At 58.1% G+C, this 115,343-nt stretch carries 85 protein-coding genes, 1 tRNA gene and 2 rRNA genes (2 of these 88 running past the window's edge); 47 read left to right on the forward strand and 41 right to left on the reverse strand.

What is annotated here, in order from left to right; translation table 11 throughout:
• The 3 genes from B0E33_RS14965 to B0E33_RS14975 form a co-directional block, all read left to right on the forward strand.
• A 23S ribosomal RNA gene (locus tag B0E33_RS14965) occupies positions 1 to 2,393 on the forward strand (it extends 330 nt beyond the left edge of the window).
• 201 nt (positions 2,394 to 2,594) lie between these two features.
• A 5S ribosomal RNA gene (rrf, locus tag B0E33_RS14970) occupies positions 2,595 to 2,709 on the forward strand.
• 249 nt (positions 2,710 to 2,958) lie between these two features.
• Positions 2,959 to 3,035 (forward strand) — tRNA-Met (locus B0E33_RS14975).
• Positions 3,036 to 3,124: 89 nt separating this feature from the next.
• Here B0E33_RS14975 and B0E33_RS14980 read toward each other — a convergent pair.
• Positions 3,125 to 4,264, reverse strand: coding sequence for a tyrosine-type recombinase/integrase (locus B0E33_RS14980; RefSeq protein ID WP_077291628.1), 1,140 nt, complete (start codon positions 4,262 to 4,264; stop codon positions 3,125 to 3,127).
• A gap of 1,194 nt (positions 4,265 to 5,458) precedes the next feature.
• Here B0E33_RS14980 and B0E33_RS14985 point away from each other — a divergent pair.
• The 8 genes from B0E33_RS14985 (at position 5,459) to B0E33_RS15020 (ending at position 17,470) form a co-directional block, all read left to right on the forward strand.
• Positions 5,459 to 6,124: a hypothetical protein gene (locus B0E33_RS14985; RefSeq protein ID WP_077291629.1), complete on the forward strand. Its 666-nt coding sequence runs from the start codon at positions 5,459 to 5,461 to the stop codon at positions 6,122 to 6,124.
• A gap of 157 nt (positions 6,125 to 6,281) precedes the next feature.
• Complete coding sequence (locus B0E33_RS14990; RefSeq protein ID WP_077291630.1) at positions 6,282 to 8,297, forward strand: AAA family ATPase; 2,016 nt, start codon at positions 6,282 to 6,284, stop codon at positions 8,295 to 8,297.
• 240 nt (positions 8,298 to 8,537) lie between these two features.
• Entirely contained in the window at positions 8,538 to 9,140 is a 603-nt protein-coding gene (locus B0E33_RS14995) for a restriction endonuclease subunit S (protein WP_077291631.1), read from the forward strand.
• Positions 9,137 to 10,654, forward strand: a complete 1,518-nt coding sequence (locus B0E33_RS15000; RefSeq protein WP_077291632.1) for a type I restriction-modification system subunit M — start codon at positions 9,137 to 9,139, stop codon at positions 10,652 to 10,654. The genes B0E33_RS14995 and B0E33_RS15000 overlap by 4 nt, the downstream gene beginning before the upstream one ends.
• Positions 10,647 to 11,798 carry a restriction endonuclease subunit S gene (locus B0E33_RS15005; RefSeq protein WP_077291633.1) on the forward strand — a complete coding sequence of 384 codons (1,152 nt, stop codon included), beginning with the start codon at positions 10,647 to 10,649 and terminating at the stop codon, positions 11,796 to 11,798. Before B0E33_RS15000 ends, B0E33_RS15005 begins: the two co-directional genes overlap by 8 nt.
• Positions 11,791 to 13,467, forward strand: coding sequence for a DUF6119 family protein (locus tag B0E33_RS15010; protein WP_077291634.1), 1,677 nt, complete (start codon positions 11,791 to 11,793; stop codon positions 13,465 to 13,467). Before B0E33_RS15005 ends, B0E33_RS15010 begins: the two co-directional genes overlap by 8 nt.
• Positions 13,464 to 16,757, forward strand: a complete 3,294-nt coding sequence (locus B0E33_RS15015) for a type I restriction endonuclease subunit R (protein ID WP_077291635.1) — start codon at positions 13,464 to 13,466, stop codon at positions 16,755 to 16,757. The genes B0E33_RS15010 and B0E33_RS15015 overlap by 4 nt, the downstream gene beginning before the upstream one ends.
• Positions 16,754 to 17,470, forward strand: coding sequence for a M48 family metallopeptidase (locus tag B0E33_RS15020; protein WP_077291636.1), 717 nt, complete (start codon positions 16,754 to 16,756; stop codon positions 17,468 to 17,470). The genes B0E33_RS15015 and B0E33_RS15020 overlap by 4 nt, the downstream gene beginning before the upstream one ends.
• 222 nt (positions 17,471 to 17,692) lie before the next feature.
• Here B0E33_RS15020 and B0E33_RS15025 read toward each other — a convergent pair.
• A protein-coding gene (locus tag B0E33_RS15025) for an IS3 family transposase (RefSeq protein WP_156912411.1) occupies positions 17,693 to 18,795 on the reverse strand; the annotation gives its coding sequence in 2 pieces (ribosomal slippage) (positions 17,693 to 18,534 and positions 18,534 to 18,795; 1,104 coding nt in all).
• Between the two features lie 506 nt (positions 18,796 to 19,301).
• On the opposite strand from B0E33_RS15025, the gene B0E33_RS15030 reads away from it, so the two are divergent.
• The 4 genes from B0E33_RS15030 to B0E33_RS15045 all read left to right on the forward strand — a co-directional run bounded on the left by B0E33_RS15030 (position 19,302) and on the right by B0E33_RS15045 (position 28,423).
• Positions 19,302 to 22,631: a hypothetical protein gene (locus B0E33_RS15030; RefSeq protein WP_156912412.1), complete on the forward strand. Its 3,330-nt coding sequence runs from the start codon at positions 19,302 to 19,304 to the stop codon at positions 22,629 to 22,631.
• A 1-nt stretch (position 22,632) separates the two neighbouring features.
• Positions 22,633 to 26,511 carry a hypothetical protein gene (locus tag B0E33_RS15035; RefSeq protein WP_077291638.1) on the forward strand — a complete coding sequence of 1,293 codons (3,879 nt, stop codon included), beginning with the start codon at positions 22,633 to 22,635 and terminating at the stop codon, positions 26,509 to 26,511.
• 47 nt (positions 26,512 to 26,558) lie between these two features.
• Positions 26,559 to 27,452: a M12 family metallopeptidase gene (locus tag B0E33_RS15040; RefSeq protein WP_077291639.1), complete on the forward strand. Its 894-nt coding sequence runs from the start codon at positions 26,559 to 26,561 to the stop codon at positions 27,450 to 27,452.
• A 611-nt stretch (positions 27,453 to 28,063) separates the two neighbouring features.
• The gene (locus tag B0E33_RS15045) at positions 28,064 to 28,423 is read left to right on the forward strand and encodes a TA system antitoxin ParD family protein (RefSeq protein WP_077291640.1); all 360 of its coding nucleotides are present in this window, start codon (positions 28,064 to 28,066) and stop codon (positions 28,421 to 28,423) included.
• 150 nt (positions 28,424 to 28,573) lie between these two features.
• Here B0E33_RS15045 and mcrC read toward each other — a convergent pair whose 3' ends face one another.
• The 8 genes from mcrC to B0E33_RS15085 all read right to left on the reverse strand — a co-directional run bounded on the left by mcrC (position 28,574) and on the right by B0E33_RS15085 (position 41,290).
• Positions 28,574 to 29,695, reverse strand: a complete 1,122-nt coding sequence (gene mcrC, locus B0E33_RS15050) for a 5-methylcytosine-specific restriction endonuclease system specificity protein McrC (RefSeq protein WP_077291641.1) — start codon at positions 29,693 to 29,695, stop codon at positions 28,574 to 28,576.
• A complete protein-coding gene (locus B0E33_RS15055; protein WP_206051368.1) occupies positions 29,695 to 31,497 on the reverse strand; it encodes an AAA family ATPase in 1,803 nt (600 codons plus the stop codon). The genes mcrC and B0E33_RS15055 overlap by 1 nt, the downstream gene beginning before the upstream one ends.
• Before the next feature lie 862 nt (positions 31,498 to 32,359).
• Positions 32,360 to 33,706, reverse strand: a complete 1,347-nt coding sequence (locus B0E33_RS15060; RefSeq protein WP_206051369.1) for a TRAP transporter large permease — start codon at positions 33,704 to 33,706, stop codon at positions 32,360 to 32,362.
• Entirely contained in the window at positions 33,672 to 34,247 is a 576-nt protein-coding gene (locus tag B0E33_RS15065; RefSeq protein WP_077291643.1) for a TRAP transporter small permease subunit, read from the reverse strand. The genes B0E33_RS15060 and B0E33_RS15065 overlap by 35 nt, the downstream gene beginning before the upstream one ends.
• Positions 34,248 to 34,429: 182 nt before the next feature.
• A complete protein-coding gene (locus B0E33_RS15070) occupies positions 34,430 to 35,569 on the reverse strand; it encodes a TRAP transporter substrate-binding protein (RefSeq protein ID WP_208997635.1) in 1,140 nt (379 codons plus the stop codon).
• A gap of 361 nt (positions 35,570 to 35,930) precedes the next feature.
• Positions 35,931 to 39,119 (reverse strand): efflux RND transporter permease subunit, encoded by a 3,189-nt coding sequence (locus tag B0E33_RS15075; protein WP_077293343.1) that lies wholly within the window; start codon positions 39,117 to 39,119, stop codon positions 35,931 to 35,933.
• Positions 39,120 to 39,242: 123 nt separating this feature from the next.
• The gene (locus B0E33_RS15080; RefSeq protein ID WP_023000087.1) at positions 39,243 to 40,433 is read right to left on the reverse strand and encodes an efflux RND transporter periplasmic adaptor subunit; all 1,191 of its coding nucleotides are present in this window, start codon (positions 40,431 to 40,433) and stop codon (positions 39,243 to 39,245) included.
• Positions 40,434 to 40,492: 59 nt separating this feature from the next.
• A complete protein-coding gene (locus B0E33_RS15085; RefSeq protein WP_077291645.1) occupies positions 40,493 to 41,290 on the reverse strand; it encodes an alpha/beta hydrolase fold domain-containing protein in 798 nt (265 codons plus the stop codon).
• Positions 41,291 to 41,457: 167 nt separating this feature from the next.
• Between B0E33_RS15085 and B0E33_RS15090 the strand changes: the two genes are divergently transcribed.
• Positions 41,458 to 42,378: a LysR family transcriptional regulator gene (locus B0E33_RS15090; RefSeq protein WP_023000089.1), complete on the forward strand. Its 921-nt coding sequence runs from the start codon at positions 41,458 to 41,460 to the stop codon at positions 42,376 to 42,378.
• Positions 42,379 to 42,433: 55 nt separating this feature from the next.
• Here B0E33_RS15090 and B0E33_RS15095 read toward each other — a convergent pair whose 3' ends face one another.
• The 7 genes from B0E33_RS15095 to pdxR form a co-directional block, all read right to left on the reverse strand.
• On the reverse strand, positions 42,434 to 43,732 hold the full coding sequence (locus B0E33_RS15095) for an NAD(P)/FAD-dependent oxidoreductase (RefSeq protein ID WP_077291646.1): 1,299 nt from the start codon (positions 43,730 to 43,732) through the stop codon (positions 42,434 to 42,436).
• An 8-nt stretch (positions 43,733 to 43,740) separates the two neighbouring features.
• A complete protein-coding gene (locus B0E33_RS15100) occupies positions 43,741 to 45,363 on the reverse strand; it encodes a GMC family oxidoreductase (RefSeq protein WP_077291647.1) in 1,623 nt (540 codons plus the stop codon).
• 8 nt (positions 45,364 to 45,371) lie between these two features.
• Positions 45,372 to 46,232, reverse strand: coding sequence for an ABC transporter permease (locus tag B0E33_RS15105; protein ID WP_077291648.1), 861 nt, complete (start codon positions 46,230 to 46,232; stop codon positions 45,372 to 45,374).
• 12 nt (positions 46,233 to 46,244) lie between these two features.
• Positions 46,245 to 47,117, reverse strand: a complete 873-nt coding sequence (locus B0E33_RS15110) for an ABC transporter permease (protein WP_023000093.1) — start codon at positions 47,115 to 47,117, stop codon at positions 46,245 to 46,247.
• Positions 47,114 to 48,238: an ABC transporter ATP-binding protein gene (locus B0E33_RS15115; RefSeq protein ID WP_077291649.1), complete on the reverse strand. Its 1,125-nt coding sequence runs from the start codon at positions 48,236 to 48,238 to the stop codon at positions 47,114 to 47,116. The genes B0E33_RS15110 and B0E33_RS15115 overlap by 4 nt, the downstream gene beginning before the upstream one ends.
• 128 nt (positions 48,239 to 48,366) lie before the next feature.
• Positions 48,367 to 49,443: an extracellular solute-binding protein gene (locus tag B0E33_RS15120; protein ID WP_077291650.1), complete on the reverse strand. Its 1,077-nt coding sequence runs from the start codon at positions 49,441 to 49,443 to the stop codon at positions 48,367 to 48,369.
• Between the two features lie 115 nt (positions 49,444 to 49,558).
• On the reverse strand, positions 49,559 to 51,046 hold the full coding sequence (pdxR, locus tag B0E33_RS15125; RefSeq protein ID WP_077291651.1) for a MocR-like pyridoxine biosynthesis transcription factor PdxR: 1,488 nt from the start codon (positions 51,044 to 51,046) through the stop codon (positions 49,559 to 49,561).
• A 130-nt stretch (positions 51,047 to 51,176) separates the two neighbouring features.
• Between pdxR and B0E33_RS15130 the strand changes: the two genes are divergently transcribed.
• Positions 51,177 to 52,283 carry a mandelate racemase/muconate lactonizing enzyme family protein gene (locus B0E33_RS15130; RefSeq protein ID WP_023000098.1) on the forward strand — a complete coding sequence of 369 codons (1,107 nt, stop codon included), beginning with the start codon at positions 51,177 to 51,179 and terminating at the stop codon, positions 52,281 to 52,283.
• Between the two features lie 2 nt (positions 52,284 to 52,285).
• Positions 52,286 to 53,779 carry an aldehyde dehydrogenase family protein gene (locus B0E33_RS15135; protein WP_077291652.1) on the forward strand — a complete coding sequence of 498 codons (1,494 nt, stop codon included), beginning with the start codon at positions 52,286 to 52,288 and terminating at the stop codon, positions 53,777 to 53,779.
• A 222-nt stretch (positions 53,780 to 54,001) separates the two neighbouring features.
• On the opposite strand, the gene B0E33_RS15140 is transcribed toward B0E33_RS15135, so the two are convergent.
• Together B0E33_RS15140 and B0E33_RS31295 are read right to left on the reverse strand one after the other, a co-directional pair.
• A complete protein-coding gene (locus B0E33_RS15140; protein WP_228148017.1) occupies positions 54,002 to 54,511 on the reverse strand; it encodes a hypothetical protein in 510 nt (169 codons plus the stop codon).
• A 2-nt stretch (positions 54,512 to 54,513) separates the two neighbouring features.
• A complete protein-coding gene (locus B0E33_RS31295) occupies positions 54,514 to 55,233 on the reverse strand; it encodes a helix-turn-helix transcriptional regulator (protein ID WP_023000101.1) in 720 nt (239 codons plus the stop codon).
• Between the two features lie 729 nt (positions 55,234 to 55,962).
• Here B0E33_RS31295 and B0E33_RS15150 point away from each other — a divergent pair.
• From B0E33_RS15150 to B0E33_RS15180, 7 genes are all read left to right on the forward strand, one after another.
• Positions 55,963 to 56,688: a hypothetical protein gene (locus tag B0E33_RS15150; RefSeq protein WP_023000102.1), complete on the forward strand. Its 726-nt coding sequence runs from the start codon at positions 55,963 to 55,965 to the stop codon at positions 56,686 to 56,688.
• 137 nt (positions 56,689 to 56,825) lie between these two features.
• The gene (locus tag B0E33_RS15155; protein ID WP_023000103.1) at positions 56,826 to 57,578 is read left to right on the forward strand and encodes a hypothetical protein; all 753 of its coding nucleotides are present in this window, start codon (positions 56,826 to 56,828) and stop codon (positions 57,576 to 57,578) included.
• Between the two features lie 212 nt (positions 57,579 to 57,790).
• Complete coding sequence (locus B0E33_RS15160; protein ID WP_156912414.1) at positions 57,791 to 59,755, forward strand: hypothetical protein; 1,965 nt, start codon at positions 57,791 to 57,793, stop codon at positions 59,753 to 59,755.
• Between the two features lie 12 nt (positions 59,756 to 59,767).
• On the forward strand, positions 59,768 to 61,732 hold the full coding sequence (locus B0E33_RS15165; RefSeq protein WP_077291654.1) for a type I secretion system permease/ATPase: 1,965 nt from the start codon (positions 59,768 to 59,770) through the stop codon (positions 61,730 to 61,732).
• A 42-nt stretch (positions 61,733 to 61,774) separates the two neighbouring features.
• Positions 61,775 to 63,115, forward strand: a complete 1,341-nt coding sequence (locus B0E33_RS15170) for an HlyD family type I secretion periplasmic adaptor subunit (protein WP_031269001.1) — start codon at positions 61,775 to 61,777, stop codon at positions 63,113 to 63,115.
• A 325-nt stretch (positions 63,116 to 63,440) separates the two neighbouring features.
• Positions 63,441 to 64,952 (forward strand): caspase family protein, encoded by a 1,512-nt coding sequence (locus B0E33_RS15175; protein ID WP_208993872.1) that lies wholly within the window; start codon positions 63,441 to 63,443, stop codon positions 64,950 to 64,952.
• Positions 64,953 to 65,270: 318 nt separating this feature from the next.
• Entirely contained in the window at positions 65,271 to 65,954 is a 684-nt protein-coding gene (locus B0E33_RS15180; RefSeq protein ID WP_077291655.1) for a hypothetical protein, read from the forward strand.
• 27 nt (positions 65,955 to 65,981) lie between these two features.
• Here B0E33_RS15180 and B0E33_RS15185 read toward each other — a convergent pair whose 3' ends face one another.
• The 11 genes from B0E33_RS15185 to B0E33_RS30945 all read right to left on the reverse strand — a co-directional run bounded on the left by B0E33_RS15185 (position 65,982) and on the right by B0E33_RS30945 (position 76,604).
• The gene (locus B0E33_RS15185; RefSeq protein WP_077291656.1) at positions 65,982 to 66,275 is read right to left on the reverse strand and encodes a hypothetical protein; all 294 of its coding nucleotides are present in this window, start codon (positions 66,273 to 66,275) and stop codon (positions 65,982 to 65,984) included.
• Between the two features lie 142 nt (positions 66,276 to 66,417).
• Positions 66,418 to 67,071 (reverse strand): fructose-6-phosphate aldolase, encoded by a 654-nt coding sequence (gene fsa, locus B0E33_RS15190; RefSeq protein ID WP_077291657.1) that lies wholly within the window; start codon positions 67,069 to 67,071, stop codon positions 66,418 to 66,420.
• Between the two features lie 32 nt (positions 67,072 to 67,103).
• Positions 67,104 to 68,720, reverse strand: a complete 1,617-nt coding sequence (locus tag B0E33_RS15195; protein WP_077291658.1) for an FGGY-family carbohydrate kinase — start codon at positions 68,718 to 68,720, stop codon at positions 67,104 to 67,106.
• 3 nt (positions 68,721 to 68,723) lie between these two features.
• Positions 68,724 to 69,452, reverse strand: a complete 729-nt coding sequence (locus tag B0E33_RS15200) for an SDR family oxidoreductase (protein WP_023000112.1) — start codon at positions 69,450 to 69,452, stop codon at positions 68,724 to 68,726.
• A gap of 27 nt (positions 69,453 to 69,479) precedes the next feature.
• Entirely contained in the window at positions 69,480 to 70,727 is a 1,248-nt protein-coding gene (locus tag B0E33_RS15205; protein ID WP_075283601.1) for a sugar ABC transporter permease, read from the reverse strand.
• Between the two features lie 14 nt (positions 70,728 to 70,741).
• Positions 70,742 to 71,548: an ATP-binding cassette domain-containing protein gene (locus tag B0E33_RS15210; RefSeq protein WP_055661540.1), complete on the reverse strand. Its 807-nt coding sequence runs from the start codon at positions 71,546 to 71,548 to the stop codon at positions 70,742 to 70,744.
• A 95-nt stretch (positions 71,549 to 71,643) separates the two neighbouring features.
• Positions 71,644 to 72,711, reverse strand: a complete 1,068-nt coding sequence (locus B0E33_RS15215) for an ABC transporter substrate-binding protein (protein WP_370198791.1) — start codon at positions 72,709 to 72,711, stop codon at positions 71,644 to 71,646.
• A 384-nt stretch (positions 72,712 to 73,095) separates the two neighbouring features.
• Positions 73,096 to 74,193 carry a LacI family DNA-binding transcriptional regulator gene (locus tag B0E33_RS15220; RefSeq protein ID WP_077291659.1) on the reverse strand — a complete coding sequence of 366 codons (1,098 nt, stop codon included), beginning with the start codon at positions 74,191 to 74,193 and terminating at the stop codon, positions 73,096 to 73,098.
• Between the two features lie 188 nt (positions 74,194 to 74,381).
• On the reverse strand, positions 74,382 to 75,179 hold the full coding sequence (locus B0E33_RS15225) for an extracellular solute-binding protein (protein ID WP_077291660.1): 798 nt from the start codon (positions 75,177 to 75,179) through the stop codon (positions 74,382 to 74,384).
• Between the two features lie 154 nt (positions 75,180 to 75,333).
• A complete protein-coding gene (locus B0E33_RS15230) occupies positions 75,334 to 76,098 on the reverse strand; it encodes an anti-sigma factor family protein (protein ID WP_077291661.1) in 765 nt (254 codons plus the stop codon).
• Positions 76,095 to 76,604, reverse strand: a complete 510-nt coding sequence (locus B0E33_RS30945) for an RNA polymerase sigma factor (protein WP_197923201.1) — start codon at positions 76,602 to 76,604, stop codon at positions 76,095 to 76,097. Before B0E33_RS30945 ends, B0E33_RS15230 begins: the two co-directional genes overlap by 4 nt.
• A gap of 171 nt (positions 76,605 to 76,775) precedes the next feature.
• Here B0E33_RS30945 and B0E33_RS15240 point away from each other — a divergent pair, with 171 nt between their 5' ends.
• The 3 genes from B0E33_RS15240 to B0E33_RS15250 all read left to right on the forward strand — a co-directional run bounded on the left by B0E33_RS15240 (position 76,776) and on the right by B0E33_RS15250 (position 78,568).
• The gene (locus B0E33_RS15240; protein ID WP_077291662.1) at positions 76,776 to 77,207 is read left to right on the forward strand and encodes a nuclear transport factor 2 family protein; all 432 of its coding nucleotides are present in this window, start codon (positions 76,776 to 76,778) and stop codon (positions 77,205 to 77,207) included.
• 217 nt (positions 77,208 to 77,424) lie between these two features.
• Positions 77,425 to 77,820 carry a RidA family protein gene (locus B0E33_RS15245; RefSeq protein WP_077291663.1) on the forward strand — a complete coding sequence of 132 codons (396 nt, stop codon included), beginning with the start codon at positions 77,425 to 77,427 and terminating at the stop codon, positions 77,818 to 77,820.
• Between the two features lie 64 nt (positions 77,821 to 77,884).
• Positions 77,885 to 78,568 (forward strand): helix-turn-helix transcriptional regulator, encoded by a 684-nt coding sequence (locus B0E33_RS15250; protein WP_077291664.1) that lies wholly within the window; start codon positions 77,885 to 77,887, stop codon positions 78,566 to 78,568.
• 55 nt (positions 78,569 to 78,623) lie between these two features.
• Here B0E33_RS15250 and B0E33_RS15255 read toward each other — a convergent pair whose 3' ends face one another.
• A complete protein-coding gene (locus B0E33_RS15255) occupies positions 78,624 to 81,002 on the reverse strand; it encodes a YbcC family protein (RefSeq protein ID WP_077291665.1) in 2,379 nt (792 codons plus the stop codon).
• Between the two features lie 15 nt (positions 81,003 to 81,017).
• On the reverse strand, positions 81,018 to 82,580 hold the full coding sequence (locus B0E33_RS15260; RefSeq protein ID WP_077291666.1) for a proton-conducting transporter transmembrane domain-containing protein: 1,563 nt from the start codon (positions 82,578 to 82,580) through the stop codon (positions 81,018 to 81,020).
• Positions 82,581 to 82,679: 99 nt separating this feature from the next.
• On the opposite strand from B0E33_RS15260, the gene B0E33_RS15265 reads away from it, so the two are divergent.
• Positions 82,680 to 83,570: a LysR family transcriptional regulator gene (locus tag B0E33_RS15265; RefSeq protein ID WP_156912416.1), complete on the forward strand. Its 891-nt coding sequence runs from the start codon at positions 82,680 to 82,682 to the stop codon at positions 83,568 to 83,570.
• Between the two features lie 50 nt (positions 83,571 to 83,620).
• Here the strand turns inward: B0E33_RS15265 and B0E33_RS15270 are convergent, their stop codons facing one another.
• The 3 genes from B0E33_RS15270 to B0E33_RS15280 are packed head-to-tail and all read right to left on the reverse strand — an operon-like array spanning position 83,621 to position 89,518.
• Positions 83,621 to 85,126 (reverse strand): efflux transporter outer membrane subunit, encoded by a 1,506-nt coding sequence (locus tag B0E33_RS15270; RefSeq protein ID WP_062486847.1) that lies wholly within the window; start codon positions 85,124 to 85,126, stop codon positions 83,621 to 83,623.
• A gap of 10 nt (positions 85,127 to 85,136) precedes the next feature.
• On the reverse strand, positions 85,137 to 88,274 hold the full coding sequence (locus B0E33_RS15275; protein WP_062486849.1) for an efflux RND transporter permease subunit: 3,138 nt from the start codon (positions 88,272 to 88,274) through the stop codon (positions 85,137 to 85,139).
• Positions 88,274 to 89,518, reverse strand: coding sequence for an efflux RND transporter periplasmic adaptor subunit (locus B0E33_RS15280; protein WP_208997636.1), 1,245 nt, complete (start codon positions 89,516 to 89,518; stop codon positions 88,274 to 88,276). The genes B0E33_RS15275 and B0E33_RS15280 overlap by 1 nt, the downstream gene beginning before the upstream one ends.
• A 127-nt stretch (positions 89,519 to 89,645) precedes the next feature.
• Between B0E33_RS15280 and B0E33_RS15285 the strand changes: the two genes are divergently transcribed.
• Positions 89,646 to 90,332 (forward strand): TetR/AcrR family transcriptional regulator, encoded by a 687-nt coding sequence (locus tag B0E33_RS15285; RefSeq protein WP_077291668.1) that lies wholly within the window; start codon positions 89,646 to 89,648, stop codon positions 90,330 to 90,332.
• An 18-nt stretch (positions 90,333 to 90,350) separates the two neighbouring features.
• On the opposite strand, the gene B0E33_RS15290 is transcribed toward B0E33_RS15285, so the two are convergent.
• Positions 90,351 to 91,493 (reverse strand): patatin-like phospholipase family protein, encoded by a 1,143-nt coding sequence (locus B0E33_RS15290; RefSeq protein WP_077291669.1) that lies wholly within the window; start codon positions 91,491 to 91,493, stop codon positions 90,351 to 90,353.
• A 390-nt stretch (positions 91,494 to 91,883) separates the two neighbouring features.
• On the opposite strand from B0E33_RS15290, the gene B0E33_RS15295 reads away from it, so the two are divergent.
• From B0E33_RS15295 to B0E33_RS15310, 4 genes are all read left to right on the forward strand, one after another.
• Positions 91,884 to 93,248: an MBL fold metallo-hydrolase gene (locus tag B0E33_RS15295; RefSeq protein ID WP_206051370.1), complete on the forward strand. Its 1,365-nt coding sequence runs from the start codon at positions 91,884 to 91,886 to the stop codon at positions 93,246 to 93,248.
• A 161-nt stretch (positions 93,249 to 93,409) separates the two neighbouring features.
• Positions 93,410 to 94,357 carry an ABC transporter substrate-binding protein gene (locus tag B0E33_RS15300; protein ID WP_228148018.1) on the forward strand — a complete coding sequence of 316 codons (948 nt, stop codon included), beginning with the start codon at positions 93,410 to 93,412 and terminating at the stop codon, positions 94,355 to 94,357.
• Positions 94,354 to 95,034 carry a L,D-transpeptidase gene (locus tag B0E33_RS15305; protein ID WP_055661555.1) on the forward strand — a complete coding sequence of 227 codons (681 nt, stop codon included), beginning with the start codon at positions 94,354 to 94,356 and terminating at the stop codon, positions 95,032 to 95,034. The genes B0E33_RS15300 and B0E33_RS15305 overlap by 4 nt, the downstream gene beginning before the upstream one ends.
• Positions 95,035 to 95,066: 32 nt before the next feature.
• Complete coding sequence (locus B0E33_RS15310) at positions 95,067 to 95,393, forward strand: hypothetical protein (RefSeq protein ID WP_077291671.1); 327 nt, start codon at positions 95,067 to 95,069, stop codon at positions 95,391 to 95,393.
• A 17-nt stretch (positions 95,394 to 95,410) separates the two neighbouring features.
• Here B0E33_RS15310 and B0E33_RS15315 read toward each other — a convergent pair whose 3' ends face one another.
• A complete protein-coding gene (locus B0E33_RS15315) occupies positions 95,411 to 96,070 on the reverse strand; it encodes a GntR family transcriptional regulator (RefSeq protein ID WP_023000135.1) in 660 nt (219 codons plus the stop codon).
• 394 nt (positions 96,071 to 96,464) lie between these two features.
• On the opposite strand from B0E33_RS15315, the gene B0E33_RS15320 reads away from it, so the two are divergent.
• From B0E33_RS15320 to B0E33_RS15370, 11 genes are all read left to right on the forward strand, one after another.
• Positions 96,465 to 97,265 (forward strand): transporter substrate-binding domain-containing protein, encoded by an 801-nt coding sequence (locus tag B0E33_RS15320; RefSeq protein WP_077291672.1) that lies wholly within the window; start codon positions 96,465 to 96,467, stop codon positions 97,263 to 97,265.
• 327 nt (positions 97,266 to 97,592) lie between these two features.
• Positions 97,593 to 98,255 (forward strand): amino acid ABC transporter permease, encoded by a 663-nt coding sequence (locus tag B0E33_RS15325; RefSeq protein WP_055661559.1) that lies wholly within the window; start codon positions 97,593 to 97,595, stop codon positions 98,253 to 98,255.
• Between the two features lie 9 nt (positions 98,256 to 98,264).
• A complete protein-coding gene (locus B0E33_RS15330; protein WP_023000138.1) occupies positions 98,265 to 98,927 on the forward strand; it encodes an amino acid ABC transporter permease in 663 nt (220 codons plus the stop codon).
• A complete protein-coding gene (locus B0E33_RS15335) occupies positions 98,924 to 99,646 on the forward strand; it encodes an amino acid ABC transporter ATP-binding protein (RefSeq protein WP_023000139.1) in 723 nt (240 codons plus the stop codon). The genes B0E33_RS15330 and B0E33_RS15335 overlap by 4 nt, the downstream gene beginning before the upstream one ends.
• A 92-nt stretch (positions 99,647 to 99,738) precedes the next feature.
• Positions 99,739 to 100,698, forward strand: coding sequence for a dihydrodipicolinate synthase family protein (locus B0E33_RS15340; protein WP_077293349.1), 960 nt, complete (start codon positions 99,739 to 99,741; stop codon positions 100,696 to 100,698).
• Positions 100,689 to 101,621, forward strand: a complete 933-nt coding sequence (locus tag B0E33_RS15345) for a 4-hydroxyproline epimerase (protein ID WP_077291673.1) — start codon at positions 100,689 to 100,691, stop codon at positions 101,619 to 101,621. Before B0E33_RS15340 ends, B0E33_RS15345 begins: the two co-directional genes overlap by 10 nt.
• A gap of 19 nt (positions 101,622 to 101,640) precedes the next feature.
• A complete protein-coding gene (locus tag B0E33_RS15350; protein WP_077291674.1) occupies positions 101,641 to 103,071 on the forward strand; it encodes an aldehyde dehydrogenase family protein in 1,431 nt (476 codons plus the stop codon).
• Between the two features lie 76 nt (positions 103,072 to 103,147).
• The gene (locus B0E33_RS15355) at positions 103,148 to 104,398 is read left to right on the forward strand and encodes an NAD(P)/FAD-dependent oxidoreductase (RefSeq protein WP_077291675.1); all 1,251 of its coding nucleotides are present in this window, start codon (positions 103,148 to 103,150) and stop codon (positions 104,396 to 104,398) included.
• A 22-nt stretch (positions 104,399 to 104,420) separates the two neighbouring features.
• Entirely contained in the window at positions 104,421 to 105,524 is a 1,104-nt protein-coding gene (locus B0E33_RS15360; RefSeq protein ID WP_077291676.1) for a cis-3-hydroxy-L-proline dehydratase, read from the forward strand.
• A 25-nt stretch (positions 105,525 to 105,549) separates the two neighbouring features.
• Positions 105,550 to 106,575: a trans-3-hydroxy-L-proline dehydratase gene (locus B0E33_RS15365; RefSeq protein WP_023000145.1), complete on the forward strand. Its 1,026-nt coding sequence runs from the start codon at positions 105,550 to 105,552 to the stop codon at positions 106,573 to 106,575.
• Between the two features lie 325 nt (positions 106,576 to 106,900).
• Positions 106,901 to 107,707, forward strand: a complete 807-nt coding sequence (locus B0E33_RS15370) for a pyrroline-5-carboxylate reductase family protein (RefSeq protein ID WP_062486867.1) — start codon at positions 106,901 to 106,903, stop codon at positions 107,705 to 107,707.
• Positions 107,708 to 107,749: 42 nt separating this feature from the next.
• On the opposite strand, the gene B0E33_RS15375 is transcribed toward B0E33_RS15370, so the two are convergent.
• The 4 genes from B0E33_RS15375 to B0E33_RS15390 are packed head-to-tail and all read right to left on the reverse strand — an operon-like array spanning position 107,750 to position 113,433.
• Complete coding sequence (locus tag B0E33_RS15375) at positions 107,750 to 109,186, reverse strand: mannitol dehydrogenase family protein (RefSeq protein ID WP_077291678.1); 1,437 nt, start codon at positions 109,184 to 109,186, stop codon at positions 107,750 to 107,752.
• Entirely contained in the window at positions 109,183 to 111,573 is a 2,391-nt protein-coding gene (locus tag B0E33_RS15380; RefSeq protein WP_077291679.1) for a glycoside hydrolase family 31 protein, read from the reverse strand. The genes B0E33_RS15375 and B0E33_RS15380 overlap by 4 nt, the downstream gene beginning before the upstream one ends.
• An 8-nt stretch (positions 111,574 to 111,581) precedes the next feature.
• Positions 111,582 to 112,883, reverse strand: coding sequence for a TRAP transporter large permease (locus tag B0E33_RS15385; protein ID WP_077291680.1), 1,302 nt, complete (start codon positions 112,881 to 112,883; stop codon positions 111,582 to 111,584).
• A gap of 25 nt (positions 112,884 to 112,908) precedes the next feature.
• Positions 112,909 to 113,433 carry a TRAP transporter small permease gene (locus B0E33_RS15390; protein ID WP_156912417.1) on the reverse strand — a complete coding sequence of 175 codons (525 nt, stop codon included), beginning with the start codon at positions 113,431 to 113,433 and terminating at the stop codon, positions 112,909 to 112,911.
• Positions 113,434 to 113,680: 247 nt separating this feature from the next.
• On the opposite strand from B0E33_RS15390, the gene B0E33_RS15395 reads away from it, so the two are divergent.
• On the forward strand, positions 113,681 to 114,661 hold the full coding sequence (locus tag B0E33_RS15395; protein ID WP_031269012.1) for a TRAP transporter substrate-binding protein: 981 nt from the start codon (positions 113,681 to 113,683) through the stop codon (positions 114,659 to 114,661).
• Between the two features lie 40 nt (positions 114,662 to 114,701).
• On the forward strand, positions 114,702 to 115,343 hold the 5' portion of the coding sequence (locus B0E33_RS15400; RefSeq protein ID WP_077291681.1) for a glycoside hydrolase family 2 protein. It continues 1,179 nt past the right edge of the window; the window shows 642 of its 1,821 coding nt (coding positions 1-642); its start codon is at positions 114,702 to 114,704; its stop codon lies beyond the right edge, outside the window.

Consider the following 115,343-nt stretch of genomic DNA (forward strand, 5'->3'; position numbering starts at 1 on the left):
AGTCCTCGAGTAGGGCGGGACACGTGAAATCCTGTCTGAACGTGGGGGGACCACCCTCCAAGCCTAAGTACTCCTTGTCGACCGATAGCGAACAAGTACCGTGAGGGAAAGGTGAAAAGTACCCCGACGAGGGGAGTGAAACAGTTCCTGAAACCGGATGCCTACAAACAGTTGGAGGGCGCAAGCCTGACAGCGTACCTTTTGTATAATGGGTCAGCGACTTAATTTAACGAGCAAGCTTAAGCCGGTAGGTGTAGGCGTAGCGAAAGCGAGTCTGAATAGGGCGCCCTAGTTCGTTGGATTAGACCCGAAACCGAGTGATCTAGCCATGGCCAGGTTGAAGGTGCGGTAACACGCACTGGAGGACCGAACCCACGCCTGTTGAAAAAGTCGGGGATGAGCTGTGGCTAGGGGTGAAAGGCCAATCAAACTCGGAAATAGCTGGTTCTCCGCGAAATCTATTTAGGTAGAGCGTCGGATGAATACTCTCGGGGGTAGAGCACTGGATGGGCTATGGGGGCTTACCGCCTTACTGATCCTAACCAAACTCCGAATACCGAGAAGTACTATCCGGCAGACACACAGTGGGTGCTAACGTCCATTGTGGAGAGGGAAACAACCCTGACCGCCAGTTAAGGTCCCTAAGTTATGGCTAAGTGGGAAAGGATGTAGAACTCCCAAAACAACCAGGATGTTGGCTTAGAAGCAGCCATCATTTAAAGAAAGCGTAACAGCTCACTGGTCTAAATAAGGGGTTCCGCGCCGAAAATGTACCGGGGCTCAAGCCATACACCGAAACTGCGGGTGCATCTTATGATGCGCGGTAGCGGAGCGTTCTGTAAGTCTGCGAAGGGGGACCCGTGAGGGCTCCTGGAGATATCAGAAGTGCGAATGCTGACATGAGTAACGATAAAGCGGGTGAGAGACCCGCTCGCCGAAAGTCCAAGGGTTCCTGCGCAACGCTAATCGGCGCAGGGTTAGCCGGCCCCTAAGGCGAGGCCGAAAGGCGTAGTCGATGGGAATGCAGTTAATATTCTGCAGCTTGGTGGTAGTGACGGATGCCGTGTGTTGTATCTCCTTATTGGATTGGGGGTGCAGCGAAGGTGTTCCAGGAAATAGCTCCACCGTATAAACCGTACCCGAAACCGACACAGGTGGACTGGTAGAGAATACCAAGGCGCTTGAGAGAACTATGCTGAAGGAACTCGGCAAAATGCTCCCGTAAGTTCGCGAGAAGGGAGACCTCACGACGGGCAACCGTTGTGGGGTGGCACAGACCAGGGGGTGGCGACTGTTTATCAAAAACACAGGGCTCTGCGAAGCCGTAAGGCGACGTATAGGGTCTGACGCCTGCCCGGTGCTGGAAGGTTAAGAGGAGGTGTGCAAGCACCGAATTGAAGCCCCAGTAAACGGCGGCCGTAACTATAACGGTCCTAAGGTAGCGAAATTCCTTGTCGGGTAAGTTCCGACCTGCACGAATGGCGTAACGACTTCCCCGCTGTCTCCAGCATAGACTCAGTGAAATTGAATTCCCCGTGAAGATGCGGGGTTCCTGCGGTCAGACGGAAAGACCCCGTGCACCTTTACTACAGCTTCACACTGGTATTCGTCACGACATGTGTAGGATAGGTGGTAGACGTTGAAGCAGGAGCGCCAGCTCTTGTGGAGTCACCCTTGAAATACCACCCTTGTCGTCATGGATATCTAACCGCGGTACAACAATATCCGGGACCGTGTGTGGCGGGTAGTTTGACTGGGGCGGTCGCCTCCCAAATGGTAACGGAGGCGCGCGAAGGTGGGCTCAGAGCGGTCGGAAATCGCTCGTTGAGTGCAATGGCATAAGCCTGCCTGACTGCGAGACTGACAAGTCGAGCAGAGTCGAAAGACGGCCATAGTGATCCGGTGGTCCCTCGTGGAAGGGCCATCGCTCAACGGATAAAAGGTACGCCGGGGATAACAGGCTGATGATGCCCAAGAGTCCATATCGACGGCATTGTTTGGCACCTCGATGTCGACTCATCACATCCTGGGGCTGGAGCAGGTCCCAAGGGTTTGGCTGTTCGCCAATTAAAGTGGTACGTGAGTTGGGTTCAGAACGTCGCGAGACAGTTCGGTCCCTATCTGCCGTGGGTGTAGGAGAATTGAGAGGATCTGTCCCTAGTACGAGAGGACCGGGATGGACGTACCTCTGGTGGACCTGTTGTGGCGCCAGCCGCATTGCAGGGTAGCTATGTACGGAAGGGATAACCGCTGAAAGCATCTAAGCGGGAAACCCACCTCAAAACCAGTTCTCCCTGAAGAGCCGTGGAAGACCACCACGTCGATAGGAAGCGTGTGGAAGTGCGGCAACGCATGAAGCTTAGCTTTACTAATAGCTCGTTCGGCTTGATCCTCTCATTAGTCAATGTTCATCTTTTGGATGCGCCCCTGGCGCATCAAAAAGATCATTTTAAGTGCGCTACCGCCCTTCGGGCTGCTTGAGCGCGTTTGAAATGATCCATACGGCCAACGTCCTGGAACCTTCGTCCCAGGCGAGGCCGACAAAAACATCAAAAAAATATATAGACCAGTTCACGCAAATTGCGCTTCGCCGGCCTGGTGGCCCTAGCGGGGAGCCCCCACCCGATCCCATCCCGAACTCGGCCGTGAAACTCCCCAGCGCCAATGGTACTGCATCTTAAGGTGTGGGAGAGTAGGTCGCCGCCAGGCCTGCCAATCGCAATTTGAAACATCTTCAACTTGTTTGCCGCTCACGCGCGCACCGCCCTAAAGGGCTGCGCTCCGCGCGGGCGGCCTGACCGGCCGGCGGCCACTCGGCCTTGCCTCCGCTGCGCTCCGGATCTCTTATCCCATATCAGCGCAGTCTTCCGGTCAAACCGAAACATAAGGGTATGCCCAAAAGGCACCAAACCCAGTTTGACCAAACGCCCAGCGCGCCAAGGACAAACAAAAAAACAACGCGGGATGGAGCAGCCCGGTAGCTCGTCAGGCTCATAACCTGAAGGTCGCAGGTTCAAATCCTGCTCCCGCAACCAAATAAAATAGATAATTTAACAACTTAGATAGTTTGTTGGTTTCTGAAGTTTTGTTCCCGCACAGCTAAACGCACAGGTTTAGCGGTTTCTTACTTCGCCGATCGATGATTGAATGCATCTATGGCGTTCTTCAGATGGTCGGGACAATGGTGGCCGTAGACTTTCTCCACCATTTGCGCAGACATCCCTACAAATCCACCAGTATCCCAGGTTGATACCCCATTTTGAAGCAGCCAAGTGACACACGTGTGTCTCAAGGTGTGCGGAATAAGATCATCTAATCCAGTTGCCGCCGTAGCGTTGCCGAATGCGCGTTTGACGCTGGTCCTGATGGGACGTCCTGCGAACTCTACGAAATGGGTATTCATCAACCCTTTTGAATGCCACCTTTTCATGTGGGCAAATAGTCGTCGGGGGATTGGGTTTGGCGGTTGGCGTTTCTTCGTCTTCTTTTTTCCATAGGGGAGGCGGTAAAAGATACCGTGTTCAAGATCGACGTAGGCATGCCCGGGAGCTCTGTAAGGCGAGGCCGCGAAAATGGCGCCTGTACGCGATCCGGTATACAAGCCGATTAGGATCACTCTAACCAAATGTCGAAGTGGATAGGAATTTGTTTCGACTTTTTCGCATCCCGGTCGGTTCTTGTGACGCGCCTGTTTAGCCCGATGCCGCCAACAATACCAAAGCAATCGGGCGGCTTCATTTCTTGTCAGATATCTTTCTCTTGGTTGGTGTGGGTCTGGTAAAAAAAATTTCACGCTTCCCTCGTGGAGCCCATCATGTTCATGCAGGTTCACAGCAGCTCGGAGTATGCACAATAGATTTCGCGCAGATTTTCCCTCTCGTAGATCGGCATATTCGCGACAGGTAGCGGGGGTTATGTAAGCGATGATCTTATCACCCCAGTAATCATTTAGAGTTTCAATCGTGTAGTCTAGTTCATGCCGTTTGAGGTGCTTTGGTCTTTTGACGGAATAATAATAAGCGAGTACGCGTGAAATCTCCGTATTTTTTATGCCGGCATTCACAACGTGTTGTCGCCGTTGTTTGGCGATGATGTATTCGGCTAGTTTTCCTTCAGCTTTTTCAATTTCACCCTCAAAGCATCCTGTGGAGACATACCTGTCTCCATCTCTGATGATGTATTTCCCTCTTTCAAGAAGCTTCCCCTTTTTATCGTAACGGCTTTTCCTGAATTGGAGTCTCGGTCCTTTTGCTCTACGCGACATTTCACCCTCATTTCTTCAATGTACTCGATTGTTGTGAAATACCGCCCCGCAATTAGCTCAGCTCGCAAAAGCCCTCGATGGATGAGGTTCCTTAGGCTGTTTTCCGATATGCCTCCTTCCGGGAAGGCGATCTCAGCCGCCGTCTTGAGGCGTAACGGTGAGTTTCTACTGAGCTTTCCGACGTGCATTGATTACCTCCGGATATGTGGCGGGGAAGTAAGACACGAGCAATTGTAGCAAAAGCAAAGTAAAAAAAGAATAAAAAAGTCTATTGGTGATAAATGTTGACAAAAAACAGTTTTATATGAAGCGAATAGTAAGTTTAGACTCCTCATCAGCAAGGAATAAATCCTTCAAATATTATTCTTCTAGGGATTCAAATCTTGTTTCGATTGGGTGGAGTGAACGGGTAGGGATTCGTGCACGGGACGCAATTTGCGGTGCAAGATGCCCGCTCTCTCGATTAGTTGCCGTCCGAGAGGTTTCTTGCAGGCGGACACAAATCGGTCGGGGAAAGTAGATTACCGTATAAGTGATCGAGGAGCCGCAGCGCTTTTCATCACCTGATTGATTGGCATGAAAGGACGAACTAAAATCGGCAATGGCGTGAGCATATGAGATGATCAAGATGAGCACCAAAAAGCCCAAGAAGACGATTACGGAAATCCTTCGAGATGGCGACGGTCTCGGAGGATTACGTTTGCCTGCCAAGCCCGTTGACGGCCGGCGTAAACGTCCCGCACCTCCCAAAATATCAAAAATTGTCAAATCGGCTTTCTCAAAACCCGTGAGTTCGTCCGACGAGGGCTAATTGCTTGGGGAATGCAGACGAGCGATGTTGGAGTGGCGTTTCCATCAACTTTCCGGCTTCAGAACGTCCGGAAAGGGCGAACGACATCTTGAACCGAATCCCAGAGAGACGCCGTCAGGGCAACGACTGAAACCCTCCTTAACGGAAAATTCTTCTCATCCCAAGAAAACGACGTCGCAACTAAGGCAATGTTGACAAACAAGGATTCGAGACATCCACAGGAAATGTTCTCAGCCCCTCCGGAAATTGGAAAACAGTCGCTGTAAGACTCTCATATCAGCCGGATGACGCCAAGTCGGCCGCAATTCGACTTCAGAAACCGAAACGATTTCAAACTGATAAGGGATTCGCCGTGATCTTGTCAGAGCGGCGGAGTGTGTCTGATGCGATACAAACTAGAATCTCTCTCCCTCTCCCAAAAGCACAAACTGGCGCAAGTCGGTTTATCAAGAATGTTCCAATCTCGCGTGGGATGCCGAATCCCGGAAACACACGAGCTCGAATTTGGTTTTCCGCCGTGCGGAGACAGCATCGTTACCGATGCCGTGCGCTTTCTCGACAAGCTACGCGGCCTTGCACCTGAATTTGCAATTACGCAGCAGCAAATTGACCACCTTCGAGAGACCGACGCCAAAACGTGCGTGGAGTTTTGTAAACGGGTCTTTCTTGAAACGAATGAGGCGAATTTACAGGGCAGTGAATACTTCCCTGAAATAAAAAAGCGATGCGTGATTTATGAAAAACGTCTGGAACTGGAAGGCCAGGAGGAAACTGATTGTCTCGAGAATTTGGTCCGGTGCATGGAGCTGCTTTCTCTAAACTTGTCTGGGGTCATCAGAAAAATTGAAGAGAACAAAGGTCAAGACAACCAAAGAGACGAGGATTTAGAATATCTATCAAAGCTCTCTACGAAGGCGTTGCTGGATCTTGGTTCCTCATTCTATGAAATATTTCTAATAGACGGGTCTCTCGCTGGAGATGCGTCTGGCGAGATGATTGAATCCCTGCGTAATTTTCAACAAATCAAACACCTGGGTTTGTACTTTTAACGTGCCTCATTGAGTGGAAAAGCACACCTTCTTATTGGGAACGATGGAATAGCGCTCAAGCTGTATCTGCTTACTTCTCGCGCGACATTCTTTTTTCTGATGGCGACTGACGCCACCGAATAAGTTGGGCCTTATCGAACCGCAAGTGAAGAAATTCATGAGTTCGACCAGGCGGCCTTTTCAGACCCCACAGTTTTCTTTTGGAACCGAAACACACGGTTGTTTCGGAACAGGTCTCATCATGCCAATTCTCAGACGCAATACGAACATTACCCGGGCGAGTGTAACCAAGTCAGTCAGCCATTTTATGGCCTATTGCGGATTTGTCCGGGCGACAAGAGCATGTCACATTTTGAATGGATCAGGACCGGCGATTGTGGGCTTTGTCGTGCCAAAAGGAGCTCACATCACCTTTTACGAGACTGCTGCGATCGGGTTTTCAAACCAGCACTCGCGAAACGACGCGGTTGGGAATGGGAAGACAGTCGTTCTTACGGCATACGACCAAACCGGTTCGCGCCGGCACAGCGAATCCGATTTCGTGGACACCGTCAGTGAGTTCGACAGAATTGTTATTGTTGCCGAAAGTGAAAACGCGCTGCCTGATGCTTTCGACCTCGTCGCGGACGGGCTGATTTCCATCGGAAATGCAGTGCCGCGGGACGCAATTGCGGCGGTTCGGGTCTGCTTCCGGTGCGAGATCAATGAACAGCAGGCGAAGATTGTCGCCGATGCACCGCTGGACAAAGTTGCGCTCGCTCTCAGACCCGGCCGGAATGTTTCACAGGCGATTGCCGCAATTGAAAGGCTTCAGGCGAAGCCGCAAGTCGCGAAACAGTCAAAAGAAGGACCGGTGCTTGATGATCTTTACGGTCTCGGCGAGGCTGGAGACTGGGGGAGAGAGCTGGCGGCTGACTTCTTGGACTGGAAAGAAGGACGCATTCCGTGGAACGATGTTGATTGTGGTATTCTCGCCAGCGGCCCTCCAGGGACTGGTAAGACGACATACGCGAAGGCACTTGCCAAGACCTGCAATGTGCACCTGGTTCTCGGCTCGATCGCTCGCTGGCAGGCTTCAGGTCATCTCGGGCATATGTTGAAAGCCATGCGAAGCGCATTTGATGAAGCGCGTAAAAACGCACCAGCGATTGTCTTTCTTGATGAAATCGATGCCGTTGGAAATCGGGAAAATTTTTCGGGAGAAAACTCCAATTACTCAACCCAGGTCGTTGCCGCATTGCTCGAATGCATTGACGGAGCCGAAGGCAAAGAAGGGGTTGTTGTCGTCGGGGCCTGTAACTATCCCGAAAAACTCGACCCTGCCCTCATTCGTCCTGGTCGGCTAGATCGTCATATCCGATTTCCCTATCCGGACGCCGAAGCGCGGCAAGGTATCCTGAAATATCATTTAAGGGCAGATCTCGAACACACTGACCTCTCAACAATTGTGAGCCGAACGGTCGGTAGGACAGGTGCGGATCTCGAGCAGCTTGTCCGCGATGCCCGTCGTCGTGCGCGTCGCTGCCGAAGGCCAATAGAACTGACTGATCTTCAAAAATCCCTGCCGCCTCTTGTCCGAATCCCTGACCCGCTCATACACCGTTCGGCGGTACATGAAGCAGGTCACGTTTTAGTTGGAATTTCTCTCGGATTGTCACTTGTGCGAGTGACGTTGATGGATGTCTACGATCCGTTGGGACCGGAGTTGCAGGACGTGGGAGGGGCACTGTTTCGCCACGAAAGTCTGACGGAACGTACTCGTCAGGAATTCATTGACAGCATTTGCGTGGGATTGGGTGGTCTGGCGGCGGAAGAGATTATGCTTGGCGCTCGGGGAGCCGGAGGGGGCGGTGGTCCGGGATCTGATCTCCATGCTGCGACGATTGATGCCCTCCGATTGGAAGGTAGTTATGGTCTCGGTCTGGGACTGGCATACCTTTCCTCGGACAGTGAAAAAGACCTTATGTTCGTCTTGCGGACAAATCCGGCAGTCCAGGAACGAGTAAACCAATTGCTTGACGAGCAATTCAGCAGAGCAAGTGAGCTCCTTCGACACAGGCGACATGAGCTGGAACTGCTGTCCCTCGAACTCCAAAAAAAGCGAGTTCTAACTGCCGACGAGGTCAGGGAAATAGTTGAATCGCAACCGAGGTTGGCGCTCATCGATAGGTAGTCGGTTAACTTCGCACGAGCCTGGACCTCCTCGTCGGCGCGGTGCTGAGGACAACCTTCTCGCGGCGGAAGCGATCCCCTGAACCCTCTTTCTTGATCGTTCACTTGAACAGCGCGGGCACGGTGACGTGCAGATCCGACGCCTTTAAACAAAATCATCTGTACCGTAGCTACAGAGTCTAATTGTTGACAATTTGGCATTTGCATCCTACCTCTGTAGCCAAGATACAGAGTGAATGTGATGAAGCTGAGTGAAATTTGCACCATACGTACAGGCTTCACAGCCCGCAGCAGTCTCCATGAAGACGTCAATGGCGTGCTTGCCATTCAGTGGCGGGACTTTGCCGGGCGGCGTCAGATCACCGCCGACCAGTTGACCAAGGTTGATCCGGATCTGTTGGCCGAGCGCTTCATGGTGGCTGAGGGGGACGTGGTCTTTTGCTCGCGAGGAGAACGGAATATCGCGGCCGCCTTGGATAACAGCTTTGTCGAGCCTGCGCTTGTGGTTTCGCCGTTGATGGTCCTTCGGCCCGACAAGCGAAAGGTTCTTCCGGAATATCTCGCCTGGGCGATCAATCAGCCTGATGCGCAACGGTATTTCGATATGAATGCCCGAGGGACAAGCATACGGATGATCCCCAAAACGAGCCTCGAGAGGCTTGAGGTCGATATGCCAGATCTTGAAACTCAGCGGTTCATCGCTTTGGCAGATGCCATGTCGCAGCGCGAGGAAATGCTGAGTCAGCTCCTGGCTCAGAAGAAGCATGAGCTCACATCGATGATTTTGAATGATCGGGCGAAGGCCGCCCTCAAACAGAAAACGCCGGAAAGGAAGAAGTCGTGACGGACAAGGTGACGCAAGCAAGGGTGAACCAGACGGCTTGGGCGGCGTGCGACACGTTCCGGGGCGCGGTCGATGCGGGGCAGTACAAGGACTACATCCTGGTGATGCTCTTCCTGAAGTACATCTCGGACCTCTGGAACGACCATCTCGAATCCTACCGCGAACAGTACGGCGATGACGAGGCGCGCATTCGTCGACGCCTGGAGCGCGAGCGGTTCGTCCTTCCGGAAGGTTCGAGTTTCTACGACCTTTATGCCCAACGGAACGAGCCGAACATCGGCGAACTGATCAACATTGCGCTCGAAAACATTGAAGACGCAAACCGCGCCAAGCTGGAGGGAGTGTTCCGCAACATCGATTTCAATTCGGAAGCCAATCTGGGCCGTCCAAAGGATCGAAACCGCCGTTTGAAGAACGTTCTGGAGGACTTCGCGAAGCCGGAGCTCGACCTGCGTCCGTCAAAGGTGACGGAAGACATCATCGGGGAGTGCTACATCTATCTGATCTCCCGTTTCGCTTCCGACGCGGGGAAGAAAGCAGGCGAGTTCTATACACCCACCGCAGTCTCCGGTCTCCTGGCCAAGCTGGCCGCACCCGAGCCCGGCAACACCATCTGCGACCCCGCCTGTGGTTCCGGCTCACTGCTCATCCAGGCGTCTCAGGAGGTCGGGTCCGAGAACTTCGCGCTCTATGGACAGGAGGTGAACGGTGCCACCTGGGCGCTTGCGCGGATGAACATGTTTCTGCATGCACGCGACGCCGCTCGTATCGAATGGTGCGACACGCTCAACAGCCCTGCGCTGGTCGAGGGCGACCACCTGATGCGCTTCGACGTGGTGCTCGCCAATCCGCCGTTCTCGCTCGACAAGTGGGGGGCGGAAGACGCGGGGACTGATCAGTACAGGCGTTTCTGGCGCGGCGTGCCACCTAAGTCCAAGGGCGACTACGCCTTCATCACCCACATGATCGAGATCGCCAAGAGGCAGTCCGGCCGGGTCGCGGTGATCGTACCGCACGGCGTTCTGTTCCGTGGCGGTGCCGAAGGGCGTATCCGGCAACAGCTGATCGAGGAGAACCTGCTCGACGCAGTCGTCGGCCTGCCAGCAAACCTGTTCACCACCACGGGGATTCCAGTCGCCATCCTGATCTTCGATCGATCCCGTGAGGAAGGGGGCGCGAACGAGGACCGGCGTGACGTGCTGTTCATCGACGCCAGCAAGGAGTTCACGCCGGGCAAGACCCAGAATGTGATGGACGAGGAGCATGTGGCCAAGGTGCTGGAGACCTATCGGACCCGCGGCGAGATCGAGCGGTATTCGCACCGGGCGACCCCTGAGGAGATTGCCGAGAACGGCTTCAACCTGAACATTCCCCGCTACGTCGACACCTTCGTGCCTGAGGAAGCGATCGACGTCGCCGCGGTGCAGAAGGACATCCTGCGGATCGAGGCCGAGCTGGCCGAGGTTAGGGCGAAGATGGAGGGGTATCTGAAGGAGCTTGGCGTTAATGCATAAGGGGCATGCCCGCCGTTCGATCGGTGATCTCTGCGACTTCTTCAACGGAAACGGCTTTCGCCCGCCCGATTGGAGTGCTTCGGGGCTGCCGATCATTCGGATCCAGAATCTGAACGGATCGCAGAACTTTAACTACTTCGACGGAGCGCCGAAACCGAAATGGATCGTCGAACCCGGGGCCTTGCTTTTTGCATGGGCTGGGGTCAAAGGTGTTTCATTCGGCCCTACTATTTGGCCAGGGCCTCGCGGGGTCCTCAACCAGCACATTTTCCGTGTCGTGCCCAAGAGTGGCATCGATAAGTACTGGCTCTATCTCGCCTTGCAGGTCGCCACTCGCCGTATCGAAGCGAACGCACACGGTTTCAAATCGTCCCTCGTCCATGTCCAGAAGGATGACATCACCAACCAGGTCGTTGATCTTCCTCCGTTGCATGAGCAACGCAAAATCGCTGAGGTCTTGCGCACATGGGGAGGGGGACTCGAAAAGCTCACCGCCCTCCGCGCGGCGAAGCTGCATCGCATCTCCTCGCTGCGACAGCTACTGTTTGAGGCAGAGTACGCCTCCCACAACCGCCTCCAACGAGCCAAGGATCTGTTCGAGACGGTGTCGGAACGTGCGCGCCCGGATTTGCCGCTTCTCGCGGTAATGCAGGATATCGGGATCGTGCGCCGCGACGAACTTGATCGGCGCGTGGCGATGCCAGACGGGGACACCTCAAGCTACAAGGTGGTCCGTCCGGGCGATTTCGTGATCAGCCTGCGTTCCTTCGAAGGTGGGCTTGAATACTCCCGTATCATCGGGCTGGTCAGCCCGGCCTACACGGTCCTGCGGCCCACTTCCGATTTGACCGGCGATTATTACCGCCACTTCTTCAAGTCGCGGAGCTTCATCGGCCGCCTCGATAGGCTGATCTTCGGCATCCGCGACGGCAAACAGATCTCGTTCCGCGACTTCGGGGACATGTACATTCCAGCCCCACCCCTTGCAGAGCAGGAAGCGCACGCCCGTGTCCTAAGTTCACTCGAAGCCGACCTCGCCCTCGAAGATGAACGGATCGCAGCCTTGGCCCGCCAGAAACGCGGGCTAATGCAGAAGCTGCTGTCGGGCGAATGGCGGGTTGAGGGGGATTTGAAAAATGCCTAAGCGCAAATCCACCAGGACCCTGAACGTTCGGCTGCTTCGAACAACCCGAACCCCGGAAACAGCCTTTTCGCCGAGTTTTGCTATTGGGGAGGCGCGCGCACTTGAACAGCGTCCGTGGGATGGAGTCGATGGCGCTTCCCTTTTCATAGGACAGGTTTACGCGAACCCGCCCGGCTGGACGGATTTTCTTGCCGAAGGCAGCGCTGATCTGCCCACGGACATGATCACAAGCGGTGCTGGCGCAGTGTTGTTCTTGCCCGTTAAAGATCGCACGGTGGCTGTCTGTTTTGGGCATGTGCATCTTGCCTTGAATGACGATGCCTTCGAGCGGCAGTTTGGTCTCAAGGTCACTTTGAACAGCGTGCCGAGGGGCAATATCCGAACGCTAGATCTGGCAACGCCGGACGCCGTGACGTTCCAGAAGCGTGTTCAAGCCAGCAAGGATAGCGACGTTCAAGCATTTGGGGTCGATATGTTGCGAGACCTAGCGCGCGTTGCTGGCGGTACACCGAAGGACGAGGCTTTTGCCAAGTTTGTAGCGGGCAAGGATGCCGTCTCCATTACATGCGAAGTCGAACCCGCAAACATTCATGAAAAATGTGCCGAAATCGTCCGCGCCTACAAGAAAAAGGACTATCAGAAGGAATTTGCGTGGGTCGACAATATGCGTGTCGTTCACGAGAGGGATGTCATTGAAGCTCTCGACGTTCGCTTGTTTGAAGCCATTTGTAATCTGCGTGATGGCAAGGTCTCCGACCTACACATGGCGCCGCCGGAGGTCGTCAACTACACGGAAGGTAGCCAGTTGCATTACAACGGCTTTGGAAGCCACGGCAAGACGTTCCATAGCCTGTCCATCGATGACTACGTGTCCGAACTCGAACGTTGCAATTTTGAAGGTGACATTGATGACGTCAAAGGGGCGCATCGCATCAAGGCAAAGGGCGACAGCGAGGAAGAATTTTCCGAGAAGTGGCGGGTTTACGATTGCTTCGTCTTTGAGACATCATTGGGAACCGGCGCTTCGCAACAGCACTACGTGCTCTTTGCTGGCGATTGGTATCAGGTCGAGAAAAAATTCAAAAAGCAGATTGAGGACTTCTTTGACGCAACTGAGAAAGTTTCAATCATCGGCGCTACAGAATGCAGGAATGAGGAAGAGCTGATTACCGATCTGCACGCGAATAGAACAGATCTCCTCAAGCTGGACCAGGAGAAGATCAACCCGGCGGATGTTCGATACGCTAATCTTGAACCGTGCGACTTTTTTTCCGAACACAAGGAGTTCGTTCACCTGAAGGATGGACATTCGTCCGGTCCGATTAGCCATTTATGGTCTCAAGGTGTCGTGAGCGCAGAAGCCTTTATCAGTGATGCCGAATTCCGGAAAAAGCTGAGGTCGAAGGTCAAATCCTTTGGCCGCGGATTTGAAATCCATCTTCCAAAAAGCACCGACAAAGTTGTCCGGGACGATTTCAAGGTCGTATTCGGCATCATGCGCAAGCCATACAAGGACGGGTCACTGGGCCTGCCGTTCTTCAGTAAAGTAAGTTTCCAGACTGCCGCGATCCGTATCCAACAACAATTCGGGATTCCCGTTGCGATCGAACTGATTGAAAAACCGGCGTCGGAAGTTGCTGGTACAGAGGACGACGGAGACGACGAATGACCTTCGACGCCGCCGAGAAACACCAGTCCCAAATTCCCGCGCTTCAGCTCCTCGTCGCTCTTGGCTTCAAGCCATTGTCACAGGCCGAGGCTTTCCATCTGCGCGGCGGACGCCTTCGGAACGTTGTTCTCGACGACGTACTTGCCGAGCAGCTGATGCGCATCAATCGTTTCACGCACCGGGGACGCGAGTACGCGTTCGACCTTGAGGACGCCCACGAGGCGATGCGGCGGCTGAAACCCACGCCGGATCGCTTGAAGGGTCTCCGTGGCACGAACCAGGACATTTACGACACGCTCGTTCTCGGCACGACGATAACGAAATCCATCGACGGAGACTCGAAGAGCTATTCGTTCCGGTACATCGACTGGGAGATGCCCGGGAACAACGTCTTCCACGTCACCGCCGAGTTCGCGGTCGAGAAGACTGCGTCGAGCCAGACCAAGCGTTGCGACATCGTCGCCTTCGTGAACGGTATTCCGTTCCTGGTGATCGAGAACAAGCGTCCGACCGAAAGTCTCAAGAAAGCCGCCAGTCAGCTGATTGGTTATCAAAGCGAAGACAATATCCCCCAGCTCTTCCACTTTGCCCAGTTTCTCATGACGATGAACCGGCTGGAGACCCGCTACGCAACAGTCGGCACTCCTCCGAAATTCTGGCACACCTGGAAAGACGAGGTTGATAGCGAAGCTGACATTTTGGCTCGCAAGTCACAGGAGCCGGATGGCTCTAGCGTTCATGATATTTTTGGTCTCGCCAACCCTGACGAAAATCTCGCAGACTTGGTCAATCGCCCGATGGGGTTTGCCGAGGAGCAAGCTGTTTTCTCAGGTGGCTTCGCATCCGCACATGAGCACTTCCGCGGCATGCGAGAAGACGGTGCACGCGAGGTATCCGTCCAGGATCGCGCAATCCATGCGCTCTGCCGCCCGGAACGCCTGCTGGACCTGATCCGGCGCTTCACCGTCTTCGACGGCGGTGTCAGGAAAATCGCACGCCATCAGCAATATTTTGGCATCCGAAGTGCCATCGAGAGGGTCAAGCAATTCGACATTCAGGGCGCGCGTAAGGGCGGCGTCATCTGGCACACGCAGGGCTCGGGAAAGTCGCTGACGATGGTCATGCTCGGACGCGCATTGGCGATGGACCAGTCCATTCAGAACCCGCGCATCATCATCGTCACCGACAGAGACGATCTCGACAAGCAGATCAAGGGGACCTTCAAGTCCTGTGACATGGAACCTGTGAGGGCAACCAGTGGTTCCCACCTAGGCACCCTCATTCGAAACAAGACGCCTTTGATCACGACCATCATCAACAAGTTCGACACTGCTCTCAGGAGCAGTGAGCTCGTGGACGATGACCCGAATATTTTCGTTCTGATCGATGAAAGTCACCGAACCCAAACTGGAACCTACGGTGGTCATAGCCAGTTTGCGACGAAGATGCGCAGGCTTCTGCCAAGGGCTTGCTATCTTGGTTTCACCGGCACCCCTTTGTTGAAAAAGGACAAGAATACCCTCTCCACCTTCGGTGGCTTGATCCACAAATATACGATTGACGAGGCCGTTGCGGATGAAGCGGTGGTACCGCTCCTTTACGAAGGCCGGTTGGTCGAGCAGCAAATCGCCGGAGATGTAATTGATCGCTGGTTTGACAAAATCAGCGAAGGACTGTCCGACCAGCAGAAAACCGATCTGAAGCGTAAATTCTCGCGCATGGATGTTCTCGCAAAGACGGAGCAATCCATCCGCGCGAAGGCATTCGATATATCGGAGCATTTTCGCAAGTTCTGGCAAGGCTCCGGTTTCAAGGCACAACTTGTGGCGCCGTCAAAAGCGTCTGCCGTTCGTTTCAAACAGGTTCTCGACGAGATCGGGCATGTGACCAGTGAGGTCGTGATTTCGTCTCCGGATGAAAATGAAGAGAACGAGGAAGTCGATAAGGAGTCCCGCGATCTCGTCCGGAAATTTTGGGTCGAGATGATGAAGCGGTTCAAAACGGAAGGGGCCTACAACGAGGAACTCATGGAGGCTTTCAAGGGATCCGGGGATCCTGAAATCCTTATCGTCGTTTCCAAGTTGCTCACCGGTTTCGACGCTCCACGGAATACGGTTCTATATCTTTGTAAATCGCTGAAGGAACACACGCTTCTCCAGGCGATCGCGCGCGTGAACCGCATCTTCGACGAAGATGGGCCCGAGAAGCCGTTTGGCTATATCATCGACTACGAAGGATTGCTTGGTGAACTGGACAGCGCACTTACCACATACAGCGCCTTCGATGGGTATGATGCGGCTGACCTGGCCGGGACTGTTCACGACGTCCGCGAGGAGATCCGAAAACTCCCCCAGCTCCATGACCAATTGTGGGACCTGTTCAAGCCGATCCGGAATAAGAAGGACATGGAGGCCTTCGAACAGCTCCTCGGTGACGAAGCGCTTCGGCAGGAGTTTTACACGCGATTGCGGTCCTTCGGGCGTTGCCTCCACATTGCCCTGTCTTCGGACAAGCTGCTCGACGTATTCGACGAAGCAAGAATTGACGCGCTGAAACGGGACTGGAAGCAGTTCACGGAATTGCGGCGATCCGTCCAGCTCCGCTATCAGGAAACCGTCGACGTCAAAGAATTCGAACCGAAGATCCAGAAGCTCCTGGACGATCATATCGTCGCGATGCCGGCCGAAACGATAATCGATCTTGTCAACATTAATGACCAGGACGCTCTTCAGGCCATTGTAGGAGAGAAAGGGACGTCCGACGCCTCCAAGGCGGATCGGATCGCCAGCGCAACACGGCGCACGATCACCGAGAAGATGGACGAAGATCCGACGTTTTATCGGCGCTTCTCCGAACTGCTTGAGGAGTCGATCCGGGATTACCGTTCCAAGCGACTTTCCGAACGCGAATACCTCGCGAACGTGATCGACCTTGCGAACAAAGTGGCAAAGAAGGATCGCGGACGGAACATTCCTGAAGCCCTCAAGGGTGATGACGACGGACAGGCCTTTTTCGGCATCCTCGAGGATCGTCTCGTTGGACCGGACGGCAACGTTCTTGCGACAGATCAGACGGCGGAAGCCGCCCTGGATATCATCCGGATCATCAGGGAGCACCATATCGTGGACGTATGGTCCAACGAGGTGGCGCAAAACAATATGCGCAATGCCATTGATGATTACTTTTTCGATGTTCTGAGAGATGAGCGTGGCATTAATCTTCCGGTGGAAGTCCTGGATGATCTCGAACTGAAACTCATGGATTTGGCGCGTGCACGGTTTCCGGGATGACCATTGAACCGCACCGGATCAGCTTCGGCAGTGAGACGATCGAATTCACGATCGTCAGGCGTGATCGCAAGACGCTGGAAATTGCCGTGGAGCCCGACACAAGTGTCGTCGTTGCGGCTCCAAACGATGCAAGCCTTGAAGCAATCGAAGCCAAGCTTCAAAAGCGGGGTGCCTGGATCCTCAGGCAAAGGCGATACTTCGCGCAATTCCTACCGCGAAGACCCGCTCGAAAATACGTGCCCGGAGAGACGCACCTTTATCTCGGCCGTCAGTATCGACTAAAAGTCGTCCCCCATATTCAGCAGGAGGTGAAACTTCTGCGCGGTTTCATCGTCGTGCAGTCGCATCGCCCCAAGCAAACCGAATTGACACGCGACCTGCTTGATGCCTGGTATAGGCGACGAGCGCAGATCAAGTTCAAGCAGCGGATCGAATTCAATCTGAACCGTTTCCCGGATCCGGAAGCGTATCGCCCACAGGGGCTGATCGTTCGCCAACTTTCGCAACGTTGGGGATCCATGTCGCCGGCATCACGTTTGCTCCTCAACCGTCGTCTCATTGAGGCTCCGATCGACGCGATCGACTACGTGATCACCCACGAGCTTTGCCACATCTCCGAACCTCATCACGGGCCTGCGTTTTATTCCCTGCTGGATCAGATTCTGCCCGATTGGGAAAAACGGAAGACCCGGCTCGAACGGTTCATGGCGTAGGGAAAGTCGGATTGAGCTATCTCCCTCAGCTCGCAGCATAAGAGTGGTTGCAATCAAATTGGCTCTCGCGCGCCTGTTCGGGGCATAAGCCGCGTTCCAGGGCAGTCACTTTGTTGTTTTGCGAGGTAGAGTTGCCAGTTACCGCGTTCTGAAAAATGTCGGTGATGGGGTTGCACTGAGACCCAATCTTGGATCGCCGGAGGTTGGAGTTTTCCGGCTTCTTCACGGTGATGGGCTGGGGATGCCACCGTGATTATGCAGTGCAATCGGGACGTTGTACCCGATCGCCGAATGAGGACGATCCTCATTGTAGTGTCTACGCCAATCCTCCATCTTTTCACGGGCATCTGCAAGCGTCAGAAACCAATGCATGTTCAAACATTCCGCCCGAAACTTGCTGTTGAAGGCTTCGATGAAGCCATTATCGGTTGGCTTTCCGGGCCGTGAGAAGTCGAGCGTGACGTCATTTGCATAGGCCCACAGGTCAAGATCTCGGGAGATGAATTCGCTGCCGTTGTCCACCCGGATTGTCTTCGGATAGCCAATCAGGCCGCACACCTGTTCCAGGGTCTGCACCACATCCTGGCCGCGATAGGCAAAGCGTGGATCGGTCGCCGGACAGAGCCGTGAATGGGTATCGACGATGGTCAGGATGCGCAGCTTCTTGCCTGTCGCCAACTGGTCGTGGACAAAATCCATTGCCCAGACATCGTTTGGCTCGACGGCCTCCTGGCGATCCTCCCGAAGCTTCGCTTTCACCCTTCGCTTGGGGTGCTTGTTCCTGAGCTGAAGGCCCAACTCATTGTAAATTCTGCGTGTCTTCTTCATGTTGATCAGCCAGCCCTCGCGGCGAAGCAACACATGAACGCGCCGGTAGCCGTAGCGAACCCGCGTCTCGCAGATCTCCTTGATCCGTAGTTCGAGGCCGGCCTGCCCAGTGCGGCGGGATTTGTAGTGGTAGGTCGAAGTGTCGAACTTCAGCGCCTTGCAGGCCCGTCTGATCGATATCCCCCAGTCTGCCAACATCCCGTCAACAAGCTTGCGCTTTCGGACAGGCCTCAGAGCTTTCGCCGAATAACGTCCTGAAGCATCTCGCGGTCCAATGTCAGGTCCGCCACGATCTTCTTGAGCCGATTGTTCTCGTCCTCGAGTTGCTTCAACCGACGCATCTCGTCAGGCAACAGACCCGCATACTTCTTTTTCCAGTTGAAATACGTCGCCTGGCTGATCCCGGCCTTCCGGCAGATCTCTGCAACCGGAACGCCATCGTCGCCCTGCTTCAGAATGAACGCCTTCTGTGCGTCCGAAAACTTCGATGCCTTCATCGCTTCCGCTCCTTCTCCCAGCCGGGATCCTAGCGCGGAAAACTCCAGTCAAAAACGATCCAATTTTCTGGGATCAGAGCAGGGTCGACTGAAGACTGTTCGGTTCTGGCCGAGACCCTAAGAAAGAAGACCTTCATTGACCGTGCTCAAAACGTTGCCCCCTAGAAACCGAAGTGGAATCTAAACTGAGAGGCCTGTTGGCGAAGTGGAGGCGCTGCGCAAAACATGTGGACTGAAACCGCTTGAAAAAGAAAGCCCTCCGCAATCGGGGGACGAGATCGCGGCGAAACAGGCCGCCGGAGGGGCAGGGCTCACATGGCACGAACCGGACGCTTCGGCACACGACTCATCTGCGACCGATTTCACTCAAGTAAGGTGCCTCAACTGGCGGTTTACAATGCTGCTACAACTCGGGACAAAACATCTTTGTTGTATATGGTTGTTTCTGTCGACAATACAACGAAACGTTGCTATTGTTTAGTCGCCTGATTGCTAGGGGGGCGAGCATGGCCATAAAGACTTCAGACTTGGAAACCGGAGCAGAGATGCAATATTTCCGTGTTTCTGATGAAAATTTTCGGCTGTCAAGAAGATCATTTCTTCTATCTAGTGCGGCTTTATCCGTTTCTGCGATGTCGAATTTAACCTCCTCGAGATTAAGTTTAGCAGAGACTGTTGCGCCTACGAGGAGACTCCGTGTAGCCCCTCCTATTGGTGGAGGATCGTCATTAGAAATCACGCAATCTGAAGGAACTATACTATCCGAAACATCTGGGCAGTCTATTAGTTTTCTCGGGCATAAGGCGACCGGGATCTCGGGGATAGACGATCCACGTATTCGCGTTTTGCGAGCGGATGATCAACTCGATCTCGTCTTTGATCTCGAAAACCTGCGCGTCGACTATGCAGAAGACGGATCCGCGCAGTTCAAACGGATCGCCTCGGACAACCCAGGACGCATAACGGTCTTCTTGTCAGGGCAGCATGTTTTCGAGCCGAGTTTCGTCGTTTCTGCGGATGGAGGCGACCCAATCGTGCTTCCGCCCTTACAGGTTCGGTTGGGGGACCCTGCGCGCCTTGTCTTCGAGTATCAGGGCGATGGCCCATTGCCATTTTCCATCGAGACACTCCTCGACTGGCAACGGTTCAAGTTCAAGGTGCCGACATCTCCAGTTCCCCAAAGTGCATTCCACAAGCCACTTGCCTCCGAGACAGCAATCGAGGCTCCCTACGGGCTCTACTTCGCTCCTCATGATGACCATTCTTGGCGCCAAGCGAATAAAACGATTGGCAAGAGTGGCTTTCGCGAGATTTGGCACGCGTCACTCGTGGGCGTTCCGAACGCTGAGCTGCGCTCAGGGTTCGAAAGCGCAAAAGTTATTGCGGTATGGTCCCGCAAGCATGATCCTTCACTTGGACAAGCACCGATCGATGACAGGACTCGCGAGGATATTGTCAAGCTGACGCATGGTGCCAATGTAAATGCGACGCCGATCACAGCCCATGGGTTGACGCTGACTGGGCAGGGTGCCTTTCTCAACCTACGAGCTAACTTCCCCTATGATTGCACGAGTGCTATTTCGCTCACACACGTCTCGCAACGCTCGTCTTATGGACAAGACAATGATGTCGTCATTTCCCGCCGCGGGTTCCTCTATCCGTTTGGCCATGAAGTAGAAGCTGTCTGGGCGACGACCCGAGAACCGGCCGAGGTCTTTCCCGTTGCTGGTGCACTACCGGTTGAGGGCGGCTATCTCCGCAAGAGGCTTTTCATTCAGTTCAAGCAACAGGAGCGATCCTACGCGGAAACGGCAAGCGCCGCGACCCTCCCGTTTCGGTCAATTCGCTTCGAAAGCGATCTCAGCTTACCTTTAGATGAGCCTGTTTCTGTAACAGTTTCGATAGCGAAGCCTGACGGTAGTTTATGGGCCGAGAAGGCATTCTGGCCAAGCGCGGGCGGCAAGCCCGTCATGTTCTCGGCTTTGGCAGAAGACTGGTCTGGAAAATTGGTCAGGCTGTCCGTCCCGGTCATTTTCATTGAATTTGACGCCACTTCGGCCGATGCCTCGCCTGTCGCAGAATCTGACGCGTATTGGGAGCGACTGCAACACGTACAGGCCGAATATAGGCAGAGCGGCCGAGGAGTTACGGGGGTCTACGATACCTCAGTTGCCGTCGCGGTTCCGCGGACACCGCTTGATACAAGCGTCGAGCTGATAAAAGTTCAGTTTGATGCGGTGACCGAACTTCGATCGGTTTGCCCCGCGAGCAATTCGCTTTTCGATCTGGCCGCTACCCAAATTCAGGCGCGCTTGCCCATGCTGCGGGCTACGGTGAGCGAGAGCGAAAACCTTGGCTGGTTTTCGATCTTGGACCCTGACCGTAACGACATGGAGACGTTTCTCCAGGCTGCGCCGGGGATCATTGCCGGAGATGAAAAGCGCATCCGGTTGGGCTGCTCGGGTCAAAGCGAAAAATCGGGTGGGTTCTTTTCGCTGGACATGACGGTGGGTGGCGTTTCCCGTATTTATGGTGCGACAGGACAGCAAAATACGACGACAGCCCTCGCATCTGGGGGACCTCAAACTTTCAATCCACTCGACTACTTTGGCGACGATACGGTTCTTTTCGGCGGGATCAAGATTAAGGATGTGCTGCAAGCGGGCCTCTCTATCGCCGAAGCACAGATGCCAAAGGTCATCCAGCGTGTAAGAGCCTATCCGGATGTCCCGGCCGAAATACGCCAGAGCATCGATTGGATGACGGAACAGTTTCAAAGCTGGCCGAACGCGAGCACCCCGATTTTTGCCGTGCAGCAGAGTTCACCGGACCTGGTTGTTGAAAGTGGAAATCCAACGCGCTTCACGTTAAGCGCTGAGACAAGCATTAGTCTTGATTCAACCTTGAGACCAAAGGCCACGGTGTCGGCCCGGCTGAGCAATTTCTCGCTCCAACTTCTGTTCGGGGGCAACGGGGTCTTAATCCGCTTCCGCTCATTCGTCTTCTTTATCGATACAGCAGGAACGACCACTTTCAGGCCTGACATCGATTCTGTCGAGCTGAAGGGCGCCATCATGGCATTCATTCAAGCTCTTCAGCAATTGTTGAAAGATATTCTCGGCGACATCGGAATTTCTATCAATCTGTTGCCGACCGGCGTTGAAATCCAACTGCCATCCTTCAACTTTCCGAGCTTGAGTTTCGGTGCTTTCCTGCTCCAGAATCTGAATATCGCCAGTTCAGTCGAAATTTCGTTCCGGTCACAGCCCACCAGTTATAAGTTCAACTTCTCCACCCCCGACAATCCCTTTACTGTCGCCGTTGGAATCTATGGCGGTGCGGGCTCCTTTGCTCTCACGGTTGATATCCGCGAAATTCGCTCCTTTTCTGCGTCTTTCGGATTCGGCGCCTTTGCGCGACTTGATCTCGGGATCGCTTCAGGAAGTGCCGCGTTGTTGGGGGGCCTTTCATACTGGCTACAAAAGGCGGAAGTTGGCGGCGTCCCCACCACTAATATTGAATATCTGTTCTACGTTCGCGCCTATGGCTCGGTGACCGCACTCGGGTTCATCACGGTCGGCGTCGATTTCTATCTCGCGCTGGTAATAAAGACGGGAATGCCATCCTATAGCGAGGGTCTTGTCGAGGTTTCCTACTCAGTTAAAATCGGGTTCTTCAAGAAATCGTTCAAATTGACCTTCCGCCGCCGCTTCAATGGCTCTGGAGCTAGCTCTGCAATGTTTGCGTCTTCGAATCCGTCTGGCCGCACCAAGCGGGAAATACTGACGAAGTCGCAATGGACACAATATCGTCGCGCTTTTGCTGGGGGAAACTGAGGTGGCCAATTACCTTGTGTGGACGACGATTCCCTCTGGCTTGCGAAGAGGGGCTGATGGCAATCTGATCCTACGGATTGGCCTCGTGCCTTCAATCAAACTTGGAATCGACAGGACCACTCAGAGTCTTCTGTCCGATGCGAGTTATCATGACTTCGTCAGGTGGACTAACACACTCAATACCGCCGCATTCGCCCTGAAACTGGCCGACGACGCTGGAACTGAAGCCACGTTCAGTCCGGAACTCGATTTTCTTCCAATGCCCGGGCTGGAGTTAGATACCAAGTTCTGGGAAACGGTTTTCCCGGCCAGTACCGTTGTAAGGCCATTCGGACCGTCGACGCCACAACCCCTGAACGTCAAATCATACGACGCCCGATCACTCGCAAATATCCTGTCACTTGGATATTTTGCCGAACTGAATGCAGTAAAGAGAACCTTCTCAATCGCTTCGACAGATTTACGCGCAAATCCTGTAATACAGGCGTTGACGGGTGCCGAGCCTGACGCAAACTTTCGGGCGCTGTCCAACGGCGACGCCGCTCATATTATCGAGACATTCCAAGAGTTTTCTGCATTTCATACGGTCGATCAAACGGTGGCGCCAGCGACCGCGCTGGCTGTCCAGCCAGAAATGGAGTTTCACGAAATCGTTTCGGCACTTCAGGATCATAACGGACTGGCGCAGAAACTGGGTTTGGTCCTTCGCTTTGATGTTCCAATACCCGAGAGTGTCATCAGTGATCTGGGTGGAATCGTACGGATCAAGATTGACGTACGATTGTCGTTGAATGACACGCTCGTCGCGGCACCTTGGACTGTCTGTGATGTCCAGCAGCAGATCGGCACAACCGATTTTGGAGTGTTTCACCCACGTCGCTCGGACGGTTCCAAGCTACCCGACTGGGCAGGGTTCCGATCACTTGAAGCCAGTACTGGAAGGCTTACGAATCTTGAAATTGACTGGTTGGCGCTACAATTGGCCGAGTCTGCCAGACAGACAGTCGCAGCGGATGTCGTCCCTCTTGATTATCAATCTGCTCTACCCTTTCCGAAAGCCCTTGCTGCCCTCCGTCAGAGTGGCATCTCTCTGATTGACCTGCCGAACGAAAATCCAGAGGCTGGCCAAGAGTTGCCTCTAGTCGCTGAATTCAAATCCAACAATACGAGATTACTTGCTCTCGACACACAGCAGGCAAGTCAAGTCAACACCCAGCAGCCAGACCCCGGTCAAGTGATCTTCGCCGATGATGGCCTGATCCGGGGATATCGTGTCTACATACGCAGCATTTCAGAGGGCGTCTGGAGAAGTCTTTGCTCCAGGATACTTACTTACTCCTTCAATGGTGGTCCTCTGAGAGAGGTTAAGTGGTCACCGGGGCCAGATGAAGGGGAGATAACGAAGGTACTGGCGGATCAGGCAGGCCAGAGTGCGACTTCGCCTTTCTTGTTCAACTGGGACGGCTGGAGCCTTGTGGCTCCGCGCACCGACAATCCTGTCGACGAGGACGGTGATGCGCAGGAGATCGTTGATGAGGTCTTCAGAAATTTCGCCGTCAAATGTGTGGTCGTTGATGGTACACTCCAGACCAAGCGCTACGGTGAAACCTATGAGTTCTGTGTTGTACCGGTCGACCTCGCCGGAGAGTCGTGGTCCCTGAAGGAAGCATCTTTAATACTCTCTGACGCAACCCTCGGCGTGCGCACGGCAATCATCGGAAATCAGAGACTCCAGCCGATACGTTCCCCGTCGATATTTGAAAATGATCGCGAGCAAGGGGAAAAGGGGACGACCGTCGCCATCCGAGCACTAGACGGCCGTCCAGTTGCGAATAGCACTGTTCAGATCGTGCCATCAGATGCTGATTTGTGGCTAGTGAACGAGCACGGTTCATTTGACGCGATGAGCGATGACCAATCGTTTGATGTCATCGTTAATACAGCCGAAGAGTTCATCGGCCCAAAAGGTACTGGGACAATGGATGTGCCGTTTCTTCCCGACCCGATGTGCCGTGGCGTTGTCATCAGGTCTTCGTCAGGGGATCTCGACTCTGGACCAGTCACATTTCCATCACGGCCAGGTATTGACGAGTTGAAGAAGCGTCTTCTTCTTCGATCAGTCAATCTATCCGTCAGACCAGGAGCCCCAGATAGCAAGCCGTCAATCACGAGTGCCGCGGGCAGCATCACAGTCTCTATTCCTCCAGGCGAGACTGTCAGGGCATTGATGTCGTCGGTGCTTGGCGAAGAAGACTACCGCAGCCTGTGGGTTTCCAGTTCCCTCGAAACACTTCTCAGCTTTCAGAAACCGGAGACAATTGCTGCGTTCGCCGCCGAGGATCAATCCAAACTGACCGCCTCCTTGAGGGGCGAGGTGCTTGCGGGGTCGGAATATCTCGTTACCCCTCCAAGAGAGGTAACGTTTGTGCATGCAACGCAAAGGCCAATCAGAGCACCTATTTTTGGAGATCGGATCCGCGCAGAGAAGATCGGCCTCAACTCATCCGCCGTGAAACTGGTGGACGAGGCATTCTCAGTTCATGTTCCCAGTACCGGACGGATCGAATTTAATGCCTCATGGACGGATATTGTTGATGAACCGTGGTCGAAAGAATTCCGAGAAGTACCGGCAGTTCTTCCACCGTTTGGCTTCAACTTAACGGAAACGGATGAGCCCTCGCTTGGTGTCGTGGGACACCCTGCGAGCTATTGGCAAAATAGCCCGAGCAATGATGGACCACTTGCGAAAGAGCGCGAAGCGCAGACTGCAAACCGCCAGGAACCCACGGTTCATGCCTTCCCGGATACAAAGTATCGCGTTGTCACATATCGTGCGCGAGCAACCTCTCGCTTTCGATCCTTCATGCCGGAAGAGGTTCTGAAAGACCCGGACGCTTTGTCGCAATTCGAAACCGTAACTGTCGAGGTTTTCAACAGTGCACCGCCTGACGCGCCGGAAATAAGGGCGATCCTCCCGATATTCAAAAAAGAAATGGCCGAGGACGGGCGAACGCAAGTCCATGTCACCGGACATCGCTTCTTGTTCGAACGCCCTTGGTTATCGTCTGGACCCGGTGAGATGGCCGCTTTCTCGGTTCGCGAGACGGAGCTTTCTGATACGCCTCCCGAACTGAACAACGCTGTATCATCCTGGGCATTCAACCCGAGAAAGCTTGGAGCACCGACATCGAGATGGCCAACCCTAGATGATTTCGTCAATGCCGGTGAAAAACTGATCTACGTTCCGGTCTACCCGGAGCAAAATACCGCTGATAGTTCCATAGCAGAACTTGGCCGTGTATCGTTGGCCACTTACGATGTGGAAATCGATGCTGAACGGAATGTCGTTTGGTGTGATGTTCAGGTGCATCCGGGCAGAGCCTACTTCCCCTTTATAAGGTATGCCGTCGCACGCTACCAGCCGAAATCGATTGCCGGTGCAGCGCTTTCGAAGATCGTCATGTCCGACTTCGTCCAGATTTCGCCGACCCGCACGGTCTATGTAGGCAGCGTAAAGGATGGCAAAAGAATCATAACTGTATCTGGCTTCAGCTATGTCGAGAAAGGGGCCTCTGCGGTAACAAGCGTTGTCGAAGTGTTTTCCGAAGTACCGTTGATGAATGCCGCCTCTTCAGAAGCTGTCCTGTGGCAGGCGACCGGCGACACCATTGAACTCACCGCGAAGCGTGAGGGCGCAGAACTCATGACTTGGAATGGTGAAATTCCGGAGCAGGACGGAAAATGGCGACTAACAATCGTCGAGTACGAAATCTACCAAATAGAAGAAAATACCGAGGTACGGCCCGATGAGGACTTCAAGCACAATGGCGTTCCCGCCACGAGGAGAATGACCTTTATTCATTCTGTCGAACTAGCCTGAAGGCTAAAACGCCAAACTTACGGTCTCTCTGCATACGAGGTACTGAAATGAACTTTGTGGCACGCGAGCTTGTAGCATTTATATTGAGCACCTTGTTCATCGCTGCCACGCTAAATGCACAAGCGCGTGCAGGCGCCGGCGTGGAAGCGGACAAATTATGGCCCTCTAAACAGATCCCCTACGCGGTTTGCGATTGCCGCAATGGGGTGCCATATTTTTGTACCAAGGTGCAATGCCTTGCAAAACCTGATGTCATCCTCAAGGCAATCTCCGATTGGAATGCCTCGGCGATAACGGTCAAGCTGGTGCCGCGAGACAAGTCCGGGGCGAAGCCGTATTTGCTCTACTTGGCGCAAGAGGACGACAGCAACTTAGAGACTGGCAAATGGCCTAGATGGTGTTTCACCGAGGCTGGGTTTACTGGAACCAATAGCCCTCATCCTGTCGTCATTGGAAACGAATGCGTGCGAAATATGGGATCGATCCTCGGCATGACCGTCTTGCACGAGACGGGTCACGCCGTGGGATTGCTCCACGAGCAGCAACGTACCGACCGCGATATATTTCTGAAGGTAATGTTTCCCGGCAGTACAGCAAATGCAGCAATCGGACAGTCGGGACGAATGTGTGCAAGCGACCGGCAGGAAGAATGCGAATTTCAGTCCGGGATCTTTTACCGTGTCTATACGTATGGCCGAAACGTAGGAGAGCATGACCTGAAATCGATCATGCACTACCGTCTCGTCAAAAATTTTGAAACATGCGTTACATCAGAACCGAAGCCAGATGATTATGAGCTTGCGTGTATGGACTTAACCGAGCGGGGGCGCAAACGGGTTGAGGAGTTGCTTATTCAACCCAGCCAGATTGGCTCAAAAATATTCGGCCTCTCTCCGATCGATATCTATACGGTGAATGAGCTATACAAAGACGTGCCATAACAACTTTCGGCTTCCCATAGTCATAGAGCTGCTTCACCCTGCGACATCGACATAGTGCGGACGGTCAGCTATTGCGCGATATCGGTAGATATCCGCAAATCGAGTAAAACCGTTGCGCCATTGGTTGGGAATTGACTTGCTGCTGAAGTGTCAGCCAGTGGCTTCTCTTATCTGATCTGCCATCCAGTTGGAACTAAGAAGTTAACATACCAGTTTGCAGAAATTGCATGCCAGATCTACCGCAGCTTGTGGGAAAAGATGGGGCGCCTTTGGAAGGCGATAAACGAAGGCGCATTACAGCGATCGAGTTCGCATCAGCCTGAATGTCGGTCTCTAGGTAAAGGCAGTATTTGCACGAACGGCAGAAATGGCGGCGCAAAGTGGTTACTCGCTTGGCGAAGAACAAACGAGAGAACGCGATCGCAGCTCTCCACTCCATCCGAATTGTTGCGAACCGAAGTCTCTTCCCGGTCAGGTTTCGCGTAACCTGCCATACGGTAGCTCAACTTTTTTGAAATTGATGAAGTAGCCCCTGGTCTTGTTCTGTTACTGGCGTATCCACCTTGACGATGAAGTGGCGTAACGCCAGGTTTAGGTTGAGGAGGTGGCTGATGGCCAAATCTGTTAAATTCACCGACGACACGTTCGTTGATGACGCGCGCGTCATGGCCGAACTCCATAGTCGGTCGGTCGCTGGTCAGATTATGCACTGGGCGCGGGTTGGTCGTGCCATCGAGAGGTTCGGCAGATTCGACCAAGCCAAAATATGTCGAGTGCTCTCGGGCGAGATGGAGACCAGCACCCTCACCGCAGAGGAAAAGGCGGTCTGGTCGGAGAGGTTCCTGGAGAAGATTTCGGAACCCGGTCCCGATGAGGAAGCCTACTACGCCGAGCTGCGCAAGAACGGCAATGCTTGCAGGCTTGATGCTTCCGGTAACAACGTCCGCACGGACTTTCGACCCGAAAAATGAGTTCGACATTAACGCGGACGATTTACGCGCATATCTTCACAGGACGGGAAGTCGCAGTTTTTACTTGCTTCAGATCTTTGAAGCATGTCCGAAACCCGAAAGTCCCGCAGGAACAAGAGGGCGGTTTGGCTTTTTACCATACGCCCACCTTTAGAATAGAAGTTGGGCGATCTCCCCACCGACGCTTTCGTTCCGCAGGGAAGTGCTATTTGCGAGGCGAACCAATTGCCTCAGCGAAGCTTCGAACTCTGACGCATCCGCTGTTAGGTCAATAGTGCGAACGGAAATCTGATGCCCTTGAACAATCATCGTCTCATCGACAGCGCCCCCAACTTGAGGATGGAGCAGGATACCCTCCGCTGTCAGGCTCGGCGGATCCGAGTTCCGTTCTTGCGTTCGGAGGTAAGCGTAGATTTGATAGAGATAGCCGCTTTTCAATATCTCTCCACGAAAGTTTGACGAGGTCAGAATTCGAGTGAATTTCGTGTCGATTATGATGCGGCGGCCAGTCGCCGGATTGTTCAGTTCAATGTCTGTCTGCATGCCCGGAAGGATTGGAGGCATCCCAAGTGTCGACACGTCGACGGGCCAGTCAATGCGGCGGCCTTGAGCGATGCGCCAGCCTTGAGGTTCCAACTCAAGGCGGAGTGCGTTGCCGACAGCACGCTCGAAAAGACGCCGGATCAAGTGTTCAGAGGCATCTGTTCCAGGTTGGAATGTTGATCCCATGGTTTCCGTCGGAATTGTATCGTCGAAGACCATACGTGCAAGTGCGACCATCATGCGGTCAGTGCGTTCATTGCGCCCAATCTGATCGAGGCCGAGTTCGGCGCGAGACGGTCGCTTGTTCGCTACTCCGACACGCGAGAAATCAGCGGCAAGACTGCGGCAGCGATGCGCCGTCTCGGGCTCTGAAATCCGTGCGGCAAGACGATCCAGCGCCGCGCGGACCATTCTGTTCCGGGGCGTGTCCATTACGTGTTCTTGAAACTGACACGCGACTTGTCCGCGTTCCATCAACTGGCCAGTCTCGGTTGCAAGCATGTCAATCCGGCCCCGGACACGCGGTAGGACGGCTGCTCGGGTCCGGTACCCTCGACTGAGATTGCGACGGAGCCGTTGTTCCACCACATGTGCGATCAGTCGCCCAACCAGATCCGGTAGATCCCGTGCGGCTTCGACGTCGCGCTCGAAGGAGTTTTTGTATTGAACGAGATCCGCCGCATACAGAAACAGAAGCCAGATGTTGCGGAGAGGGATTTCGCCCGCCATCAGAGCCCATCCCGGAGCCTTGACATGGCTTCTGCTGCGCGTTCAGGCGCGTCAAACCAATATTCCTCGAGCAACGGGCCAATTTCAGTCTCGATCACATCTCGAAACCATGCTCTTGCGTCCCCCAGCGGCTCGGTCGGCGTTACGTAAGAATGTCCGATTCGAAACTGTGGTCCGAGTGTTCGATCGGAAGAGATCTCCTCGTTCAGCGCCTCCATTCGAATTCGGATCAGCTCAAGCAATTCGCCGTCCAATCCACGATCCGCGCACCAGGCCGCCCACAAGTCGTTCATCGTCGGTTTCAGTGTGACAAAGGCGAACCGGCGCCGTAAAGCCAGATCGACAAGCGCAAGTGATCGGTCAGCGATATTCATCGTGCCGACGATGTAGAGGTTATCCGGTACATGCACTCGCTCCCCGGCTTGCTTGCGATAGGCAAGCTCGATCGCATCAGCGCGACTTCGTTTGGTGTTCTCAAGCAAGGTGAGCATTTCGCCGAATACTTGCGCCGGGTTGCCGCGATTGATTTCCTCGATGATAAGAACATGGGCGATATCGGGCTGTGCGCGCGCGGCCTCGACCGCCTGAAGGAAAACTCCGTCGGTGATCTCGAGACCGTTTGAGCTGGGCCGATAGCCGCGGACAAAGTCCTCATAGGACAAGGAGGGGTGGAACTGGACAGATCTCAGTTGCTCGGGCTTCGGTGTACGGCGGCCGATCAGAGCTCGAGCGAGGCGTTTGGCGAGCCATGTTTTGCCGGTCCCGGGTGGTCCCTGGAGGATCAGGTTCTTCTTCGTCTCGAGCCGTGACACCATATTTGCCAAGTCCGCCCTCGAGATGAAACCGCCATCGGCTATAATGTCCTCTATTCCATATGGTTCGAGCGGCGGAGAGTCGGTTTCGCTTTCGGACTGCTCTTCCTCCTCGATTGCTGTAAGTGGCTCAATGTCTTCGGCATACTTTTTTGCCCATACGGGATAGGTAAGGAACCGCGAAAGGTTTTGATCTTCCCCCTCGAAAGCGAAGGCAACGAGTTGACGAGCCATGTCGTCGTCTTCGAATTTCGCGCGCGCGATTGTCGTGCGATAGGTGTAAAAGAACCACTCCCTCGGCGGGTCGAGTTCTTCCCACTCGACATCGACTGTTCTTCCATCTCCGCGTTGGCCGGTGATCGTCCCCACCGCCTTTATGAGCATGGTACTGACATTGCGTCCACGGTTCTCAAATGGAACATCATGCTTGCGCGTATAAGTGGATTTGATAGCAATTCTGTCACCTTGTTTCATCTGCCGCACAAGGTTGGAGAACTTCTCTTCGTGGCCACTTTGCCAAATGTTTTCATTCAGAAACCGTGATGTCTGATCGACTTCATCCCATACCGCCCCCACGAACCAGTAATTCACGCCATCCGCAACGATCTCGCCCTCTGGTGCCTGATCCTCTTCTTCGTCAGCCTTGAAAGCGGACTGCGCTTGGCGGAAAATGTCGACGGCCCGGTCGTCGGATATTTCGACTGACTTTCCTGCTTCCGTGAGAGCCCAAACTCCACGCTTGGGCGAGTACAAGAACCCAGCCTTCGTTAGGTAGAACCGCGCCCAAGCGACCTTGTTGTTGAATTTCGGCTGTCCGTTTTTGTTCGTCTGGTTTAGGAAATCTTCTGGCACGTTATGGCGTTTTGCGATCTCATCGACGACATCCTTGGGCTTTGCCTGGCCGCCAAAGTCACGCAACACTTCGAGAACCGGTGCAAAGTAGCTGGCGAACTGAGGGGCACCGTCAATCTTTCGTTCAAATAGGCTCACGAACGACCTCGTATGCGTTTTGTGAAGGGTGATCATTAAGCGCAAACGACAGTTGGATCGCAAGTTTGGCTAAATCCGTCGCCTTCGAAGGACACAGAGGCCACCGCACATTGACGCCGGCTTTGGCAAAATGCAGCTCTTGATATGCTCGGAACTCTGTTTGGGCTCCTGCCAATGGTGACCCATGTTCCCGCACAGCTATCGCTCAGCAAATGGTATGAAAAGGGGGTAATGAACGGCAAAGGAGAGTAGCGAAAACCGCGGAATTCCACGGTTTTCGCCTGAGGGAACATTACTCATAACCTGAAGGTCGCAGGTTCAAATCCTGCTCCCGCAACCAACAAATAACCCGGCCTCGCGCCGGGTTTTTTGTTGGTAGCGGATACAGATTTTAAACTGACCAGGGGCCCGCAAGGAGGGCTATGCCCGACGCAGTGGGACAAAAACTCTCAAAGCCAAATACCAAAACAAACAAATAACCCCGGCAGAAAAACTGACCGGGGTTTTTTTGTTGCCTAACGCAACTCGACCGGCACCGTTCCAGGGACACCCGAACGGCAAAGCCCAAATGAAACGCTGGAAACAAACCTAATCCGCTCCAAAAATCCAAAAGCCCCGCCAACATTACTGGCAGGGGCTCCGGGTATCTCTGATCCAAAAACCAAACCTAAGCCGTCGAAAACAAAACACCGCCCAACGTCGACGCCACCTCCTCAATCATACCGTCCTCAACAATCAAAGGCGGGGAAAGCGCGATGATGTCCCCTGTAACGCGGATCAGCAAGCCTGATGAAAAGGCAAAGAAGCCTTCAGGTGTAATGGCGTGCCGCATCCAATTGAAAGAACACGACACGCCTTTGAGTTACAGCATCCAGGTCGCGATGCCAGGGAAGAACAGCAAGATTGCGAGAACAAAGAGCTGCAGCACGATAAACGGAAGCAGAGCTCCGTAAATGTTGCCGAGCGTAATGTTCGGTGGCGCCACGCTTTTCAAGTAGAAGGCCGCCGGACCGAAGGGGGGCGTCAGGTAGGAGACCTGCATGTTGACGGCAAACAGGATGCCGAACCAGATCGGATCATATCCCAGCTGAACGACGATCGGAACGAAGATGGGCAAGGTCAGAAGGGCGATCCCGATCCAGTCCAGGAACATGCCCAGCACAAGCAGGATTGCCATCATGATCAGAATGACGGCCACCGGCGACGCGTCGAGACCAAGCATGACCGCGGAAACGAAGCGGTTGCCCCCCATCAGGTTGTAGACACCGACGAGCACGGCTGCGGCGATCCCGATCCAGATGATCATGCCGCAGGTTTCCAGCGTGTGGACCAGACTGTCCTGAAGCATACGGACGTTAAGTTCCCTGCGAAGCAGTGCGATGATGAGCACTGACGAGACCCCGAGTGCAGCTGCTTCGGTGATAGAGGCGATGCCTCCATATATGGAACCCAGAACCGCTACCACGATGAAGACCGGGGCGATCAGGGACCGGATCGCACTTCCTATTGTTTCTTCGGCTCGTTCTTCCGCGGAAATTGGTGGCCCGAGGTCCGGGTTTCGGAAACAGCGGACAAGAACATAAGCGATATAGCAGCCGAGCAGCATCAGGGCAGGTGTGACTGCCGCAACGAAGAGGTCGGCAATGGAAACACTTGCCACCAGCCCGTAAATGATCAGAACGATCGAGGGCGGCATCATGGTCCCAAGCGAACCACCTGCGCAAACGACCCCGATTGACAGGTCACGGTCATATCCAAGCCGCAGCATCTGGGGCAAGGCCAGAATTCCCAGTAGAACAATCTCACCACCGATGACGCCGGACATGGCGGCCATCAGGGTGGCGACGATCAGCGTTTGAACAGCGACACCACCTGGCAACCGTCCGGCAAGAACCCTCATTCCGTTGAAGAGGTCCTTTGCGATGCCTGATCTGTCGAGGAGCGCCGCCATCAGGATGAACATCGGAATGGCGACGAGGGAATATTCCGTAATGAAGCCGAAGATGCGAGCCGTAACCAGCGGTAACGCATTTCCTCCGAACCAGCCGAACGTGAAAACCAGGGCTACGAGCCCCGTCACCCAGGCGAGAGGCTGACCTGTAAGCAACAACACGAAGATGCTGCCAACGAGCAGAATTGTACCGTATTCAATACCCAGAACGTTGAGGCCCATGTCATCGGCCTCCGCGTTCATTGTAGGCAGCGTCATCGCCGCGGATCGTCTTGATCAGGTGCATCAGGGTCTGAACGAACATCAGGCAAACGCAGATCAGAATAATGATTTTCAGCAGTGCCGGTGTTGGCGGGTTCCACGCCGTACCAGTGCCCTCCAGATGGATATCGCCGTTGGGTCGGTGGGTAGCCTTCCAAGCCATTGTCGCGCCTGCGTATCCCAGTCCTGCAAAGAAGATCATCGCGATCAAAGAATTGACGATATCCAGCCATCGACGCACCCGGGGTGAAACCGAGTCATAAATCATGCGCACGCGAATATGCTTGTCGCGAGCGAGCGCTACGGGGCCGCCAATCAGGAAGATGGCTGCTATGAGGAAGGTCGTGCTCTCGTGAGCCCAATACGTCGGACTATCAAAAACGTAACGGGCGATAACCTCATATACGCTGATGGCAAACGCCAGAAAGATAGCCCAGGCAAAGAGCTTCGCGGACCCGGCAATGAACCGGTCGAGGCCGGTTCGCAGGTTCGCCTGGCCATTGTCCTCCAGGTCACTCACATCCGGATTGTCCGGCATGGATTCTTCTCCCGTCGCGCAGTTGGCAAGCTGTTGTGGAAATAGGGGATGGCCAATCAGTCTTGGCTGACGGCCACGCACCGGCATCTCGTTTCACCCGTTATGGACAGATAGAAACAAGGTCAGGCCGCACCCAAACCTTTCGGTCCGGGTGCGGCTGCGTCAACGGAACGTTGGTCAGATCAGAGCTGGTTCCGGCCCTTCAGATAAGCGACCACCGCATCGTAGTAGCGTTGGGTGAGGTCGTTCTTGCCGGCCCAGTTTTCCCATTCCTGCTGCGCGATCCTGCGGAACTTCGCTCGCTCGTCGCCTGACCAGTTGACAATTTCGATCTCGGGGTTTGCCTTGGCTTCCTCGACTGCGGCCGCATCGAGTTTGCGTACGGAATAAACGTGATCGAAAATGAACTGGTCAACGGAGGCGTTCAGGACGGCCTTCAGGTCGTCCGGAAGTTCATCCCAGATTGATTTGGTCATCGAAATGTCGATCAGCGGCAGGGAATGAAAGCCCGGATACAGCGGATAGTGGGCAACGTCGTTCATGCCCTGCGACTGGTTGGTTGCAAAAACCGTGTAATCGGCCGCCTGGACAACGCCCTTGTCGAGAGCCGTGAAGACCTCTGAACCGGGAAGTGCAACCGGAGAGGCACCTGCCTTGGAGAAGATTTCGTAGACCATGCCTTCCGGCGCACGCATCTTGACGCCCTTCAGGTCTTCCACGGAGCGGATCGGAACACTGGAGACGAAAGCTTCCGGCTCAGTTGCTGCCGCTCCGATGAAATGGACGCCATAGGGCTCGACCAATTCGGCGTAAAGCTCGTGACCGCCACCGGATTGCATGAACCCGATCAATTCGAACGGATCGCTCCAGGCACCGACCAGGTTGCCCATCATCGCGAAAGCGGGATCCTTGCCGGCGAAATAGCTCGGATCGGTCAGATGCCCCTGAAGAATACCGGAGCCAACGGCGTCAAGCGTATCGGTATGCGGGACAACGGCACCAATCGGCAATATCTCGATCTCAATCCGCCCGCCGGACATTTTCTCGACGTTTTCAGCCCACTTCTGCTTGTTGATGAATCCGGGTTCACCAGCCGTTTCCGAGGTCTGGAAGGTCCAGTTGTAGTCGGCGGCTGTTGCGGCGGTCGGTGCTGAAAAGACCGACAGGGCAAACAAGCTTGTTAGAATTCCGGTCTTCAGCGACGAAAGACGCGCAAAACGTCTTTCCACAGTCACAGATTGTTTGATGCGTGCTGCAAGGTGTTGAAATTGCACACCGCCGCGCAGCGCTTTCGTGTCTTCGTGATAATTATTCGATTGCATGTTTTCCTCCCACATACATCGCCACAAGTTGGCTAGCCAACGCCAAGCACGTCACGTTACGCGGCCAGAAACCAAATATGACAGGTTAATTCACGCAATCCATTTGCGGGAACCCGCAATTTGGGTGTCGTTGCCGGCATTGCATCTCAGGGATGTGAGGGGTGTTCTGAGTGCGGCGACCTTGCGTGACGGGGGGTATCGGGGGAGGCGTTCAGATCTTACCTTGATCGCATGGAGCGTGCGTGCAGTCGACACCGATGCCAGCTGGTCGCACTCTCCACGCCGGTGAAGGGCTGCCCAAGTACAAAACGCCCTGGAAACGAATGCTTCCAGGGCGTTTTTCTTGTCATTTGGTCCAGGTTCAAGCGGCCGTGTTCTGAGCTTGCGGCTGCTCTGCTGGTTCCTCGTGTTGTGCAAGCGGGCGATTGCCCGAGAGCTTGCGGACCAGCACGTAGAACACCGGCGTCATGAAGATCCCGAAGAAGGTCACGCCGATCATGCCGGAGAAGACCGCGATGCCCATCGCGGCTCGCATTTCCGCACCGGCGCCGGTGGAAAGCACCAGCGGAACCACACCCATGATGAAGGCCATCGAGGTCATCAGGATCGGGCGCAGACGTAAGCGGCTGGCTTCGACTGCCGCTTCAACCGGCGTTCGGCCTTCAAATTCCAGTTCCCTTGCGAATTCCACGATCAGGATCGCGTTTTTCGCCGAAAGCCCGACCAGCACCACCAACCCGATCTGGGTGAAGATGTTGTTGTCGCCATGGGTCAGCCAGACGCCGGTCAGGGCGGCAAGGACACCCATCGGTACGATCATGACGATCGCCACCGGAAGCATCAGGCTTTCATACTGGGCGGCAAGCACCAGGTAGACCAGAAGCAGGGCCAGAGGGAAGACCAGGAACCCGGAGCTGCCGGCAAGGATCTGCTGGTAGGTCAGGTCTGTCCACTCAAAGGCAATGCCTTTGGGCAGGGTTTCTTCCGCAATCCGCTCGACCGCTGCCTGGGCCTGGCCGGAGGAAAACCCGGGAGCCGGGCCACCATTGATGTCAGCCGCAAGGAAACCGTTGTAGCGGGTTGCCCGTTCCGGCCCGGTGGTGGCCTCCACCTTCAACAGGGCGGAGAGCGGGATCATCTGGCCGGTGGCAGAGCGGACCTTCAACTTGCCGATATCGTCGGCATGCGCCCGGTACTGGGCGTCCGCCTGCACCCGGACACTGTAAGTGCGACCGAAGGCATTGAAGTCGTTGACATAAAGTGAACCCAGGTAGATCTGCAGCGTCTCGAATACGTCCGTTACCGATACGCCGAGCTGTTCCGCCTTGGTGCGATCAAGATCCGCATAAAGCTGGGGCACATTGATCTGGAAACTGGAGAACAATCCAGCCAGTTCCGGCGTCTGATAGGCTTTCGCCAGGAAGGCCTTGTTGGCCGCGTCAAGTGCCTGGTAGCCGAGACCTGCCCGGTCCTCGATCTGCAGTTTGAACCCGCCGGTGGTGCCAAGGCCCTGAACAGGCGGCGGCGAGAACATGGCGATAAACGCGTCCTGGATCGTGCCGAACTTCTGGTTCAGCTGCATCGCAATGGCGTCGCCGGACAATTCCGGAGACTTGCGTTCCTCGAAATCCGTCAGGGTGGCAAAGACGATGCCCGCGTTGGAAGAGTTGGTGAAGCCGTTGATCGACAGGCCCGGGAAGGCGATGGCGTGTTCGACACCTTCCTGTTCCATGGCGATCTCGCTCATCCGGCGGATGACGTCTTCGGTCCGGTCCAGCGTGGCAGCGTCGGGGAGCTGGGCAAAGCCAATCAGATACTGTTTGTCCTGTGCCGGCACGAAGCCGCCGGGGACTGTTGTGAAGAGGCTGTAGGTTGCCCCTGCAAGTGCCATGTAGACCACCATGACGATGGTCTTGCGGGACAACAGGCCGCCGACGCTCTTGCCATAGGCGTTTGACCCGGCGCCGAAGGCCCGGTTGAAGCCCTTGAAGAACCAGCCGAAAAGGAAGTCCATCGAACGTGTCAGCCAGTCCTTGGGCGCATGGTGATCCTTCAGGAGAAGGGCGGCCAGGGCCGGGGACAGAGTGAGCGAGTTGATGGCCGAGATGACAGTCGAGATTGCGATCGTCAGTGCGAACTGGCGATAGAACTGACCCGAAAGGCCGGTGATGAAGGCCAGCGGGACAAACACCGCCACAAGCACCAGTGCAATGGCGATGATCGGTCCGGAGACTTCCTTCATGGCCTTGTAGGTTGCCTGGCGCGGGTTCAGCCCGTTTTCGATGTTTCGTTCGACGTTTTCAACGACCACGATCGCGTCATCGACCACGATGCCGATGGCGAGAACCAGTCCGAAGAGGCTGAGAGCGTTGATGGAAAAGCCGAAAACATACATGACGCCGAAGGTGCCGATGATCGACACGGGCACGGCGATCAGCGGAATGATCGATGCGCGCCATGTCTGCAGGAACAGGATCACGACGAGGACCACAAGCACCACGGCTTCCAACAGCGTGTCGACCACCTTCTCGATGGAGGATCGCACAAACTTTGTGGTGTCGTAGACGATCTCGTATTTGACGCCGTCAGGCATGGCGACCTGAAGGTCGTTCATGGTCTCGACCACTGCGTCGGAGATCGCAATTGCGTTGGAGCCAGGTGCCTGGAACACAGGAATGGCGACGGCCGGTTTGCCGTCGAGCAGGGAGCGCAGGGAATAATCAGCTGCACCGAGCTCGATCCGGGCAACGTCGCGCAACCGGGTGACCTCACCGTTTTTACCGGTACGGACAATGATGTTGCCGAACTCTTCCGGTGTCTGAAGACGACCTTGCGCATTGACGCTGAGCTGAACGTCGACACCCTTCAGGTTTGGCGAAGCGCCGATAATGCCGGCTGCGGCCTGCACGTTCTGTTGACGAATGGCGTTGGTGATGTCGCTGGCTGCCAGGTTATGGCCGGCCGCCTTTTGAGGGTCGACCCACACACGCATGGAGTAATCGCCGGAACCGAACACCTGCACCTGGCCGACACCCTGCAGGCGGGCCAGCCGGTCCTTGATGTTGAGGACGGCATAGTTGCGCAGGTAGGTGATGTCGTAGCGATTGTCCGGCGAGGTCAGGTTCACGACCATCATCAGATCGGGTGAACTTTTCACCGTGGTTATGCCAAGGCTTCGTACTTCCGCCGGAAGACGGGGTTCGGCTTGCGAAACACGGTTCTGAACAAGCTGCTGGGCCTGGTCGGGATCAGTGCCGAGCTCGAACGTGACCGTGAGGGTCATGACGCCGTCAGAGGTCGCCTGGCTGGACATGTAGAGCATGCCCTCGACACCGTTGATCTGTTCTTCCAGCGGCGTTGCCACCGTCTCGGCAATGACCTTCGGGTTCGCCCCCGGATAGGCGGCGCGCACGACGATCGATGGCGGTACCACCTCGGGGTATTCGGAGATCGGCAGCGCCCGCAGACCGATCAGGCCGGCGATGAGGATGAGGACAGACAGCACACCGGCAAAGACCGGGCGGTCGACGAAGAATCTCGAGATATTCATATCCAGGCCCTTTCCGGTCGGAAATCGGGACAACACGTCCCCGGCCGGTGGCGGCGCCACCGGCAATCATGACTTGAATTGTTGAAGAGGGGAGGTGGAGCGCCTTGCACTCCACCTGTTCACTCAGTTTGCAGCGGCAACGTCGTTTTCGAGCTGAGGATCGACGAGTGCACCAGAGCGGATCCGCTGCAGGCCGTTGACGACGATCCGTTCACCCGGTTCGAGGCCGCTGTCGACGATACGTGCACCTTCCGCGGTCCTGCCAAGGTCGATCGGCCTGTAGGCCACCTTGTTGTCGTCACCGACGACATAGACATATTTCTTGTCCTGGTCGGTGCCGATGGCGCGTTCGCTGATCAGGACCTTCTGTTCCGGCCTTGGCTCACCCATGCGGATACGCACGAACTGACCCGGGATCAGCCTGCCGCCCGGATTGTCGAAGACTGCCCTGACACCAATGGTGCCGCTGACGGCGTCAACCTGGTTATCGACCAGCTGCAGCTTGCCCTTCACCGGGTGTCCGGCGGTTGACGAGGTTTCGATTTCGACGGGGATCATGTCCAGTGGCGGCACCGCAGCATCTGTCTGCGGCAACTCGGCCAGAACCCGCGAGACCAGGTCTTCACTTGCGTTGAAGCTTGCATAGATCGGATCGACAGAGACAAGGGTTGTCAATGCCGGCGATGCGGAGCCCGCGGCAACGAGATTGCCGACGGTGATCTCGATCTTGCCGACACGACCCGACACGGGTGCCAGCACCTTGGTGTAGCCAAGTTCCAGCTTGGCCGACCTGAGAGCTGCCTTGACGGTTCTGAGGTTGGCCTGTGCTTCGGCGTAGGTGTTGCGGCGCTGGTCGAGGACGCTTTGGGAGATGGTCCGGTTTTCGATCAGCTTGTTGCCACGGTCCAGTTCCAGCTTGGCGAGGTTGAGCTGCGTTTGCGCAAGTTCAACCTGACCTTCCCTTTGAGCGACGGCAGCCTCGTAGGGAGCCGGGTCAATGGTGAAGAGCAGGTCACCTGCTTCCACCAATGCGCCTTCACGGAAATCGACGGATTGAATGGAGCCGGCCACACGGGAGCGGATCTGCACCCGGTCAACGGCTTCGAGCCTGCCGGAGAAATCTTCCCACACGGTTATTTCGCGGGATTTGACCTCGGCAACGGTCACCGGCACCGCCGGGATGGCGACTGTACCGCCCGCGGCCGTTGCAGGGCTGCTTGCCGGTAGGTTCATGATGAGGACAGCGGCTGAAACAGAGACAGCAACTGCCAGACTGGCGCCCGTCAGGGCCCAGCGCTTGCTTCTTGATGTCATTGGTCTCTCCTTGGAAACCCTGCTGAAAACACAACCTTCAGAAGGGTTTGGATATCAAATCAGTGGACGCTGACGGACTGCACGAAACCGGAAAATTGCGTGCTTACGGTTTCTTGCCAGGATGGGGTCTCGTCCGTCTTTCCGCCGTAGAGTGATGGCCAGCCTGTCCCGGCGGGGAGAACATGCTGGTGAACTTCAACGCCTGCATTTTTCAGGCAGGTCGCAAAGCCGAGTGTTTCGTCCTTGAGGGGGTCGTCCTGAGAAGACAGAACAAGCGCGGGGGCAACGCCGGTCAGGCGTGAGCACATGCATGGGGCCGCATAGGGGTGGCACATGCCGGTGCTGAGATAGTGGCTCCAGCCGTCGGCCCAGATGTCCTTCATGCCGAACTCGCCGGCCTTCTGAAACGATGCAGAGCCCATGAAAGGATCAAGCAGGGGTGACAGAAGGATCTGCCCGTCAAGTTCATCGGCGAAATGATCCCGCGCCTTCAGCGCGACCGCTGCGGCGATGTTGCCGCCAGCCTCGACGCCGCCGACAAGAAGCAGGGATTTCCGGTTCCCAAGGCCGGCGCGCTTTTTCGCCAGATAGGAGAAGATCGAAAAACCCGTTTCCAGCGGCTTCGGAAAAACGCTGCCAAGAGGTACATTGTAATCCGGCATCACGACAATAGCGCCGGTTTCGGCAATGAGATGCGCAAACTCGCTTTCCTGCGGGACGGTGCCTTGAAAAGCGCCGCCGTGAAAATAGATGAGGACTGGCGGCGACTTGCTGTATTCGGCACCCTGGTAGACACGTGCCGCCACGGGGCCGATGGCCACCTTGTCGAGTGTCATATCCTTGATCTGCAACGTCATTTTCAGTGCCGTTTCGTGTCTGTTGGTTGAGGGAGAACCGGGTACACCAGCTCTCTTGCATGTCCGATAGGTATTGTTGTTCCAACTCTGGAATAAGGGGTGTATTATTGGTTTCACTATTCGAATTTTCGAATAATAAGCCTATTTTTTGATCAGGACGCCCAGAAATGGATCAACTCTCCGCCATGCGCGCCTTTGTGAGGGTGGTTGAAACAGGAAATTTCACCCGAGCCTCCGATTCCCTTCAGATGCCGAAGGCGACGGTTACCAACCTGATCCAGAATCTCGAGAAACATCTGCAGACCAAATTGCTCAACCGGACAACACGGCGCGTGATCGTAACGACGGACGGCGCGCTTTATTATGAGCGGGCCGTTCAGATCGTTTCGGAGGTCGACGAACTTGATGCCAGCCTGTCCCAGGCCCAGAGCAATCCGGGTGGGCGGCTGCGCGTGGAAATGTCAGGGGCCTTTGCCGACTGGTTCGTGATACCGGAGCTTGGCGGTTTTTACGAAAAATACCCGGATATCCGTATCGACCTCGGGATCGGCGACAGGACAGTCGACTACCTGGCAGAGAATGTTGATTGTGCCTTGCGCGGTGGTGCTCCGGCTGATCAGTCGCTGATTGCACGGCGGGTGGCGGAGGTCGGCCTGACCACTTGCGCGGCAGCGTCCTACCTGGAGCGGGCAGGTACACCGGAAACCCCGGCAGACGTGAAGGCGAACCACTATTGCGTCAATTATTTCGTTGCCGCCACCGGACGCACCCACCCGTTCACCTTCCGCAAGGACGGTGAGGAAATTCTGGTCGACGGACGCTATCATTGCTCGGTCAACGATGCCCGCAGCTATGTGGCGGCGGCCGTTGCCGGTCACGGTATCGCGCAGCTGCCTGACTTCATGGTGCGGGAAGAGCTGAAGCGCGGGGACCTCGTGCCGCTGCTGACGGAGTGGTCCGCCGACACCATTCCGCTTTATATCGTCTACCCGCCCAACCGGCACCTTTCGAACAAGGTTCGCGTTTTTGTCGATTGGCTGGTGCGCCTGCTTGCCGATGTGCCGGCGCCCGCCCAGTCTTCGGTATGAAATGCTGGCAAGGGGTGCAGCGCAAGAAGGCTATCCACCGCGAGGCTGACCCCAATCAGATGCCGAACCTGTCCCGCAGCCGGTAGACCAGCACCGATGGTGCCAGGAACCACGGATTGCCCTGGTACAGCGGCCGTGTCGGGAAGGGGATCTTCTCGAACGCGGAGAGTGATTTTTCTCGGCCGGCAGCTTTCTGGCCCATACGCATGCCGAGATAACTCGCCATACCCACCCCGGACCCGCAATAGCCGCCTGCGTGAAACAGGCCGTTGTCTTCGCCAGCATGGGCGAGCGTGTCGAAGGTGTAGCCGACAAACCCCATCCAGGCATGGCTGATCCGCACGGAGCCAAGTTCCGGAAAGAGGGCTGTCATATCGCGGTGGAGCTTGAGCGCGCTGTTGCGCGGGTCCGTTTCGCTCAAGGAGACCCGGCCGCCAAACAGCACGCGCTTCCGGTCGGGGGACAGCCGGTAGTAATAGACCAGTTTTCTGGTGTCGGAGAGGACCCGGTCCGTCGGAAACAGCCGGTCGATCGTTTCACTCGGGATTTCTTCCGTCGCGATCACGTAGGAGCCGATCGGGATCAGCCGCCGCTGAAGCCAGGGCGACAGGGGGCCGGAGTAACCATTGGTCGCCAGAATGACCTTGCCTGCCTTGAGGGAGCCGTCGCTTGTCAGGACCTTGAAGCCTGACGTCTCGCGTTCAAGCGACACCACCCGGCACTTGCCGCGCACCATCGCGCCTTCCGCCTGCACCTTGTTCAAAAGTGAAGGATGGTACTTGCTGACATCGATGCTGCAATGATGCGGATTGACGATACCGCCATGATAGGCATCGGTCCCAAGCTCCCGTGCCATGTCGCCTTTCGGCACCATGAAGGCATCGGTCTTCCACACGGGGTGTCCGGCGGCACAATCTCTGGCAAGGCTCTCGTAAAGATGGGGCTTGTGGGCGCCGTGGAAGCGGCCGGTTTCCCGTAAGCCCATCTCCAGTCCATCTTCCCTTGAAAGTGCGTGCATGTAGTCAAGAGACGCCTGGCCTTCCACGCAAAGCTGGGTGGCCAGCTCCCTGCCGTAGCGGCCCGCCAGGTTGGAAAAGGACGGCTTGAGGCTGGTCGAAAGCTGGCCGCCATTGCGCATGCTGCAGCCCCAGCCCGGGTCTTCCGCGTCGAGAACCAGTGTGCCGAGGCCTTCACGGGCGGTCTGCAGAGCGGCGTTCAGGCCGGTGTACCCACCGCCAACCACCAGCACATCGACCTCTGCCGGCAAACCGGTATCCGGCAATGCGAGTTTGGGCGCGATATCCTGCCAGTATGGTGTCGTCTTGTAGTTGTCCGCAAAAAGAGGCTGGTTCATTACGTGCCCTACGCCGCTCGTGTGTCATCCAGGATAAGGTCCGCGCCTTTTTCGCCGACCATGATCGCAGGTGCGTTGGTATTGCCGGACGTGACCGTCGGGAAAATCGAGGCATCGACGACCCGAAGCCCTTCGACCCCGTAAACCCGTAGGCGCGTGTCGACGACGTTTTCGCCCGCGTCCGGTCCCATGCGGCAGGTGCTGACAGGGTGGAAGACTGTGGAACAGCGGCTGCGGACATCCGCCAGCATGTCCTCGTCGGTCTGGACACCCGGGCCGGGTGTGATCTCCTCGTCGATAACCGATTGCATGGCAGGGCTTTCGGCGATCTTGCGCATCAGCTTGCTGCCTTCGATCATCTCCGTGAGATCGCGGTTGGTGCTGAGCGAGTTCGGGTGGATCTCCGGCATGTCGAACGGATCGGTGGAGCGCAGGCAGATATGGCCGCGGCTGGTTGGCCGTGTCGGCTGGAAGCCGAGGAGGAAGCCGGGGAAAGGGTCCGGGTTCATCAGCGGACGTTTGCCCTTCGGCGCCTTGGTGTAGCTGACGGGCGAGAAATAAAGCTGGATGTTCGGCCGTTCACAATCCGGATTGCTTCTGACGAAGCCACCAGCCTGATTGACACTGAGCGACAGCGGACCACTGCGGGTCAGGACATAGCGGATGCCCTGGGCGAGCTTGCCCCACCAGGGATAAAGCTGCTGGTTCAGCGTCGGCACTTTGGACCGGTAGAGATAGTCGAGACCGAGATGGTCCTGAAGGTTCTTGCCGACAGCAGGACTGTGCAAGGTGGAGGTGATGCCCTTGGCCTGCAGTTCCGCGCCATCACCAATGCCGGACAACATGAGGATTTGCGGCGAGTTGACGGCACCTGCACTGAGGATCACTTCCCGTCGGGCATTCACGGTCTGCTCGGTGCCGCCTCGGCTATAGACGACACCGGTCGCCCGTCCGTTTTCAAGGATCAGCCGGGTCGTGTGTGCGTTGGTCAGGATGGAGACATTCTGACGTTTTTTCGCGCGTGAAAGATAGGCACGGGCCGTCGACATGCGGAACCCGTTTTTCGCGGTTATCTGGTAGAGGCCGACACCTTCCTGGCTTCTGCCATTGAAATCCGGGTTACGGCTGAAGCCGGCTTCCTCGCTGGCTGCCAGGAAGTTTTGACACAGCGGGTGGACGTCCTTGTCCATGGAGGAGACATAAAGGGGGCCATCCCCGCCGCGATAGTCGTCGGCACCGTTGCAATTGGTTTCCGAGCGCTTGAAATAGGGCAGAACGTCCTGCCAGCCCCAGCCGGTGTTGCCGAGGGCCTTCCAGTCCTCGAAATCCGCATGCTGACCGCGAATATAGACCATGGCATTGATAGAACTGGACCCACCCAGCACCTTGCCGCGCGGCCAGTAGCCGGAGCGGTCGTTGAGCCCCGGGTCCGCTTCGGTGTGGTACATCCAGTTGATGTTCCGGTTATAGAAAGCCTTGCCGTAGCCGATCGGCATCCAGATCCAGAAATTGAGATCCGAGCCACCCGCCTCCAGAAGGCAGACGGTGTATTTGCCGTCTTCCGACAACCGGTCGGCAAGCACCGAGCCTGCCGAGCCCGCGCCGACGATGACAAAGTCGAACTCCGCCATGAATGCTCCTATTGAGAGGTCTTGTCGCGCTGGATGGCAATCGATAGCAGCGCAAGCAGTCCGGACCCTACCATGAGCACGAAGGAGACGGCATTGAGGACCGGCGTCGAGCCGACCTTTGCCATCCGGTCATACATGGTGATCGTCAGCGGCGCTTCCGAGCCGACAAGAAATAGCGTGGTGTTGAAGTTCTCGAACGAGACCAGGAAGGCGACGATGCCGGCCGCGATCATCGCCGGTCGCAGGAAGGGCAGTGTGACGGTGCGCAACACGCGGACCCGACTTGCCCCCAGGTTGAAGGCGGCTTCTTCCATCGTGGCGTCGAATTTCTTCAGCCGGGCCGTGATCACCAGCGAGGTGATGGTGGTGATGAAGGAAAACTGCCCGAACACGACAAGCAGAAGACCTGGCCTCAGGAACTCAAGCTCCAGATCGAACCTGTTTTCCATGTAGTTCGCGGTGTCGCTGGCCAGGACCAGGATGGAGATGCCGAGGATGACACCGGGGATCACCAGCGGCACCACCATCAGAATGTAGAAGAAGTTCTTGCCTGGAAACTCGCCGCGCACGAACAGGAACGCATTGGTCGTGCCGACGAAGACGGAGAGCGCCGCCACGAAGATTGCGATGACGAACGAATAATAAAGCCCCTGCAGCAAACGCCGGTCATGGAACATGCCGAGTTTTGGTTCGGTGTCGCTGAAGAACCAGTCCAGCGTGAAACCTTGCCAGGGCAGTGCCGGGAACAGGCTGTCGTTGAAGGCGAAGGCTCCGGCTGAAATCAGCGGCGCTGCCAGGAAGATGAAGAAGGCAACGACATAGAGCCGGTAGCCCACCAGGAACGGAGAGGAGTTCTTTTGCGCAAGCATCGTCTGTCCTCCTCAGCTCTTGGCCACGGTGTTGGCGAGGGTCTGACCGGAGAGTTTCAGGCCGAGCCAGATCACGACGGAGGTAAAAATAAGGAGCAGCATGCCGAAGGCCGCGCCTCCTTCCCAGTTGAAGCGGGTGATGAACTGATTGTAGATCTGTTCGGTAAACCAGCTCGAATTCTTGCCGCCGAGCAGGATCGGCGTCAGGTAGGAACCTGCCGTCAGCATGAAGGTGACGATACAGCCGGCCACGATGCCCGGCATCGCGTAAGGAATGATGATCCGGCGCAGCACGGTGAAGCCGCTGCCGCCCAGATTGTACCCGGCCTCGATCATTGAATTGTCCATGCCGTCCAGCGTCGAAACCAGTGGCACGATCATGAACAGGATCACGGTGTAGACGAGGCCGATGATGACCGCGATGTCGTTGTAGAGAAACTCGACAGGCTGGCCGACCAGTCCGGTCCAGAGCAGGAAATTCGAAATCACACCGGTTTCGCGCAACAGCAGGATCCAGCCGAAGGAACGGATCAGGTCGCTGACCCAGAGCGGGATCAGGCAGAGCAGGAACAGACCACCGCGCGCCCTGGGGCCGGCGATCTTGGCGATGTAGTAGGCAATGGGAAAGCCGATCAGCAGCGCCAGTGCTGTGACCAGCAGGGACATGGATCCGGTTCGAAGTAGGGTGTTCCAGTAGATCGGTTCGTTTATGAAATCCAGATAGTTGGCGAAGCTGTACTCATAGACGCGCGGTGCCACTTTCTCGCGGAAGGAGAGGAGCACCATGCCGATGTGCGGCAGAATGATCAGCAGCAGGATCCAGAGCGCGAAAGGCGAAAACAGCAGGATCAGCGACAGCCGTTTGATGTCCTTGTTCTGCATCATGCGCTCTCCGCGCGGGCAAAACACATGGCCTGACGAGACGACCAGATCAGGCGCACGTCTTCTCCGGGTTTCAGGTCGTTGTTGCCGGTTACCGTTACGTCGGATTCGATAAGCTCGCCGCTGCCGGTCCGTACGAGAACACGGCTGTTGGCACCGTTGAAGAGCAGGCTGTCGATGACACCACTCATCTGGTTGTCACCTTCTGTCACGGCCTGGTCCGCTTCGGATGAGCGCACCGTGCGGATGAATTCCGGCCGCACGAAAATCTCCACCTTGTCGCCATCACGAATGGTCTGACCCGCGCCGGCACTGAAACTCATCGAAAGGCCCTGGTCCGTTTCCACCTTGCCACCTGTGCCATCTGCGGATTTCACCGTGCCGGACCAGCGGTTGCTATCGCCGACAAAACCGGCGACGAAGGCGGTCTTGGGATGATGATAGAGATCCTGCGGCGTGCCGATCTGTTCGAAAATGCCCTGGTTCATGATGGCGACGTTATCGGACATCACCAGTGCTTCCGACTGATCGTGGGTGATGTAGATAAAGGTCGTGTTGAACTGGTGCTGCAACAGCTTCAGCTCGATCTTCATCGCTTCGCGCAGCTTCAGATCGAGCGCGCCGAGCGGTTCATCGAGCAGCAGCACATCCGGATCGAGCACCATGCAGCGAGCAATGGCGATGCGCTGTTTCTGGCCGCCGGACAACTGGTGGATTTCCCGCTCGCCGACGTCGGGCAGGGCGATCCGCTCCAGCACGTCCTGAACCTTGCGTTTGATGTCGGCATTGTTCACGCCTGCACACCTGAGGCCATAGGCAATGTTCTCGTAGACGTTCATCATCGGGAACAGCGCCAGATGCTGGAACACCATCTTGACGTTGCGCCGGTTGGGCGGCACGCCGAGTACCGACTTGCCCTTGATCTTGATATCGCCGGAGGTCGGGTCCTCGAAACCCGCGATCATGCGCATCAGGGTTGTCTTGCCACAGCCCGACGGACCGAGAATGGAGAAGAACGAACCGCTCGGGATCTCGAAGGAGACGCCTTTGACGGCGCGAAATCCTCCAAAACTCTTGGCAAGGTCGAGGCATTCAAGATCGTAGGCGGGTGAGGTGTGTTTCATCAATGCGGGCCAACTGGAAGGGATCGGGGTTTGGAGCGCCGGGTGTTCCCGGTTGCTTCTCTCCGGTGTTTTGATTTTTTCAAAAAAGGAAAGGGCTGCCGGAATGGTTCCTGCAGCCCTGAACCTGATCAGCCGCCTGTGGCTGCCTTGATCTTCTCGAGGGTCTTGCCTTCCATGTCTTCCACGCCGGGAGGAATGTTGGCAAAGAACTTGAGATTGTCGATGTCGGCTGCGGTGAAGGCCGCATTGACGGCTGCCTTCTTGTCTTCCGGCAGCAGGTCGGTACCACCCTTGACCGCGGCAATCGCGCCGGTGCTGCCGGACATGATGGTCACGTTTTCCGGCCGCAACACGAAGTTGATCCACTTGTAGGCGGCATCATCCGCCTTGCCCTTGCGTGGCAGGGCGAAGGTGTCGATCCAGGCTAGTGCACCTTCTTTCGGCGGAACGAAGACGATGTTCTGGTTCTGGTCGTAGAGCTTGTAGGCGGTGGAATCCCAGGTTTCGGATGCCACGATTTCGCCTGACAGCATCATGGCGGACAGGTCGTCGCCGCCTTTCCAGTAGGCCTTGATGTTGTCCTTGCACTCGATCAGCTTGTCGGCGACCTTGTCCAGGATGCCCTGGTATTTCTCAAGGTCTGCGTAGGCCGCGAACGGGTCTTCGCCCATCGAGAAGGCCGTGCCGAGCAGGATCGTGCGCTTCAGACGCATCGAGGTCTTGCCCTTGTAGGCCGGGTCGCACAGGTCGGCCCAGCTCGAAAGGTCCGGAGCCTTTGTCTTGTCGGCCATCAGGCCGGATGTGCCCCACTGGTGGGGAACCGCGTAGACTTCACCCTCGATCGTGGTGTTTGCCTTCACGCCGTCAAGCAGCTTGGCTTCCATCGCGCTGGTGTCGATCTTTGAAAGATCCAGCGGCTTGTAGATGTCATATTCCAGCTGGGCCGCGTAGATGCGGTCGTGGCTTGGCTGGGCAAGGTCGAAGCCGGCACCACCAGTGGCGCGCAGCTTGGCAATCATTTCCTCGTTGTTGGAGAAGGTGACTTCAACATCAATGTCCGGATATTCTTCTTCAAATTTTTGGACCAGTTCGTCGGGAGCGTAAGACCCCCAGGTCAACAGGCGCAGGGTCTCTGCCTGGGCAGAGCCGGCACCGGCAAGCATGGTTGCGGCCAACAGGCCGGTTAGTGTTGTTTTCAAATGCATGACGTCCTCCTGAATGCACTCAGCGTACTAACCGGAAAAAAGCCTAGGTTGGAATTGGCCTGCCAAATATATCCATTGCAGATAATTTAGCAGTCCAATTGACCGAGGATGCACCTTAGCTGGTGCAGCAAACAGGCAGGATTTTCTTGAGAACCTTCATGCCTTTGCGGATGTCATCCTGCGCGGAGCTGCCGAAGCCGAGGACAATGCCGCGCTGCGGTATCCGGCCGAGAGCGTAGCGAGACAGGGGGGCGGTGGTGATGCCGTGTTTGGCCGCTTCAGCGACGATCCTGTCTTCGTCGTATCGGTTCGACAAAAGGCCGACAGCGTGAAAGCCGCTGCTGGTTGGCTGCAGGTCGATGTCTCCTGCAAGACTGGCGCTTTCTGCCATCAAGGTGTCGTGACGGTGCTTGTAGAGTTGGCGCATGGTGCGGATGTGTGTTGCGAACATGCCTTCATCCATGAATTCGGCAACGATCGCCTGGGTGACGGTCGGAACACCGGCAAGCCAGGTCAGGCAGACCCGTTCAAAGCTTTCCACCAGGCCTTCCGGCACCAGAACGAAGCCGAGCCTGAGGGCTGGAAACAGGGACTTGGAGAAGGTGCCGACATAGATTACCCGGCCGTGGGTGTCGATGCTCTTGAGTGTTGGTGGTGGCTGGTCGCCGAAATAGAATTCGCCGTCGTAGTCGTCCTCCACGATCATGGCGTCGGCTTCATTGGCGGCTTTCAGAAGCGCCAGACGGCGGGAAAGGCTCATGACGTGGCCAAGCGGCTGCTGGTGCGATGGCGTTACGAAGGCGAGCCGAAAGTAGGGCGCCTTGGCAAGGCCGTCCTCGATGCAAAGGCCTTCCTCGTCAACGGCGACAGGAATTGGCCTTGCGCCAATGGCAACAAAAGCGTTGCGCGCACCAATTGCGCCAGGATTTTCAAACCAGATCGGCTCGCCCGGATTGACCAGCATGCCGCCAACTAGGGAAAACGCCCGCTGGGCGCCGTTGGTGATGAATATCTGTTCGGGATCGCACTTGATTCCGCGGGAGGCATTGAGCTGACGGGCAATCGCCCGGCGCAGCGGCATGTAGCCGAAGGGCTCGCCATAGCCGGCAATGTGGTCGCGGTCCTTGCGCCAGTGCCGTGCGGAGAGTTTTGCCCATTGCGCCATCGGAAAGGCGTCGAGCGCCGGCAGAGCTGTGACGAAGGCCTGCGATTTGTGCGGCAGGCGCGAGCGCAAGGTGAAGTCCGGGATGGCATGCCGGGTTGCGTGGGAAAGGCGCGGCACGACGGGGGTGATGTCGCTGGCCTCCTGTGACGGCTTCGGTGCAAGGCGGGCATTCAGCGCTTCACTGACGAACGTGCCAGCGCCTACCCTTGCCTCCAGAAGACCTTCGGAAATCAGGCGGTCGGTCGCATCGATTACCGTCGTGCGGGAGACGCCGATCTCCTGCGCCAGGGTGCGTGTGGCCGGCATCCGGTCACCCGGGGTCAATGCCCCCGTCAGCAGCAGGTCGCGCAGGGCCATGTAGAGCTGGATCGAAATTTTCTTTTCGGCCGTCTTGTCGATCTTGATCGACGAGAGCACAGCGCCGGCATGCCGTTTCATCGCATTCTCCCAAATTGGTATGAGAGTTTGCGCAAAACGGACCTTCTATCAAGTCCAATTCTGGATAAGGGTCGGTTCACGAGCCAACCCCTATCCATCGGGACCGTCCGTCCGAGGACCGGATAAGACAATGAAAATACAATCAATAGAAACATTTACCAATGAGTTTGTCTGCTTCGTTCGTGCAACCGCCGAAAACGGTGCGACCGGATGGGGGCAGGTAGCGCCTTACTACGCGGATATCACCGCGGAGGTCGTCCACCGCCAGGTTGCACCTTATGCGCTGGGCGAAGACGCTTTCGACATTGAACACCTGATGGAGATCATCCCGGAACGGGAGCACAAGTTTCCCGGATCTTATCTGCGCCGGGCGATGGGGGGACTGGACACTGCCCTGTTCGACCTTCGCGGCAAGCTGGAAGGCAAGCCGGTGTGCGAACTGCTCGGCGGAACGCCGGGCAAGGTGCGGGCCTACGGGTCGTCGATGAAGCGTGACATCACGGCGAAAGACGAAGCGGATCGCCTCAAGAAGCAGCAGGACCTTTACGGCTTCGACGCCTTCAAGTTCCGGATCGGTGCCGAATGCGGCCGCGATAAGGACGAATGGCCGGGCAGGACGGAAGAAATCGTGCCGACCATGCGCAAGGCCTTTGGTGACGACACCGCACTGCTGGTCGATGCCAACTCCTGCTATTCGCCAGCCAAGGCCATCGAGATCGGCCGGTTCCTGGAAGCCAACGGCATTTCCCATTACGAGGAGCCTTGCCCCTACTGGCACTATGACCAGACCAGGCAAGTGACAGACGCTCTCGACATTGATGTGACAGGGGGGGAGCAGGATTGCTCTCTGGTGGACTGGCAGCGGATGATCGATGAACGGGTTGTCGATATCATTCAGCCGGACGTCTGTTATCTCGGCGGGATGGTTCGCACCATGAAGGTGGCACAAATGGCGCATGAGGCAGGCATTCCCTGCACACCGCATGCGGCCAACCTTTCGCTGGTGACGCTGTTCACCATGCATCTGCTGCGGGCGATCCCGAATGCGGGCAAATATCTCGAATTCTCCATCGAGGAAGCCGACTATTATCCTTGGCAATACGGCCTCTTCACTGCGTCGCCATACGAGATTGTCGACGGGCATGCCACGGTGACCGATGCGCCGGGTTGGGGTGTCGAGATCAGTCCGGAGTGGCTGGCGAAATCCACATACAAGATCAGTTCCCTGGAAGGCTAACGATGTCCGGAGCAAGCGAACTCATCGCGGAATATCAGGCTACGGGCACGCTGAAGGCGTTGCCCCTCGGCCATTTCATCGACGGCAGCTTCACGCAGCCGTCCCATAACCGCACCATGGAAAGTTTCGATCCGGGCCGGGGTGAAGCCTTCGCCCGCTTCACGGCGGGAACCGCCGAAGATGTCGATCAGGCGGTAAAGTCGTCAAAGGTTGCTTTTGAGACGGTCTGGCGAGACATGGCGCCGGTGGAGCGGTCTCGCATCCTTCTGCAAGCGTCCAGGCTTATCCTGGAAAATCTCGATCTTCTGGCCGTTGCCGAAACGCTGGACAGCGGCAAGGCACTGCAGGAAGCTCAAGGCGATGTGCGCGGTGCTGCACGTACGTTCGAGTATTACGCGGGCGCTTGCGACAAGCTGCAGGGAGACAGCTTTCCCCTTGGGCCAAATTATGTCGGTTACGCCATTCACGAGCCGGTCGGGGTCACGGCCCACATCATTCCGTGGAACTTTCCGATCTCCACCGCTGCGCGCGGATTTGCGCCGGCGCTTGCAGCTGGCTGCACGGTTGTGGCCAAGCCTGCCGAACAAACGCCGTTCACCGCGTTGCTGCTCGCGAAGATCCTGCATGATGCCGGATTGCCGGCAGGCGTGTGCAATGTCGTGACCGGAACCGGCGCCGAAACCGGGGCTCCACTGACATCCCATCCGGATGTCGACCACATCACGTTCACCGGTTCGGTCCAGACGGGCAAGGCGGTGATGAAGGCGGCAGCCGACGAGATTACCCGCGTGGTGCTGGAGCTTGGTGGTAAATCGCCCGTGGTGGTGCTTGGCGATTGTGACCGGGAACAGGCGCTATCCGGTGTTCTCGGTGCGATCTACGAGAATGCCGGCCAGATCTGTTCCGCTGGATCTCGTCTCGTGATCGAGAAGAACATTCACGCGGACTTCGTTGCGGAACTGGTGAAACGCACAAAATCGCTGACACTCGGGCACGGTCTTGGTAACCCGGATGTCGGGCCGGTCAATTCTGCGGGACATCTTGCAAAGGTTGCCGGTTTTGTCGACCGCGCAAGGGCTCGGGGAGCTGATATCGTGACGGGTGGCGCCATAGCCGCCGACCCGAAAACCGGCAAGGGCTGGTTCTATGAGCCGACAATCGTCGATAGCGTTTCTGCGAGTGACGAGTTGGCGCAGGAGGAAATCTTCGGGCCGGTGCTGACGGTGCAGGTGGCTGATGATGCCGATCATGCCCTGGCACTTGCCAACGATTGCCAGTACGGCCTGGTCGCAGGCATCTACACGTCGAATTTCGCAAAAGCCCATCAGCTCGCGCGCAAGATCGATGCCGGCCAGATCTACATCAACGAGTATTTCGCCGGCGGGATCGAGGTGCCGTTCGGTGGCAACAAGAAATCCGGTTTCGGCCGCGAAAAAGGTCTCGAGGGTCTCAAGAGCTACTGCAAGACCAAAAGCATTGCCGCAAGGATCGGCTAGAACTTGTCGCGTTTCATCGGAATCGCTTCTCACTGCCTGAATTGGGGGATTTCGACGCAAGATCTTTTTAGTTGGACGCGGCACGCTCCAGGGCAGAGTTCAGTCAGCCGGATCAGAGCGATCCGAACCTGCTCAAACATCCTGTTACCTCCCCTGAAAGGCCGGTTCGGTTTACCGATCCGGCCTCTTTTTTGTTGAGGCTGCGTGCAGCGCGGGAGGATCTCACACCGGAAACTTGCGCTGCTTGAAGAACTCCCAGAGCGCCTTGTTCAGCGTCTGTGTCTTCTGGATCGTTTCCCTGACGAGCGTGATTTCCCGGGAATTGATCGGGCTGGACTTGCCGTATTCGATCTTGTGTTTCTGGTCGCTGATGCGCATCAAAATGGTTGAGGCATTGCGCCCCTCGTTGTCGAACGAATAGATGCAGTGATTGTATTTGTTTTTCAATTTCAAGGTCTTGTGCATGTCCCGTGTGAGGCTCAGCACCTCTTCCCTCAAGTCCGGTTTCTGCGTATCGAGCTTGGCCAGCCGTTCGACCAGATCAATCCGGGCACGCGACGTGTTGAGGGTCAGGAAGATCACCGTCGCGACTTCCTTGGTGACGCCGGCTAGGCCTGCGATCATGTGGATCAGCAAGCTCTCCGTGTTGGTCCACGTATAGTTCAGCCGGCCCATGAGGGCGAGAAACGTCTGGAATTCGTCCGCCATTGTGGGCGCATCTGCCGCGCTCATCTTCAGGCCTCTAGATTGGGTGGTCGTTGTTCCGTCTGAATGTAGATCGCGGCTGCTTCCGTTCTGTTTGAAACGCCGAGCTTTGAAATGATGTGATGGATATGGAGCTTGATGGTGTGCTCCGACAGGGACAATTTTTCGGCGATGTTCTTGTTCTGATATCCCTCTGAGATGAGGCACAGAACTTCGGTTTCCCGTTTCGTCAGCTTGCCGAAGCGGTTCCTGGTACGGCTGCGGTGCCTGCGCTGATGCATGGCCGGGGCTGCGCCGTAAGGCCTTTCCATTCCCATGTACTTGATGGCATCAGCCGGCAGATAATGGCCGCCGTTGAGCATGAGACGGATAGCGCCTAGCCAGAGATCGATCCGAAGGTTCATCGGCAGCACGCTCTTGATCAGGCCTTCCTGGAAATAATCGCTGATGATAGAGGGGAACGACAGATCGTCATTGATCAGCATGCAGAGGTTTGCTTCGGGGAAGTTTTTCCGCAGGCAGGCAATAGCTTCCTTGCGCTCCGCGCTGAAGCCTTCGTCAATCAGGAAAAGGCGTTTTGAAAATTCCCCACGGCGCTCCGAGCGATAAAGATCGATTTTCTGAGTGATACGGATAAAACGTCCATCTTCTATTTCCCGGTCGATTACTCCTTCCAGTTCCTTCGGAAACTTTTCGGACGCTCCAATATAATAGATTGAACCTTTATTCTCGTAATTTACGCTAGTCATTACTGTCACCCCTACAAACTAAGATAAAATTTAATTTTGACTCTCTTTCACTTGCAATTGCCAGAAACAGGGCCTGGGAGAAGCGTTTTTGTAAATATTCATCCGGCTTATTCTGCCGTCGGCATTAGCCATGCGGTTCTTAAAATAATAAAATTTCTTATCTTGTTTGTTCAGACCAAGGATAGGTGCGGGAAATGGGTGGCTGTCGGAAAATGAACATGCCGTCCAAATCGCAGTATTAACAGGGATTTGTGCAGTGACCCCCTAGTCTGAATTTCTCCTCACCCATAACTTGTATATAACAAACTTACCTTAGGTTATATTAATAATTCGATTTAGTCGCGGATCAGATTTTGCTTCAAGATATTGCAATTAAATACTTTTTTGACCTCGCGTGATTTACCTATGTCGCTAGATATCCGCGAAACTTGAATGGTAAATATTTAGTTAAGATTTCCGGCTTATTGCAATCCCCCTGTTCTGTCATTGTTTTCATCGGCTGGGAGATTCTCGTATTTGTGTAAATCCTCGGTTTGTGGATCCCAATCCTCAAATTTGACTTCCAGCCGAAGAGTAAATGGAGCAGCTAAATCTATTTTGATTAGCTGATGTGGTTGTTTTTGCCATTTTCCATTTGATCTGGGGCGGTAACGCTCCTCTTAACCACGACAGCCCTATGCAAATCGATAGAAGACGATCTGCCGAGCTGTCCGATCTGAGGACAGAACCATGAGCGAATACGTTTGGCATAAAAACGAGCTGAACATCGATAAGTCGTTCAATCCGACTTATTCTAGCGAGTACAACACCAACTATAATCACGAAATAAACATCGACAATTCGAAGAGCTACGAGTGGGAATACTCGGACGACGACAACACCCAGGATGTGAACAACCAGGTGTTCAAGTATGTCGACAGTGACTTCGATCCCGTGATCAATGTGGATTTCGAGAACGGTCCTTCGGACGTCGACAACATTGACCTGGACATCGGCGACCATGCGAGTGTCGAGGACATTCTGATTGCGAAAGGCAACATCGACTTCGACCCGGGCGACGATATCAAGGTCGAAGACGTCCTCAATGACGCGCTGAACGGCCTTGGGAACGATACCGGCATTGCAATCAACAACAGCAACCAGCTGGAAGACAACGACTGGGCAAAAGACACCTTTGTCGCCAATGAAGGGTCCTTCACGCAGAAGCTGACTGCCAACGGCGGTTCGGCGGAAGCTGATGACGGTCTGGCTTTCGGTGGATCGTCCATGACCGTGGATGCCCTTGATGATGCGACGGTGATTGGTGAAGTGATGGCCGCTGCCAATGCCGCCAACGCAACCGAAGCGTTCGTCAACGAGCTGGTGCAGGGTGCGAACATTCTCAACAACTCGGTCGACACGACGATTGTCGGCGGTGATCTCTACACCGACAGCGTTGGTGAAGACGAGCTCTAAGATGTTTGATCGGCGCTGCGGTTTTCTGTTTCGAACCTGTTTCCGAAACGCCAGCTGCGCCCGTTTCCAAGTCAGAATGCGGTGTGAACGCCGGTCTTGCGAGACCCGGCTCGCCGCGATGAACAAGGACTATTATCATGTCTGGTAAGCGTGGAACTCAATTCAATTACTCTGATTTCGATGCAGTCGATGACTCGAAGATCATCAACAAGGCCGAAGTCGTGATGAACTTCGAAGAAGGTTTTGTTTATGACGACGACGATGTCGTGGACATCGACCTGGAAGAATGCGCTGAAGTCGACGAGATGCTCGTGAGCGTCAACGGCGGCATCGACTACAGCCCGGGCGACGACATCACCGTTGAAGACATTTTGAACGAAGCCCTCAATGGTGGCGGCAATGATGCCGGTGTCGTGCTCAACAACAGCAACCAGCTGGAAGACAACGACTGGGCCAACGGTACGACGGCAACCAACAACGCCGGCTTCAACCAGACCCTGAGTGCCAAGGGTGGCGATGCCGAAACCGATGACGGTATTTCGGCAGGGGGCTCCAGCGGGTCGGCATACGTCGATGCTGACATGCAGGCATTCGGTGGCCATGTCGGCACCTGGTTCGGTCATGCCGGTTTCCATGGCATGTCGGTCGACCTGGAAGGCAATCTGGAAATCGATGACCTCGGTTCCGGCAGCGTCAGCGTCATCGCTGATGACGATGCGCTCGTCCAGGGCATGAATGCAGCTGAAGCATCCGCTTCCAACGATGCATCGGCATTCACCAACACGCTGGTGCAGGGCGAAAACATCCTGAACAACTCTGTCGACATGACCATTGTCGGCGGCAACATGGACAGCCTGATGACCGGTGAAGATCTCGGCTCCCTGAGCTGATCCGGTTTGTTCCTGAATTGATTTTCAATTCCGGAAAACAGCAGCAGGCGCGGAGCTCACTTGCTCCGCGCCTGCTGAACGCGGCCTCTCGTATTTAGATTCGCGCGAGTTTGACCGCGAAAACGACCCTTCATTCAGATTAGGGGGCTGACATGTTTTTTTATGATGACCTTACGCGTGAAGCGATTTCGCATTTTGTAGGAAGCTTTTCCATGTCACTCGAGGAGGCCCGCGCCCGCCTTGAGTATCTTGAATTCCGCGCGGCACAGCTTGCTGCCGAACAGGCAGAGCAAGGTGAGGCGATGGAGGCGCTGCTGACAGTCTGGCCCGACTATCAGCTGCTCGACCTCAATCCGAATATCCATTACGAATTCGATGGTTACAGCTACTATGACGACGTTCCCGCCGCCCTGAACTTTTATGAGTGGGATGGCATTGGCATGCGGGCACATCTGATGCCGCCGCCGGTTGAGGGGACTTTCAATCCCTACACCATCGCGCTGACAGGCGGTGTCCGCTTCATAACGTTCCAGCACGAAGTGCTGCCCAACAGCTTTGCCGTTGTGTCCCGGTCCGAAAACGTGCTGGAGGACAACGACTATCTGTCCAACACGGGTCTCCACTATCATTTCGATTACGAAGCACCATCACTCATCTCCTTCCTCGATGCGCTGGAGGCCGCCGGGATCACCGGCAGGTTCAGCTTTACGGAAGCAGACAATCCGGCAGGCAATCTGAGCGCGACCGTCGCAGCCTGGACGGAAACAGCCCAAACCATGCAAGCCGGCGCTCCCGGTGTCGGGCAACAGGTTCTGGCAACCGGAGATGACACCGGGCAGCTCTATCAGAACGGTATCGTTGTCGAGGAAGCCGCCCGTCTTGACGAAGTCATCAAGCATTTGAAGGGCCGTGCCCCGGACGATGACGCCGAAGCGAACTCCGATGACGTGGTGCTCGAGGGACCGCAAAGCGCCTCAGGCGAGTTGGCTTCGCTGGTGGACACCGCCGGAACCTCCGCTTCGCTGCAAATCAGTGCCGGCAACAACACACTGATCAATCAGGCCATTCTGGTGGACGTCTGGGGCAAGGCCGCGACCATAGCTGTGGCCGGCGATTATTACGATCTCGACATTATCAGCCAGACAAATGTTCTGGCAGCGCCGCATCTGGCGGGTCTTGGCCAGTGGGAGACGGATCCGAGTACCGGCAGCTACAACATCGCATCGATCATGAACACCGGTTCGGATCTGCCCATGGATGTTGCTCCGGTCGGCAATCATTCACTCTGGGATATCACCTTTCACGACGGTGACATGACCTTCGTGAACTGGCTGACCCAGAAGAACTACCTGGTCGACAACGATACCATCGTCTACCAGGAAGACGACTCGGGCACGACGATCATGTCCGGTGGCAATATTCTGACAAATGCTCTCAACCTTACGGAACTGAGCACCTTTTTCGATCTTATCCTGATCGGAGGCGACTATTACTCGGCCAATGTGATCAGCCAGACCAACGTCATGGTCAATTTCGATCAGGTCATTGCCGAAGGTACACAAGACGCTTCCATGCCGATGCCTGACGGGCAGATCGACAATCTGCTCTGGAACGAGGCCTATATCGTTTCCAACTACAACAGTTCCGTCGTCGACCTGGATCCGGCAAGCGCGAACCGGCTCGCAACGGCAGATGAAGAGGATCTCGGCGATGACTTCTTGTCCGGGCTCTTCAGCGGGGAAGCTTCGCCTTTCAACCAGCTGAACGTTCTTTATATCTCCGGTGATGTCTACGACATCAATTATCTCGAACAGGTCAATATCCTTGGCGACAGCGACAGCATCGCCACGCTTGGGGTCGATGTCTCAAGCGAAGGCACCAGCATCAACGGCGATTCAAACCTTCTCTACAATGCCGCGGTGATTCAGGAAGCCAGCGTGGACAATGTTGTTCGCGTCGGTGGCGACACCTATTCGGAAGCTTTGCTTTACCAGGCGGAGATCCTGACCGCAGATGTCGAGCAACCTGATCACGGCGGGGCGGGTCTTGCGTCGGAGGCCGTTGTCTTCCTGGCCGATGGCATGCTGACCAATGGTGACAACGATCTCGAAACCGTCAACCTGAACCAGGTGCCGGACGAGGTCTGTGTCGATCCGATGGCGACAATGGTCGCTTAGGGGAGACAGGTCATGACCATTTCATACGATGTTGCCGATGGGCAGCGGACGAACCGGGCGGGTGAGCCGCAGGTGCTGGGCCCCGATGCGAAAAAGGGTGATGCACGGCTTGTCGGCGCAAAGACAGCCGCTGCAGGCGGACCAGCTCTGAACGCGGGAGACGCAAGGGCGAAACCGGCGGACGGCGGCAAGTCCGCCCGGACAGGTGCTGGCACTGGCACAGGCACAGGCAAAGCCAAGGCTGAAAAGCCCGAGTTCCACCAACGGACGACACCGCCCGATCTTTCCAAGGCACTCGAAAACGGCGTCGCCGCCGTTCGGCGCAATCTACTCATCGTGCTGATGTTTTCCTGCGTCATCAATGTGCTTGTGCTGTCAATTCCGGTCTATCTGTTCCAGATCTCGGACCGGGTCCTTACCAGCCGCTCGCTGGACACGCTGGTCATGCTGACAGGCGTGATCGTCGGGGCGGTTCTGCTGCAGGCAGCCTTCGATGCCATCCGCCGCTTCATCCTCATGCGCACGGCGGTGGAACTCGCATCGCAACTGGGTTCACCCATCCTCGCAGCCGCCGCACGAGCTTCGCTCAACAGCAACGGCAAGGAGTACCAGATCCTGAACGACCTGCAGCAATTGCGGGGTTTTTTGGTGTCCGGCACCATGATGGCATTTCTGGATGGTCCCTTCGCGCCGCTTTTCCTGGTGGCGATCTACCTCATTCATCCGCACCTCGGGATGATCGTCGGCGGCACCTGTGTGATCCTGCTCGTGATCGCGGTGATCAACCAGAAGATCACGTCCCGGCATTTCAGTGATGCCAACCAGAACCAGAGCAAGGCGAACCTGCATCTGGATGCCATGTCCAGGAATTCGCAGATCATCAACGCCCTGGCCATGATCCCGGAAGCGGTTCACCTGTGGGGGCGCGATACGGCTGCTTCGCTGCGCGCGCAGGTCAGTGCGCAGGACAGAAACATTGTTTCGGCCTCCATCACCAAGGCGGTCCGGCTTCTGACGCAGGTAGCGATGCTCGGGTGGGGGTCATTCCTTGCCATCCAGGGTGAACTGACCGGGGGCATGGTGATTGCCGCCTCCATTATCGGCGGCCGGGCGCTGTCGCCCATCGAGGGGGCGATCGAAGGCTGGAACCAGTATCTGCTGTCGCGCAATTCCTATGGCCGGATCTCGACACTGCTGAAATCCTCGCCGCTCAACTCCGAACGTCTCGTTTTGCCCAAGCCGCAAGGCCGGCTTGATGTCGAACGCCTGCTTTACGTGCCCCAGGGGACCAAGCGGGTCGTGCTCAACAGCATCACCTTCTCGCTGAAAGCCGGGGACTCTCTTGCGATCATCGGCAACTCGGGAGCCGGCAAAACCACACTCGGCAAGATGCTGGTGGGATCCATCCTGCCGACATCGGGCGCGGTGCGTCTGGACCTGATGGACCTGCGCAACTGGAACCAGCGGCAGCTGGGTGAGAACATCGGTTACCTGCCGCAGGACGTTCAGCTCTTCCCGGGCACGATCAAGCAGAACATCGGCCGTATGCGCGAAGATGCTTCGGACGAGCAGATCTACGAAGCTGCCTGTCTGGCCGACGTGCACGCCATGATTTCCGAATTGGCCCACGGCTATGAAACGGTCGTTGCGGCCGACGGTGCACCGCTGTCAGGCGGTCAGAAGCAGCGTATCGCGCTTGCCAGGGCATTCTTCGGTAATCCACGTTTCGTCGTTCTGGACGAACCCAACTCAAATCTGGACACCAATGGCGACGAAGCGCTTGCACGGGCAATGGCACATGCCAAGGCCGAAGGCATCACCGTCGTCGCGATCACGCAAAAGCCGTCCCTGCTGAAATGTGTCGACCGGATCCTCGTTCTGGCCGACGGCTCCATCAGCATGTTCGGTTTCCGCAACGAGGTGCTGGAACTCCTTGCCGACCGGAAGAAACAAAGAGCGGTTCAGCAACAAGGATAAGCGTTTGCAGCCGCCAGGGACGGCTCAAGCCAGGGGGAAAAGATGAGCAACGCTCTGACACATCACGAACCGATGGACTGGTATTCGGCAGTGCCGAGATCGATTTTCTGGCACACGCTGATCGGCGTTTTCATGCTGGTCTTCTTCATAGGAGGCTTTGCCGCCTGGTCCTTTACCGCGCCGTTGGCAGCCGCCGTGATTTCAAGCGGAACCTTTGTCGCAACCGGACAGAACAAGCAGATTCAGCACTACGAAGGCGGGATCGTGAAGGAGATCCTGGTGCAGGAAGGCGAGCGCGTTCAAAAAGGCGATCCAATTGTTCGTCTCGACGAAACCGTCGCATCCGCAAACGAGCGACAACTGGGGCTCAAGCTGGCGCGGCTGGAAGCGATCAACGCCCGTCTGCGCGCCGAATATCTCTGGCTGAAGGAGGTGGAATTCCCGCAAACATTGCTGGACCTGAAGGACGATGAGGAAATTGCCACCATCATCGCCGGCCAGAAGCTGAGTTTCATCGGATCCCAGGCCAAGCTGACAAGCGATATCAGGATTCTGGAGAGCACGATCGAATCCCTTCAGCACCGCCGCGACGGCTACCGTGAACAGCATGATGCCATGATCAGGCAGCTGGCGATCCTGCAGGAAGAACACACGGGCAAAAAACTTCTCTTCGAAAAAGGCCTTCTGCTGAAGCCGACCCTGAATGCACTGGAAAGAGCGATCGCAGAAGCGGAAGGGCAGATCGGGAGGCTGGCATCGTCCATGCAGGAGGCCAATGCCCAGGTCCTGCAACACCAGGAACAGGTCAAGCAGACACGGGCTGCCTATAACGAGAAGGTGCTTGATGACCTGCAATCCATCGAGGCCGAGCTGGATGCGGCAAGAGAGCAGTCCCGCAAGGCGCGTAACGTTCTCGAGCGTGCCGTCATTCAGGCACCGGTTTCGGGCACCATCGTACGCATGCACTACCACACAGCCGGTGGGGTTATCGAAAGCGGCAAGACGATTGTCGAGATTCTGCCGTCCGACGCACCGCTGATCATCGAGGCACTGATTTCGCGAACCGATATCGACAGCGTCCATATCGGCCAGCAGGCCACTGTTCGCCTGTCCGCCCTCAATCAACGCACCACTCCGGTACTGGAAGGCGAAGTGCAATATGTGTCCGCAGATGCAATCACCGACAACAGTACGGGCATCATGCGTGAGGTTTACGTCACTCGCATCGATATCTCGCCGGGCGAACTGACAAGGGTGCTGAACTTCGTTCCGACCCCGGGCATGCCCGCGGAAATCATGATCCAGACGGCTGAGCGAACCTTCATGCAGTATCTGACCAAGCCGATCGTCGACAGCATGTCACGTGCCTTCCGGGAGGAGTAGGCAACTGGAGGCATTTTACGGTCGACGGCCGCTTTTCAGCGCAAGATTGCGCGGGATTGCATGCGGTGGCTGATCAACCCGGATTGTCTGATGTGGTCTTCAGGCAATGTCCGCCTTGGCCGGTTCGTTAGTCGCGGACCGGCCGCTTTTTTGGAATTGTACCGGTTGAAGGGTGACAGCTGCAGTCCGGTGACGCTGCGAAAAGAGGGCTTGTTTTCGCAAGGTAATCCGCCAATTATGAAAGCGGTGTTTCCAGGACTTGTACCAAGCCGGAAATAGGGTTTTCATGTGATTGCGCCAAATGCGAAACCGGGTCGAACTGCTGTTGAAGACTTTTAAAATCAACGGATTGGCTGTCTGGTCTGTTGTGGTGTTTCTGGTGCTGACGGGCCTGTCAGCTCACGCGGCGACGGACCCGTTCGCGGAACGGCGCATGGCGCTTGTGGTCGGCATTGCGGGCTATGAGAACGCTCCCGATCTGAGCAACACCACCAATGACGGCAAGCTGATTTCGGATACCTTGAACGAACTGAATTTCGAAGTGTCCGAGCATTTCAACATCGGGCTTGCGGAGTTCCGCGAACTGCTGGACCGTTTCGCCTTCGAGGCGGAAACCGCCGATGTGGCTCTCGTCTATTTTGCCGGACACGGGATTGAAGTCGGCGGACGCAATTTCCTGGTTCCCTCCGACGCCAAGGCCGGCAGCCGGCAGCAGGTTGCCGATACCTCGATTTCTCTCGATGACATTCTGGAAGCGGTCGACAAGGCGCGGCAGCTCAGGATCGTGATCCTGGATTCCTGCCGGAACGACCCGTTTGCCGATGTGGGCGGGCAGGAAACGCTCACCGTAAATCAGGGGGCTTACGGCCGCGGGCTGGCAGCACCTTCTCCCGAACGCGGCACGCTGGTGGCCTACGCCGCAGAAGCAGGAGCCGTTGCACTGGATGGGGCAGGTGAAAACAGTCCGTTTGCATCGGCGCTGGCCCAAACCTTGAAGATCAGGGATCTGGAAATAGGCCTTGCCTTCCGGCAGGTGCGCGATTCCGTGCTGAAAGCCACTGCCAACGCGCAGGAGCCGCACACCTACGGCTCACTGTCCGGCAAACCCTACTTCCTTGCGGGCGGCAGCCAGGAGGTCAACGTGCTTGCGGCGGCAGACCGTCTTAACGCCTGGGGGCGCCTTGAAGTCAGCCAGGAAGAGCAGTTGCAAGTGGCGGCAAGGGAAGGTGACAGCAGGGCGTTGAAAGGCCTTGCCTACATGCGCCTCAACCCGAGCGAGGACCGCTACGATCCCTCCCGTGCGGCAGCATTTCTGGAAACCGCATCGGAAGCGGGTGATCCTGAAGCCATGTTCGAGCTTGCCCGCATGTATGAGCGCGGCATTGGCGTCGAACAGGATGTCGAAAAGGCATTAGAACTGTTTCGCAAGTCCGCAGACGAGGGCTTTGCGGATGCCATCAACGATCTCGGGTTCCTTTATTATCAGGGGGGCCTGGGGATCGCGCGTGATCCGAAAAAGGCAATCGAGCTGTTCGGAAAGGCTGCCGATCAGCGGCACCCGGAAGCAATGTTCAATTACGCAGCCCTGATCGATGACGGTGTGGTCGATGGCAAGGAACCGGACGATGCGGCCGAATATCTTTATCGCGCCTTGAGATCCGGCAACGAGGAAGTTTTGAGCCAGCTCTCGGAGAACCCGAAGATGTTCAAGGCTACGACACGGCGCTCCCTTCAACGGAAACTTTCAGAACGCTCTTTCTATACCGGGACCATTGACGGCCAGTTCGGCCCGCAGACCCAGAGAGGTCTGCGCAAAGCTTACGGGCTTTCCGAATAGGGGCCAAAGCGTTTTCCGGCTGAGATCGATTTCCGCCTTCCCAAGCCTTTGTTGCGTGTTGCATGACGCAAGGTAATTTTTGACTTGTTCTTTTATTCCAAGGGGTTAAAATTGAAATTGAACAATCAAAAGAAACATTTCGGGAAATATCAATCCCTGATTTCAATGTAGACAGTGCAGACGTTTTTCTAAGTCATATTGCAGGTTTTTGCTGCTTTTCCGATAGCAGGTGTCGCGCCAATCGTGATTGCTGCCCGGTTCGATCAGTTGTCTCTGGTGATTTGTTCGATGTGTTTGAATAGTTGATTGGAGGAAGTCATGTTTGGAAACAGGTTTTGCGCAGGTGTGGCGGTTGCCGTGCTCGCCGGACAAGTTGTGACGGCTGCCAGTGTGTCTGCTTATGCGGTCGCCGTGCCGGGTGGCCAGTCGCTTGCGCCGGCAGATCCATTGGGTTCGGTTCTGGAGGAGCTTCTGCTTGCCCAGTACAGCTCTTCCATGAGCAGCGAACCGTCTGGCCCTTCCTATGATGTCGATCGGCAGGAACGCGACCCGAAGCTGAGCGCATCCTACGATCTCGACGAAAGGGTCACCCGCGGTGTCATCTGGATAATCCAGAACGGCAGCAACGAGTGCCGCAATTCCATCCGGCCCGAATACCGCTTCGACTGTTTGAGGAATGTTCTGGGGCGCGCCGCTTCGACAATTGAAAACCGGCCAAACTATCGCGACGCGGCGCGGGAATTGCGGAGCCTTTCCCGAAAGCTTGATGGCATTGTCTCAAAATACCAGGACCGGAGCGCTCCGCGCGCGGCCGTGGGTCAGCGTACCTACCGGGCCGTTTCCACGGCCAATCTCGAGCAGGCTCGCCGTGAAGCATCGGAAGCCATCGACGAAAGCGTCACCAAGCTGCTGCGTTCTGCCGGAAACTCGGAAAAGCGCAAGACGCATTATTCCCAGATCGCAACCGCTGTCGGGTCCACCAAGCGTTTGCTGCGGTCTTAAGTATCATCGACCTGGCAGGCGGTCGCCTCAGTCCGCCGGCTGCTGATCCGGGATCTCCTCCGGAGTGATGACCGGCGTTTCACCGACATCGGGGGCAGGTTCGACAAGCTCGCGGTCTCCGACCGGGGCTGGCGTCAAAACACCGTCGCAGTCAGAGAGGATGGCGGTTTCTTCAGTCTCGGTGGGAACCCTGTCTTGCGACTTTGTGCCGGGATCAACCTTGCAGTCTTCGCTCTTGTCGTCTGCAAGAGCGGTGCCACACACAAGGGTCAGTGCGGTGGCAAGGGCTGCAATCGTCCGGACATTTTCGTGCGGGCGCATACTATCCTCCAATGGATGTCTCTCCATTGGAAACGCCCGAACCGTCATCGGGTTCAATTCGAGTGGATTTACCGGCTCCACCCATGGGTGGAACCGGCAAGTTGTCTGGACGTACTTCTCAGTCGATCAGTCGATCAGTCGATCAGGTGATGGTCTGGCCGGTCTTTGCCCAATCCGCAAGGAACTGCTCCAGTCCCTTGTCGGTCAACGGGTGCTTGACCAGCGCCTTGATCGTTGCCGGCGGCACGGTTGCCACATCGGCGCCGATCAACGCGGCTTCCTTGACGTGATTGACCGTTCGGATCGAGGCGGCAAGAATTTCGGTCTCAAAGCCGTAATTGTCGTAGATCTGCCGGATCTCGCGGATCAGATCCATTCCGTCCATGACCATATCGTCCAGTCGGCCAATGAACGGGGAAACGAAGGTTGCTCCGGCCTTGGCGGCCAGCAGCGCCTGATTGCCGGAAAAGCACAAGGTGACGTTGGTCTTGAACCCTTCGGCAGTCAGTGCACGGCAGGCTCTGAGACCATCCAGTGTCAGCGGCAGCTTGATGCAGATGTTGGGGGCGATCCTTGCAAGGGTCTTGCCTTCCCGCACCATTGCCTCGAACTCGGTCGCCGTGACTTCAGCCGAAACCGGACCTTCGACAATGGAGCAGATCTCGCGGGTCACTTCGGTGATGTCCCGGCCGGACTTGAGGATCAGGGACGGGTTGGTGGTAACACCATCGATAAGGCCGAGTTCTGTGAGGTCGCGGATGTCGCTGACATCCGCCGTGTCGACAAAAAACTTCATGTCTCTCTTTCCGTTTGAAATGGGGGGCAGCGTTACCCGCGGATCTTGCGGGCGGCCTGCTGCAGCAGCTCGAAAGCTTCGTACCGCTTGTTGTGGTAGGATGTGGCTTCGGCGCCGCCGGGTGCATAGGTTTCGCCGGCTGCCGACATGGCGGCCATGGCGGCCGGAATGTCCTTTTGCAGGCCACCAGCGACAGCGCCGAGCATGGCCGAGCCGAGAAGGACCGGTTCCGCGGTTTTGGGAGCGGCGATCACGAGGCCCGTGGCATCGGCCAGAAGCTGACGCACCAAAGGGCTCTGGCCTGCACCGCCACTGACGACGATGGTGTCCGTCCGGATGCCCTTTGCGGACTGCGCCTCGACAATCTGTCTGAGGCCGTATCCGAGACCGCAGATGCCCGCGACATAGAGCCTGACGAGAGCGGCGACGGATGTGTCCATATCGAGGCCCGCAATGACGGCCTTGGCTTCCGGATCGGCAAACGGCGCACGGTTGCCGAGAAATTCAGGCACCACATGCAGACCGTCTGCCAGCCTTGAAATGTCTGTGCCCTCCGGTGCAAGCCGCTCGGCTTCAGCAGCAAGCCACTGGTTGAGGCCGAGACCTGCTTCCTTTGCCTGCTTGAGGGCGTCAGTGGAGGCCGGGTGGAAACGGACCAGATGGTCGATGGCGGCACCTGCTGCCGACTGGCCCGCCTCGTTCAGCCAGAGGCCTGGAACCATCGCGGAGAAATAAGGTCCCCAGACGCCTGGCACGAAGGCCGGTTCTGTTGTCGAGGTCATGGTGCAGGCAGAGGTGCCGAAGACATAGGCCATCCGGCTTGTCGCCGATCCCGCCTCTGTCTGGTCCTGCCACCCGACCGTGCCGACACCGCCCGCATGTGCATCGATCAGCCCGGCAGCAACGGGTGTCCCTTCACGCAGACCCAGGTCTGCCGCCGCTTCTGCCGTCAGTCCGTTGCCCAGAGCCGTTCCCGCATCGACAATGGTGGTGCCGATGCGGTCAAAATCATTCGCGCAGAGTTCGGCAAGACCGATGGACTGGAAATAATCGGCGTCCCAGCGGCGTTCATGACCAAGGTAGGTCCATTTGCAGGTAACCGTGCAGATGGACCGTGCAAGGCTGCCGGTTGCCCGCCATGTCAGGAAATCGGTCAGGTCGAAAAAATGCTCGGCTTTGCCGAAGATCTCTGGCCGGTTCTCTTTCAGCCACAGCAGCTTCGGAGTTTCCATTTCCGGTGAAATCTGGCTGCCGACATAGCGCAGCACGTCGTGGCCACCGGCGTTGATGCGTTCGGCCTGGTCAAGAGCGCGGTGATCCATCCAGACGATTATGTTGCGCTCCGGGTGGTCCGTATCACCCACTGGCAGAGGGCTGCCTTGCGGGCCGATGACCACCAGCGAACAGGTGGCGTCCATGCCGATCCCGGCCACATCGCCCGGATCGATCCCGGCCGTGCCGACCGCTTCGCGTACGGTGGCGGCCACGGCTTGCCAGATGTCGTTGGAAGATTGTTCGTAAAGGTTTGGCCCCCGGTTGAAGAGGGCGATGTCACGTTTTGCCGATGCAACCAGATTGCCGGACTGGTCGAACAGACCAGCCCTGGCACTGCCTGTGCCGACATCAATACCAATCAGAAATTTGCTCATGCCTCAAAGGTCCACACTTTGCGGCAGAATGACAAGGTCCCTGATGGTGACGCCGCGCGGGCGGCTGAGCATGAACAGGACGGCATCAGCGACTTCCCGGGGCTGCATCAGGCTGCCGTTGGCAAGGGCTTCGTCCATCTTTGCCTTGGGCCAGTCATCGAGAAGGGCTGTAACCACAGGTCCCGGCGCGACTGCTCCAACGCGCACCCCGTGTTCGGCGACCTGGCGCCGTACCGTGTGAACGAAGGCCTGCACGGCAAATTTCGAGGCGGTATAGATCGGCTCCCAGACGACCGGCACAAGGCCGGCGATGGAACTGGTGACGATGATGTCGCCGGTCTTGCGTTCCACCATATGCGGCAACACGGCGCGAATGGAGCGGAACGCGGCATTGATGTTGAGATTGAGCACCTTGTCCCACTGGTCCGGGTCGCCGTCGACGACGCTGCCGCCGACATAGGCTCCTGCATTGGCGTGGAAGATGTCGAGGTGTCCGGTCTTTTCCACGATCCGGTCCAGCATGCCATCAACTGCGGGCCCGTCCATGAGGTCGACCACCAGTGGAATGGCGTCCGGCCCGAGCTCCTGGCAGATCGCGTTCAGTCTGTCTTCGGCTCGGTCGATCAGGACCACCCGGCAGCCGGCTGCAAGCAGGCTCCTGGCGCATTCCAGGCCGATCCCGGACGCGGCACCAGTAATGGCCGCGACCTTGCCTTTGAGTTCATCGGTCATGTTCGAAATCCTTGAATTGAAATCCGGTCAGGCGCGGCCGTGAGAGACGCGGCTCTGGCGGGCGAGACTGTCGACGATGACGGCGATGGCGAGCACGCAGCCGGTGATCATGTAGCGGAGCGAGGACGACATGTTCAAAAGCGTCAGCCCGTTGGAAATTGACTGGATGACGATGATGCCAAGCAGCGCCGACCATGCCGACCCGCGTCCGCCGAACAGGCTGGTTCCACCGATAACGGCGGCTGCGATAGCGTTGAGGTTGACGTCACCGGTGCCCGCCTGCTGACTGGCGGAGGCAAGCCGTGCGGAAGACAGGACACCGCCGAGGGCCGCCAGCAGCGAGCATAGCGCAAAGGACGTGAGGTAGGTGAAGGTGACATTGATGCCGGCTCTGCGCGCAGCCTCCGCGTTGCCGCCGACGGCCTTCACGGACCGCCCCCACTGGGTGCGTGTGAAGACATAGTTCATGACAACGACGAGCAGGGCGAAGAGGCCGAACATCCAGGGCACGCCGCGACCGAGGTTCAGATAGAAGACAGCGGCTTCGAAGGCGATGGTGGTGAACAGCGCCTTGAACACAAGCCCGCCAACAGAGCCAACGGAGAGATTGGCTGCCTGGCGCTGGCGCCGGTTGCGAATTCCCATCACGAGAATGGCGACGCCAGGCAACAGTGCGACTGCGTGAGAGGCCCAGGCCGGCATCATCAGTAGCTGGCCGAAGTTCACCATCCAGGAGCCGTAGGGCAGGTTGATGGAGCCGGTGGAGCCGAGCATGTAGAGCTGCAGGCCGAGAAGCGCCAGCAGACCGGCGAGGGTCGAGACGAAGCTGGGCATGCCAAGCTGAGTGCGCAGCAGTGCATAGACCGAGCCGATGACCGCGCCGGTGCTGAGCGCCGCCAGGATTGCCAGCGGCAGGGGAACACCCTGATTGACCCAGAGCACGCCGATCAGGGCCGAGCCGACGCCGCTCATGGAGCCGACGGACAGGTCGATTTCGCCGAGCATCAGCACGCAGACGATGCCGAGCGCGATGACGCCGACTGTCGAGCAGTCGAACAAGAGATTCACAAGGTTGTTCGGCGTAACGAACAGCGGATTGAGAATGGTGAAGACCGTCCAGATGACGATGAGGCCGACGATGACGGGCAGGGAGCCGAGGTCGCCTGCCTTTACACGATCTATGAAGGCGCTGATGACGTCGGTCAGGCTGCTGGCATGCTTGACGCGCGTATCGCTGCGGTCGAGCAGCCGGGGTTCGGGAGCGGAGCCGTTCATGGTGGTTTCCTTGATTATGCCGTGGCGCCTGCGGCCGCCCGTTTGCTGGCGCGGCGGGTGACGGCATTGTCGGTTGCGCCGGTAATGGCTCCGACCAGTTCCTCGTTGGACGATTGCGGCGAGAACACACCGTTGTTGCGACCAAGCCGCAGCACCACGATGCGGTCTGCGACCGCGCGCACGTCTTCCATGTTGTGGGAGATCATGATGACGCCGAGGCCCTTGTCGCGAACCCGCTCCACCAGGTTGAGAACTTCCGCCGTCTGGGCAACGCCAAGGGCGGCGGTGGGTTCGTCCAGCATGATGATCTTCGGGTTGAGCAGCAGGGATCGGGCAATGGCGACGGTCTGGCGCTGGCCGCCGGACAGCGATGCGATCGGTTCGCGCACGCTTGGAATGCGGGCCGCCAGCTCGTTGAGCAGCTCCCAGGAGCGGACTTCCATGGCCACTTCATCCAGATGCCAGGGACTGCGTTCCTGGCCCAGGAAGATGTTGGCAACGACGTCGAGGTTCTCGCACAGGGCGAGATCCTGGAACACGGTTGCGATGCCAAGGTGCAGGGCGTCGCTCGGCCCGTGCATCGTCACCGGCTTGCCTTCGAAGTGAATGGTGCCGGAAGTCGGCGCGTGAACGCCGGAGAGCACCTTGATGAGGGTCGATTTTCCGGCGCCGTTGTCACCGACAAGGGCAACGACTTCACCTGGATGGACGTCCAGCTCGATATCGGTCAATGCCGACACCGCACCGAAGTTCTTCGAAATGCCCTTGAGGCTCAGGATCGGCTGCCGATCCGTGGCGGATTGGGGAGAAGTGGCGGTCATCTTGTCCGGCTCATGGTTTTCTGGGTCCTCTGGATGGCCGCCCGGCCTTCCGGGTGTCGACCCCTGGGGTCGGGCGGCCTGCTTGGGAGGAGGAGTTATTGGATGCCGAGTTCCTTGCAGCCTTCGGCATAGCGGCCCGTGCACAGTTCCTCAGCCGTCTGGATGCCCATGTCGATGATCTCTTCCTTCAGGTTCTCGCGCGTGACCACGGCCGGAACGAACAGCTCGGAAGGTGTTTCATAGAGCGTTGTCTTGGCTTCCGGCGTTTCCCCGTTCAGGAACTGCACGGCAACCTTGGCAGCCGCCGCGGCAACGATTTCAGAAGGCTTGGAGATCGTGTTGTACTGGTCGCCGGCAATGATCAGCTGCAGGGCCGCGATGGTTGCATCGTTGCCGGTTACAGGCGGAAGCGGATCGACGCCGGCAGCCTTCAGGGCGGCAATGGCGCCGCCGCCGGTGCCGTCATTGGCCGCTACGATGCCGACGATCTGATCGCCGAAGCGAGTGATCTGCCCGCTGGCCCATTCCTGGGCTTTGGGCGGTGCCCAGTCCGGCGTGTCGAATTCGGCCAGCGTCTCGTACTTGCCGGTGGCGATACCTGCATGAATACCGTCCTTGATCAGGCCGGCAGCGGCATCGGTGGGCGAGCCGTTGATCTGCAGCAGGCCGCCTGCCTCCGGTGAGATGCCCTGTTCTTCCAGATGGCGCACCAGGGACTCGGCGATTGCCTTGCCGATGCCTTCATTGTCGAAGGAGACATAGTAGTCGGCGGTCTTGTCCGGGATAGGGCGATCGTAGGCGATCACTTTCACGCCCTGGCTCTGGGCAAGGGCGACGAGCGAGGCGGCCGCGCTGGAATCCACCGGATCAAGCACGATCACCTTGGCGCCTTGTGTCAGAACGGAGTTGAACTGCTGCTGCTGGCGCGCCACGTCTGCATCCGCATTCTGGTAGATGACGGTGCAATCCGGGCAAAGCTTCTCCATTTCCGCCTTGAAGCCCGGGAAATCATGTTCCTCGTAGCGGGTTGATGCCTGGTCTGGCATCAGGAATGCGACGGTGCCGGATGCAGCCTGGACAGCGGTTCCCTGCAGCAGGGCGGCGGCAACGATGGCCGCGCCGGCAAGTTTCTTGTTCATCGGGTTCATTTCAGTTTCCTCCATCAATAAAACGGTCCGTCGGCCCCGTCCTCGGGTGCGCTCAAGACCGGTTGGTTTCCTGAAAGACCACTGCTAATCTTGGCCGAGCATGATCGAGTCCGCGCAGAAACCCTGACGCCTTAGCCGGTGCAACGGCACGGGGCGTCTTTAGGGGTTCCGGCGGATGAGAGGATCTACCTGCCGCTTCGGTTAGTGGGTATTTCAGGACGATCTTGCCGACGCGCGGGGTTGCTCACCGCACTCCGCGCGTTTCTCGTCCGGATCAACGGGACTGATAGCGTTTGAGTGTCCGTTGATCCTGAAGTCCGATTTTCCTCCTCTTCCTCCCATGTGTCCGTGCGGTCTTTGCCGCCTGTCTGCCGTCGTGCCCTGTTGTGGCGGATGGCATCAGTGGATCTTCTTTTCCTGCCCTTCCGCCGAGGCGCTGTCCCTCGGTGCCGGGGTGTGTGTTTGCGAATGCATGTCTTCGCCTGCTTCGAGATCGCGCACCGAGGCACGGACGATCAGGCTCGCGTTCAGCACTGTCGGTGTAACGGGTGCCTTGCTGTCACCCTCGATCCGCTGCAACAGCCGGCGCCAGGCGGTTTCCGCGATTTTGTCGACCGGTTGTCGGATGGCCGTCAGTCCGGTGTTGCGGGCGGACATCCAGGCATAGTCGTCAAACGCGACGACAGACGCGCGGCTCGGGATGTCGATCCGGTGTTCGGCGAGGGCCGACAACACGCTGAGTGTCGTGACGTTGGTAAGCGCGATGATTGCTTCCGGCAGGGGATTGCGTTCCATCCAGTCCAGGAGCGTCCTGGTGCCTGCGGTGATATCGGAACCCAGATTGAGAATGGTCGGCCGTTTGCCGGTTTGCGCCTCGATGATGGCGGCAGCCCCTTCCGTTCTTTCCAGGATCGGAGGGTGATCCAGGTCGGAAACGCCGATTGCAATGTTCTGGTGGCCACGCTCCAGCAGATGCCTTGCGGCAATCTCGCCTGCCTCGCGGTTGTCGATGGTCACCGTATCGGCAATTGCCCCTTCTGCAGCAACACGGTCGACCAGAACCATCGGCAAGGCGGATCTCGCTTCCTTCAGTTCCGGCGGCATGGTGCTTGAGCAGGGCACGGCAATCAGCCCTTCCGGCCGCCATGCGAGCAACGCCTTCAGACGAGAGGATTCAACCGCGCGGTCGTTGTGTGAGCTGGCGACGATCACGTCGTAACCTTCCGCTGATGCGGCGGTTTCCAGTCTGGAGACGATGGTGGCAAAAAAGGTGTCGGTGAGGTCGGGGACAATGACCGCGATGATACGGGTTCGGCCCGAGCGCAGCTGGGAAGCGGCCCGGTCGAGCTGGTAACCGAGTTCGCGCGCAGCCTTGTGCACGCTCTCCTTCAGCTCGTCGTTGACCGGTTTGCGCCCGGAAAAGACGTTCGATACCGTCGCGATCGACACGCCCGCAAGAGCGGCGACTTCCTTGATGGACGGTTTTTTCCGGGACATCTGCCAGCGCCTCCCAACGCTGTTAAACGTTTTACAGTTAAACGTTTAACAGTGCGGTTTGAGGTTGGCAAGCGGAAAAATGGGAAAGGTAGGCTCAGCGGGTTTCGGAAAGGCGTTGCATCCCCCTCTGCGCGCCCTGGGAGGCATGGGCGCGGAGGGGGGCTTAGCCAAAAGGTGAAAGCGCGGTGTTAGCGCTTCCAACCCTCGGTTTTCATCAGGACCGCGGCTTCCGGGGTCTGGAGGAAGTCCAGAAAAGCCTTGGCTTGCGGGTCGGCGTCGGGGGAAAGCACGACGTTGACATCGCGCCAGATACGGCGGTTTTCGTCCAGTTCGACAAGGCTCAGAACGTCCGGGTTGTTGATAGGCCAGTTCGGCCAGGTGATCCAGGCATCGGCCTCAAGGTCCTTGAAGGCCCGGAAACTGGCACCGGAGCCTTTTTCAAACGCGACGATGTTCGATCTGAACGCCGACACGTCACCGAGATTTCCGGTCCTTCCGGCGATGTCTTCCCAGACACCTGTGCCGGATGTGTTGGCGACACCGGCACCCTCGGTCACGACGATCTTGATCCCGTCCTTGAGCAGGTCTTCAAAGCCCTCGATCTTTTTCGGATTGTCTGCGCGCACGGCGATGATGGCGGGCCGGATGTAGATCGGCTGAACCTGCGAAGAGGCAAAATTGCCATAGGTTTCCAGAAACGCCGTCATCGATTGTTCGGATGTGCCCCAGAGGATATCGGCATCCGCCTGGGCTTTTGCGGACCAGGTGGTTTCCGGGCCGGCCGTGATTTCGACCTTGTTGCCGGTTTTTTCTTCAAAGGCCTTTGCAACTTTCTGGAACGCCGTGTGTGGGCCGCCCGCACCATAAAGCCTGACAACTCCGTCGGCGGGGCGGTGTTTGATGGATGGATCGGCGAGTGTGCTTTCCTGGGCGAGTGCAGGGCCGGCGCAAACCAGGAGCGCGAGAGCACAAAGGGAGGTTTTCATATCGGAATTCCTGAATTCTGTTGGCTTGTGACGCATGCGCGCCGAAGGCGGCCTTGCGCCGCCCCCGCACCTGACTACGCTGGCCGGCTGCCTGGTCTTCCCAAGAGCGGGGTCACGAAAGCGCGAGGTCTCTTTCAGAATGATCTGGCGACTTTCAGTTCGATTGTTGCGCCGGGTCGAGCTGGGTCTGGATCAGGTGGGCAAGGTTCAAAAGCTGTGAGCGCGGCATGTCGCCTGTCACCGCGTAGGTGAACCCGGTGTCGCTCCAGAAAAACGCCTGTTCAGTGCCGGATTCCGCGAACTGGAATTTCGGTTCACCGTCGACCCCACGGCGCAGATAGACGGTCACCCGGTTGCCGTCCGCATCGTCATACATGAGCTGTGCTGCCGGATCCGCCCCGCTGGGCAGCAGGCGACCGCCCATCAGCGTCAGTCCGGCAACCCGCAGATCGGGAATGCGGAACGGATGGTTCAGCCGATTGCCGAGCCAGGTTGCCAGATGCCTCTGGTCGCTGGCTGCCACCTCGACCGGATGAGCAACCTCAACGGTGAATGTTCGGTGAGCCGTCAGGGCATCGGTCAGGAAGGGCTGATGCGCTGGCAGGCTTACATCCGGTTTCAGGGACCAGCCGGCAAAGACGCCAACCAGCAGCGCCGCAGCGATGGAGGCGGCCATGCCGGCGCGCGGCAGCCATCTGTCCCCTGGAGATGCGGTCAGGCCGGGAGGTTCTGCAGTGACGCGGGAATAGGCTGTCTTCAGGTTTGCCGAGATCCGGCGGTCAGCCTCAACCCGGGCGGCAGCTTCCGGATTGTCCCGAAGATAGGTTTCGACCTCGCGTCGGCGGTCCGCAGGCAGCTCGTCGTCGACGTATCGAACGAGGTCTTCCTCCCGGATGGGAGGCACCGTCTGGGAATTCATGTCACGCTCCTTAGATGGGGACGCTCGGAGGCGCGGGGGTCTTCTCTCAGTCTGGCACGGGCGCGGCTGATGCGCGACATGATGGTTCCTTCGGCAACGTTCAGGATTGCGGCGGCTTCTGCATAGGTAAAGCCTTCCACGCCGACCAGGAACAGTGCTTCGCGCTGGTCTTCGGGCAAGGCCAGCATGCGGTTCAACAGATGCTTGAGCTCGGCGCTGTCCTGCTGCGAGGCGGGCGCCTGAAGCTGGTTTTCCAGATCGTCCAGGTCGATATGGTTCGAATGGCGCCTCAAGCGCCGCCAGCGGCTGACGTGAAGATTGCGCATCATACGGAAGAGCCACGGCCGCAGTGGTACAGACGACCGGCGAAGGCTCCATTTGCGCAAGGCCCGTTCCAGGCAGTCCTGCACAAGGTCTTCCGCTTCCGCCTGGTCGCAGGTCAGCGTTACCGCGTATCGATGCAGCGCCGGCGTCTCCCTGAGCAGGTTTTGGGTATTGTCGGGCAAGAGCTCTTCCTCGTGGACACTACTGACACCAACGCCTGTGCTGCGCGAATTATTCCGTCGCCGGCAAAAAAGAAATTTCGGCTTCTTCGGGAAGGAAAACACCACCACCTGCGTGGACAGCACCGGATGCGGCCGATCGCATCTGGAACAGTGAACGAATGGAGATCTGAAATGAAGCCGATCAGTCAAATTGCCGCTACTGCCTTTGCAGGTACGGTTCTGTTTGCATCCGCAGCCCTGGCAGGGCCGGGTGAAGACCTGGCACGTACCCATTTCAACAACATCGCAACCGGCAAGGTCGATGCCCTCAAGGCGTCCTATTCCGACAAGGCCGTGCTGGAATGGGTCGGTGGCCCGCTGGATGGTGTCTATACTGGTGCTGCAGACATAGGCACGGTCTGGACCAAGTTCACAGGCGCGCAGGGCAAGCTGAAGGTCGATGTCTCGAATGTTCAGGAAAACGCAAATCCAGCTGGCGTGACGGTGACTGCCAATGTGCGCTTTTCCGGCAAGAACACGATCCCGGTCCGCTACGTCCTGACCTATCGGAGCGGCAAACTGGCAAGCGAAGTCTGGCAGATCGACCCCAAGCTCGCGAAGTAAGCCGGCATTTCCCTGCCTGCTGTTCCCGCCTGCATGGCAGGGGAAACCGGCGCTCAAGCATCCTGCGTTTGCAAGAACGCAGGATGTCTTTTTGCGCAGGGCACGGCCTAGGTTCTCGAAAAATTCGGCCCAGGTACAAACTCTCCTCTCACCACGGTGACAGGAGGCCTGTGGTTGATAGGCGTTCTCTTGTTTTGGAAGATCGAAAGGACGCCCCATGAACAGAACTCCCGTCAATCCCTGGCCCTGGTCGCTCAGGCTTGGCTACAATCAGGCCGAAATTGTTGAAGGCATGGGCAGGCAGCTGATCTGCGCCGGACAGACCGCTGTCGACGGGGAAGGAAATCCTCAGCATGCCGCGGATATGCGCGGTCAGATCGAGCTTTCGCTGAACAACCTGGAAGCCGTACTGGCCGAAGCGCGGATGACCCTGGCCAATGTCATTCAGGTCAAGGTCTACACAACGGATGTAGACGAGGCCCTGAAGAATTTCGACGTCCTGGGAGCGCGGTTCGGCCGTCTTGACGCTGCGCCGCCAATGACACTACTTGGCGTGAGCCGGCTTGCGCTTCCTCCGCTCATGTTCGAGATCGAAGCGATCGCTGCCGACTGAGGCCGACACCTGAACGCAGCTTCGAAGCGGCTGCATCCGGTTTTCTGGAGCGTGAGGAAACGGAATGCGACGCGTGGAAAGACTGTTTCGGATCATCAACGAGATGCGGACCCGCGACGTAATCCGGGGCGCAGAACTTGCCGAACGGTTCGAAGTCAGCCTCAGCACGATTTACCGGGACATCGCCCACCTTCAGGCGTCCGGCCTTCCCATCGAAGGGGAGGCCGGTATCGGCTATCTGCTGCGTCCGGGCTTCGATCTGCCCAACATGACGTTTACCCATGATCAGGTCGATGCGCTGGCGATCGGCCTTTCCTTTGTGGAGCGCACGGGCGACCCGGCGCTGGCATCGGCGGCACATGAAGTGCGTGCCATGATCCAGGCCGGCATGCCGGATCCCGATAAACGCAAGCTGGCCGACGCACCGTATTTCAGCCTGCAGATCAAGAACAGCGCCCCACCGACCGTCAGTCTGATCCGCGAGGCCATCCGGATGCAGCTCGTTGTCGATATTTGTTACGAGGATGCCGATGGAAAACCCACGGAGCGCAGCGTCCGCCCGCTTGTCATCTGGAACATGACAGACGGGTGGATGTTCAGTGCGTGGTGCGAAATGCGGCAGGCCTTCCGCACCTTCCGTTTCGATCGTGTCGTAAAACTGAGTGTCACAAACACGGTTTTCGAGGACGACGAGACAAGAGGACTGCGTGCTTTCCTGGCAACCGAGCCTTGCGAGGAAGAGGGATAGCCGGAGCCTCCTACAGGTCCAGCGACCACCGGCCACTGGACCTGCCCTTTCAGGTTCAGGCTGCCAGGCTGGTCATCTCTTCCTCTTCCCAGGAACCGTCCGGCTGGTAGCGCGCGGCCATACGTCCGTTCCGAAGCGTGAACAGATGCAGCCAGCCGTTTTCGAAAAGGTTCCGAACATCCGGGTGCGCATCCAGAATGGCAGATATTGCCTCTTCGGGGGCTTCGATCAGAACCGACAACCGGAGAGGGGTATGCATCCCTTTCTCGCCATCATGCAGTGCCTGTGCAGGTAGGCCGGGCCGCAGGCGCCCGCCGTTGCCTTCCACAACGCCAATGCCGCCAACCACGTTGTGGATGAGTTTGTTGCCGCCACCGAAGACATCCGGCGCGACTGAAGAGCCATAGTATTGAAGGCTGATCCAGCTCGCCACGACCACCGGGGCGGTGAGGATGAGTTCAAGCGTCTTGAAGTCCTCGTCCGTCTGCCAGTCGTAGCTGTGAAGGAAGGCCCGGCCTTCCAGATTGGCCTTCGATGTCAGATGCCTGGGGGCTGCGATGAACGCGGCGCAGTCTGCAAGTCCCCACTCCGGCCTGATTTCGGCCCAGTTGAATGCTCTGGCCGCAATGGAGGCAGCATTCGTGCCCGGCAAGCGCAAGGCGCGCTCGGCCCGTGCCTCGGCTCCCGCCCGTTTCAACCATTTTTGCAGAAGGTCGAATTCATCCATCGGGCCGGATTGGTCCTTGTCGAACAGGGTGATCTCGTCCGTTGTCGTGTCGTGGAGCGCCGCGACGAACCGGGTGTCGTCAGGAAGGTCGATACCGTGAGCAGCAAGGCCGGAGCGGGTTTCGGCATCGTTCAGCAAGCTTGCAAGCAACCGCGCTGAAACCTCACCTGAATGACCACCGCACGCGCCGCAATGATAGGCGCTTTCATGCGGATTGTTTTTCACATTGGCTCCGTGGCCAACCAGCAGAACCACCTGGGCATGATTGTTCGTGAGGCTCATGGCCTTCAGGACTGCAGCGGCGGTCGCTGATTTCGTCTCGGCATCAAGCGCCGGGTCGAGCCTGGGGGCGGCACTCGTCGAGACCTTTCTTGTGGGGCGGCCGAGGGAATCCTTCACCAGCTTGGTCACATACAGTGGGCCGGCAGCTTCCACATAGGCGAAGGACGAGACAGCGGCCTGGCGGAACCTGTCCAGTGCCCGTATGGCCCGCGCACCGATGCGTGCCGTCTTTTCCTCATTGGAAGAACCGTGGCAAGTTGAGGTCATGGACGGTTTCAGCAAGACCGGCAGGTGATTTTCTTCAACATCGGAGCCGTGGTCCCTGTGAGCAGCAGGAAGACCGAAGAAACCGGCAAACCCGAGTGTTTCGATCGATGGGCTCTGGTTTTCCAGCGCCCGCCGGAAGACTTCCGAGCGCACGTCGATGCAAAACGCCGCCTGAAGGGCAGGGCGCTCGCCGGTGTATTTTGTCGGCGCCTTCAACTGTTGGCCGAGTGACCGCTGGTATGCCCGCTCTGCCGCGTCCTGCAAAATGGCATCGATAACCTGGTCCCGATCCGGAACAAGAGGTGCGGCATGAAGCTGAAGCGTGGCCTGCCATTGGTCGGCGACAGCGGGGAAGCGGTTGAAAAGCGCCTCTTCCCAGATCAACCGGACGGCCAGAAGGTCGCCGAGCGTGCCGTCCGTCGTGCCGTCCTGTTCTGCACGCCACAGCAGCCAGCGTGCATGTTGCGCCCAGCCTCCCAGGTCCATCAGCAGCTGGTGAAACAGGGTTTCGGCAGCCGGAACGCTGATGCCCAGCCGGTCGGTTACCCGCAGGATTGCCTGTTCGGAAGTGTCCGGAGACGTGGTTACATGGGAGCAGAACCCCGTCAGTCCGGCAATTTCGGGTGTCAGGTCACGGCTCGCCCAGGACCGCCAGGCAGCATAAGCGCCCTCACCCGGGGCTGGAGACCAAAACGCCTGGCCGCGGTCGAAGTAACCGGCGGCCCACAGACCAACGGTTTTTTCGATAACCGACGGCCAGTCGATGCCGGATACAGAAGCTGCGAGTTCGGCAATGGTTGGTACGGCTGCCGGTGCCGGTCCATCCATTTGGGCGAATGCCTTGAGCTGCGCGACATCCGCCGGCTTGTTGCCGGCGTTGCTTGCCTCAAGGGCGGCCGTCAGGTCTTCATCCAAGATGCGGCCACAGGCGATCTCGGTGCCGTAGCTGCTTCTGGGCCGGGTCAGGCTGATGCCGCTCGTTCTGGCAAGGCGCGCGGATGCTTCCGCGAGGCCTTCTCCAACCTGGCCGAGGAAGGGATTGACGGCAACGGTTGCATCCAGCGGAAAGGCGGGCGGGATGGCCCTTATGGCTGACGTGCCTGCCTCGAGGATGCCCGAAACCCGTAGCGAGCTGAATTGGGTGTGCTTGATAAACATCTGAAGTGCCTCGTCTTACTTGGAGTTCGCAACCCGGTATCCGCCGATGAAACGGTCGAGGAGGGCGTTGAGGTAAAGGCCGTTGGCGATGTGAACGCGCAAGCCGGCGGTCGACGGGTGGTGTGACCAGAGCGGGAAAAGCGTCTGCGCAACGGCAACGATGCCGAAGGAAAGCACCGCCAGGACGATCAGCGCCCATTCGAGGGGGCCGGCGACAGGTGCCTGCGGCAGAGCTGCGCCCCACAGAAGGTTGGCAACCTGCTGGAAGCCGAAATAGGCAAAGGCAACGATGACTGCGGCCAGCGAGGTGCGATACGTCAGTTCAGCGGGGGCCGCATCTGCAAGGCCTTGCGCCACCAGATAGGCCACACCGAAGATGAGCATTGCTCCGATGGCAAGCGCCTGAGGGGTTTTCGGGCCTGCGATCATCGAGAAGGCGAAGGAGACTATCGCGTAGAGAAACAAGGCGATCGCGAAGGACCGGAGCACGTTGGCAACGCTGGGAATTGCGATCGGGCCGGGACGCCGCAGCTTGGCCACGGCCAGAACCGCTCCACCCGAGGACAGGAAGGCATGGGCCTTGTAGAGGGAGTGCGCGACCACATGGAGCAGCGCGAGTGGCCAAAGACCGAGACCACACTGCAGCAGCATGAAACCCATCTGGGAAATCGTTGACCAGGCAAGGGCTGTCTTCACCGCGCTTTGGGTCAGCATGACCACTGCCCCGAAGAGAGCGGTCAGGCCACCGAGAGCCACGAGCGTGCCCATGGCGCCAGGACTGGCCTGAACCAGATCTGCGGTCCTGATAAGAAGAAACCCGCCGGCGTTGATGATGCCTGCATGAAGCAGGGCGGAAACCGGGGTCGGCGCCTCCATGACTTCCGTCAGCCAGCCGTGCAGGGGGAAGGCCGCCGTTTTCAGTACGGCAGCCAGCACCAGGAACACCACAGCCAGATGTTCGACGAAGGAGAGATCAGGCCCGACCGTTTCAGAAAGCTGTCCAAGCTGTGCGGTACCGGCGCTTGCCATGAACAGCCCGGCGGCCAGCAGCAGCGAGATGTCACCTGCATGCCAGACAAGCGCGAATTTGGTGGCGGCCCGTTGGGCGGCGGCGCGCTGCGGGTAAAACAGCAAAAGCCTGCGCAGGCAGAGGCCGATCCCGGCAAAGCCGAGGACAAGCAGGAACAGGCTGCCCGACTGGACGACCACCAGTACGGCCGCAAGTGCCGTGAGCATCAAGCCGTGGAAGGCCCCTTCTCGCGTTTCGCCGTCGAGGTAGGTCCGGGAGTAACGCATCACCACCCAGCCGATGAAGGCGACCAACAGGGTCATCGTCACGCTGATGGGGTCGAGCCGCACAACAAGCGTAAACGGACCTTCGAACAAGGTTACTTCCGTTGCTCCCAAGACCAGAAGCTGCACCAGACCGGCAAGGGCAAGCACAAGGGCGATAAATGCACTTGCTTCCGAAGCCTTGGGATAGAGCCCTGGGCGGCGGCCAGGACACATTGTTGAAACGGCCGCTGAAGCCAGCAACAGCACCGGCGCAAGAAGGGGCAGAGGGAACAGGTACGGCATGGGAACCTCACGAACGCTGAAAGACGCCGTGGATATACCGTCTCGTTTTCTTGCAAAAAATTACATATTATAATCGAAATCGTTCTATAATTTGGAAGTATCCTCGTGCTGAACCTTCATCATCTGCGGCTTTTCCGGGCAGTTGCGCGGGATGGAACACTGACGGGGGCTGCCAGGGTGCTGAACTTGTCGCAGTCGGCGCTATCCTCGCAGATCAAGACGCTGGAAGCCTCCCTTGGACACGATCTGTTTGAACGACGCGGACGTGGTCTGGTGCTGACGGAGGCCGGGCGGATCGCCCTTGATCACGCGGAAGCGATCTTTCGGACCGCCGAGGACCTGACGGCGACCCTGCGCAACACGGGCACCGAGCGCAAGGCTTTGAGGGTGGGGGCACTTGCAACGCTTTCGCGAAATTTCCAGATCGGCTTCCTGGAACCCCTGATCGGACGATCAGATGTCGAAGTGGTGCTGCGCTCCGGAGCTCAGGCAGACCTTCTGAGGGCCCTGGAAGCATTGGCGATCGATGTGGTCCTGACGAACCTTGTGCCAGCCCGCGATGCCTCCAGTCCCTATCTCGTACATGGACTTTCCGAACAGCCGGTCAGCCTGATCGGACCCGCAACCGCAGTCGATCTGGCGGGGCTGCCCTTGCCTGAGCTTCTGTCTTCGCAGCCGCTGATCCTGCCAACGCCGGAATCGGCCCTTAGGGCATCTTTCGACGCGATGGTCGAGCAACTGGGTGTCGTCACCAAAGTTGCCGCGGAAGCCGACGACATGGCGATGATCCGCTTGCTTGCGCGTGCGCACGCGGGGCTTGCCGTCATTCCGCCGATCGTCGTGAGAGACGAGCTTGCTTCGGGACGGCTGATCGAGCTGGGCAGGCTGGAAGGGCTCAAGGAGGAGTTCTTCGCCGTCACGCTGCATCGGCGCTTCCCGAACCCGCTGGTCGCCGACTTGCTTCAGGCTTTCAAAAACAAGACGGACTGAGCAAGGGTTTCAAGCCTTTGCCCAGTCCGAAACGTGGTGCCGAGGTCGCGTCAGTACGCAACCGACAAATGCGGGCCGGTGTTCTTGTCGACCACTTCCGGCTTGTCGGTTTCAACCTTGCCGGTCCAGCCGCCGCCAAGCGCCTTTTGCAGGGCGATGTAATAGGTGGTCAGGCGGACACGGCTCTGGATGAGCGTGTCTTCGGCGGAGTAGGTCGAGCGTTCAGCATCGAGGGCATCGAGGAAGCTGGCGGCGCCGGTCTGGTAGAGCGATCTGGAAAGCTCGGCGGCCGACTTGTAGCTTTCCGCCGAACGCCGCTGACTGGCGACACGCTTGCGTTCCTGGGTGAAGCCGACAAGAGCGTTCTCGACATCTTCCAGTGCCGTCAGCACCGATGCCTGGTAGGCGAGGAAATACTGATCGCGCTGGGCTTCGGCAATCTCGACGCCTGCCGCCAGTTTGCCTGCATTGAAGATCGGCACGGACAGCGACGGGCCGAAGGCCCAGCTGATCGAGGAATTCTTGCCGAGATCGCCAATGTCGGCTGCGGCGGTGCCGATGGAACCTGTCAGGCTGACGGAGGGATAACGCGCTGCCGTTGCCTGACCGATTTTCGCGGTTGCCTCCGCAAGCTGGCGTTCAGCCAGGCGAACGTCCGGGCGGGTCAGCAGGATGCTTGCCGGAATCCCGACAGGGATCGGCAGTTTCGGTGTCGGAATTCGGCTGCTTGCCAGCAACCGGTCGGTAAGGGCAGTCGGCTGTTGACCGGTCAAAACGCTCAGCCGGTGCATGGAAGCGGCGAGAGCTGTCTTCAGGGCCGGAATATTGGCCTCTGTCGATGCCGCCTGACCTTCCGCGTTGGCAACGTCGAGACCGGAGGACGAACCAGCCTGGAACCGCTTGCGGATGAGGTCGGCCGAGGACTGCTGCGATTTTGCGGTGTCCTGCGCCAGTTTCAACCGCTGCTGAAAGCCGCGCGCTTCGACATAGTTGGTGGCAAGGTCGCCAATCAGGGTCAGCAAGCTTGCCCGCAGCTCTTCCTCGGCAGCATCAAGACCGTATTTGGCTGCTTCCTTTGCTCGGCGGTTGGCGCCGAAGATGTCGATCTCCCAGGCGGCATCGAAACCACCGTTCCAGAGCGTGCCGACGCTGTCGGACCCACTCGATTTGGAGCGGGTCACGCCGGCCGCACCGTCAAGGCTCGGAAAGAGCGATGAGGAGGCCTGTTTGTAACTGGCCCGGGCTTCACGCACCTTGGCCTTGGCGGTGCGGACATCCAGGTTGTTCTGAACCGCGAGCGAGATCAGGCTGTTGAGCTGGGCATCGCCCAGCTGCGTCCACCAGTTGGCAAGTTGCGGCACGGAGGCAGGCGTTTCGCCTGTCGTGTTGCGCCACTTGCCGGGCACGGAGACATCCGGGCGCTGGTAGTCGGGGCCGACGGAACAGGCACCCAGCAGGGTTGCCGCCATCAGGCCCGCACCCAGCCGCAACCAGGTCTTGCGGCGTTGAGAGGGGACGGCGCAGGCAGAGCCGGTCTCAGGTTTGAAAAGGGTCATCGAAACTCTCTCAATGGGCTTTGCTGCCTGAAGTGTCGGGGGCTGCTTCGTTGGTCTGCTTGCGACTGAAGATGCGCCGCACGGTGACGAACAGAAGCGGCACGAAGAAGATGCCGAGCACGGTGGAGGCGATCATGCCGCCCATGACGCCGATGCCGATGGAGTTCTGCGCACCCGAACCTGCCCCGGTGGCAATCGCCAGTGGCGTCACACCCAGGATGAAGGCGAAGGACGTCATCAGGATCGGCCGAAGCCGCTGGCGAGCGGCGTCCAGTGTCGCCTGCAGCAGGTCCTTGCCCTGGCGTTGTTGTTCGATGGCGAACTCCACGATCAGGATGGCATTTTTCGCCGCCAAGCCGATGGTCGTCAGCAGGCCGACCTTGAAGTAGACGTCGTTGGTTTGCCCGAAAATCAGGGCCGCCGCCAGGGCGCCGAAGACGCCGATCGGGACCGACAGCATCACCGCGAAAGGGATCGACCAGCTTTCATAAAGGGCGGCAAGGCACAGGAACACGATCAGGATCGAGATCGCATAAAGCGATGCGGCCTGATCGCCCGAAAGCCGTTCCTGATAGGAAAGGCCGGTCCATTCATGAACGAAGCCTGCCGGAAGCTGGGCCACGAGCGCATCGATTTCCGCCATCGCGTCACCCGAGCTGATGCCGGGAGCCGCCTGGCCCTGCAGTTCCACAGCCGACGCGCCGTTGAAGCGCTCGAGCCGCGGGGAACCATAGGTCCAGCGCGATGAGGCGAAAGCGCTGAAGGGCACCATGTCGCCATTGGAATTGCGCACGTGCCACAGATCCAGATCGGATGGCTGCATGCGGAACGGGGCATCGGCCTGCACATAGACCGGCTTGATGCGGCCACGGTCCATGAAGTCGTTGACGTAGTCGGACCCCCAGGCAATCGACAGGGTGTCGTTGATGTCCGGGATGCCGAGGTCGAGCAGGCGCGCTTTCTGCGTGTCGATGTCGACCTTGAACTGCGGCTGGTCTTCCTGGCCGTTGGGCCGTGTCGCCGCCAGTTTGCCGGATTGTGCCGCCATGCCCAGCAACTGGTTGCGAACCTCCATCAGCCGGTCATGACCAGCGCCATTGATGTCCTGCAGATAGAACGAAAAGCCGTTGGTGTTGCCCATACCCTGAATGGCAGGCGGGGCAAGGGCGAACACACGAGCGTCCTTGAACTGCGAGAAGGCTCCCATGGCACGGCCTGCAACTGCCTGAGCGGCAAGTCGCGGGTCTTCGCGCTCGGTGAAGTCCTTCATGCGGATGAAGGCGAGGCCGACATTCTGTCCCTGGCCGCCGAAACCGAAGCCGGCGACGGTGAAGACGCTGTCGACCGCATCCGGCTCGTTCTCCATGAAGTGGGTGCGTACCTTGTCGAGCACGGTCAGTGTCCGGCCCTGGGTCGCGCCAACGGGCAGGTTGACCATGGCAATCAGAATGCCCTGGTCTTCCTGCGGCAGGAAGGAGCTTGGCAGGCGATTGAACATCCAGCCCATGGCAACGCCGATTGCGATGAACAGCACAAGGAAGCGCTTGCCGCGTTTCAGGATGCCGCCATTTGCCGCCCTGTAGCCGTTTGCACTTGCGTCGAAACCCCTGTTGAACCAGGCGAAGGGACCACGCTTGTGGCCGTGGTCACCCTGCTTCAGCATGGTGGCGCACAGCGCAGGCGTCAGGATGAGCGCAACGAATACCGACAGCACCATGGCCGAAACGATGGTGATCGAGAACTGGCGGTAAATGATCCCGACGGAGCCGCCGAAAAACGCCATCGGCACGAAGACGGCGGACAGCACCACCGCAATGCCGATCAAGGCGCCGGTGATCTCGTTCATGGATTTGCGGGTTGCCTCGCGTGGTGGCAAACCTTCCTCCGCCATCACGCGTTCGACGTTTTCCACCACGACGATGGCGTCATCCACCAATAGCCCGATGGCGAGCACCATGGCGAACATCGTTAGCGTGTTGATCGAATAGCCGAACAGCGCAAGCACCCCGAAGGTGCCCAGCAGAACCACTGGCACGGCAAGTGTCGGAATGATGGTCGCGCGCAGGTTCTGCAGGAAGAGATACATCACCAGGAACACCAGCACGACTGCTTCCAGCAGTGTGTGGACCACCTTCTCGATGGAGAGCTTCACGAAGGGGGTGGTGTCATAGGGATAGACCACATCGACCCCGGCAGGCAGCGTCGAGGAGAGCCGGTCGATGGTGTCGCGTACCCGTTGGGCGGTGTCGATGGCGTTTGCACCGGTCGCAAGCGAGACCGCAAGGCCGGACGCCGGCATGCCGTTGTAGAAGGCAGAGGTGCTGTAGCTTTCGTTGGCAACTTCCACCCGGGCGACATCGTTGAGGCGAACGACAGAGCCGTCTTCGGAGCTCTTCAGAATGATGTCGCGGAACTGCTGTGCAGTCTGCAGGCGGCTGGAGGCGGTGATGGTCGCGTTGAGCTGCTGACCCTCGGCCTGCGGCAGACCGCCAAGCTGGCCGGCGGAAACCTGGGTGTTCTGGGCCTGGATTGCGGAACTGACATCGCTCGGCATCAGGTTGTATTTCAGTAGTTTCGTCGGGTCGAGCCAGATGCGCATGGCATAGCCGGAGCCGAACAGCCGGGTTTCACCGACGCCCTCGACGCGTTTCAGCGTGTCGTTGAGCGTGTTGTCGACATAGTCGGCAATGTCGGTGGAGGTCAGGCGTCCGTCCGTCGAAACGAAGCCGAGCACCATCAGGAAGCCGGAAGTCGACTTGGTGACGGTGATGCCGGTGTTCTGGACGATCTGCGGCAGCTGGCTGGAAACGAGCTGCAGCTTGTTCTGCACCTGCATCTGGGCAACGTCCGGATCCGCCTTGGAGGAGAACGTCAGCGAGATCTGGGCTGAACCGGAGTTCGAAGACGTCGCGGTCATGTAGTCCAGGTAATCGATCCCGGACATGCCCTGTTCGATCACCTTGGTAATCGAGTTCTCGACCGTTGCCGCATCGGCGCCCGGATAATTGGCGCTGATGTTGACGGTGGTCGGTGCAATTTGCGGATATTGCGAAACGGAAAGCGTCGTGATGGCCAGTGCGCCTGCCAGCATCGTGACAATGGCAATGACCCAGGCAAAGATCGGCCTGTCGATGAAGAAAGCTGACATCAGTTGGAAGTCTCACTTGTGTTCGACACCGCCTCACCGCGGCTTTCCACCTCCCCCGTCGCTTCGTCAATGGTCACCAGAGTGCCTGTTGCCTCCTGGCCGGCCCGCACGAACAGCGAGCCTTCAACGATGACCCGGTCTCCCTCCGAGATACCTTCGTTGACCAGCCAGTTGTTGCCGATGTCGCCTTCGACCCTCAGGACGCGCTCTTCCACCTTGCCGTCCTGGTCGAGGAACAATGCCGTCGGTTCGCCCCTGGCGTTGCGCGATACGGCGCGCTGCGGCACGAGGAACGAGTTCTGTGCAATGCCCTCCTCGACGATCGCCTGGACGTACATGCCCGGCAGGAGCAAACGATCGGGGTTCGGGAATTCGGCGCGCAGCGTGTAGGTGCCGGTTGTCGGGTCAACGTGGGCTTCCGAAAATTCCAGCTTGCCGGTTTCGGAGTATTCCTCTCCGGTTTCCAGCAGCAGGCGCACCTGCACGTTGTCACCGGACAACTTGATCCGGCCTTCCCGCACGGCCTTTCGCAGCTTCAGCAGGTTGGTGCTCGACTGGGTGACGTCGACATTGATCGGGTCAAGCTGACGGATGATGGTCAGCGGGGCCGACTGGCTGGCGGTCACCAATGCGCCGACGTTCAGCGTCGAGGCTTCGATGCGGCCCGAAATCGGTGCCTTGATGACGGTGTTGTCGAGATTGATCCTCGCAGTCTGCACGCTGGCCTTTGCGGAGGCGATGTCCGCCTTTGCCTGGGCGAGCGCCGCCTTGGCGTCGTCCAGCTCCTGCTTGGCGACGGCGTTCTGCGTAATCAGTTCCTCGTAGCGCTCAACCTTGGTCTGGGCGCTCGGCAGGGCAGCTTCCGCTTTCTGGAGAGCAGCCTGGGCACTGTCGTGTGCTGCCTTGTAGAGATCGTCCTCGATCCGGTAGAGCACGTCACCGGCGGTGACCTCCGTGCCTTCCTTGAACAGGCGTTCCTTGATGATGCCGCCGACCTCGGGCCGGACTTCCGCATCGAGGGACGCTGCGATCCTGCCCGAAAGCTTGGCCGTGATCGCGACCGACTCGGGCTCAAGTTCGACAACGCCGACTTCCGGTTTGGGTGCGGCGCCTCGCATCTGCTGGGCCTGAGCAATGCCGGACCCCAGGCTGGTGGAAATCAGGAAAGCGATGAGAAAAGCACGGAACGGCTTCTTCGTAGAGCACAGGTACGCAGTGCTCGAACCGAGAGGGGTACACGTCATTTCCGGGAGGAACCTCTTTGGAAGCGAATGCTGTGGAGTATTAGAAAACTCTCGGGTACCATTATTCTCTTCAAGGTTCCCTCGTCAATCGATTTTCGGTATCAGTTCGTAACGGGGAGGAGACAAAATGAGCTCTTCAAGAACAAAAATTGTGCAAACGGGTTCCTGTCCAGGCGGACTTGATGACTGTAACGAGCAGCGGCAACGCGGACGGCAGAAGGTCCATGACGAGGCGACGCTGAAGGCGCGCGTTGTCGAGGTCGCCTTCGGCACGTTCCAGAAACATTCCTACAACGGCACGACCATGGCACTGGTCGCCAAGAATGCCGGGATTTCCAAGCGGACGCTTTACGAGCTGTTTCCTTCGAAAATCGAGCTCTTCGCGGAACTCGCGATACGCCACCGTGCCAATCTTCTTGATGTTCCGGCAGGCCGAAAGGCCGAAACCCTTGAAGAAGCCCTGAGGGCGGTCTTCAAGGTTGACCAGAGCGATGAAAAACACAATCAGCAGGCTGCCGAAATGCGTCTGTTCTATGTGGAGGCGGTCGCGAACGAAGAGCTGGGCATGCTTTTGAGGAAACACTGCGGCAGCGAACTGCATGATGTGGTGACTGCCTGGGTGGAGGACGAGGTCGCAAAAGGCCGGATCGTGGTCCAGTCTTCGCGCGACACGGCAAAGTATCTTCTGGATGTCCTCATTGCGGCTCGGCTGTTCCGCCCGAAGACACCCGACATGATCACGGGCCTGTCGGATATTCGCACCTACCTCAATCACACGATCCAGCTCATCCTGAACGGCCTGCTGCCACGCTGACCGTTCAGGAGGGATGCATCAGGATGCCTTGGCCTTGCGAAGAGGGGCGGGATCGGCTCTTTGCAGCCAGTGGCCGAGATCCAGCGTCGACCGCTGACCAAGTTCTGCACGGTTCTTTTCAAGAAACTCATCGGCAGCAGTGCGGCCTTCCTCGCGCAGTTCCTCCAGGAACGGCCAGGTGGAGTTGAGTTTGGATTGACCGCTGCGGCCATTCATGCCGGCACCTGCAATCCGGTGGATTCGCAGGTTGGCGACCGGATTGGAAGCCGGGCTCGCGGCACGATTGGCGTTGAGGCCTGTCAGGCTCGGCAGGAAACCTTGCCGGGGCGACTGTGTGCCAGCGCCAGCTTGATGTTGCAATTCCGCCAGCAACCGCAGTTCCTTGATCAAAGGCGCATTGAAGGAGATCTCCTTTTCGCGCGCGGCGATCTGCTGGGCATCCTGCGGCAGGGCAGCTCGTTCGGTGGGGCTCGTCTGGACCAGCAACAGATCCGCATCACCCGGCTCCAGAACCAGAGGCATCAGGCTGGGGTTGCCGGTATAGCCGCCGTCCCAGTAATGCTCGCCGTCGATTTCGACCGCGTGAAAGAGGGACGGGAGACAGGCGGATGCCAGAAGCACATCGGTACTGACGGCGCCGTTGGAAAAGATGCGGGCTTCACCCGAACCGACATGGGTCGCAGTCACATGCAGCGGTATGGCCGAGCGGGCAATGGCGTCGATGTCGATCGTTTCGTCTATGATTTCCCGTAAAGGGTTGAAGCCTGCCGGGTTGAGATCGTAGGGCGACAGGAAGTTCATTCCCGCGCCGAAGAGAAACGGCAGGCTTTCGAAATCTATTCCCAATCCACCGAGCACAGCTCTCGATGTCGTCATGTTGAAGGGGGTAAACCGGCTTCGTTTGGAAACCGTTTTCCAGAAGCCCTCCAGTGACGTTCGCGCTTCTTCGCGCCCGCCTTTCATAAGGCCGGTCAGCAGAGCCGCCGCATTCATCGCGCCGGCGGATGTGCCCGAAAGGGCGTTGATCTCGAGTGTCTCTTCCTCCAGGAGACGGTCCAATACGCCCCAGGTGAAGGCGCCATGGGCACCGCCACCCTGGAGCGCCAGGTTCACACGTGTCCTGCGCGCTCCTTTGGCGCTATGTGAAACAGTATGTTTCAAGGTCCGGGTTCCTTTCCACGAAGTAGTGTCCAGCCCCGAAACGTTTCCTCGTGATATTTTTTGCTTGAGTTTCGTGCCCGGCCGCTGGTGAGCGGATTTCGGCGGTAAACCATTTTACGGCCTGCCGGTGCATCGGAAGACTAAGATATGCTGCAATGCAGCATCTTTCAATGCGTGCACGCGTTGCGACAGGCTTTTACGCTGAGAAACGGCAGCCTTCCGCGGGAAAAATACTGCTGCGATGCGATGTTTCGAAGTCTGCGCGACAAAAGGGAGACTTGCGCAAGTTCCTGATTCCATGTCTGAATTCAGATACCTTCCCGGAATGCGCGGGCAGGTGATGTCGTTTTGGCTGAAACTTTGTGCAGACGATCGGGAGGATGCAGCGCAATGAGCGTGAAACTGACTTTTCTCGGAGGCGTCGGCACTGTTACAGGTTCGAAATATCTGCTGGAGAAAGACGGCACGCGTGTGCTGGTCGATTGCGGCCTGTTCCAGGGTTACAAGCAATTGCGGCTCAAGAACTGGGCGCCTTTGCCTGTCGATCCGAAAACGATCGACGCGGTCATCCTGACACACGCCCATCTGGATCACTCCGGCTATCTGCCTCTCCTGGTTCGCAACGGCTTCAAGGGGCCGGTTGTCTGCACAAGGGCGACGCGGGATCTGTGCGCGATCCTCCTGCCGGACAGTGGGTTCTTGCAGGAAAAGGACGCGGAATTCGCCAACCGTCACGGGTTCTCGAAGCACCGTCCGGCCCTGCCGCTCTACACGAAAAAGGATGCGGAAGTGTCGCTGGACCGGTTTCGGCCAGTGGACTTCGATGACGTGCATGAAATGCTGGGCGCTTTCAGCGTTACCTTCCGCAAGGCCGGGCATATTCTGGGGGCGGCGATTGTGGAGCTGACCTGGGGTGGCACAAGGATCGTCTTTTCCGGAGACCTCGGGCGCTACGGTGATGCGACGATGTTCGATCCGTCGCCGATCCGCGAGGCGGATTACCTGCTGGTCGAATCCACCTATGGCAATCGCCGGCACGAAAACCTTGATGCCGAGGACATCCTGGCCGAAGCCATCACCAAGACTGCACGGCGCGGTGGCACCGTTGTCATCCCCTCCTTTGCGGTCGGCCGGGCGCAATCACTGCTGTTCCACATACAGAGCCTGAAGGAAGACGGCCGAATTCCCGACCTGCCGATCTTTCTCGACAGTCCCATGGCCGTCAGCGCCTCCAACATCTATGGCAAACACCCGGACGACCACCGGTTGACGGCGGAAGAATGCGACTGGTCCAACGGGGCGGCGCATTATGTGGCCGATGTGGAGGAATCCAAGGATCTCGACCGGAACCGCATGCCCAAGGTCATCGTTTCTGCCAGCGGCATGGCGACCGGCGGCCGGGTGCTGCATCACCTGAAACACTATGCGCCCGACCATCGCAACATGATCCTGTTCGCGGGCTTTCAGGCTGGGGGAACGAGAGGCGCGGCGATCACGTCCGGTGCGGCAAGTGTCCGGATCCATGGCTCCGACGTGCCGATCCGGGCGGAGGTCGGCAACCTGCACATGCTGTCAGCGCATGCGGATGCGGACGAAATCATGCGGTGGCTGGGAAACTTCGAGCGGCCGCCAAAGATGACCTACATCACGCATGGCGAACCGGATGCCGCCGACGCCCTGCGCTACAGGATCGAGAGCGAGCTGGATTGGCCGTGCTGGCTGCCGGACTACCGGGAAGACGTTGAACTGGAATAAAGATCGCCAAGCGCTCCTTTTCCCAGCTTCCGTACAGCAGGAATGAATGCCGGTATCGGAACCTGCGAGGCACTGGAAATAATCGTTTCTGCTATTTGCCGTTGCGTCAGATTTGTCGCAGTGTTTAAGGTAGGGGCCAAGGTGTGTAGGGAGTACTGGCTGTGTGGCGTTCTGTTCTCATGTCCTCGATCATGGCGGTCGCCGCCGTCACGTCTGCCAAGGCCGATGCCGTTGTGATCGGCGTGCCCGCCTGGCCCTCGGCTCAGGTCACCGCCTACATCATCGATGATATTCTCAAAGAGCGCCTCGGTGTAGAGACGGAACTGCGTGATCGAGGCACCCTGACGATTCTCTCCGATATCGGCCGGGGCGAGGTCCAGGTACATCCGGAAGTCTGGTTCCCCAACCTGTCTGCAATGGCTGGGCGGTTGAGCGAGGAAAAGCATGTTCTGTCGCTCAGCCCCAAGAGCGTCGCCGCGACGCAGAATATCTGCGCGACACGCGCAACGGTTGAACAAACCGGCATCAAGGCGGTCGCCGACCTCGTGAAGCCCGAGATGGCCGCGCAATTCGACAGTGACGGCGATGGCAAGGGCGAGATCTGGATTGGCGCCCCGAGCTGGTCGTCAACGGAGATCGAAAAGATCAGGGCGCATTCCTACGGCTACGACCAGACAATGACGCTGCTGGAAATGCCGGAAGATGTCGCCATGGCCGCCGTTGATGCGGCCGTGTCCTTCGGCAAGCCCGTGGTCTTCTATTGCTACGGACCGCACCATGTTTTTGAACTTCATGACATCGTGAAGCTGGAAGAGCCAGCGTACGACCCGGCACGCTGGACAATCGTCACCCGCGCCCAGGACAACGACTGGCTGGAAAAGTCACACGCCGACACCGCCTGGGACGCGTCCAGTTTCAAGATTGCGTTTGCGACTTCCCTTGAAAGCGGCATGCCCGAAGTGGCCTCGTTCCTGTCAGCCATGGAACTGACACCGGCTGATGTGACCGGGATGAGCTATGCCGTCGTTGTCGAGGGCAAACCGGCAGAAGATGTTGCAAGGGACTGGATTGCCGCGAATGCGGACAGGATCGGGGAGTGGACCAAATGATCAAGCTGCCGAGCGCATTTCGCACTGTCTTGAACTGGGTGCCTGCCATTGCGGTGCTGGCCTTTGCCGGCGTGGCACTGGCGCAATCCTTCCAGACGCAGATCTACGATCCGACGACACGCAAATGGGTGGACTACACCCCGCGCGCAGCGGCGAAGTTCTATAACCGGCATGGCCAGTCGCCTGAGGAATTCCGGCGGCAGGTGGTTCCGTTCCGAACGGCTGAAAAGCCCGGTACCATCATCATCGATGGAGACAGGCACTTCCTTTACCTAGTTCAGCCCAACTTTCAGGCGATCCGATACGGGATTGGCGTGGGCCGCGACGGCTTCGGCTGGGCCGGCATCGTCAAGATCGGCCGCATGCAGGAATGGCCGACCTGGACACCGCCACCGGAAATGATTGCCCGTGATCCTGAATCTGCCCAGTGGGCGGGCGGCATGCCAGGCGGGCCCGACAATCCGCTCGGCGCCCGTGCGATGTATCTTTATATCGGCAACAAGGATTCCATCTACCGCATCCATGGCACCAACCAGCCCTGGACGATCGGTCTCAATATCTCATCGGGCTGTATTCGCCTGAACAATGAAGATGTCGCGGATCTCTACAGCCGCGTCGAAGTTGGCGCGAAGGTGATTGTGCTGATGCAGGGGGCTGCCCTTTACAAGGGCGTCTGAGACCTGTCGGTGAAGGGTGGGAGAAACTTGAAATGAAAATCAGGGTATCGAACAGGCTTGCTGCGGGACTGGCTGCCGGTCTTTGTCTTTCCGTCGTCGCGGGCTGCAACACCAGCTCCAACCAGACACCGACGGCCGGTGCCGTGCGTTCGTCCGGCGAAACCGCACCAACCGACCTGCAATTGCTTTGTGCCTCGAAGGCCGCAGAAGAGCTGCAGGTTACCGGCGGCAATGTTCTGCCCGTCAGCTCCATGCCTTCGGGCGAAAACGCCTATCAGGTCAACCTGACCTTCGATGGCGGGCAGGCGGTTTGCGTCATTGACGAAGCCGGTACCGTTCAGTCGATCAATCGCGTTTAAGGAAGAGCCGGGCGGCTTCAAGCCTCCGGCAGATGCTTCAAGAGTGAAGCCTTGGCCCCGTGGATGTGTTCCCGGGTGAGGTTGGAGGCGAGGTCCGCGTCGCCTTTTTCGCAGGCTTCCAGGATGGCGAAATGTTCGCGTCCCGCCCGTTCCATGCCGTTGGACATGACCAGCTGGGCCCGGATCTGCCGTTCCACCCGGTCGATGGCGTTGTCGGCAATCTCCTGAAAGAACTTCAGATCGCTGGCGCTGTAGAGCGTTTCGTGAAAATCGCGGTTGAGGTCGCCATAGGCCATCGGATCGGTGGCCGAGGAGAACGCCGCGCATTTTTGCCTTGCGTCTGCCAGCAATTCCTTGGACATCAGCGGAACGGCGTTGCGGATGATTTCCGGTTCGACCAGCGCGCGCAGGTCAAAGATTTCCGCCGTTTCCCTGGGTGACAGACCGGCGACGACAGCCCCCTTGTAGCGCTGGGTCTTGACGAGGCCCTGTTCCTCCAGGCGGGAGATCGCTTCGCGTACCGGAATGCGGCTGGTGTTGAACAGGCGGGCGATTTCGTCCTGGCGGAGAGGTTCGCCTTCTTCAAGCTGGCCCTCGATAATGGCTTTCCGCAGCGCGTCGAACACAATCGACGATGCCGAAGCAGTCGCGGAAATATCCATCGTTTTCAGTTTCATAGGACCAATTCTCCCTAAGGCCACCTTTTACGGGATCGCCCTTGATTGGTGAAGCGAAAATGATTTCGAATATTTTATATTGAATATTGGATCCAATCTGGTTTATCAATCTCGGGCCCAAGGGAACGCAGCAGGCAGCAGTTGATGGAACAGCTGGCGCTGCGAGGTCCGGGTGCGGTGCACCGAAGGCTGGAAGGCTCGGCGCACGATGAGCGAAGACCGACGGGAGGCGCATCTGCCGTCCGGCGGCTTAGCCGGAATACCCCGACAGCTCGGGAGGCTGTCGGGCAAAGACCTCGTCCGGATCGAGCGGGAAACCCGCCGACCGGGCAAGAAAAGACCCGGAGCGTGCAAGCACCGGGGCCAGAATGCTTCAGAAGGAAGAGGGGAACTCATGATCAGGAAATTTGTGGCTGCCGCAGCCCTTTCATTCGCCGCCGCGCTGCCGGTCAAAGCCGACACGCTGGACGATGTTATCGATCGCGGTCAGCTGAAATGCGGCGTCGTGCTGGACTTTCCGCCGATCGGCTATCGGGACGAGAACAACGAGCCGGCCGGTTTCGACGTGGAATATTGCAATGACCTCGCCGCAGCGCTTGAAGTCGAGCCGATCATCTATCCGGTAACCTGGGCCGAGCGCCTGCCGGTGATCGTGACCGGCCGCGCGGATGTGGTGTTCGGCGCAACTTCCGACAGTCTCGCCCGTGCCCGTACCGTTGGTTTCACCATTCCCTACGCGATCTATTACGCGCAGGGCGTCGTCAACACGGAAAGCGGGATCAGCGCTTTTGAAGATATCCGCGGCAAGCGCGTTGCTGCTGCTATCGGTACCGTGCCGGAGCAGGAATGGCTCAAGATCGCGGCCGAATGGGGCGAAGAGCATCTCTACCAGGGCTATCAATCCGAAAACGAAGTGTTTCTTGCTGTTGCCCAGGGCAAGGCCGATATCGGCCTGACCACCAACACCGCCGTCAAGCCGGTCACCGACCAGTATGAAACGCTGGAGCCCGGCCCGCGCATGCCTTGGACCACGGACTACACTTCCGTTGTCGCCAAGCGCGAAGACGTGACCTGGCTGAACTTCCTCAACCTCTTCGTTACCCACCAGGTCCGCTCCGGCCGCTATGCCGAGCTGTGGGGCAAATATGTCGGTGGCGAAGCTCCGGAACTGCGTATCCCGGGCGTGATGTACTGAGGGTGAAGCCTTGACGGGTGATCCTATCCTCCTCGGATGAGAGCGGGGTCACCTGCACCTTGCGACAATTACAGTGTCACCCCGGGCGACCGAAAGGGAGACCCGGGGCTCACTCCCACCCGGGAAAGTTTGAAGCGTGTGCTGATCCTCGGTGAAGAGATCCGCGGCTTCACCAAGTTTCACCAAGAGTAGGCCCCGGATCCGCGCTGCGCTTGTCCGGGGTGACACCCGGAATACCAACCTCGGCAGTGCTCTTGGCTGACGGGATCTCACGAATGCGTATGCCTTGCCCCGATAAGGCGGGATAGCCGGAGCAATTCGTAACAAATGTTCGACTATAATTTCCATTGGCGGCCGGTGCTGAAAAGCCTGCCCGATCTGCTGGAGGCCGGGTTGCTGACGCTTGAAGTCGCGACCCTGTCGATGGTGATCGGCATCGTGGTCGGTCTTGCGCTGGCGCTGATCCGGCTGAAGCTGAAGGGGCCACTCTACTGGCTCGCGACAACGTGGGTGGAACTGGCGCGCAATACGCCTGCGCTGTTCCAGCTGTTCTTCTTCGGCTTCGGGCTCGGCGCCTTCGGCATTCACCTGACACCGTTTTTCATCGTGCTTGCCGGGCTAAGCTTCAACTGTGCCGGCTATCTGGCGGAGAATTTTCGCGGCGGCTTTCAGGCTGTGCCCGAGACGCAGCTGCGGGCGGCACGGTCGTTGGGAATGACCTCCTGGCAGGCCTATACCCGCATCGTCATCCCGCAGGTTTTTCGCATCGTCTATCACCCGGTCACCAACCAGATGGTCTGGGCGGTATTGATGTCTTCACTCGGCATGCTGGTCGGGTTCCGCGAACTGTCAGGCGAGACCCAGTTTTTCGCCAGCCGCACCTTCCGCATCTTCGAATATTTCGCAGTCACGGCCGTCATCTACTACGTGATCGTCAAATTCATCCTGGCGGCGTCCCGGCTCCTTGCCATGCGCCTGTTCCGGTACTGAGGGGCTGACATGAAAGAATCCATCAGCTTCTTTTCAGGCTTCAACATTCACGATTTCTGGTTCCTCGGTGAAGCTGCACTCCGGACCCTCTGGATCTCGGCTGTCTCGATCACCATCGGGACCGTGCTCGGCGGTCTGTTCGGCTGGATGCTTTACGAGGGCCGGCTGGCGGCGACGCTGCTGCTGGGGCCGGTGCTGGATGTGTTCCGCTCCGTGCCGCTGATTATCCAGCTTGTGCTGTTCTACAATTTTGCGCCCATCGTCGGTCTGGATTTCGATCCGTTTGCGTCGGGCGTGGTGATCCTGACCGCCTACACCGCTTCTCTGGTAGCCAACGTTGCCCGCGGCGGCATCGAGGCTGTCGGCAAGCCGATGCGCCGGGCGGCGCGTTCGCTGGGGCTCAGCTACTGGCAGGACATGCGCTACGTGGTGTTGCCCATCGGCGGGCGGGCCGTCTTTCCGGCCTGGGTCGGTGTTGCGCTCGGCGTCATGAAGGATTCCGCGCTGGTGTCCGTCCTCGGCTATGTCGAGCTGCTCAAGGCCAGCCAGATCCTGATCACGCGGACACAGGAACCCTTCCTGATCCTCTCCCTCGCCGGCGCGTTCTACTTCGCGCTGTCCTTCCCGATCTCGCGCTATGCCGCAAAACTGGAAAAAAGGTGGGCCCAATGATCGAGATACGCGGCCTTGAGAAATATTTCGGCGCTCTTCAGGTGCTCAAGGGCATCGACCTCGATGTCGAAAAGGGCGAAGTGCTTTCCGTCATCGGCGCGTCCGGGTCGGGCAAGTCGACACTGCTCTATTGCATCAACGGCCTGGAGCCGATCCAGAAGGGATCGGTGGTGGTCGACGGCACCGACGTTCACGCCAAGGCGACGGACATCAACAAGCTGCGCCAGAAGCTCGGCATGGTGTTCCAGCAATGGAACAGCTTTCCGCATCTGACCGCGTTGGAAAATGTTGCGCTGGCGCCGAGGATCGTGAAAGGCAAATCGAAAGCGGAAGCCGAGGCGATTGCGGAAAAGCAGCTTCGCCATGTCGGACTTGCGGACAAGCTGAAAGTGTATCCGAACAATCTGTCGGGCGGGCAGCAGCAACGTCTCGCGATTGCGCGGGCACTGGCCATGGAGCCAACCTACATGCTCTTCGACGAGGCGACATCCGCTCTCGATCCGGAGCTGGTCGGCGAAGTGCTGGATACGATGCGCCTGCTGGCCGAGGAAGGCATGACGATGATCTGCGTTACCCACGAAATGGGCTTTGCCCGGGACGTCTCCGACCGGGTCGCCTTCTTCCACAAGGGCGTAATGGAGGAGATCGGCCCGCCGGCCCAGATCTTCGGTCAGCCTGAATCCGAGAACACCCGAAAATTTCTTGCTAACGTGCGCTGACCCGGCGCAACTAGACCTTACCGTCAGGCCTCAAGGCCCGTGCTTCGCACGTGGGAGCCAACCGACAGGCCCGACCCATCCAGGAGTGAATGATGACGTCCAATATCTTTTCCGGCTGCATGCCTGCCCTGATGACCCCGTGCAAGGCCGACCGTTCGCCCGATTTCGATGCCCTCGTGAAGAAGGGTAAGGAACTGATCGAAGCCGGCATGTCCGCCGTCGTCTATTGCGGCTCCATGGGCGACTGGCCTCTCCTGACGGACGAGCAGCGCATGGAAGGCGTCGAGCGTCTGGTGAAGGCGGGTGTACCGGTGGTCGTTGGAACCGGTGCGGTTAACACCAAATCCGCCGTTGCCCATGCCGCCCATGCGGCAAAGGTTGGCGCGCATGGTCTCATGGTCATCCCGCGCGTTCTGTCTCGCGGCATCTCCGTGTCGGCGCAGCGCAACCATTTCAGCGATATCCTGAAAGCGGCTCCGAACCTGCCGGCGGTGATCTACAACAGCCCCTATTACGGTTTCGCCACCCGCGCCGACCTGTTCTTCGACCTGCGCCGGGAATTCCCGAACCTGATCGGCTTCAAGGAATTCGGCGGCTTTGCGGACCTGCGCTATGCGGCTGAAAACATCACTTCGCAGGACGACCAGGTGACGCTGATGGTCGGTGTCGACACCGCCGTCTATCACGGCTTCATCAACTGTGGAGCGATCGGCGCGATTACCGGTATCGGCAATGCCATACCCAAGGAAGTCCTGCATCTGGTGGCGCTTTGCAAGAAGGCCGCAGAAGGCCATGCGGAAGCGCGCCTGCGGGCAAAGGAACTGGAAGAGGCGCTGGCTGTTCTGTCCAGTTTCGATGAAGGCCCGGACCTGGTGCTCTACTACAAGCACCTGATGGTGTTGAACGGCGACACCGAATACACGCTGCACTTCAACGAGACCGATGCCCTCAACGATGCGCAGCGCAACTATGTCGAAGCGCAGTACAAGCTGTTCAAGACCTGGTACGCCGACTGGAGCACGCAGGGCGGCGTGATCGCCGAATGCGCGTAATCGACAGCCATACCGCGGGTGAACCGACCCGCGTCGTGCTCGATGGTGGCCCCGATCTCGGATCGGGGACACTGGCGGAACGCGCCGCCCGGCTGGAAGCCGAGCATCTCGATTTCTGCGCTTCCGTCGTTCTGGAACCGCGTGGTCACGATGCCATTATCGGTGCGCTGCTGGTGCCGCCGTCCGATCCGGATTGTGTTGCCGGCTTGATCTACTTCAACAACCTGCAGAACCTTGGCATGTGCGGCCACGCCACCATCGGCCTTGGTGTCACCCTGGCGCATCTCGGCCGGATCGGGCCGGGGCGGCACAAGTTCGAAACGCCGGTGGGCGTGGTCGAGATCGATCTGATCGACGCCAACACGGTGTCGGTGGTCAACATCGAAAGCTACCGGCTGGCGAAGGATGTCACGGTCGAGGTCGAAGGCATTGGTCCGGTCACCGGTGATGTTGCCTGGGGCGGCAACTGGTTCTTCCTGGTCAAGAACAGCCCGGTTGCCCTGACGGGTGCCAATATCCGCCCGCTGACCGACCTCACGCTGAAGATCCGCGATGCGCTGGAAAAGGCCGGTGTTACCGGTAAGGACGGTGCCTGGATCGACCATATCGAGCTGTTCGGGCCGGCCGAAGACCCGTCCGCGCAAAGCCGCAACTTCGTGCTGTGCCCGGGTGGTGCCTATGACCGCTCGCCCTGCGGAACAGGCTGTTCGGCCAAGCTGGCCTGCCTTGCCGCCGATGGTGCGCTGGCACCGGGTGAGGACTATCTGCAGGAAAGCGTCATCGGCAGCACCTACAAGATCAGCTACCAGCCCGGCCCGGGTGGCGGCGTTATTCCGACGATCACCGGACAGGCCTTCGTCACGTCCGATGCCAACCTGATTTTCAATCCGGCGGACCCCTACCGCGCAGGGATACGCCTTTAAGCCCCGGATAAGCCAAGTTATGGATTACAGGAATTTTGTCGGCGGGCAGTGGCTCGAAACAACCGACAGCACGCCCAACGTCAACCCGTCCGATATCAGCGATATCCTCGGCTACGCGGCGAAGGCCGGTGTCGATCAGCTGGACCAGGCCATCGATGCAGCGCATCAGGCAGCTCCCGGCTGGGCGGCGTCGACGCCGCAGCAGCGTTTTGATGTGCTGGATTTCGTCGGGACGGAACTTCTGGCTCGCAAGGCCGAATTAGGCCGTCTGCTTTCGCGTGAGGAAGGCAAGACATTGCCGGAAGGTATTGGCGAGGTGGCGCGCGCCGGGCAGATTTTCAAATTTTTTGCCGGCGAAGCATTGCGCCTCGCTGGCGACAGACTGGCATCCGTCAGGCCCGGTATCGAAGTTGACGTCACCCGGTTTCCGATCGGGGTTGTCGGGCTGATTACACCTTGGAACTTCCCGATTGCGATCCCTGCCTGGAAGATCGCTCCGGCACTTTGCTACGGCAACGCAGTCATCTTGAAACCGGCTGAGCTGGTGCCGGGTTGCGCGCATGCGCTCATCGAGATCCTGTCCCGGTCCGGCTTGCCGGAAGGCGTGGTCAACCTCGTGATGGGACGTGGCTCGCAGATTGGTCCGCGCCTGGTGGAAAGTGCGAAGGTGAAGGCGATTTCCTTTACCGGCTCGGTGCCGACGGGGCGGGGAATCGCGGCGGCCTGTGGTCAGCACCTGAAGAAGGTGCAGCTGGAAATGGGCGGCAAGAACCCAATGGTGGTTCTGGACGATGCCGACCTTGCCATCGCCGTCGAAGCTTCGCTCAACGGTGCCTTCTTCTCGACCGGTCAGCGCTGCACGGCAAGCTCGCGGCTGGTCGTGACCGAGGGCATTCACGACCGGTTCGTCGAAGCCCTTGCCGAGCGCATGCAGGCGCTGAAGGTCGGCAATGCTCTGGAAGATGGCGTGCAGATGGGGCCGGTGGTCGATGAGCGGCAACTGCAGCAGAACCTTTCCTATGTCGATATCGCGGCAAAGGAAGGCGGCAAGGTTCAGGGCGGGAAACGGCTCAACCGCAACACGGAAGGTTTCTACATGGCGCCGGCCCTGGTGAGCGAAACCGACAACGCCATGCGGATCAACACCGAAGAGGTCTTCGGCCCGGTCGCATCCGTTATTCGCGTGAAGGATTACGAGGAAGCGCTGGCTGTCGCCAACGATACGGAATTCGGGTTGAGCGCTGGTATCTGTACCACGTCGCTGAAACATGCCAGCCACTTCAAGGCCAATGCCGAGGCCGGCATGGTGATGGTCAATCTGCCGACGGCAGGTGTCGATTATCACGTGCCTTTTGGCGGCACCAAAGGATCCAGCTTCGGCTCGCGCGAGCAAGGCCGTTACGCCGCTGAATTCTACACTTCGGTCAAGACTGCCTACACGCTCCCCTAAAGTGTGGCCAACAGGCAGCAAACTGCCTGCGGGGCACTTCGCCCTGCCTCGCAGGCCTTTTTGAAAGACTTTGAAAATGGCGGACGAGACCGTCCAGGATATCATCGTGATCGGCGCCGGCATCATCGGCATCAGTTCCGCGCTTGCCCTGCAGGCAAGGGGGCGGCAGGTGCTTGTGCTGGATCGGCAGGCGGAAACGGCACGCGCATCGGAGATGAACGCCGGAGCTTTCGCCTTTACCGATATCGTTCCGCTGGCAACGCCCGGCATCATGCGCAAGGCACCGAAATGGTTGCTCGATCCGCTGGGTCCGCTCTCCGTTCCGCCCGCCTATGCCCTCAAGATCGCACCCTGGATGCTGCGGTTCTGGCGGGCAAGCTGGCCGGATCGCTACCAGGCGTCGATGTCGGCACAGGCCGCCTTGATGAAGCTGGCGCAGGAGGCGCTTGCCCGGCAGGTTTCGGACACCGGAGCAGCCTCCCTGATCCAGGCCGAAGGGCAGCTGCAGCTTTATGAAGGCGAAGCGGAATTCCGTGCCAGCCTGCCCGGCTGGGAGCTGCGCAAGCAACATGGCATCCGCTTCGAGCTACTAGAAAGCCCGGAAGCTATCGCCGCCATTCAGCCGGGTCTTGACTGTCGCTTCACTCATGCCGCCTTCACGCCGGACTGGACCAACACTTGTGATCCCGCCCGCTGGCTGGCGCATCTGACGTCTGTCTTCCTGCAGCGGGGCGGACGGATCGAAAGCGCTGACGTATCAGGTCTGAAGCCAAGTGAAGACAGTGTTCAGATCGACGCTTCCGATAAGGCCTGGATGGCGAAACAGGTCGTCGTGGCCGCAGGTGCCTGGTCGCACCACCTTGCAAAGACGATCGGCGACCGCATCCCTCTTGAGACCGAACGCGGCTACAATACGACACTGCCGGAAGGCTCCTTTGACCTGAAAACCCACCTGACCTTTTCCGGTCACGGCTTCGTCGTTACCAAGATCAATGGCGGCGTCCGTGTCGGAGGGGCCGTCGAATTGGGTGGGCTGACGCTTCCGCCGAATTTCAAGCGCGCCGACATCCTGCTGGACAAGGCCAGGCGGTTCCTGCCTGCCTTGAAAACGGACGGCGGCAAGAAATGGATGGGCTTCAGGCCCTCCATGCCCGACAGCCTGCCCGTCATCGACCGCTCACCCGGTGACCGCCGGGTCGTCTATGCCTTCGGGCATGGTCACCTCGGCCTGACGCAGTCCGCGGGGACGGCGGAACTGGTCGCCAATCTCGTATCCGACACACAAAACCCCGTCGATATAGCCGCCTTTTCCGCGCGGCGCTTCTAAACTCTTTTAGAGGAGGAACTTCATGAAAATTACGGCCATCAACGTCTTTCAGGTCGACCTTCCCCTGAAAGAAGGGCGTTACAGCTGGTCTAACGGCAATTTCGTGGAAGTCTTCGACAGCACCGTTGTCGAGATCGAGACTGACGAAGGCCTCAAGGGCTATGCCGAATGCTGCCCGCTCGGGTCTGCCTATCTGCCGAGTTATGCCCTTGGGGTGCGGTCAGGACTTCAGGAACTGGCGCCCCACCTGATCGGAAAGGATCCGCTCAATATCGGTGAAATCAACCGGGTGATGGATGCTGCGCTGCGCGGTCATCCCTATGCCAAGGCGCCGATCGACATCGCCTGCTGGGACCTGCTGGGCAAAGCGACGGGCCAGCCGCTTTATACGTTGCTTGGCGGTGCAGCCCAGGACGACGTGGTGCTTTACCGGGCGATCAGCCAGGAAGCGCCGGAGATCATGGCAAAGAAGATCGAAGGTTATGCGGCCGAAGGCTATACCAAGTTTCAGCTGAAGGTCGGCGGCGATGCCAATGACGATATCGACCGCATCCACGCCACCCGCGAAGTTTTGAAGAAATCGGATCTGCTGGTGGCCGACGCCAACACCGGCTGGACCCGGCATGAAGCCGCACGCGTCGTCGGGGCAGTGTCTTCGCTTGATGTCTATATCGAGCAACCCTGCCTCACATATGAGGAAAGCGTCTCCATTCGCCGCCGGACGGCGCTGCCCTTCGTTCTGGACGAGGTGATCGACGGGCCGAACACGCTGGTGCGCGGCATTGCCGAAGACGCGATGGATTGCATCAACCTGAAGATCTCGAAGGTCGGTGGCCTGACCAAGGCCAAGCTGATGCGTGATCTCTGCATTGCCCACGGTATTCCGATGACGATCGAAGACACCTGGGGCGGGGACATCGTTACGGCGGCGATCGCCCATCTGGCGCGCTCGACCCCATCGGATTTCACCTTCTCGGCAACGGACTTCAACAGCTATGGCACGGTTGATATCGCGAAAGGCGCACCCAAGCGTGTCAATGGCCGCATGACGGCTTCCGAGCTGCCGGGCCTCGGCATCACGCCGATCTTCGATGCTTTGGGCGAACCTGTCGCTCGCTATTCCTGAACCGGCTGACCTCAAGGGCAGAGACATGCGCAGCAGCAAGACCATCCATGTGATTTCCTGCCATGCGGAAGGCGAGGTCGGCGACGTGATCGTCGGCGGCGTCGCCCCTCCGCCGGGCGAAACGCTCTGGGAACAGAGAAGTTTCATCGCGAAGGACCAGACGCTGCGCAATTTCGTGCTGAACGAACCGCGCGGGGGTGTGTTCCGTCATGTGAACCTGCTTGTCCCGCCCAAACATCCGGAGGCGGATGCCGCCTTCATCATCATGGAGCCGGAAGACACGCCGCCGATGTCAGGATCCAACTCGATCTGTGTCTCCACGGTGCTGCTTGACGGCGGTATTGTTCCGATGGTCGAACCGGTCACGGAGATGGTTCTGGAAGCGCCCGGCGGACTGGTGCGGGTGAAGGCCGAATGCCGGAACGGCAAGGCGGAGCGCATCTTCGTCCAGAACGTCACCAGCTTTGCCGACAAACTGTCAGTGCCGCTGGAAGTGGAAGGCATCGGCACGCTGACGGTCGACACCGCCTATGGCGGCGACAGTTTCGTGGTCGTCGACGCCGAGGCGCTCGGGTTCGGGATCGTCGAAGACGAGGCCAAGGACATTGCCCGCCTGGGTGTCCGGATCACCAATGCAGCCAACGAACAGCTCGGCTTTTCCCATCCGGAAAATGCCGACTGGAACCACATCTCCTTCTGCGCCTTCTGCGGCCCGCTGTCGAAGACGCCGACGGGCCTCTCCGGACGGTCCGCTGTTGCCATCCAGCCGGGCAAGGTCGACCGCTCCCCAACGGGTACGGCCGTTTCTGCCCGGATGGCGCTGATGGCGGCGAAGGGGCAAATGAACGTCGGCGACACCTTCGAAGCCGTTTCCATCATCGGGTCCACCTTCACCGGCCGCATCGTTTCACAACAGATGGCGGGCGACCGGGCCGGGATTGTTCCGGAAATTTCCGGGCGTGGCTGGGTCACCGGCATTCACCAACACATGCTCGACCCAAGCGACCCCTGGCCGGGTGGCTACAAGCTCAGCGACACCTGGGGTGCGTGATTGTCGGGCTGAGGTGACGTAGAGAATGACTGGTCTTGTTGGGGTGTTTCCCTAGCGGGACTTGTCATAAATATCGATATGGCTCTACTGGCAAGCTTCCTTACGTCATTCGTCTATAAGGAAAAACGTCAAGTAAACTGAATTCCTCAACTCCATTCCTCTAAAGCGAATTTTGGAGGAAAGGAAAAATTACCAGTATCGGCCGGTTAAGACTTGTGAGTGGTGCAGGAAAGCATTTTAGTAGCGCCAAGACCTGAATATTTGCGAACGCATGATTATGGACAAATTGGCGAAAAGAGGCGTTTGCCTCATTGGTTGCGGTTTCATGGGCAAGGCTCTGGTGGAAGCCTGGCTGGCAAAGGGAATGCCTGCCGGTTCCATCTACGTGCGCGATCCCCGACCGTCCGGCTGGCTGCAAAGCCAGGCGGGCGTCAACATCAACGAGCCTTTCCCGGCGTCTCCGGCCGCGATTGTCATCGCCACTCGTCCGCAGATCGTGGAGAAGGTTCTGGCGCCGCTCGGCTCCTTCGGTGGTGGCGAAACGGTGATCCTGTCGATTGCGGCCAGTAAACCGATTTCAGTGCTGGAAAAGCAATTCCCGGATGGAACGCCAATCATTCGCGCGATGCCCAACCTGCCGGCAACGGTCGGCTCTGCTGTCTCGACCTTTGTTGCCAACGAGGCGCTGACTGCCAGCCAGAAGGTGGAAGCCCTCAAGCTGATTGCCGCCTTCGGCTCGGTTGTCGAATTGCCGGACGAAGGCCTGCTGCCGGTGGTTACTGCCTTGTCCGGTGCAGGGCCTGCCTATGTGTTTGCCATGGCTGAGGCCTTTGCCGCGGCAGGGGCACGCCTTGGTCTGCCGGAGGACCTTGCCCATGAGTTGGCCGTGCGCACAGTGGCCGGCGCCGGGCGCATGCTTGCGCAGCCGGACGCGGATGCGACCGGGTTCCGCGTCGCCGTGACGTCCAAAGGCGGCACGACCGAAGCAGGCATGCTGGAGTTCATGGCTGACGAGAACGGCATTCAGGATCTCGCCCGCCGCACGGTTGAAGCCGCTGCCGAGCGCTGCAAGGAACTGTCCGGACTGAAACCTGCCGAGCAGCCCCGGACCCTGCGGCTCGTCAGGGACTAGCGGCGGTTTCCAGCAGAAGCCATCTGGCTCTTCCGCAGGTCTCTAGGCCTTCAGAACTGAGGCTATATCCGAGGTTTGCAGCCGTTGGTAAGCGGATCTGATTGTGCTGCCAAAGGCCGCTGATCCTGGCAGGTCGTCGCCGAAAACCTCCGAGAGCGACAGCATCCTGTCGACATACGCGTTGCCGTCCGTTTCCTGCACAATGGTGCTAATCCTTGCGGACAGGGGGTCGTTCAACGGCAGCGAGGCGCCCGTTCTTGAAACACCGCGGCAATAGAGCATCCATGCGGCAACGGCGAGTGCCGATAGCGGCCAGGGGCTGTTGTCCTTCAGATGTTGCCGGATTGGTGCCAGCAGCCGTTGCGGCAGTTTCTGGCTGCCGTCAGAAGCGATCTGGGTGGTCTTGTGATGAAGCGCGGTGTTTTCAAACCGGGCAATCAGGGCTTCGGCATAGGCCTTGATATCGACACCGTCCGGCACGGACAGCGTCGGGGCCTGTTCGTTCAGCATCAGGTTGAGGGCTGCCTGCCGGAAGGCCGGATCGGCCATGCAGTCGGCAATCGTTTCCTTGTCTGCCAGCGCCCCAAGATAGGCGAGAAACGAATGGCTGCCGTTCAGCATCCGAAGTTTCATGTCTTCAAACGGCGCCACATCTTCAACGAATTCAGCACCTGCCAGATGCCAATCCGGACGTGGGCCGGCAAACCGGTCTTCAATTACCCACTGGCGGAATGTCTCGCACAGGATACCGTTCCGGTCAGCGCGACCTAGTGCGTCCTCAAGCGTTGCGAACGAACTGTCGGTCATTGCCGGTGTGATGCGATCGACCATGGAACAGGGGAAAGTGCAATTGCCTTCGATCCATTCTGCCAAATCCGGGTTGAGCCGCGCGGCGAAATCCAGGACCGCACGACGGCACAGCTCGCCGTTGGCGGGAAGATTGTCGCACGACAGGATCGTCAAACCGGCGAGACCGGCTGCATGTCGCCGCCTGAGGCCTTCCACCAGCACGCCGATGGCCGTGGAAGGGGCATCTGGCGTTGCAAGGTCCTGCTGGATGCCGGGATTGTCTTCATCCAGCCTGCCATCTTTCAGGCAATACCCTTTCTCGGTGATTGTCAGTGTGATCACTGCGAGATCCGGATCGGCGATCCGGTTCGGCAAGGCATCGATGCCATCACGCTTGGGGTGGACCGTCGCACAGATAGCGCCGACCTCGCGCAAGGAGAGGTCGTCACCGGACATCTCGCCGACAGTGAAAAGTCCGTCCGCCTCGTCAAGACCGGTGAGTTCGTCCGCACCGGAGTTGAGCCGGGCAACCACGACGCCCCAGTCGCTTGCCGTCCGGCGTAGCATATCGTCGTGAAACACCAGAACATGTGCCTTGGCAAAGGCGCCAAAACCGATGTGCAGCAGTCGGATGCGCAGCTTTGTCCGGTCGTAGTCGACCGTTTCAACCAAGTGACTGACGCTGCTCATGACTGGCTCACCGTGAAGTCGATTGTTTCGCCCGTTTTCCGCTCGGTCCCGTTGACGGCCAAGGTGCCGGCACCGGCCAGCCAAAGGGTGACCTTGTCGAAGGCGGGTTGCCAGTTGCCGGATCTTTGCCAATCCAGATGGACTGTTTCCCCTGTTCGGGAGAGGCAAAGCCGGGTCAAACAGCTCTCGCCAGCCAGTGCGTCCACCGTGTCACCGTCATCGTCATAAAACTGCGAGTGCCTGTCCGGTGTTCCTTCCGGCTGTGGGTAGATACACCACGTGCGCAAGGTGTCGGAAGACGGTGTCGACCTCAGGTTTTCGGCTGCCATCGGCAGCACTGTACCGCCTCGAACGAACAGCGGAATGGTATCAAGAGCCACCGGAACGTCGATCATCTGGCCGCCTTCATACCAGTTGCTGCCGTCAAAGGCCCACCAGCCTTCTTCGTTGGCAGGCAGCGTGACCCGCCGCGACGTTGCGCCTTCCTCGACCACTGTCGCGACCAGAAGATCCCGGCCCAGCAGGAAGTCGAAATCAGCCTCCCGGCAGGCAGGGTCGTTCGGATAATCCAGGAACAGAGGCCGCAGCATCGGCTCGCCTTCGGTCACGGCACGGTGCAGCAGGGTGTAAAGATAAGGGATCAGCTGCGCGCGTAACTTCAGTGCGTTGCGCACGAGCGGCGTTATTTCCGGATACATCCAGGCTTCGTTGGCGGTGCCGTCGTCGTTCCAGGAATGGATCGTGAAACGCGGATGGAAAATGCCGTTCTGTACCCAGCGCAGGAACAGCTCCGGCTCCGGCCGCGGGCCGGCAAAGCCGCCGACATCGTGGCCGATGTTGTAGAAGCCGGAGAGGCTGAGGCCGAGGCCCATCGGAATGTTCCAGCGCAACGTGTCCCAGCTGGTGAAATTGTCGCCCGTCCAGGTCTGGGCATAGCGTTGCGTGCCGGGGCAGGCGCAACGGGAAATCAGGTAGGGCCGCTTTTTCGGTTGGTGGGCAACCTGAGCCTCAAACGAAGCCCGTGTCATCAGCTGGCTGTGCAGTGGACGGATCAGATTGACCGGGATCGGTTTTCCGAAACCGGCGCAGACCGCTTCATCGTCCCACACCTCATATTCGTTATTGTCATTCCAGGTGCAAGGAATGCCTCTGGAAAAGAGCTTGTCCTTCAGGTTTTGTTGCCACCAGCGGACGGTGTCCTCGTTGGTGAAGTCAAGGTGTGAACCATAGCCGTCCCAGAAAGGTGATTGCTCGGGTGCGCCGGTTTCACTGTCGCGAATGAAGAGCCCGGCCTCGGCTGCTTCCTTGAACAGCGGGTGGTCGTCCAGAAGCACCGGCTTGATATTGGCGATGAGGTTGATGCCGGCCTCGGCATAGGCCCGGGTCATGGTCTCGACATCGGGGAAGCGGTCGGTGTTCCAATGGAACACGTAGCGCTTGCCCTTGATGGCTGTATAGCCCGACGACATCTGGAAACTGTCGCAGGGCATGTCTTCTTCCGACAGCTTGCCAAGGAACTCCATCAGCCGTTCCTGTGCATTTTCGGAATCGGTATAGGCCATGGTCGAGCCGGAGTACCCAAGCCCCCACCGTGGCATGAAGGCGGTGCCGCCCGTCAGCCGGTGATGCTGCTTGACGATATCCAGAACGCTCGGTGCCCAGCTGAAGTAATAGTCAAGGTCACCATCGGCGGCGCGGAAGGCGCGGAAAGGCAGGTGGTAGTTGTCTTTCTCGTTGCCGAGGTCGAACCAGCAGGGGGCCAGCGTGTCGTAGTAGAGCCCGACTGCGCCGAGCCGGCCCTTGTCGGTGATGGTGAAGGGAATGTGCTTGTAGAGCGGGTCTGTGGTTTGCGCGTCGTATCCCATGGCATCGAGATTGCGCATCTCGAACCGCCTGCCGGTGCGCTCCAGGCCACCGGCCTTTTCGCCGAGACCGTAGTAACGCTCATCCGGGTTTCGCCGCATGAAATGATGATTGCGATGGTCGCGGCGCCCGATCATGTAGGCGTCCTGGGGCCGGTCGCGGGCGATCTCCTGCCAGGGTTCGCCAGCAGCGGGCCGGCTTTCCCAAACGAAGGCAAGCGGGATATTGATGGTCAGGCGCAGGATTTCCGTTTCCAGGACAAGCCTGCCTTCCTGCTCTTCCAGCACGAAGTCGGGGCAGGAAAAGCCTGCGAGGTCGTCCCGCGCACGGCCGTCGAACGGCACGTCGCCTTCCGGTGCGATCGCCCAGGTCCGGTCCAGACGATAGGTCCCGTCCTTCAGCAGAACAACGCGGATGAGCGCATTTTCGAGAACCTTGACTACCAGGCGGTGCCGGTTCTCGACTTCAAGTGCGATCCCGGCGCTGGAGCGGCCCAGGTAACGCCAGTTTTTGAGGGCTTTCATGACAGATCCTAGTAGCCGAGGAGAACGCGCGGCAGGAACAGGCTGAGGGCAGGTACGTAAGTGACCAGCAGCAGGAGAGCGACCAGCACCGCGTAGAAGCCGAGCATGGGTCTGAGTACCTGGCCGATCTTCACCCCGCCGACCGAGCAGCCGACAAAGAGTGCCGACCCCACTGGCGGTGTACAGATGCCGATACACAGGTTGAAGGTCATGACGACGCCGAAATGCACCGGGTCCATGCCGAGATCTTCCACCACCGGCAGGAAGATGGGGGTGAAGATCAGCAATGCGGGCGTCATGTCCATGAAGGTGCCAACCACTAGCAGCGCCAGGTTGATGATCAGCAGCAGGACGAGCGGATTTTCAGAAAGGCTCAGCAGCGTGTCGGAGATCGAATAGGGGATATCCGCAAAGGCCATCGCTTTCGACATGGCGATGGAACAGCCGATCATCAGCAGCACGATGGACGTTGTCACCGCGCTTTCCAGGATGATGCCGGGAAGTTCGCGCGGTGAGATTTCCCTGTACCAGATCACGCTCAGGAAGAGCGTATAGACAACAGCAACGGCTGAAGCTTCGGTTGCGGTGAAGATGCCGCCGATGATGCCGCCCATGACGATCACGATCAGGCCAAGTGGCAGCATGGCGTCCAGCGTCTTGGCGATAACTTCCTGGCCACTGGGCCGTTCGGCAACCGGATATCCCCTGCGCTTGGCAATGATGCCGGCGACGACCATCAAGCTGAGCCCCATCAGGATGCCCGGAATGTAACCGGCAACGAACAGGGCCGCGATGGAGGTGCCGTTGGTAATCAGCGAATAGACGATGAAGGTTGCGCTCGGCGGGATCAAAAGGCCGGTCGGGCAGGAGGCGATGTTGACCGCCGCGCTGAACGCCGGATCGTAGCCTTCCTTCTTCTGAAGCGGAGACATCACGCCGCCGACAGCGGCGGCCGAGGCAACGGCGGAGCCCGAGATGGAGCCGAACATCATGTTGGCGATGACGTTGCAGTGGGCAAGCGCGCCGGGCAGGCGGCCGGCCAGAACCTTGGCGAACTCGATCAGGCGCATGGCGATGCCGCCCCGGTTCATGATGTTGCCCGCCAGAATGAAGAACGGAATGGCCAGCAGGGTGAAGCTGTCGAGACCGGAGGCGACCTGCTGCGCGACGATATAGACCGACTGGTCGAACGACATGAACAGCAGGAAGGTGGCGAAAGCTGCAAGACCGATGGCGAAGGCGATCGGTACGCCCAGGATCATCAGAAAAGCGAATGTCCCGAACAGGACGAGGACAGATTGGATATCCATGAAGTTACTCGTTCCCGGTCAGGTTTCAGTCCAGAGGGCCGCCGACGCTGGCGGTGCCTTCCTGTTCGTTCGGGCCGCGGCCAGTGCGAAAGAGGTCGGCCAGAAATGTCAGGCAGTAGTAGAGAATGCAGAGCCCGGAGAACGGGATCGCGATATAGACGAGGCCCATGGGGAGGCGCAGCGCCGGGGATACCTGCTGGGTTTCCAGTGTCCGGCTGACCAGGTCGAGCCCGCCGTAGACCATCACGACCCCTGCAAAGAGTGCGATGGCGGCAATGATGCCGATATTGACCAGAAGGCGCAGGATGCCTGTGGTGATGACGGGAAGCAGGTCGATGGCAAGGTGTCGTCGCTGGCCGAAGGTGTAAGCCCCGCCCAGCAGAGCAACCCAGATGAACAGGAAGCGGGCCATTTCGTCTGTTACCGTGCTCGGGCTTTGCAGCACGTAGCGCGAGACGACCTGCCAGACGACACAGGCAACCAGGACGGCGAAGGCGATGGTGATGACGAGACGCAGGACCATGTCCACGCCTCTGGTGATGACTGTCACGATATTCCTCCCGCGCAGGCCTCGTTCTTGCCGCGGCAACAGGCGCGGCGTGGGCTCCGACACAGTAAGACATGCGTCAGGAAATTAAATTGGTCAACCAATTTTCTAAAAAAGGTTGACTGATTTTGAAAATTGGACGAACAATTCCTCATCCGCGGCGGTCTGGCCTTGCAAGTCCCGCGGCCAACCGATCCGTTCCGGCACGGAACGCAAGTCCTGCGGCCAAGGCTGCAATTGGGAGGAAATCATGTCGAAATTCGTTAAGCTGGCGGCTGTTCTTGCCGCGGGCGTCGTCGCTCTGGGTTCTGCCGCCAGCGCCAAGACGCTGCGCCTCAATCACAACAACCCGGAAGACCATCCGCTGCACAAGTCGATGCAGTTCATGGCGGAGCGCGTTGAAGAGCTGACAGACGGCGATCTGAAAATCCGCATCTATGCCAACGCTCAGCTTGGCACCCAGCGTGAATCCATGGAGCTGATGCAGAACGGTTCCCTGGACATGGCCCGTTCCAACGCATCCGAACTGGAGGCCTTCGAGGAATCCTACGGTGCGCTCAACCTGCCCTACATCTTCGTCAGTGCCGACCACTACTACGACGTTCTGACCAATGACATCGGTGCGGACATTCTTGCCTCGTCCGAGGACAAGGGCTTCATCGGCCTTGCCTATTACATCGAGGGCGCACGTTCCTTCTACGCCAACAAGGCGATCCATTCCCCGGCCGACCTGAAAGGCATGAAGATCCGCGTTCAGCCGAGCCCGTCTGCCATTCGCATGGTTGAGCTGCTCGGTGCCAACCCGACCCCGATTGCCTGGGGCGAGCTTTACAGCGCCCTGCAGCAGGGTGTTGTCGATGGCGCTGAAAACAACCCGATCGCGCTCACTTCCGCCCGTCACGGCGAGGTTTCCAAGTTCTATTCCGACGACGGCCACACCATGATCCCGTCCGTCGTGATGATTTCCACCAGCTCCTGGAACGATCTGACCGACGAGCAGAAGGAAGCCATGCGCACGGCCGCGCGTGAATCCATGGATTTCCACCGCGAGCAGTGGGATGCCATGAGTGCGGAAGCGGTCGAGACCGCGAAGAGCGAACTCGGCGTGGAATTCGTCGAAGTGGAAAAGGGTCCGTTCATCGAAGCGGTCCTGCCGATGCATGAGGAAGCAGCGGCCAAGTCTCCGGTCGTTGCCGACCTGATCAAGCGCATCAAGGCAGCTGCGCAATAACATCTGAAAACACCTTAAAGTCCTGCCGGAGACCTGACCGATGCTCGAACGCTCCCATCTCGCCGACAACGCCTTGCAGGCGCTGCATGACGAAGACTATGACGTGCCCTTCAACACGCAATCCTTGTGTCATGACGGCCTGATCTTCATGGGTGGGCGGGCATCGGAAAGCCTTGATGGCGACTGGACTTTCTGTGTCGATCTGCTCGACACCGGCCTCCGGCAGAAATGGTTTGCCATGCTGCCGGAGGCGCCGGAAAACCGCACTGAACCCTGGGACTATGATCCCTACGTGGGGGAAACGGTGCCGGTTCCATCCAACTGGGCGATGATGAAGGAGAAGTGGTACTTCTTCGAAGGCAGCGCCTGGTACACGCGGGCTCTCGACATCGAGACGGTGGACAGTTCCAAGCGCCAGTTTCTGAGGTTCGGTGCCGCGAGCTACGACTGCAAGATCTTCCTGAACGGCGAGTTCCTTGGCAACCACTACGGTGCCTCGACACCTTTCTGCGTCGAGCTGACGGGCAAACTGAAGACCGGCCGCAACTGGATCATGGCCTGCGTCAACAACATCCGGACACGCGACCGGGTGCCGATGCGCAATACCGACTGGTTCAACTACGGTGGTCTCTATCGGGAAGTGTCATTTTTCGAAACACCGAAGACCCTTATCAAGGACTTC

This window comes from Roseibium algicola, assembly GCF_001999245.1.
GTDB classification, from domain to species: domain Bacteria; phylum Pseudomonadota; class Alphaproteobacteria; order Rhizobiales; family Stappiaceae; genus Roseibium; species Roseibium algicola.

What these genes read in the sequence shown, in the direction of transcription:
- B0E33_RS14980 (WP_077291628.1), bottom strand. Translation starts at nt 4,264, where the DNA reads ATGTCGCGTAGAGCAAAAGGACCGAGACTCCAATTCAGGAAAAGCCGT.
- B0E33_RS14985 (WP_077291629.1), top strand. Translation starts at nt 5,459, where the DNA reads ATGCGATACAAACTAGAATCTCTCTCCCTCTCCCAAAAGCACAAACTG.
- B0E33_RS14990 (WP_077291630.1), top strand. Translation starts at nt 6,282, where the DNA reads ATGAGTTCGACCAGGCGGCCTTTTCAGACCCCACAGTTTTCTTTTGGA.
- B0E33_RS14995 (WP_077291631.1), top strand. Translation starts at nt 8,538, where the DNA reads ATGAAGCTGAGTGAAATTTGCACCATACGTACAGGCTTCACAGCCCGC.
- B0E33_RS15005 (WP_077291633.1), top strand. Translation starts at nt 10,647, where the DNA reads ATGCATAAGGGGCATGCCCGCCGTTCGATCGGTGATCTCTGCGACTTC.
- B0E33_RS15010 (WP_077291634.1), top strand. Translation starts at nt 11,791, where the DNA reads ATGCCTAAGCGCAAATCCACCAGGACCCTGAACGTTCGGCTGCTTCGA.
- B0E33_RS15015 (WP_077291635.1), top strand. Translation starts at nt 13,464, where the DNA reads ATGACCTTCGACGCCGCCGAGAAACACCAGTCCCAAATTCCCGCGCTT.
- B0E33_RS15020 (WP_077291636.1), top strand. Translation starts at nt 16,754, where the DNA reads ATGACCATTGAACCGCACCGGATCAGCTTCGGCAGTGAGACGATCGAA.
- B0E33_RS15030 (WP_156912412.1), top strand. Translation starts at nt 19,302, where the DNA reads ATGGCCATAAAGACTTCAGACTTGGAAACCGGAGCAGAGATGCAATAT.
- B0E33_RS15040 (WP_077291639.1), top strand. Translation starts at nt 26,559, where the DNA reads ATGAACTTTGTGGCACGCGAGCTTGTAGCATTTATATTGAGCACCTTG.
- B0E33_RS15045 (WP_077291640.1), top strand. Translation starts at nt 28,064, where the DNA reads ATGGCCAAATCTGTTAAATTCACCGACGACACGTTCGTTGATGACGCG.
- mcrC (WP_077291641.1), bottom strand. Translation starts at nt 29,695, where the DNA reads ATGGCGGGCGAAATCCCTCTCCGCAACATCTGGCTTCTGTTTCTGTAT.
- B0E33_RS15060 (WP_206051369.1), bottom strand. Translation starts at nt 33,706, where the DNA reads ATGACGCTGCCTACAATGAACGCGGAGGCCGATGACATGGGCCTCAAC.
- B0E33_RS15065 (WP_077291643.1), bottom strand. Translation starts at nt 34,247, where the DNA reads ATGCCGGACAATCCGGATGTGAGTGACCTGGAGGACAATGGCCAGGCG.
- B0E33_RS15070 (WP_208997635.1), bottom strand. Translation starts at nt 35,569, where the DNA reads ATGCAATCGAATAATTATCACGAAGACACGAAAGCGCTGCGCGGCGGT.
- B0E33_RS15075 (WP_077293343.1), bottom strand. Translation starts at nt 39,119, where the DNA reads ATGAATATCTCGAGATTCTTCGTCGACCGCCCGGTCTTTGCCGGTGTG.
- B0E33_RS15080 (WP_023000087.1), bottom strand. Translation starts at nt 40,433, where the DNA reads ATGACATCAAGAAGCAAGCGCTGGGCCCTGACGGGCGCCAGTCTGGCA.
- B0E33_RS15085 (WP_077291645.1), bottom strand. Translation starts at nt 41,290, where the DNA reads ATGACGTTGCAGATCAAGGATATGACACTCGACAAGGTGGCCATCGGC.
- B0E33_RS15090 (WP_023000089.1), top strand. Translation starts at nt 41,458, where the DNA reads ATGGATCAACTCTCCGCCATGCGCGCCTTTGTGAGGGTGGTTGAAACA.
- B0E33_RS15095 (WP_077291646.1), bottom strand. Translation starts at nt 43,732, where the DNA reads ATGAACCAGCCTCTTTTTGCGGACAACTACAAGACGACACCATACTGG.
- B0E33_RS15100 (WP_077291647.1), bottom strand. Translation starts at nt 45,363, where the DNA reads ATGGCGGAGTTCGACTTTGTCATCGTCGGCGCGGGCTCGGCAGGCTCG.
- B0E33_RS15105 (WP_077291648.1), bottom strand. Translation starts at nt 46,232, where the DNA reads ATGCTTGCGCAAAAGAACTCCTCTCCGTTCCTGGTGGGCTACCGGCTC.
- B0E33_RS15110 (WP_023000093.1), bottom strand. Translation starts at nt 47,117, where the DNA reads ATGATGCAGAACAAGGACATCAAACGGCTGTCGCTGATCCTGCTGTTT.
- B0E33_RS15115 (WP_077291649.1), bottom strand. Translation starts at nt 48,238, where the DNA reads ATGAAACACACCTCACCCGCCTACGATCTTGAATGCCTCGACCTTGCC.
- B0E33_RS15120 (WP_077291650.1), bottom strand. Translation starts at nt 49,443, where the DNA reads ATGCATTTGAAAACAACACTAACCGGCCTGTTGGCCGCAACCATGCTT.
- pdxR (WP_077291651.1), bottom strand. Translation starts at nt 51,046, where the DNA reads ATGAAACGGCATGCCGGCGCTGTGCTCTCGTCGATCAAGATCGACAAG.
- B0E33_RS15130 (WP_023000098.1), top strand. Translation starts at nt 51,177, where the DNA reads ATGAAAATACAATCAATAGAAACATTTACCAATGAGTTTGTCTGCTTC.
- B0E33_RS15135 (WP_077291652.1), top strand. Translation starts at nt 52,286, where the DNA reads ATGTCCGGAGCAAGCGAACTCATCGCGGAATATCAGGCTACGGGCACG.
- B0E33_RS15140 (WP_228148017.1), bottom strand. Translation starts at nt 54,511, where the DNA reads ATGAGCGCGGCAGATGCGCCCACAATGGCGGACGAATTCCAGACGTTT.
- B0E33_RS31295 (WP_023000101.1), bottom strand. Translation starts at nt 55,233, where the DNA reads ATGACTAGCGTAAATTACGAGAATAAAGGTTCAATCTATTATATTGGA.
- B0E33_RS15150 (WP_023000102.1), top strand. Translation starts at nt 55,963, where the DNA reads ATGAGCGAATACGTTTGGCATAAAAACGAGCTGAACATCGATAAGTCG.
- B0E33_RS15155 (WP_023000103.1), top strand. Translation starts at nt 56,826, where the DNA reads ATGTCTGGTAAGCGTGGAACTCAATTCAATTACTCTGATTTCGATGCA.
- B0E33_RS15160 (WP_156912414.1), top strand. Translation starts at nt 57,791, where the DNA reads ATGTCACTCGAGGAGGCCCGCGCCCGCCTTGAGTATCTTGAATTCCGC.
- B0E33_RS15165 (WP_077291654.1), top strand. Translation starts at nt 59,768, where the DNA reads ATGACCATTTCATACGATGTTGCCGATGGGCAGCGGACGAACCGGGCG.
- B0E33_RS15170 (WP_031269001.1), top strand. Translation starts at nt 61,775, where the DNA reads ATGAGCAACGCTCTGACACATCACGAACCGATGGACTGGTATTCGGCA.
- B0E33_RS15180 (WP_077291655.1), top strand. Translation starts at nt 65,271, where the DNA reads ATGTTTGGAAACAGGTTTTGCGCAGGTGTGGCGGTTGCCGTGCTCGCC.
- B0E33_RS15185 (WP_077291656.1), bottom strand. Translation starts at nt 66,275, where the DNA reads ATGCGCCCGCACGAAAATGTCCGGACGATTGCAGCCCTTGCCACCGCA.
- fsa (WP_077291657.1), bottom strand. Translation starts at nt 67,071, where the DNA reads ATGAAGTTTTTTGTCGACACGGCGGATGTCAGCGACATCCGCGACCTC.
- B0E33_RS15195 (WP_077291658.1), bottom strand. Translation starts at nt 68,720, where the DNA reads ATGAGCAAATTTCTGATTGGTATTGATGTCGGCACAGGCAGTGCCAGG.
- B0E33_RS15200 (WP_023000112.1), bottom strand. Translation starts at nt 69,452, where the DNA reads ATGACCGATGAACTCAAAGGCAAGGTCGCGGCCATTACTGGTGCCGCG.
- B0E33_RS15205 (WP_075283601.1), bottom strand. Translation starts at nt 70,727, where the DNA reads ATGAACGGCTCCGCTCCCGAACCCCGGCTGCTCGACCGCAGCGATACG.
- B0E33_RS15210 (WP_055661540.1), bottom strand. Translation starts at nt 71,548, where the DNA reads ATGACCGCCACTTCTCCCCAATCCGCCACGGATCGGCAGCCGATCCTG.
- B0E33_RS15215 (WP_370198791.1), bottom strand. Translation starts at nt 72,711, where the DNA reads ATGGAGGAAACTGAAATGAACCCGATGAACAAGAAACTTGCCGGCGCG.
- B0E33_RS15220 (WP_077291659.1), bottom strand. Translation starts at nt 74,193, where the DNA reads ATGTCCCGGAAAAAACCGTCCATCAAGGAAGTCGCCGCTCTTGCGGGC.
- B0E33_RS15225 (WP_077291660.1), bottom strand. Translation starts at nt 75,179, where the DNA reads ATGAAAACCTCCCTTTGTGCTCTCGCGCTCCTGGTTTGCGCCGGCCCT.
- B0E33_RS15230 (WP_077291661.1), bottom strand. Translation starts at nt 76,098, where the DNA reads ATGAATTCCCAGACGGTGCCTCCCATCCGGGAGGAAGACCTCGTTCGA.
- B0E33_RS15240 (WP_077291662.1), top strand. Translation starts at nt 76,776, where the DNA reads ATGAAGCCGATCAGTCAAATTGCCGCTACTGCCTTTGCAGGTACGGTT.
- B0E33_RS15245 (WP_077291663.1), top strand. Translation starts at nt 77,425, where the DNA reads ATGAACAGAACTCCCGTCAATCCCTGGCCCTGGTCGCTCAGGCTTGGC.
- B0E33_RS15250 (WP_077291664.1), top strand. Translation starts at nt 77,885, where the DNA reads ATGCGACGCGTGGAAAGACTGTTTCGGATCATCAACGAGATGCGGACC.
- B0E33_RS15255 (WP_077291665.1), bottom strand. Translation starts at nt 81,002, where the DNA reads ATGTTTATCAAGCACACCCAATTCAGCTCGCTACGGGTTTCGGGCATC.
- B0E33_RS15260 (WP_077291666.1), bottom strand. Translation starts at nt 82,580, where the DNA reads ATGCCGTACCTGTTCCCTCTGCCCCTTCTTGCGCCGGTGCTGTTGCTG.
- B0E33_RS15270 (WP_062486847.1), bottom strand. Translation starts at nt 85,126, where the DNA reads ATGACCCTTTTCAAACCTGAGACCGGCTCTGCCTGCGCCGTCCCCTCT.
- B0E33_RS15275 (WP_062486849.1), bottom strand. Translation starts at nt 88,274, where the DNA reads ATGTCAGCTTTCTTCATCGACAGGCCGATCTTTGCCTGGGTCATTGCC.
- B0E33_RS15280 (WP_208997636.1), bottom strand. Translation starts at nt 89,518, where the DNA reads ATGACGTGTACCCCTCTCGGTTCGAGCACTGCGTACCTGTGCTCTACG.
- B0E33_RS15285 (WP_077291668.1), top strand. Translation starts at nt 89,646, where the DNA reads ATGAGCTCTTCAAGAACAAAAATTGTGCAAACGGGTTCCTGTCCAGGC.
- B0E33_RS15295 (WP_206051370.1), top strand. Translation starts at nt 91,884, where the DNA reads ATGAGCGTGAAACTGACTTTTCTCGGAGGCGTCGGCACTGTTACAGGT.
- B0E33_RS15305 (WP_055661555.1), top strand. Translation starts at nt 94,354, where the DNA reads ATGATCAAGCTGCCGAGCGCATTTCGCACTGTCTTGAACTGGGTGCCT.
- B0E33_RS15310 (WP_077291671.1), top strand. Translation starts at nt 95,067, where the DNA reads ATGAAAATCAGGGTATCGAACAGGCTTGCTGCGGGACTGGCTGCCGGT.
- B0E33_RS15315 (WP_023000135.1), bottom strand. Translation starts at nt 96,070, where the DNA reads ATGAAACTGAAAACGATGGATATTTCCGCGACTGCTTCGGCATCGTCG.
- B0E33_RS15320 (WP_077291672.1), top strand. Translation starts at nt 96,465, where the DNA reads ATGATCAGGAAATTTGTGGCTGCCGCAGCCCTTTCATTCGCCGCCGCG.
- B0E33_RS15325 (WP_055661559.1), top strand. Translation starts at nt 97,593, where the DNA reads ATGTTCGACTATAATTTCCATTGGCGGCCGGTGCTGAAAAGCCTGCCC.
- B0E33_RS15330 (WP_023000138.1), top strand. Translation starts at nt 98,265, where the DNA reads ATGAAAGAATCCATCAGCTTCTTTTCAGGCTTCAACATTCACGATTTC.
- B0E33_RS15335 (WP_023000139.1), top strand. Translation starts at nt 98,924, where the DNA reads ATGATCGAGATACGCGGCCTTGAGAAATATTTCGGCGCTCTTCAGGTG.
- B0E33_RS15340 (WP_077293349.1), top strand. Translation starts at nt 99,739, where the DNA reads ATGACGTCCAATATCTTTTCCGGCTGCATGCCTGCCCTGATGACCCCG.
- B0E33_RS15345 (WP_077291673.1), top strand. Translation starts at nt 100,689, where the DNA reads ATGCGCGTAATCGACAGCCATACCGCGGGTGAACCGACCCGCGTCGTG.
- B0E33_RS15350 (WP_077291674.1), top strand. Translation starts at nt 101,641, where the DNA reads ATGGATTACAGGAATTTTGTCGGCGGGCAGTGGCTCGAAACAACCGAC.
- B0E33_RS15355 (WP_077291675.1), top strand. Translation starts at nt 103,148, where the DNA reads ATGGCGGACGAGACCGTCCAGGATATCATCGTGATCGGCGCCGGCATC.
- B0E33_RS15360 (WP_077291676.1), top strand. Translation starts at nt 104,421, where the DNA reads ATGAAAATTACGGCCATCAACGTCTTTCAGGTCGACCTTCCCCTGAAA.
- B0E33_RS15365 (WP_023000145.1), top strand. Translation starts at nt 105,550, where the DNA reads ATGCGCAGCAGCAAGACCATCCATGTGATTTCCTGCCATGCGGAAGGC.
- B0E33_RS15370 (WP_062486867.1), top strand. Translation starts at nt 106,901, where the DNA reads ATGGGCAAGGCTCTGGTGGAAGCCTGGCTGGCAAAGGGAATGCCTGCC.
- B0E33_RS15375 (WP_077291678.1), bottom strand. Translation starts at nt 109,186, where the DNA reads ATGAGCAGCGTCAGTCACTTGGTTGAAACGGTCGACTACGACCGGACA.
- B0E33_RS15380 (WP_077291679.1), bottom strand. Translation starts at nt 111,573, where the DNA reads ATGAAAGCCCTCAAAAACTGGCGTTACCTGGGCCGCTCCAGCGCCGGG.
- B0E33_RS15385 (WP_077291680.1), bottom strand. Translation starts at nt 112,883, where the DNA reads ATGGATATCCAATCTGTCCTCGTCCTGTTCGGGACATTCGCTTTTCTG.
- B0E33_RS15395 (WP_031269012.1), top strand. Translation starts at nt 113,681, where the DNA reads ATGTCGAAATTCGTTAAGCTGGCGGCTGTTCTTGCCGCGGGCGTCGTC.